This is a genomic window from Kitasatospora sp. GAS204B, assembly GCF_029892155.1.
Classification (GTDB): domain Bacteria; phylum Actinomycetota; class Actinomycetes; order Streptomycetales; family Streptomycetaceae; genus Kitasatospora.
The window spans coordinates 1-115,343 of record NZ_JARZAG010000002.1 but is presented as its reverse complement, the minus strand read 5'-3'; the positions used below and the strand labels follow the sequence as shown (position 1 = coordinate 115,343).

The following is a 115,343-nucleotide window of genomic DNA, read 5'->3' as shown; positions in this document are numbered from 1 at the left end:
CTGTGCGCGCAGACCGCTACGTTGGGTGACGCCTTCGAACGCCCGCGTAGCCAAACGGGGATGGAGTGTGGAGGTGGGCCGGTAACGCCATCACCGGAGTGGTTTCAGCCATTCTGGCCGCGTTGGCGCCTAGTTCAACGGCAATTGTGACATTCACGAGTTTTGTCGGTCCTGGGCTGCCAACCTGGTCACAGCCGCGTCCGCCCTGTCAGGGGCGCCGACCGCTGCGGTACCGCCCCACGCCGGGTCCGACCGGCGCGCCCCTGACCGGGGTCAACCGACTGAGCACGGCACGGAATCGAACGCACCGGATCAGCACAATCCGCACCAGTCCTGCCAATCGCACCGAACGAAGCAATCGCACCAATCGCACCTGGCACCATCCGCACTTGGCACCACCACCCGCGCGAGGTGCGCGCGGTGGACCGCGAGAGGAGAACCCATGTCGCTCGACGTCTCACCGGCCCTTCTGGAGAAGGCCGAGCGAGGCGAGGTCGACGAGCGGGAGTTCGTCGACTGCGTCCGTACGTCCCTGCCTTATGCCTGGGACCTGATCAGCTCGCTCGTCGCCCAGATGGGGGTCGACGGCACCGGCTTCGCGGACAATCAGGTCCCGCCACCGAGCGAGCAGGCGCGCGGCCAGTTGCTGCGGGCGATGGCGAGTGACGCCATCCGCGGTGCCCTGCAACGGCACTTCGGGGTCAAGCTGGCCTTCCAGAACTGCCACCGGGTGGCGGTCTTCGGTCCGGGCTACGAGGCCGAGGAGCGCCACCGGCGGTTCACCTCGGTCCGGGCCCAGTTGCTGAACCAGTCGCCGGAACTGCGCGACTGTTGAGCCGTCAGCGCGATCGGCCGCCACGTTTCGTCGGTGGCGGCCGATCGTCCTGACCGGCCGTCAGAGCGGCCTCTCAGCTCAGCTGGGGCAGCACCTCGGCACCGAGCCGGGCGATGTTCTCCAGGGTGCCCACGTGGTCGCCCGAGCCCTCGGCGAGCAGCGCGAAGCGCCGGATCCCGGTCCGCTCGGCGGTGCTGAGCAGCCGGTCCGCACACTGCCGCGGGGTGCCCACCGCGTGCAGGTCGCAGAGCAACTCGGTGTACGCGTGCGGATCGCGCATCTTGCGCTCCCGCCCGTCCACCGTGCGGTGCGCGCCGAGCCCGTACTCGAACCAGCCGGGCATCGCCCGCAGCAGGGTGGCCCGCGCCGCCGGCGTGCGGTCGGCCACCTGCGCCACCCCGGCCGCCACGTGCTCGCGCTCCACCCGGGCCAACTGCTCCTCGCCGCGCCCGCAGGCCCGCCAGGCGGTCCGGTAGGCGCTGAGCATCAACTGCTTGTCCTCGTCCCCCGAGTGCATCCCGAGCAGCATCGGCAGCCCGCGCCGGGCGGCCAGTTCGACGCTGGCGGGCGAGGTGCAGGCGACCACCACGGGCGGCCCGGCGGCGCTCGGGTCACCGGCCGAGGGGGCGGTGGCCTGTTCGGTGCGCTGGCGCGGGAAGCGCAGCGCGGGCTCGGCCTGCAGGCCCAGCCAGTCGGCCAGTTCACGCCCGCCCAGCCGGGTCGGCTCCACCGCCCGGGGGACCACCGGGACCTCGGGGAAGTTGAACTGCGGGCCGTCGCCGCGCACCCGGGAGCCGCGCAGGAAGTTCAGCAGCAGGTCGAGGCGCTCGGCGAAGCCCTCCTCGTAGGCGGCCACCCCGCCGCCGAAGACCGCCAGGTCGATCCAGGGCCCGCCGCGCCCGACGCCGACGGTGAAGCGGCCGCCCGAGGTGAGGTGCAGCAGCGCGGCCTGCTCGCCGAGCGCCACCGGGTGCGTGGTGGAGAGCACGCTCACGGCGGTGCCGAGCTGGATCCGCCGGGTCCGGCCGAGCAGCAGCGCGGCCAGGGTGGCGGCGTTCGGGCAGACCCCGTACGGCACGAAGTGGTGCTCGGCCAGCCAGACGGCGTCCAGCCCGGCCCGTTCCGCGGCCATGGTGGCCGCCACCGTCCGCTCCAGGGCCTGGGCGTGGCACTGGCCGGGGAACTGGGCCGACAGCAGGAAGGCACCGACCCGGATGGTGTCCTGGGCCGCCGGATGGCTGCCACCGCGCTCGGCGGCGGGTGCCGGGGGCAGCGTGAGCGGCCGGTCGGCCAGGGGTGTCCGGTGGCCGCGGCCGGTCCGGTCGGTGCGTGGCGCGTGGTCGGCGTCAGGGCCGGGGTGGACGCCGGCGGTGGCGCTGGTCTGGGTCACGGAAATGCCCTCCTCGGGTGCGCGCAGGCTGTTGCGAGCCCCGCTCTGTCTCCACGTGAGTAACCCATGTCATGTGCCATTGGCACTCAACTCGGCCTATTTCACTGAAGAACGGGTGGATCTCACCGAAATCCCACCGGTGGCCGACCGGGCCGTGATAAAGGTCGCTGTGCGTCCGGGGGCGACGCGCTGCCGGTCCCTCCGCTCGCCGACCGTAATCTGGAGAGTGAACCGCGTCCCCACCGAGAGGTGAACATCGTGTCTCCGCGCCGCAACCGGACCAGCAGCTCCGCCGATCGGAGCGTCGGGCAACCGGCCCCGCTCGGCGGTTCGCTGCGCCGGACGGAGAGCTACCAGGGCGAGGAGTGGGTGGTCCAGACGGTGGCCGGCACCCCGGGTCGGTACTACCGCTGCCCCGGCTGCGACCAGGAGATCCCGCCCGGGACGGGCCATGTGGTGGCCTGGCCCGACCACGGCGGTGGGGTGGAGGACCGCCGGCACTGGCACCGGGCCTGCTGGGGCGCCCGCGAGCGGCGCGGCTCGGCGATCCAGCGCGGCCGCGGGGCGCCGCGCTACTGACCGGCCGTCAGGCGTCCCGGCCCTTCAGCACCGCCGCGCCGCCCAGCAGCGCCGCCAGCGTCCAGGCGCCGCAGACCAGGAAGCCGCCCACCCAGCCGTAGGGCGTGTTCGCCTCCGGGAAGACCGTCAGCATCTGCCGCCCGGCGTAGTCGGGGAAGTAGTGCGCCACGTTCTTGACCTTCGGCACCGCCGACAGGATCGGCGAGAGCAGGAAGAAGAACGGCACCAGGATGCCCAGCGCCAGCGTCTGGTTGTGCAGCATGGCCGTCACGCCGGCCGAGAAGAGGCAGAGCATGGTCAGGAAGATCGCGGCCCCGAAGACCGCGCGCAGCACGTGCGGCGAGCCCAGCGTGGTGCGGTGGTCGCCGAGCAGGGCCTGGCCGAGGAAGAAGGTCACGAAGGCGGTCAGCAGCGAGACCAGCAGCGCCAGCACGCCGATCACCAGGGCCTTGCCGGTCAGCAGGGTGCCGCGCTGCGGCACGGCGGCCAGCGAGACCCGGATCATCCCGCTGCTGTACTCGTTGCCGATGGCCAGCACGCCGAAGACGATCATCGCGATCTCGCCGAGCGCGATGCCGGAGAGGCTGGTCGCGGTGGCGTCGAACGGCGTGGTCGCGTTCTTGCGGAAGTCGGCGAAGTTGTTCTTGGTGAGCAGCGAGAGCAGCGCGCCGAGCGCGGCCGTCACCAGGAAGACCAGGACCAGGGTCCAGACGGTGGAGCGGACGGTACGGATCTTCGTCCACTCGGAGCGCAGGATCGCGGGGAAGGAGCCCATCTCAGTTCGCACCCTTCTGCTGCTTCTTCTCGGATCCGCGGCCGCCGGCCGGCTGCCACTGCTCACCCCAGGTGCCGGTGGCGCCCGCCGCATCGATGCCCGGACGGGCGGCGGGGCCCGCGTGGTACTCCACCGCGTCCGCCGTCATCTGCATGAACGCCTCCTCCAGCGAGGCCCGTTGCAGGCTCAGCTCGTGCAGCGTCACACCGTGCGCGGCGGCCAGGTCGCCGAGCTGGGCCGGGTCGCCGCCGGACACCTCGAACGAGCCGTCGGGGCCGGGCACGGCGGTGATCGACTGCCGGGTCAGCGCGTCCAGCAACTGTTCCGGGTGCGGGGTGCGCAGCCGGACCACCGAACGTGAGTTGCGTTCGATGAACTCGGCCATCGGCAGGTCGGCCAGCAGCCGGCCCTTGCCGATCACCACCAGGTGCTCGGCGGTCAGCGCCATCTCGCTCATCAGGTGGGAGGAGACGAAGACGGTCCGGCCCTCGGTGGCCAGTCGCTTCATCAGATTGCGGATCCACAGGATGCCTTCGGGGTCGAGCCCGTTGACCGGCTCGTCGAACATCAGGATCTCCGGGTCGCCGAGCAGCGCCGAGGCGATGCCCAGCCGCTGGCGCATGCCGAGCGAGAAGCCGCGGGCCCGCTTGTGCGCCACCTCGGTCAGGCCGACCAGGGCGAGCACCTCGTCCACCCGGCCGACCGGGATCCGGTTGCTCTGGGCCAGCCAGAGCAGGTGGTTGTGGGCGGTCCGGCCGGGGTGCACGGCCGTCGCCTCCAGCAGCGCGCCGATGTACTTGAGCGGCTCGTTGAGATGGCCGTAGCCCTTGCCGTCGATGGTGACCCGCCCGCCGGTGGGGCGGTCCAGGTCGAGGATCAGGCGCATGGTCGTCGACTTGCCGGCGCCGTTGGGGCCGAGGAATCCGGTCACCACGCCGCGGGGCACCTGGAAGGTGAGTCCGTCCACGGCGAGCTTGTCGCCGTACCGCTTGGTCAGGTCGTGCAGCTCGATCATCGGCGCTCCTGCTTCCTGATTCTCATACATCGTCAGGTTATGACGAATCAGACATAAGGGTCCGGATTGTGCGACCCTTCGGGATGCCGCCTACGGTGGGCGCCATGACCGATCTCGCTCTTCGTGACCGCGGCGCGGGCACGCCGCTGCTCCTGCTGCACGCATTCCCACTCAACGCCGGGATGTACCGCGCCCAGCTCGACGGAGCGCTCGGCACGGCCCGGGTGCTGGCACCCGACCTGCCGGGTTTCGGGGACTCACCGGCCCCGGTCGGCGAGCCCTCGCTGGAGCGCTGGGCGGACCAGCTGGCCGGGCTGCTGGACGCGGCGGGCGTGCGCACGGCGGTGGTCGGCGGGGTCTCGATGGGCGGCTACCTGGCGATGGCCTTCGCCCGCCGCCACCCGGACCGGCTGGCCGGGCTGCTGCTGGCCGACACCAAGGCGAGTGCGGACGCGCCGGCAGCGCTGGCCAACCGGGAGCGGATCGCCGCGGCGGTGCTGGCCAGGGACAGCGTGGCGCTGCTGCTGGAGGAGAAGACCGAGGACTCGCTGCTCGGCCCGGACTCCACCGGCGAACTGATCGCCGAGGTGCGGGCGCTGATCGGCGCGGCCGGCCCGGCCGGGGTGGCCTGGGCGCAGCGCGCGATGGCGGCCAGGCCCGACTCCTTCGCGACCCTGGAAGGGCTGCGGGTGCCGGCCACGGTGGTGGTGGGGGAGTACGACGCGCTGACCCCGGTGGCGGACGCGGAGGCGATGGCGATGGCCCTGCCGGACGCCGAGCTGACGGTGATTCCGGGGGTGGGGCACCTGAGCGCGCTGGAGGCCCCGGCGGCCTTCAACGCGGCGGTGACGGCGCTGCTGCGGCGGGTGTAGCGCTGGCCACAGCAGAACGGCGCCTGCCCCGTGGAGACGGGGCAGGCGCCGTTCTGGCGCTGCATCAGCGGTGCCGCTGGGTCAGCGGGACTGCTGGGCCGGCACGCCGAGGGCGTCGTCGCCCGGCAGGGTGGCCGCGGCGACGGCGGCACCGGTCAGCGTGGCCAGCATCTCGCGGACGTTGGTCAGCTGGGCGTTGATCGAGTCGCGGCGGTTGGTCAGCGCCGCCAGCTCGCGCTCGGACTCGCTGCGGATCCGGTCGGCCTTGGCGTTCGCGTCGGCCACGATGTCCTCGGACTGGCGCTGGGCCGTCTCGACCGTCTGGCGGGCCCGGCGCTCGGCGTCGGTGCGCAGCTTCTCGGCCTCCAGGCGCAGCTGCTCGGCCCGGTGCTCGATCTCGGCCAGGCGCTTCTCGGCCTTGGCCTGACGGGCCGCCAGGTCGCGCTCGGACTGCTCGCGGCGCTTGGCCAGGTTGGTCTCGAACTCCAGCGCGGCCTGGGCGGCCTTGGTGCGGGTCTCCTCGAAGAGGGCCTCCGCCTCCTCACGCTTGTTGACCGCGTCCTTGTTGGCCTCGGCGCGCAGCTGGGCGGAGTCGCTCTTGGCCTTGTCGACGATCCGCAGACCCTCGTCCTCGGCCTTCGCCTTGCGGTCCTTGGCGTAGTTCTCCGCCTCGGAGCGGACCTGCTGGGCGGCCGCCTCGGCCAGCTCGCGGTGCTGCTCGGCGGCGCGGTGCGCCTCGTCGCGCAGGTCCTTCGCCTCCTCCTCGGCCAGCCGCAGGATCTTCTCGACCCGCGCGCCGAGACCGGCGTAGGACGGCTCGGCGTCCGCCACCTGGGCCTGAGCGCTCTGCGTCTCGAGGTGGAGCTCCTCGATCCGCTTTTCCAGCGCGCTGATCCTGGTCAACGCGCTGTCGCGGTCGGCCACCAGCTTGGTGATCCGCTCGTCGACCTGGGCGCGCTCGTACCCACGGCGCACCAGGTCGAAGCCGTGAGGGGAGTGACTGTCGCTCATGGGGTTCTGGGCTTCCTGTCGTCAAACCGCTGATGAGGTTGAGGGAATCCTGACACGTTACCGGAGTGTCGTAGGCGAAAAGCCTATGGCTGACGGACAATGTCCGCTCAATCGGGTGGTGTCCCTCCGGACCTGCCACCACCCGATCGGGGGGCGCCCACTCCAGCGCCCGCCTTGGAGCCCCCGTTTGACCCCCCGTTGGCTCCCCCGCCGCGCTTACCGCCCCCGGACGAGTCGGCCGCCTCCCGGGCCGCCGCCTGCTGCACAGGGGACGGCGCCTCGAAGGCTTCCAGCGCGGACAGGACGTCCTGCACGCGCGAGATCTCGGTGTTGATGTCCTTGCGCCGGCGCACCAGTTCGTCCAGCTCGCGCCGGCCTTCGTCGGTGACCCGCTGGGCCTCGGTCCGGGCGTTGTTCGCCACCCGGTCGGCCTCCTCCTCGGCGAGCCGCAGCTGCTCGGCCGCGGTCTCCTCGGCGCCCCGCAGCCGCTTGGCGGCCTCGGCGGCGGCGGCCTCCAGCTGCTCCTCGGCCTCGTCCTGGGCCGCCTTGAGCCGCTGATCGGCCTCGGCGGCCAGCTTCTCGGCCTTGGTGGTGGAGGCGGCGAGCTTCAGCTCGGCCTCCTTCAGCAGGCCTTCGGCCTTGCGCACGGCGGAGATCCGGACCTTGCTGGCCTCCGCGGATGCTTCGGAGGTGAGCTCGGCGGCCCGCTCCTCGGCTGCCGCCACCAGCGCGGCCGCTCGGTCCTCGGCCTCGGCGACGGCGGCCACCGCCTGCTCCTCGGCCTCGGTGAGCTGCTCCTGAGCCGCCGTCACCAGCGCGTCCACCCGCTCGCCGGCCGACTTCATGGCCTGCGCGTTCTCCTTGCGGGCACGCTCGTGCAGCGCCTCGACCTCGGCCTCGGTGCGCTCGCGCAGCTCCTCGGCGCGCTCGCGGATCGCGGTGGCGTCCCGGCGGGCCTCGGAGAGCAGCGCGTCGGCGTCCGCCCTGGCCCGCTCGACCGCGGCCTGCCCGGCCGCCTCGCCCGTCGCGACCAGCCGCTCGGTCTCCTTGCGGGCGGCGGCCACCATGGCGTCGGCCTGTTCCTCGGCGGCGGCGGTGGTGGCCAGCGCGGTGGTCTGGGCCTCCTCGCCGAGCGACTCGGCATCGGCGAAGGCCTTCTCCAGCACCGAGGTCGCCTGGGCCCGGGTGGCGGTGTCGAACTGCTCGGCCTGCTCGCGGGTGCTCGCGTCGAAGGCGTCGGCCCGCGTGCGGGTGGCCACCTCGTACTCCTCGGCCAGCGTGCGGGTGGCCGAGGCGTACTCCTCTGCCTCGGTGCGCAGCCGGGCCGCGTACTGCTCGGCCTCGGCCAGGATCGCCGCGCCGCGCTCCTCGGCCTCGGCCACGGTGTGCTGAGCCCGCGCCTGCGCCTCGGCGTGCCGCCGGTGGGCCTCCTGCTGGGCCTCGGTGAGCTGGGTCTCGGCCTCGGCGCGCAGTGCGGCGTCGTAGTCGCGGGCCTCGGTGGTGATCCGGGCGACCTCGGCCTCGGTGTCGGCCCGCAGCTGGGCCGTGTACTGCTCGGCCTCGGCGCGCAGGCCGCTGTCGTAGGCGTCCGCCTCCGCCCGCAGCCGCTCGTGGTAGGTCTCCGCCTCGGCGGCGATCCGGGCCGCCTCGCGCTCGGCGGCCTCGCGCTCGGCCGCGGCCGCGGCGGTGGCCTGCTCGCGCAGTTCGGCGGCGTCCCGCTCGGCGAGGGCCCGCAGCTCGGTGCTCTCGCGCTCGGCCTCGGCGCGCAGGGCGGCGACCTCGGCGTCGGTGGCCTCGCGCAGCTCGGCCACCTGCTGGGCGGCGGTCTCGTGCAGCCCCGCCACCGACTGGCGGACGGTGGCCGCCTCGTCCTCGGCGGCGGACACCAGCTCGGCCGCCCGGGCGGTGGCGGCGGCCGTGGCCTCGGCGGCCTCCAACCGGGCCTGCTCCAGCGCCTCGGCGATCTCGACGCGCAGTGCGGCGGCCTCCTCGGCGGCGGTGGCCCGCAGGCCGGTCGCCTCCTCGGCGGCCTGCGCCACGGCCAGCTCGGCGCTCGCCCCGGCCTGCTCGAGCTGCTCGGCGGCCTGGGTCCGCAGCGCATCGGCGGCGGCCTCGGCCTCGACCCGCACCCGGGTGGCCTGCTCCTCGGCCGCAGCGCGCACCCGCTGGTCGTACTCGGCGGCCTCGGCCCGCAGCCGCTCGTCGAAGGCAGCGGCCTCGGCGCGCACCCGCTGGTCGAACTCGGCGGCCTGCTCGTGCAGTTCGGCGCTGGCCCGCTCGGCCTCGGCGCGCAGGGCGGCGACCTCGGCGTCGGTGCGCTCACGCAACTCGCCGGTCTCGCGCTCGGCCTGCGCCCGCAGCTCGGCCAGCTCGGCATCGGTGCGCTCGGTCAGCTCCTCGGCGGCTGCCTGGGCCTGCTCCTGGGCCTGCTGCGCGGCGGTCAGCCGGGCGGCGGTCTCCTCGCGCTCACGGTGCAGGTCCGCGGCCGCCTGCTCGGCGGCCCGGTGGGCCTCCTCGCGCAGCGCGTTCGCGGTCGCCTCGGCCTCGGCCAGCAGCCGCTCGGCCTCGGCGACGGCCTGCGCCTCGCGCTCCTCGGCGGCCTGCTGGGCGGTCGCCTGGATCGCGCCGGCCAGCTCCTCGGCCTCGGCGCGCACCCGCTGGTCGTACTCGACCGCCTGGCGGCGCAGGTCGGCGGTCTCCCGCTCGGCGGCGGCCCGGTTCTCGGCGGCGGCGGCCTTGGCGGCGGCCAGCGTGTCCTTGGACTGCTGCTGGGTGCCCGTGACCAGCTTCTCGGCCTCGCCGCGGGCCCGGGCCAGCGTCTGCTCGGCCCGCGCCTGCATCTGCGCGGCCTGCTCCTTGGCCTCGGTGCGCAGCCGCTCGACCTCGGCGGCCGCGCCCGCGCGCAGCTCGTCCGAATCGGCCTTGGCCTTGGTGAGCAGCTCCTCCGCGCTCTTCGCGGATTCCTCTATCTGCGCCACGGCCTGCCGACGCGCCTCGCCGCGCACCTTCTCGGCCTCGGTGGCCGCGCCGGTGCGCAGCTCCTCGGCCTCGGCGCGCAGCCGGGCCGCCTCGTCCTGCATGGCCTCCATCCGGGCCCGGATGCCGGCGGCGTCGTCCAGCGCGGCGTTCTGCGCCTGCTCGACGGCGGCCTGCGCCTGCTCGCGCAGCCGCTCGGCCTCGGCGGCGGCCTCGGTCCGCACCCGCTCCGCCTCGGCGGCGGCCTCGGCGAGCGTGGCCTGCGCGTCCTGGGTGGCCCGGGCGAGCGCCTCCTCGGCGCTCTTGGCGGCCTTGGCCAGGTGCACGGTGGCGTCCTTGGCGCCCTCGGCCCGGCCCTGCTCGCGGGCATCGTTGCGCAGCGCCTCGGCGGCGCCCTCGGCCTGTGCCCGCAGCTCGGCGGCCTCGGCCAGCGCCGCGGCGCGCAGCTCGGCGATGGCGGCCTCGGCCTCGGCCCGCAGCTGGTTGGCGACGGTCTCCGCGGCGGTGCGCAGCCGGTCGTTCTCGTCGTCGGCGGCCGCCTTGGCGGCGGTCGCCTGGGCCATCGCGGTCTGCGCCCGGTCGAGCAGCTCGGCCGCGGCGGCCTTGACCCGCTCGGCCTCCTCGGTGGCCCGGCCGACCATCCGGGCGACCTCGGCCTTGGCGGTCTGCGAGCGCTGCTCGCTGGCGGCCTCGCCGTCCGCGACCCGCTGCGTGGCGGTGGCCACCGCCTCCGCCTGCAACTGCTCGGCGGCCTGGGTGGCCTGCGCGCGCAGTTCGGCGGACTCCTGGCGGGCCCGCTCGGCCTCGGCCTCGGCCTCGGTGCGCAGCCGTTCGATCTCGGCCTGAGCCCGGGCGGCGGCGGCCTCGGCCTGCCGCTGGTCCTGCTCGGCCCGCTGCTTGAGTTCGGTGATCTCGGCCTGGGCGGCGGCCACCCGCTGCTCGGCGGCGGCCAGCGCCTGGGCCTGCAGCTGGGCGGCGGCGGCCTGCGCCCCGGCGAGCTGCTGCTGGGCCTCGGTGGCCGCACTGCCGCGCAGCTCTTCGGCCTGGCCCACGGTCTGCTGGGCCTGCTCGGAGGCGGCGCGCAGCAGCCGCTCGGCGTCGGTCTGGGCCCGCAGCAGCGCGGCCTCGGCGGCGGCCTGGGCCTCGCCGCGGGCGGCGTCCACGTCGGCGGCGGTCTGCGCGCGGGCCTGGTCGGCCAGCGCCTCGGCCTCGGCCCGGGTGGCGGCCATCATCCGCTCGGCCTCGGCCCGGGCCTCCTGCAGCAGGCGCTGGGCCTCCTGCTCGGTGCCCGCGCGGGTCTGCTCGGCCCAGTTGACGTTCTCGTTGACGTGCTGCTCGGCGGCCCGGCGCAGCTCGACCATTTCCTCTTCGAGCTGGCGGCGGCGGGCCTGCAGCTCGGCTTCCAGCCGGGCGGTGCGCTCGGCGGCCTCGGCCATCAGCCGTTGGGTGGCCGCCTGCGACTCGCGCAGTTGCCGCTCGGCGTCCGCGCGCAGCTGCTGGGCCTGCAGCTCCGCGGTGCGCAGCAGCTGCTCGGCCTGCCCGGAGACGGCGTCGAAAGCGCGCGGCTGAGCCAGCTGCCGACGGGATTCGTGCAGCTTGGCCCGGAGCACCTCCACCTGGTAGGCGAGGTCCTCGGAATGCTCGACGGTCTTGTCCCGCTCCTTGCGAAGCCGCTCCATCTCGGCCTCGAACTGGGAGAGGTGATCATCAACCTCGTAGCGGTCGTTGCCCCGCACTGCGCGGTCCCATCCATCTCCTGGTCGCGTCCTCGACCCAAGCGGCCGTGCCGACCCCGTCGGGTCGGCCGGCAGCAACGGTCCTAACATCCGCGGCCAGTCCCGGACGGGGCCGGGACTGGGGACGGCCCAGGGGTTCCTGGAGCCGTCCGCCGCGGTCGGAGCCATGGTCCAGTGGGGCGCGCGGTGGACCGCGCTCCGCCGACCGGGTGGACTCCTGAGCGAACTCTTGCCTTCTGGAGAATGGTGACAGATCAGAACAGCGTCTGTTCAGCCGTGCCCTGGCTATGGACTCCCCGCGACCCTGGGCAGTGTAGTGGGCCGGGGTGAACCTGTAACCGCCGAGGTCGTCACTGGCGCAGGTTACCGGCCGGTCGGGGCGGCGCTCAGTGCTCCTCGTCCGACTTGGCCGCAGTGACCAGCTCGGTCAGCACGCCGCCGCAGTCCTTGGGGTGCAGGAAGGTGATCCGCGAGCCCATCGAGCCCACCCGCGGCTCCGGGTACAGCACCCGGACGCCCTTGCTCCGGACGTCCGCCGCCACACCGTCGACGTCCGCGGTGCCGAAGGCGATGTGGTGCACGCCCTCGCCGTTCTTCGCCAGCCACTTGGCGACCGTGGAGTCCTCCCGGGTCGGCTCCAGCAACTGCAGGTAGGAGGCGCCGCCGTCACCGGTGTCGTTGATCTTGAGCATCGCCTCGCGGACGCCCTGCTCCTCGTTCACCTCGCTGTGGAACACCTCGAAGCCGTACGTGGCACGGTAGAACTCGACGGTCTTGTCGAGGTCGAAGCAGGCGATGCCGATGTGGTCGATCCGGGTCAACACGCTGAGCCTCCTGAAGCTGGGGTCGGACCAGTGCAGCGCAGATGCGGGGCGCCGCGCCACCGGGCCGCGTGCGAGCCTGATCACACCGTTGCTCCGGTGACGCCCGGGTTACGGGTCAGTACATTGAGCTGCATCCTCCCCCCGGGCCCTGTCGCCGTGCTCGATCCCGGCAGGACTCGCTGGCCAAGACGTGCGAAGGGGCTCGTTCCATGCCTACCGCTTCCACCGCTTCCACCTCCGTGATCGTCGCGGGCGCCCGTACCCCGATGGGTCGGCTGCTCGGCTCGCTCAAGGGATTCTCCGGCGCCGACCTGGGCGGCTTCGCGATCAAGGCCGCGCTCGAGCGGGCCGGCGTGACCGGTGACCAGGTGCAGTACGTGATCATGGGTCAGGTGCTGCAGGCCGGCGCCGGCCAGATCCCGGCCCGCCAGGCCGCCGTGAAGGCCGGCATCCCGATGAGCGTGCCGGCGCTGACCATCAACAAGGTCTGCCTCTCCGGCCTGGACGCGATCGCGCTGGCCGACCAGCTGATCCGGGCCGGCGAGTTCGACATCGTGGTGGCCGGTGGCCAGGAGTCGATGACCAACGCCCCGCACCTGCTGCCGAAGTCCCGTGAGGGCTACAAGTACGGCGCGATCGAGCTGCTCGACGCGATGGCCTACGACGGCCTGACCGACGCGTACGAGAACATCCCGATGGGCGAGTCGACCGAGAAGCACAACACCCGCTTGGGCATCGGCCGCGAGGTGCAGGACGAGATCGCCGCCCGCTCGCACCAGCGGGCCGCCGCCGCGCAGAAGAACGGCGTCTTCGAGGCCGAGATCGTGCCGGTCGCGATCCCGCAGCGCAAGGGTGAGCCGGTGCTGTTCAGCCAGGACGAGGGCATCCGGGCCGACACCACGGTCGAGGGCCTGGCCAAGCTGCGCCCGGCGTTCAGCAAGGACGGCACGATCACCGCCGGCACCTCCTCGCAGATCTCCGACGGCGCCGCCGCCGTGGTCGTGATGAGCCGGGCCAAGGCCGAGGAGCTGGGCCTGAGCTGGATCGCCGAGATCGGCGCGCACGGCAACGTGGCGGGCCCGGACAACTCGCTGCAGTCGCAGCCGTCCAACGCGATCAAGCACGCGGTGGCCAAGGAGGGCATCGCGGTCGAGGACCTGGACCTGATCGAGATCAACGAGGCCTTCGCCGCCGTCGCCCACCAGTCGATGCTGGACCTCGGTGTCACCGAGGAGAAGGTCAACGTGAACGGCGGCGCGATCGCGCTCGGCCACCCGATCGGGATGTCCGGTGCCCGCGTGGTGCTGCACCTGGCGCTGGAGCTGGGCCGGCGCGGCGGTGGGATCGGCGCGGCCGCGCTCTGCGGCGGCGGCGGTCAGGGCGATGCCCTGATCATCCGGGTGCCCCAGGCCTGATCAGGCGTCAGTGACCGGCGCCCCCTGCACGCAGGGGGCGCCGGTCGTTCGGGTTTCGAGTGAGGAGACTCCATGATCGACGTGCCGACCCTGGTCGAGCAGGCGCGCGCCGGCCGCCCGCGGGCGGTGGCCCGGCTGATCTCGCTGGTCGAGAACGCCGCGCCCGAGCTGCGCGAGGCGATGGCCGCGCTGGCGCCGTACACCGGGCGGGCCTACACGGTGGGCCTGACCGGCTCGCCCGGGGTCGGCAAGTCGACCTCCACCTCGGCGCTGGTGGCCGCCTACCGGCGGCTCGGCAAGCGGGTCGCGGTGCTCGCGGTGGACCCCTCCTCGCCGTTCTCCGGCGGCGCGCTGCTCGGCGACCGGGTGCGGATGCAGGACCACGCCACCGATCCCGAGGTCTTCATCCGCTCGATGGCCACCCGCGGGCACCTGGGCGGGCTCTCCTGGGCGGCCCCGCAGGCGCTGCGGGTGCTGGACGCGGCGGGCTGCGAGGTGATCCTGGTGGAGACCGTCGGGGTCGGGCAGTCCGAGGTGGAGGTGGCCGCGCAGGCGGACACCACGGTGGTGCTGCTGGCGCCCGGGATGGGTGACGGGATCCAGGCCGCCAAGGCGGGGATCCTGGAGATCGGCGACCTCTTCGTGGTCAACAAGGCCGACCGGGACGGCGCGGACGCCACCGCCCGGGAGCTGAGCCACATGCTCGGGCTCGGCGAGGCGCGCGAACCGGGGGACTGGCGCCCGCCGATCGTCAAGACGGTGGCGGCCCGTGGCGAGGGCGTCGACGAGGTGGTCGAGGCGCTGGAGAAGCACCGCGCCTGGCTGGAGGAGCACGGCGAGCTGACGGCCCGCCGGCAGCGCCGGGCGGCCCAGGAGATCGAGGCGATCGCGCTGGCCCGGCTGCGGGCCCGGATCGGGGACCTCAGCGGCGACCGTCACCTGGGCGCGCTGGCCGAGCAGGTCGCGGCCGGCCGGCTGGACCCGTACGGCGCGGCCGACGAGCTGGTGGCCGGGCTGACCGACCGCCAGGGCGGCTGACCCGAAGGTCAGACCCGGCCGCGCAGCGCCCGCAGGTGGTCGGCGATCGGGCCCAGTGCCTGGAACATGGCGTCGAGCTGCTGCTCGTCGAGGCGGTCGATGAAGTGGGCGCGGACGCTGCGCACGTGGTCCGGCGCGGCCCGGCGAAGCGTCTGCCAACCCGCCTCGGTGAGGTGGGCGTACAGGCCCCGGCGGTCGCCCGGGCACTCCTGGCGCAGCACCAGGCCGGCGCTCTCCATCCGGGTGATCTGGTGGGAGAGCCGGCTCTTGGACTGCAGGGTGGCGGTGGCCAGGTCGGTCATCCGCATCCGGTGGTCGGGGGCCTCGGAGAGCACGACCAGGATCTCGTAGTCGTTGATCGCCAGGTCGTGCTGCTGCAACTCGCGGCTGAGCTGGTACTCCAGCAGCCGGCTGACCTCCAGATGGGCACGCCAGAGCCGTTGCTCCCGGGCCGTCAGCCAGGGAGCGTCCGCGGTGGTGGGCTCGGCCGGGACCTCGGTCGGCTCGGTGGCGTTGGTGTCCATACCGACCATGGTACCCGATATTGTTCAACTTTCTACAATATTGTAGGACCGGCCAGCGGGACCGACTGGGCGTGGGCGGGCTGCACTCCAGCCGCCTGCTCGACCTCGAGCAGCGAGGCCGAGTGCCGCTCCGCCTCGAAGGCCTCGACTCCGCCGCGCAGCCCGAACAGGCGCTTGGAGAGCAGGATCCAGAGCACCGCGAGCACGTTGACCACGGTGGTGGCGATCTTGATCGCACTGGCGTGCTCGTGCAGCTCGTACCCCTCCAGCGGGAGGAAGGCGGCGGTGGCGATCACCGCGAGGTACTCCGCCCAGCGCTTGCCGAGCCACAGGCCCACGCCCTCCACCGCCTCGATCAGCGAGTACGCCAGCACGCCGCCGGCCACGTAGACCAGGGTGTTGTGCTTGTAGTCGAAGGTCTTGCGGATGGTGTCGACCACCGAGGCGTGCTCCAGGTCCCAGTGGAAGTGGTCGGCCACCGGCTTGAAGATCGTGAGGTCCTGGTCGAAGAGCTGGTGCAGGGCGTCCTGGCTGTTGGAGAACTTCCACACCGCCCAGGCGATCAGGATGCCCAGCACGCCGCGCACGCCCCGCTCGACGGCCAGCAGTCGCAGCACGAACAGGTCGCGCAGCGCCTTGCCGCGCATCACCAGCGGTGCGCCGGTGGCAGGCCCCGAGCCGTGTGGCGCGCCGAGCGTGAAGTCGCCGCAGCGCAGGCAGCGCCAGGCCTCGCCGGCCGCGGTGGCGGCGTGCAGCCGCCCGCGCAGGGCCGGTTCGCTCGGCGCGTAGGTGATGTGGCCACGCTTGGCGCAGGTGCGCCGGTTCCAGTCCCGCTTCGCCATGGTGGTGGAGCTCCCCCGATCGGTACGGGCGCGCCCGGCCGCCGGGTCGCGCGGCAGCAGGATAGCGAGCGGCGCCGACGGTCCGTCAGGGGTGTCGGGTCGGGTGTCGGGTCGGGTGTGAGCTCGGGCACCCCGGTCCCGTTCGCGGCGCGTCCTGCGCACATAATGGGCGTCGGCTTGTGCCCCCGTTCACAAGCGACACCGTCACCCGTGAGGTACTCCGTCATGCAGCACAGCGCCGCCCACCGCCTGCGTCTCGTCTCCGGCCCCGAGGGCCTGTCCTTCATACTTCTGCTGGTCGGAATGATCTTCAAGTACAACACCAGCTTCAACCCGGTGCCGGTGCTCGGCATGATCCACGGGATGCTCTTCCTCGCCTACGTGGCCTTCCTGGGCCTGGCCTGGCAGAAGCAGCGCTGGGACCTCAAGCGGGTGGCGCTGCTCTTCGTCCTGTCGGTGCTGCCCACCGGCGGCTTCTTCGCCGAGCGGATGCTGGCCAAGGAGGAGCGCGGCGAACTGGCGCCCGCCGTCGCCTGATCCCACTGATCCCACGATGCGGGCCGTCCGGCGAGCACCGGGCGGCCCGCCGGTACGGTGTGGGACGTGGCCAAACCCCTCGCGCTCGACTTCGACCCGATCGCCCGTGCCGACGAACTGTGGGCCCGTCGCTGGGGCGAGGTGCCCGCGATGGCCGCGATCACCTCGGTGATGCGGGCTCAGCAGATCCTGCTCGGCCGGGTCGACGCGGTGGTCAAGCCGTACGGGCTGACCTTCGCCCGCTACGAGGCGCTGGTGCTGCTCACCTTCAGCCGCACCGGCGAGCTGTCGCTGTCCAAGATCGGCGAGCGGCTGATGGTGCACCCGACCAGCGTGACCAACACGGTGGACCGGCTGGAGAAGGCCGGCCTGGTCTCCCGTCGTCCCAACCCGCTGGACGGCCGCGGCGTGCTGGCCGCGATCACCGCGCGCGGTCGCGAGGTGGTCGAGCAGGCCACCCGGGAGCTGATGGCGATCGATTTCGGTCTGGAGTCCTACGACGAGGAGCAGTGCCGACAGGTGTTCGAGCTGCTCAGGCCGTTGCGGGTGGCGGCGGGCGACTTCGCCGAGCCCCCGGCGCAGTCCGGGTGAAAACTGCGGCTACCCTCGGATGAGCCGTCCGACCCCCGTGACAGAACGAAGGCTGGCCCGAACATGAAGCAGAGTGTGCTGACCCGCTACCGGGCCCTGGCGTATCTGACCGGTGTGCTGCTGATCCTGCTGACCATCGGTGTGATCGCCAAGTACCTGCTCAAGGTCAACGGGGCGGACGGGTTCGTCACCGTCGTGGGTATCGCGCACGGCTGGCTGTACGTGGTCTACCTGGTCTTCGCCTTCGACCTGGGCAGCAAGGCGAAGATGCCGCTCGGCAAGCTGGCCTGGATGCTGCTGGCCGGCACCGTGCCGACCGCCGCCTTCTTCGTGGAGCGCAAGGTCTCGCGCGAGCTCGCGCCGCTCTTCGCGCCGGCCGAGGGCAAGCAGCCGATCAGCGCCTGACCCCGGTCGTCCGACCCCTCGTCGCCGAAGGCCCCACCGCACCGGTGGGGCCTTCGGCGTTTTCGCGGCCGCTTCACGTCGGGTCGGCATCGACAAGTAGTAGGACGTCCGAGTAAATTTCCAGAACGTCCTACCATCGAGAACCGAGCGGGAGCTGAGCCCCATGGACGCCGAGGACATCGAGCGCGGCAGGCAGCGTTGGCAGCAGCGCTTCGACAGCGCCCGCAAGCGGGACGCCGACTTCACCACCCTGTCCGGCGACGCGGTGGAGCCGGTCTACGGCCCGCCGGCCGGTCAGGCCTACGAGGGGTTCGAGCGGATCGGCTGGCCGGGCGAGTACCCGTACACCCGTGGCCTGCACCCCACCGGCTACCGCGGCCGGACCTGGACCATCCGGCAGTTCGCCGGCTTCGGCAACGCCGAGCAGACCAACGAGCGCTACCGGATGATCCTGGAGGCCGGCGGCGGCGGCCTCTCGGTGGCCTTCGACATGCCGACCCTGATGGGCTACGACTCCGACGACGCCCGCTCGCTGGGCGAGGTCGGCCACTGCGGGGTCGCGATCGACTCGGCCGCCGACATGGAGGTGCTCTTCAAGGGCATCCCGCTGGGCGAGGTCACCACCTCGATGACGATCAGCGGCCCGGCCGTGCCGATCTTCTGCATGTACCTGGTGGCCGCCGAGCGGCAGGGCGTCGACCCGTCGGTGCTCAACGGCACCCTGCAGACGGACATCTTCAAGGAGTACATCGCGCAGAAGGAGTGGCTCTTCGCCCCCGAGCCGCACCTGCGCCTGATCGGCGACCTGATGGAGTACTGCGCCGAGGGCATCCCCGCCTACAAGCCGCTCTCGGTCTCCGGCTACCACATCCGCGAGGCCGGGGCGACGGCCGCGCAGGAGCTCGCCTACACGCTGGCCGACGGCTTCGCCTACGTCGAGCTGGGCCTCTCCCGCGGCCTGGACGTGGACGTCTTCGCCCCCGGTCTGTCCTTCTTCTTCGACGCACACCTGGACTTCTTCGAGGAGATCGCCAAGTTCCGCGCCGCGCGCCGGATCTGGGCCCGCTGGCTGCGCGAGGCCTACGGCGCCAAGACGGACAAGGCGCAGTGGTTGCGCTTCCACACCCAGACCGCCGGGGTCTCGCTGACCGCCCAGCAGCCCTACAACAACGTGGTGCGCACCGCCGTCGAGGCGCTCTCGGCGGTGCTCGGCGGCACCAACTCGCTGCACACCAACGCGCTGGACGAGACCCTCGCGCTGCCCTCCGAGCAGGCCGCCGAGATCGCGCTGCGCACCCAGCAGGTGCTGATGGAGGAGACCGGGGTGGCCAACGTGGCCGACCCGCTCGGCGGTTCCTGGTACGTCGAGGCGCTGACCGACCGGATCGAGGCACAGGCCGAGGAGATCTTCGCGAGGATCCTGGCCAAGGGCAGCCCGGACCACGAGATCGGCCCGATGACGGCCGGCATCCTGCGCGGGATCGAGGACGGCTTCTTCACCGGCGAGATCGCCGAGGCCGCCTTCCAGTACCAGCAGGCGGTGGAGAAGGGCGAGAAGCGGGTGGTCGGGGTCAACTGCTTCCCGAAGTCGGTGACCAGGGAGCTGGAGATCCTCCGGGTCAGCCACGAGGTGGAGCGCGAGCAGGTGCGGGCGCTGGGCGCGCGCAAGGCCGGGCGGGACGAGGCGGCGGTGCGGGCCGGTCTGGACGCGATGCTGGCGGCAGCGCGCGAGGGGTCGAACATGATCCCGCCGATGCTGCGGGCGGTGCGGGCCGAGGCCACGCTCGGCGAGATCTGCGACGCGCTGCGCGCCGAGTGGGGGGTCTACCGGGAGCCGGCCGGCTTCTGAACCCCCGGACTGTTACCGGCCGGCCGCGAAGCCGCCGGGTGCGGGATGCACCCGGCGGCTTCGCCGTCTTCGCCGTCCGCCCCGCCCGGGCTCAGCAGCTCTGGTACAGGCCGGGGTTGAGCAGCAGGTCGCTGAAGCGGCGGATCCACCGCGGGGTGACCGGCTCGCCGATCACCAGCATCCGGTGCTCGACCGCGCCCGCGATGGTGTCGAAGATGACGTCGATCTGTTCGGCGCCGGCCACCGGGTCGGCCTCGGCGGTCAGTTCACCGCGGGCCAGCGCGTGCGCCAGGCCCTGGTGCACCAGGACCTTCTGCGGGTCGACGATGTGCTCGCGGATCCGCTGCCGCAGCTGCGGGTCGCGGCTGCCCTCGGCGAAGACGGCGAGCAGCGCGGCCTGGCTCTCGGGGCGGGCCAGCACGGCGGCGAACTGGGCGACCACGTCCTCGATGTCGGCCTGCAGGCTGCCCAGGTCGGCCACCGCCAGCTCGTCGAAGAGGCTGGCCACGGCGTCGACCACCAGCTCGTTCTTGGACGGCCAGCGGCGGTACAGGGTGGTCTTGGCGACGCCGGCCCGGATCGCGACGTGGCCCATGGTCAGGCCGCCCCAGCCGAGTTCGGCCAGCGCCTCCCGGGTCGCGTCGAGGATCGCCTGGTCCGCGGCGGCGCTGCGCGGGCGGCCTTTGGTGCGGGACGGGACGCGGGACGGGACGGGGGACTGGGCCGGCTGCTGGGTGGGGGCCACCGGGCCTCCTTGCATGTACTGACGAGTAGCTTGGGTGGGGACTGCAACCGTATCGACAGTTGGACCACAAGAAAAGTGGCTCACATCACGTGGTTGACAGGCAAGCGGGGCTTGCATCGCGGGGGCGTGGGCCAGATACGCTACGACCTGTAGCGAATAGAGCGGCGACCACGCGCCGGCCCTGTGGGAGGGGCGGGTGCGGGGCGCGGGTGGGGATCCGCGCCGCTGAGGAGATCGACTACCGGCCTGCCGGCTCCGCACTGTAGGGGAGCGGAGCCGGCGCAAGGCGCTTCAACCGGGGCTCGGCGCGGGTTTTCCCCGCGGATGGCGCCCGGAAGCCGCGCGGACGGGGGAGGATGGTGCCATGCAGCCACGGAACACGCATCTGAACAGCTCCGCCCTGCGCGGCGCGGTCGACCTCGCCGCGGTGAAGGCGGCCGGCGAGGCCGCGCAGAAGGCCGAGCAGGCCCGGGCCGAACGCGCCCGTCAGGCATCCGCCGCCGAGGCCGCCGGGGTGGCGGCCCCGAGTGCCGGCTACCAGCTGGTGATCGACGTCACCGAGGACACCTTCGAGGAGGAGGTCGTCCAGCGCTCCACCGAGGTGCCGGTGGTCGTCGACTTCTGGGCCGAGTGGTGCGGCCCCTGCAAGCAGCTGAGCCCGATCCTGGAGCGACTGGCCGAGGAGTACGCCGGCCGGATCGTGCTGGCCAAGATCGACGTCGACCAGAACCAGCTGATCGCCCAGCAGTTCGGCATCCAGAGCATCCCGGCCGTGATGGCCGTGGTGGCGGGCCAGCTGGTGCCGCTCTTCCAGGGCGCCGAGAACGAGACCAACGTCCGCAAGGTGCTGGACCAGCTGATCGCGGTGGCCGAGCAGCGCTTCGGCATCGTCGGCGGCGTGGAGCCGTCCGCCGACGGGGCGGGCGCCGAGCTGCCCGGCCTGCCCGAGGATCCGGCGCTGGCCGCCGCGCACGAGGCGCTGGACCGCGGCGACCTGGGCGGCGCGGTCCAGGCCTACCAGAACGTGCTGGCCGACCAGCCGGGCAACGTCGAGGCCCAGTTGGGCCTGGCCCAGGCCGAGCTGCTGCGCCGGGTCCAGGAGTTGGACCCGCAGGCGGTGCGCACCGCCGCGGCGGCCGATGCCAAGGACGTCAAGGCCCAGCTGGACGCGGCCGATCTGGACCTGGTGGGCGGCCATGTCGATGACGCCTTCGGGCGTCTGGTGGACACGGTCGGCCGGACCGCCGGGGCCGACCGCGACACCGCGCGCCTGCGCCTGCTGGAGCTCTTCGAGGTGATCGGCCCGGACGACCCGCGGGTCATCGCGGCCCGCTCGGCGCTGGCCCGGGTCCTGTTCTGACCGGCCTGTTCTGATCGAGCCTGTTCTGACCGAGCCTCTGCTGACGCGACCTCGGGTGCCGCTGATGGCACGGCGGGTGACCTGCGGTGTCGTCGATGATCGGCAGTGATAAACCGACATTCGTGTCAACTCCGTGAGGGTTTATCAAATCTTGACAACACCGCCGCGCGATCACCTCTGGTGACCGCGCGGCGGTGTTTCCTTCCTGTTTCCAGGAGATTTCTGCGGAGCGGTGGCCGGTTTTCGTCACGCTGCGTTGATGTCATGCTCAACTCATGATCATCACCCATGGGTATTGGATTACCCGTCAGTAACGCACCCCTTGTGCTTCGGCCGGGATTCCAGCACGATCGGCCTCGCCTGGTCCCTCACTTCACGCTCCGGCAGTCTGCCGGACATGTGCGGTACGGGATCCCCACCAGGTAACCGCCGGCGCCGTCCGGCGGTTGAGGGCAGGGGGGTGTCCGCGTCCCACCGCGGTTCCTGTCCTCGTCGGACCGCGCGGCCCCGTGCGGTCGCTTGGTTGTCGCTCGGGGGTGATCGCCCGTCGTCAGGTTGTCCTGCTCGACGACGGTGCTATCGGCTACCGAGGACGTAGCTCTTCTCCCATCCCAGGACGGGATCCGCGCAGCGTGTCGGACCCGACCGGAGATGTACGTCCGAGAAGGAGGACACGCATGTCCCAGACTTATGGCAAGACCCGCTGGAAGCGCTTCGCCCTCGTCATGGTGCCCAGCATCGCCGCCACCGCGGTGGTCGGGGTGAGCATCGCGCAGAGCGCGCTGGCCGCCTCGTTCAGTGTCTCCGGTCAGCAGTTCAAGGTGACCGCCGACACCCTGCACGGCACCAACTTCGCCCAGTTCGGCTCGGTCGACGTGGGCTCCGACAAGAGCCCGCACGTGGTCGCGATCTCGGCCTTCGACAAGGCCAGCATCCACAACCTGTGCCAGTCGGTGGTCTACAACCTGGGCCCGCTCGGCACCTACACCCTGCAGCTGCACGCCGGCACCGACCCGGTGTCCGGTGACATCTCCACCGACGCGCGCCAGGTCCAGGCCTCCAACCTGCTGATCGACCTGAACCAGCTGAAGGCCGACGCGACGTTCCAGAACATCGACATCGGCCGGGACGCCTCCACCCTGAGCGGCAGCGCCACCAACGGTTGGAAGGCCGCCGACGGCAGTGGCCTGCCGAGCGGCGCCACCGGCTTCGCGCAGTCCGCCCAGACGGCCGACCTGTCGGGTGTCCAGCAGACCGCTTGGGCCACCTCCGCGGGGACCTTCGCACTGCCCGGCCTGAACCTGAACATCGTGTCGGGCGACAAGGAGTGCTACTGATCCGCCCCTGACGGTGCGTCCGGCCCAGCCGCGCACCCGGTACGGATGAACGGATGACCCGAGGCCGCCCGAGCGGTCCCGGCGGCCAGGGGGCGGCGCGATTCGAGCCGTCCCCTGGCCGCACACCCCAAGCTCCCCCCTCGGACAGACCCACGAGGAGTTCCATCGTGACCAGCGCAACTGCCCCCCTCTGGCCCGACGGTGCCGGCCTGTTCACCCGGGTGCGGCTGAGGTTCCGCGCCTGGCGCCGGACCCGGCCGTTCTGGGGCGGCCTGGTGTCGATCGTCGGCGGGGTACCGATCCTGTACTTCCCGTACGCGCACCTGACCCTCTCCGGGGTCACGATGACGATGTCCACCACGGCCGGCTCCGGCTCGCTGGTGATCGGCCTGCTGATGATCGCGCTCGGGGTCTCGGCCTGGTTCCAGCCGGCCACCAGAGTCTTCTGCGGCATCGCCGTCACCATCCTGACGCTGATCTCGGTCCCGGTCTCCAACCTCGGCGGGTTCGGGATGGGCCTGATCCTCGGACTGCTCGGCGGCGGGCTGCTCTGCTCCTGGGCGCCGCTCAAGGAGCCGATTCCGGTGGCCGAGGCCGCGGTCGACCCGGGTGTGGCGATGTCCGTCCCCGCGCAGGCCGTGGCGGAGCAGGCCGTGGCGGAGCAGCCGGGCGAGCCCGCTGCCGAGCCCACCGAGCAGACCATGCTGCTGCCCGAGCAGCCCGGCACGACCGAGCAGGCGGGAGAGGTGCGGTGACCGGCAACGGGGGAGAGCAGGCGCAGCAGCCGACCGAGGGGCCGCGGCACGCCGCGCCCCGGGTGAGCGGCCGCAAGCGGGCCCGGCTACTGGCCTTCACGGCCGTCCCGACGGCCCTGCTGATGGGCAGCACGGTACTGCCCGAGCTGGCCTCCGCCGCGACGACCGCCGGCACCTCCTGCGCGCCCGCCGCGAACGCCCCGGTGACCATCACCCAGGTCCCCAAGAGCCAGCTCACCCCGGTCCCGAACCCGAGCCCCACCACGGCGTCGGCGAGCCCCACCACGGCCCCGACGAGCCCCACCAAGACGGCTGCGAGCCCCACCAAGGCGTCGGCGAGCGGCACCGGCCAGGTGGCGAGCGGCACCGGCCAGCAGGTGGGTGCCGCCTTCGTCCCGCCGACCGCGGGCCCGACCGCGAGCCCGGGCGCGCAGCAGCAGGCCGCGGCCGCCGTCACCAGTCACGTGGTGCAGGCGGACGACAGCAGCGGCAGCGGCGGCGGCCTGCTCGGCGACATCATCAACGGCATCACCGGGATCTTCGACCCGAACCACCAGAACCAGCCGCAGCCGAAGTCCACCCCGAGCACCCCGCCGCCCGCCGCTCCCCAGGTCGGCGCTCCGGTCACCCCGAGCACCCCGGCCACCGCCCAGCCCGGCACGCCCGCAGCCGGCACGCCCGCGGCTCCCGTGACCCCCGCCCCGGCCACGCCGAGCGGTACGCCGTCCAGCACGCCCTCCAGTACCACCGGCAAGACCCCGAGCGCCTCGTCCAGCGCCTCGCCCTCCAGCGCCCCGAGCACGGCCCCCAGCGGCTCCCCGGCGCCGAGCGGCGCCGCCGGGCCCGCCGCGGTCGCCTCAGCCCTGGCGAACGGCGACACCCGCCCGCTCTGCCCGGTGGACACCAGCAAGGTCGCGGCCGCCACGGTCCCGGGCGGCCAGGTGGTGCCGGACCAGAACTGGACCCTGAAGACCACCAGGCTCGCGCTGCACGGTGCGGTCTTCGGCGGCGTCTACGAGGTGCACTCGCCGACCGGCACCAAGCGGGTGCTCAAGTTCACCGTCAGCGCGGTGGACATCGACAATCTCGACATGTCGACCCTCGAGAACACCGGGTACGGCAACACCCCGCCCCAGACCTTCCACGTCAAGGGCGCCCCCGGCAGCACCTCGACCATGGTCAACGGCCCGATCACCATGTACGTCGAGAGCCTCAGCGGTGAGCTGTCCGCCCTGTACGGCATCCCGCTGCCGCCGCTGGGCACCATCACGCTGACCCCCGACACGCTGCCGACCTGGCTCTACGACCTGATCGGCCTGGTGCCGATCCCGCTCGACATCACCATGACCGGGGTCACCGCCGTCCAGGCCGGCCAGTTCGGCGGCACCCTGACCATCCCGGGCATGCACATGTACAACGACACCGAGCCCTACCCGTACGGGCACTGACGTCCCGACGGCAAGCCGATGGGCCCCTCCGAAGCGAAGCAGCTTCGGAGGGGCCCATCGGCTTGCTGACGTCGCCTCAGAGGCCGACGCGGGACCCCAGGTGGTGCACCTGCACCATGTTGGTGTTGCCGGGCACGCCGGGCGGCGAACCGGCGGTGACGATCACCGTCTCGCCCTCGCTGAGCCGCTTCATGCTGAGCAGCTCCTGGTCGACCTGCAGCACCATCTCGTCGGTGGTGGCCACCTGCTCGGTCACGTACGCCTCGACGCCCCAGCTCAGCGAGAGCTGGTTGCGGGTGGCCGCGTCCGGGGTGAAGGCGATCACCGGGATCGGGGAGCGGTAGCGGGACAGGCGGCGGGCGGTGTCACCGGACTTGGTGAAGGCCACCAGCGCCTGGGCGTTCAGGAAGTCGCCCAGCTCGCAGGCCGCGCGGGCCACCGAGCCGCCCTGGGTGCGGGGCTTGCGGCCCGGGTTGAGCGGCTGCAGGCCCTGGGCCAGCAGCTCGGCCTCGGCCTGCTCGGCGATCCGGCTCATCGTCTTGACCGTCTCGACCGGGAACTTGCCGACGCTGGACTCGGCGGAGAGCATCACCGCGTCGGTGCCGTCCAGGATCGCGTTGGCGACGTCGGAGACCTCGGCGCGGGTCGGGCGCGAGGCGTGGATCATCGACTCCATCATCTGGGTGGCGACGATGACCGGCTTGGCGTTCCGGCGGGCCAGCGTGATCAGCTTCTTCTGGACCAGCGGCACCTTCTCCAGCGGGTACTCGACGGCCAGGTCGCCACGGGCGACCATGATCGCGTCGAAGGCGAGGACGATCTCCTCCATCGCCTCGACCGCCTGCGGCTTCTCGATCTTGGCGATCACCGGGACCCGGATCCCGACCTCGTCCATCACCTTGTGCACGTCGTCGATGTCACCGGCGTTGCGCACGAAGGAGAGCGCGACCATGTCGACGCCGAGCCGCAGCGAGAACCGCAGGTCGTCCTTGTCCTTCTCGGACAGCGCGGGCACGTTGACGGCCGCGCCGGGCAGGTTGATGCCCTTGTTGTTGGAGAGCACCCCGCCCTCGATCACCACGGTCTTCACCCGCGGGCCGTCGACGCTGACGACCTCCAGGGCGATGACGCCATCGTTGATCAGGATCGGGTCGCCGGGCTTCACGTCGCCGGGCAGGCCCTTGTAGGTGGTGCCGCAGCTGTACTGGTCACCGGGGACGTCTTCGGTGGTGATGGTGAACGTGTCGCCGTTGTCAACGGTCACCGGGCCGTTGGCGAAGGTCGCCAGACGGATCTTTGGGCCCTGCAGGTCGGCCAGCACACCGATGGTGCGGCCGGTGTCCTGGGACACCTGGCGGACCTTGCGGTACCGCTCCTCGTGCTCCGCGTGGGAGCCGTGGCTCATGTTCAGGCGGGCGACGTTCATCCCCGCTTCGACGATGGCCTTCAGCTGTTCGTAGGAGTCCGTGGCCGGACCCAGGGTGCAGACAATTTTCGCTCGGCGCATATGGATGATCCTATCCGTACGAGTTATTCCCGGGGATTGGGACGAACCTCCGACAACAGCTGTTAACTGTTTCGGACCAGCGTGTACGCCTGCTGGGCGATCTCCAGCTCCTCGTCGGTGGGCACCACGGCCACCGTGACCCGGGCGTACGGGGGCGAGATCACCCGGGCCTCGGTGGAGCGGACCGAGTTCAGCTCCGGATCCACCGCGATCCCGAGCGCCTCCAGGCCGGCGGTGGCCGCCGCGCGCACCGGCGCCGCGTTCTCGCCGACCCCGGCGGTGAAGGCGATCGCGTCCACCCGGCCGAGCACCGCGTAGTAGCCGCCGAGGTACTTGCGCAACCGGTGGACGTAGGCGTTGAAGGCCAGTTCGGCGGCCGGGTCGCCGGCCTCGGTGCGGCGCATGACCTCGCGCATGTCGTTCTCCCCGCACAGGCCCAGCAGGCCGCTGCGCCGGTTCAGCAGCTCGTCGATCTCGTCGATGGACAGGCCGCCGACCCGGTGCAGGTGGAAGATCACGCCCGGGTCGATGTCGCCCGAGCGGGTGCCCATCACCAGCCCCTCCAGCGGGGTCAGCCCCATCGAGGTCTCCACGCACACCCCGCCCGCCACCGCCGAGGCGGAGGCGCCGTTGCCCAGGTGCAGCACGATCACGTTGAGCTCGCTCGGCGCCCGGCCGAGCAGCCGCGCGGTGGCCCGGGAGACGTACTGGTGCGAGGTGCCGTGGAAGCCGTAGCGGCGCACCCGGTGCTCGTCGGCCACCGCCGGGTCGATCGCGTAACGGGCCGCGTGCTCGGGGATCGTGGTGTGGAAGGCGGTGTCGAAGACCGCGATCTGCGGCAGGTCGGGACGCAGCGCCCGGGCCACCTCGATCCCGGTGATGTTGGCCGGGTTGTGCAGCGGGGCCACCGGCACCAGGCGGCGGATCTCGGTCAGCACCTCGTCGTCCACCACGGTCGGCGCGGTGAACCGCTTGCCGCCGTGCACCACCCGGTGGCCGACCGCGGCGAGGTCCGGGGAGTCCAGGCCCAGGCCGTCGGCGGCCAGTTCCTCGGCCATCGCCTTGAGCGCGGCCGCGTGGTCGGGGAAGGGCCGCGTCGACTCGCGCCGCTCGCCGCCGTGCGGGGTGTGCAGCAGCCGGCCGCCGTGCTCGCCGATCCGCTCCACCAGGCCGGCCGCCAGGCGCGTGCCGTCCACCATGTCGATCAGCTGGTACTTGACCGACGAGGAGCCGGCGTTGAGCACCAGGATCCGGGTCGCCTCGGTCATGCGCTCTGCTCCTTGTGCTCCGACAGCTCCGGCGGCTCCGACAGTTCCGGCGGCTCCTGTTGGGCGCCCTGCTCCCGCTGCGCCTGGATGGCGGTGATCGCCACGGTGTTGACGATGTCCTGCACCAGGGCGCCGCGGGACAGGTCGTTGACCGGCTTGCGCAGGCCCTGCAGCACCGGGCCGACGGCGACCGCGCCGGCCGAACGCTGCACGGCCTTGTAGGTGTTGTTGCCGGTGTTCAGGTCCGGGAAGATCAGCACGCTGGCCCGGCCCGCCACCGTGGAGCCCGGCAGCTTGGTGGCGGCCACATGCGGGTCCACCGCCGCGTCGTACTGGATCGGACCGTCCACCAGCAGCTCCGGACGCAGCGCCCGGACCAGCTCGGTGGCCTTGCGGACCTTGTCCACGTCCACGCCCGAGCCGGAGGTGCCGGTGGAGTAGGAGAGCATCGCCACTCGCGGCTCGACGCCGAAGGCGGCGGCGGTCTCGGCGGACTGGATCGCGATGTCGGCCAGTTGCTGGGCGTCGGGGTCGGGGTTGACCGCGCAGTCGCCGTAGACCAGCACCCGGTCGGCCAGGCACATGAAGAAGACCGAGGAGACGATCGCGGCGCCCGGCGCGGTCTTGATCACCTCGAAGGCCGGCCGGATGGTCGCGGCGGTGGAGTGCACGGCGCCGGAGACCATGCCGTCGGCGATCCCCTCCTGCACCATCAGGGTCCCGAAGTAGCTGGCGTCGGTGACCACGTCGGCGGCCAGCTCGACGGTCATGCCCTTGTGCGCGCGCAGCTCGGCGTAGCGCTCGGCGAAGCGCCGGCGCAGCGGGCTGACGGCCGGGTCGACGATCCGCAACTGGGCCCGGTCGCCCCCGTCCTCGGGCTGCGGCAGCGTGATGCCCAGGCTCGCGGCCTTGCGGCGGACCGCGTCCACCTCGCCGAGCAGGGTCAGGTCGCAGATGTTGCGGCGCAGCAGGATCTCGGTGGCCCGCAGCACCCGCTCCTCGGTGCCCTCCGGCAGCACCACGTGCCGTCGGGCGCCGCGGGCCCGCTCCAGCAGCTCGTGCTCGAACATCATCGGGGTCACCCGGTCGGACCGGCTCAGCTCGATCCGGCTGGTCAACTCGGCGGTGTCCACGTGCAGTTCGAAGAGGCCGAGGGCGATCTCGGCCTTCCGCGGGCTGTCCGAGCCGAGCTTGCCCTCCAACGGGGTGAGCGCGGCGGCGGTCGGCCAGCTGCCTTCGGGGACCACCGCGACCGGCGTGCCGGGGGCCAGCCGGGAGGCCAGCGCCAGCACGTCGGGGCCCGGGTGCTGAGCCAGCGTCAGCAGCACCCCGGCGATCGGCGGCGCACCGGCGGCGTGCGCGGCGAGCGAGCCGATCAGCAGGTCGGCCCGGTCGCCCGGGGTCACCACCAGGGCCCCCTCGGTCAGGGCCGGCAGGAAGGTGGGCAGCATCGCGCCGCCGAAGACGAAGCCCCGCACGTCCCGGGCCAGCCCCGCCGCGTCGCCGAGCAGCACCTCGGCGCCGGTCGCCTCGACCAGTTGGGCCACGGTCGGCGCGGCCAGCGCCGGCTCCTCGGGGATCACGTAGGCGGGCACCGGCAGCTTGCTGGTCAGCCCGCGCAGCACCGGCTGCTTGGCGCCGGGGGCCACCCGGTTGGCGATCATCGCCAGGATCGAGCAGCCGAGGTCGGTGTAGGCGCGGTGGGCGCCCAGCACCTCGGCGATCACGGCCGGCGGGTCCTGGTCGTGCCCGCCGACCACGGGCAGCACCCAGGCGCCGAACTCGTTGGCCAGACGGGCGTTGAAGGCCAGCTCGTCGGGGATGTTGGTGTCGGCGAAGTCGGTGCCGAGCACCAGGACGGCCTGGCACCGGCGCTCCAGCGCCCGGAACCGGTCGACCAGCGCGCCGACCAGCTCGTCCTGACCCTGGGCGGCCTGCAGCGCGGCGGCCTGCTCGTAGGTCAGCCCGTACAGCTCGGTGGCCGGCAGGTCCAGGCGGTAGCGGGCCCGCAGCAGCTCGACCACGTGGTCGGTGCCCGGCTCGCCGGGGGCGTGCGCGTGCACCAGTGGACGGAACACCCCCACCCGGTCCACCTGGCGGGTGAGCAGCTCCATGACCCCGAGTTCGACGGCCTGGCGGCCGTCCCCCCGGCCGATGCCGGTCACGTACACACTGCGCGCCACGCGTGTCTCTCCGTCCGTCGCGGTCCGTCTCGGTCCGTCGCGGGTAGCCTTCGACGCCCTGCGGGGCCGATCATCGGTTCGACCATACCTTCGCAGTTCGAAGCCGCTGTCGCAGGACGACGTGCCCAGCTGCGCCCGGCCCGAGCAAGAGCCGAAGGTCCCGTCGGGGCGGGCCGCAGGGCCCGCCCGCGGTGGCTGCTACGGCGCCGGGATGAGCTTCGAGAGCCACTCGAAGGACGGCGCGACCAGCGGCTTCCAGGTGCTGATGAGGTGCGCCCCGGTGGTCTCGAAGGTGGTCACCGCCGTCGGCGATTTGGCGGCCTGCTGGAGCGCCACCGCGTCCTCCAGCCCGTCGCCCTTCTTGCCGGTCTCCCAGAGGCCGATGTTCGGCGGCGTCTGGGCGTGGGTCAGCATGTAGAGGGGGTTGTCGATCACGCGCAGCTTGGGGTCCTGGTAGGTGAGCGAGGCCTTCTCGCCGATGGGGTCGTTGTAGCCGGACATGGCGATCGCGGCCCGGTAGCGGTCGGGGTGGCCGATCGCGAGCCGGTTGGCGCAGTGCGCGCCGGCCGAGAAGCCGGCCAGCGCCCAGCCGGCCGCGGTGTCGTCGGCCCGGAAGTTGTCGATGACCATCTGCGGCACGTCGCGGGACAGCCAGGTGTCGGCGTTGACCTTGCCCGGCACGTCGGCGCAGCCGGTGTCGGCGTTGTTGAGCAGCTGGACCCGGGGCGAGACCAGGATGAACGGGGTCACCTGGCCGGACTTCATCAGCGCGGAGAGCTGGTTGGTGACCGCCATGTCGCCGAACCAGGTGCTGGAGCTGCCGGGGTAGCCGGCCAGCAGCTCGACCACCGGGAAGGTCTTGTTCTGGTAGGCCGGGTCGTCGTACTGCGGCGGTGTCCAGACCAGTACCTCGCCCTCCACCCCGGAGAGCTGGCCCTTGAGGTCGGCCTGCTTGACGTCCTTGGGCACGGCGTCGGAGCTGGCCGGCTTGAAGGTGAGCACCTGCTTCTGCCGCGGCGCGGCGGAGCCGGCGGCCCGGTCACCGGCCAGGCCGTTGTCCTTCGGCGGGACCGGGACCGCTTGGACGTGGCTGGAGGTGCCCAGCAGGTCAGCCCAGTTGTCGTAGAGCTGGTTCTCGTTGTTGACCACGACGAAGACCATCGCCACTGCGGTGACCTGGCAGAACAGGATGGTCGTCAGGTACCCGACGGCCTGCAGCGGCCCGCCGCCGGCGCTGCCACCACCGGCCCGGCGGCGCCGGCTGCTGCCGCGGACCGCACTGCCCTTGCCCCGCGCTCGGAACTGCGCCATGGCCAGCGCGATCGAACCCACGAAGAGGACGATCGTGAGGATGAAGAAGGGGGTGCCTGTCAGTGCCATCGTGCTCTTCGGTATCCAGCTCCTGTGCCGCCCGGACCCGCTGCCCGGCGCGAGCTATGACACTAGGGCACGGGTGTTCGGTTGCATTCGATCGGGGAGAGAGCTGAGCAGGGCTCAGCACCGGTCGCCAGGGGCGTGGGTGGGCCGACCGCCCCGGGTGTGGGGCGGTCGGCTGGCGGTGTCGTGCTCAGGCTGGGCGCAGCCAGAGGGTGGCCAGCGGCGGGATGATCAGCTCCGCGCTGCGCGGCTGCCCGTTCCAGGCCGCCGGCTCGGCCTTGATCAGCGCGGGGTTGCCCACCCCGCTGCCGCCGTAGCTCTCGGCGTCGGTGTTCAGCGCCTCGGTCCAGAGCTGGTCGGTGCCGCCCAGGCCGGGCAGGCCGACCCGGTAGCCGTGCCGGACCACCGGCGAGAAGTTGCAGACGGCCACCAGCGGCGGCCCGTCGACCGGGTACCGGACGAAGGAGAGCAGGTTGTCCTCGGCGGCGCCGCCGTCCAGCCAGCGGAAGCCGTCGGGGCTGGTGTCCTGCTCCCAGAGCGCCGGGGTGGCGCGGTAGACCCGGTTGAGCTCGCCGACCAGCCGTCGCACGCCCTGGTGGTCCTCGGCGGCCGGCCAGCCCTCGTCGAGCACCCACCACTGCGGCCCTTCCTCGTGGTGGAACTCCGCGCCCTGGGCGAACTCCTGGCCCATGAAGAGCAGTTGCTTGCCGGGGTGGGCCCACATGAAGCCGAGGTAGGCGCGGTGGTTGGCCCGCTGCTGCCACCAGTCGCCCGGCATCTTGGAGACCAGCGCGCGCTTGCCGTGCACCACCTCGTCGTGCGAGATCGGCAGCACGTAGTTCTCCGAGTAGGCGTACACCATCGAGAAGGTGATCTCGTTGTGGTGGTACTTGCGGTGCACGGGCTCCTTGCCGATGTACACCAGCGAGTCGTGCATCCAGCCCATGTTCCACTTCAGGCCGAAGCCGAGCCCGCCGCCGTCGGTGGGGCGGGTGACGCCGTCCCAGGCGGTGGATTCCTCGGCGATGGTGACCACGCCGGGGCAGCGGCGGTAGACGGTGGCGTTCATCTCCTGGAGGAAGGCGACGGCGTCGAGGTTCTCGCGGCCGCCGAACTGGTTGGGGGCCCATTCGCCGTCCTGGCGGGAGTAGTCGAGGTAGAGCATGGAGGCGACCGCGTCGACGCGCAGGCCGTCGATGTGGAACTCCTCGCACCAGTAGACCGCGTTGGCGACCAGGAAGTTGCGGACCTCGGTGCGGCCGTAGTCGAAGGTCAGGGTGCCCCAGTCGGGGTGTTCGGCGCGGCGCGGGTCGGCGGGCTCGTAGAGCGGTTCGCCGTCGAAGCGGGCCAGCGCGAAGTCGTCCTTGGGGAAGTGCGCCGGAACCCAGTCCATGATCACGCCCAGGCCCGCCTGGTGCAGCGCGTCGACCAGGAACTTGAAGTCGTCCGGCGAGCCCAACCGCGCGGTGGGCGCGTAGAAGCCGGAGACCTGGTAGCCCCAGGAACCGCCGAACGGGTGCTCCAGGACCGGCATGAACTCCACATGGGTGAAGTTCAACTCCCGCAGATACCCCGGCAACTCCACCGCCAGCTGACGATACGTCAGACCCGGCCGCCAGGAGGCCAGATGCAGCTCGTAGATCGACATCGGCGCCCGGTGGTGGTGGGCGCGGGCCCGGCGCTCCAGCCACTGGCCGTCGCCCCAGCGGTACTCGGACCGGTGCACCACCGAGGCGGTCTCCGGCGGGCACTGGGCGGCCCGGGCCAGCGGGTCGGCCTTCTGCAGCAACCGCCCGTCCCGGGCGCGGATCTCGTACTTGTAGCGGGTGCCCACCCCCAGCCCGGGTACGAACAGCTCCCAGATCCCGCTCGCGCCGAGCGAGCGCATCGGGAACCCGGTGCCGTCCCAGTGGTTGAAGTCGCCGACCAGGCGCACCCCGACCGCGTTCGGCGCCCACACCGCGAACGCCGTGCCCAGCACGCCGTCCACCGTGCGCGGGTGCGAGCCGAGCGCCTTCCAGAGCTGCTCGTGGCGCCCCTCGCGGATCAGGTGCAGGTCCAACTCGCCCAGCGTGGGGGCGAACCGGTAGCCGTCCTGCTGGGCGAGCGGTTCGCCGCCGGGGTAGCGGACCTGCAGCTGGTAGGCCGGGATCGCCGAGCCGGGCAGCAGGCCGGTGAAGAGGCCGCCCTGCTGGTGGGTCAGCTCGGCGGGGCCGTAGGCGGTCTCGATGGTGACCCGCTCGGCCAGCGGGCGCAGCACCCGGATCGCCGTGCCTCCGGTGGTCGGGTGCGCGCCGAGCAGGGCGTGCGGGTCGTGGTGCGCGCCGCCGACCAGCCGGTCGATCTCGGCCGGTGGCAGCGGCGCCTCGGCCAGCCGTAGCACCGGGGCGTCCACCGGACTGCTGATCGGGGTACCCGCTTCAGGCGCGGGAACGGGTGCCGTAGTGGCCGGTGCCTCGGACGCGGGCACGTCGCGCCCGTGCGCGGCCGCGCGGGGCCGCGGACCGCCGCCCGGCAGGAAGGTGGCGGGCACGGTCGGGTTGGTGCGGTCGAGCGGGGCCACTGCGGGGTTCCTCCTGGCGGTGAGAGCGATCCGACGGCTTTACGGATCCGTCAGCTGATGATGCGTCATGAGGCGGTGGCCAGGCGATGGATGGCGGTCAGCGGGATCGGCAGCCAGCCCGGCCGGTGCCTGGCCTCGTAGACCACCTCGTAGACGGCCTTGTCGATCTCCAGCGCCCGCAGCAGTTCCGGGCAGCTCGCCGGATCGGTGCCGCCGGCCGCCGTGTAGCCCGCGCAGTAGGCGGTGCGGTTGCGGGCCGCCCAGCTCGCGGCCAGGTGGGCCAGCTGCGGGTCCGGTTCGGCGCCAGCCAGCAGGTGCGCCGCCGCGTAGTCGAAGGAGCGCAGCATCGCCGCCACGTCCCGCAGGGCCGGCTGCGGCACCCGCCGCTCGGTCACCGACTTGGCCGGCTCGCCCTCGAAGTCCAGCAGCACCCAGCCGTGCGGGGTCCGCATCGCCTGCCCCAGGTGCAGGTCGCCGTGGATCCGCTGGACGGTTAGCCCGGTCAGGTGATCGGCCGTCAGCTGCTGGAAGGCCGCGTGCAGTGCCGGCCGGTAGCGGCGCAGCGCCGGGACGGCGGCGGCCGCCACGTCGAGGCGCTCGGCCATCGCGGTGGCCAGCCGGCCGGTCTGCTCGCGGTCCAGCTTGGCCACCGGCAGCGCACGGGCCAGCACCCGGTGCACCTCGGCGGTGGCCCGGCCCAGCCGGTGCGCCTCCACCGCGAAGTTGCCGGGGCTGGGGTCGCCCTTGAGCCGGGCCACCTGGTCCAGGGCCAGCTCCCAGCCGTCCTCCGCATCCGGCAGGAAGCGTTGCAGCAGCCCCAGAGTGGCCGGCTCGGCACCGGCCAGCCGGCTCTCGAACCAGGCCGCCACCCGGGGGATCCGGGTGCTGCCGGCCCGCGAGAGGGCCAGCGACAGCTCCAGGTCGGGGTTGGTGCCGGGGCTGATCCGGCGGAACAGCTTGAGGATGAAGGCGGTGCCGTAGATGACCGAGGTGTTGCTCTGCTCGGCGGTGCCGGCCCGGCCGAGCAGGTCGCTGGGCAGCCCGGGACCCGGGGTGCGGCGGAACGAGAGCGGGCCGAACCGGTCGCCGGTGGCCAGATGGCCGAGCAGCCGCCCGGTCAGCTCCGGATCGTGCACCGCGTCGTAGAGCGAGGCGCCGTCGTACGGTCCGTGGGTGAGGCTGCCGAGCACGGCTTCCGGCAGCAGGCCGGCCGGCGCCTCGGTGCGCAGGCCGAGCAGCAGCTGGTAGAGGTCGGCCCCCCCGCCGTGCTCCACCCGCAGCAGCAGGTGCAGCATCGCCGGGTCGCCGGTCAGCAGCGGGGTCGCGGTGAGCGGGTGCAGGCCGGTGATCGCCTGGCCCTTGCCCGCGTACCAGCGCTGCCCCGGAAGCCAGTCGGCGATCATCGGCAGGGCGGCCTCGACCAGTTCGCCGACCGCCAGCGAACTGCTGATCCGTGGTCTGCTGCCGTGCCCGCCCTGGGTGTGCCCCGGTGCGCCCCGGCCGGCGCCGCCGGCGCCGTGCGGTGCGCCCGGACCGCCCGGACCGCGCGGCGCGGTGCCCGCGTCGCGGTGGGCGTGGGCTTGAGAACGGGAGATTTCCGACATGACTCCCTTTCCCCGGAAGCGGGCTGATGGCCCGACAGAACAGGCCGGGCCCGCCAGTCTTCCGGATTTCGGCGGCGCTGCTGCGGCGGCACGCGAGACGGACTCGGGTGTTACGCCTGAGGTGGGTGCGTGTTGGGCTGTTCTCCGTACGTACGTGGCGCGGGGCCCGCCGAGGGGCGCGAAGGCGGGCCCCGCGCCCCGTGCGCGGGCGGGGAGCTGGTGGATCGTTACTGCGCGCCGGGCCGGCGCAGCTGGAACCAGTAGAAGCCGTGCCCCGCCAGGGTGAGCAGGTACGGCCATTCGCCGATCGACGGGAACCGCACCCCGCCGATCAGCTCGACCGGATAGCGCCCGCCGTACCGCCGCAGGTCCAGCTCGGTGGGCTGGGGGAACCGGGAGAAGTTGTTCACACACATGACCAGGTCGCCCTCGTGCTCGCGCACGAAGGCCAGCACGGCCGGGTTGCTGGACGGAAGTTCGGTGTAACTGCCCAGACCGAAGGCCGGATTGAGCTTGCGGATCTCGATCATCCGCCGCGTCCAGTGCAGCAGCGAGGAAGAACTGCTCTGCTGCGCTTCGACGTTGGTCACCTGGTATCCGTAGACCGGATCCATGATGGGCGGCAGACTGAGCCTGCCCGGGTCGGCGGAGGAGAAACCCGCGTTGCGGTCGGGGGTCCACTGCATCGGGGTGCGGACCCCGTCGCGATCCCCCAGCCAGATGTTGTCGCCCATGCCGATCTCGTCGCCGTAGTAGAGCACCGGGGAGCCGGGCAGCGAGAGCAGCAGGGCGGTGAAGAGCTCGATCTGGTTGCGGTCGTTGTCCAGCAGCGGGGCGAGGCGGCGGCGGATGCCCACGTTGGCCCGCATCCGCGGTTCCTTCGCGTACTCCGCGTACATGTAGTCGCGCTCCTCGTCGGTGACCATCTCCAGGGTCAGCTCGTCGTGGTTGCGCAGGAAGATGCCCCACTGGCAGCCGCCCGGGATGGTCGGCGTCTTGGCCAGGATTTCCGAGACCGGGTAGCGCGACTCGCGGCGCACCGCCATGAAGATCCGCGGCATCACCGGGAAGTGGAAGGCCATGTGGCACTCGTCGCCGCCGGAGCCGAAGTCGCCGAAGTAGTCGACCACGTCTTCCGGCCACTGGTTGGCCTCGGCGAGCAGCACGGTGTCCGGGTAGTCCGCGTCGATCTCCTTGCGGACCCGCTGGAGGAACTCGTGGGTCTCCGGGAGGTTCTCGCAGTTGGTGCCTTCGCGTGCGAACAGGTACGGCACCGCGTCGAGCCGGAAGCCGTCGATCCCGAGGTCGAGCCAGAACCGCAGACCCGCGACCATCTCCTCCTGGACCCGCGGGTTGTCGTAGTTCAGGTCCGGCTGGTGGGAGAAGAACCGGTGCCAGAAGTACTGCTTGCGGACCGGGTCGTAGGTCCAGTTGGAGGTCTCGGTGTCGACGAAGATGATCCGGGCGTCGGGGTACTGCTTGTCGTCGTCCGCCCAGACGTAGAAGTCGCCGTACGGTCCCTGGGGGTCGTTGCGGGAGGCCTGGAACCACGGGTGCTGGTCGCTGGTGTGGTTCATCACGAAGTCGATGATCACCCGCATGCCGCGCTTGTGGGCGGCGTCCACGAACTCGACGAAGTCGGCCAGGTCGCCGAACTCGGGCAGCACCGACTTGTAGTCGGCCACGTCGTAGCCGCCGTCACGCAGGGGGGAGGCGAAGAACGGCGGCAGCCAGAGGCAGTCGATGCCGAGCCACTGGAGGTAGTCGAGCTTCGCCGTGAGCCCCTTGAGGTCGCCCACACCGTCGCCGTTGCTGTCCTGGAAGGACCGCACCAGCACCTCGTAGAAGACCGCACGCTTGAACCACTCCGGGTCCAAGTCCTTCTTCTCGGTGTCCGCGAAGGTGTCGTGGACGGGCTCGTTCACAATCACAGGGAGGTCCTCCGAACCGTGAGGAGGTGGGCCGGCGCCATTGAGGGATCGAGCCGGACGTAGTTGTGGCGGTGCCAGGTGTAGCTCTCGCCGAGCAGCTCGTCGTCGATGATGAGCCGCTCGTCACTCGGGAGGGTGACGGTTGCTTCCTGCGGGTGGTGCGGGTCGAGGTTGACGACGATGATCAGCTGGTCCGTGCCGGTGCGCTTGGTGTAGGCGATGACCTGGTCGTTGTCGGTGGGCAGGAAGCTGAGGTTGCGCAGTTCCTGGAGGGCGGGGTGTTCGCGGCGCAGCCGGTTGAGGGTGGTGAGCAGCGGGGCCAGCGAGTCGGTGCGGGTCCAGTCGCGCGGGCGCAGCTGGTACTTCTCGCTGTCCAGGTACTCCTCGGTGTCGGGGCCGGCCGGCGTGGACTCGGCGAACTCGAAGCCGGCGTAGACGCCGTAGCTGGGCGACAGGGTGGCGGCCAGCACGGCGCGCACCGCGAAGCCGCTCAGACCCTGCTGCTGCAGGTGGCGGGGCAGGATGTCGGGGGTGTTGGCGAAGAAGTTGGGCCGCATGTAGGCCGCCGCCGGGCCGGTCAGCTCGTTCAGGTACTCGGTCAGCTCGTACTTGCTGTTGCGCCAGGTGAAGTAGGTGTACGACTGCTGGAAGCCGATCTTCGCCAGGGTGTGCATCATCGCGGGCCGGGTGAAGGCCTCGGCCAGGAAGATGACGTCCGGGTCGGTCCGGTTGATCTCGCCGATCACCTTCTCCCAGAAGTGCACCGGCTTGGTGTGCGGGTTGTCGACCCGGAAGATCCGCACCCCGTGGCCCATCCAGTGGCGCAGCAGCCGCAGGGTCTCGATCACCAGGCCGTCGAAGTCCTGGTCGAAGTTGATCGGGTAGATGTCCTGGTACTTCTTCGGCGGGTTCTCGGCGTAGGCGATGGTCCCGTCGATCCGGTGGCTGAACCACTGCGGGTGCTTGTTGACCCAGGGGTGGTCGGGGGAGGCCTGCAGCGCGAAGTCCAGCGCGATCTCCAGGCCGAGCTCGGTGGCGCGGGCCACGAAGGCGTCGAAGTCCTCGATGGTGCCCAGGTCCGGGTGGATCGCGTCGTGGCCGCCCTCCGGCGAGCCGATCGCCCACGGCGAGCCGACGTCCTGCTGGCCCGGCGTCAGGGAGTTGTTCGGGCCCTTGCGGTAGGCCGTACCGATCGGGTGGATCGGCGGCAGGTAGAGCACGTCGAAGCCCATCGCCGCGACGGCGGGCAGCCGCTCGGCGGCGGTGCGGAAGGTGCCCGAGCGCGGCGGGTTCAGGGTGGCGCCCTCGGAGCGCGGGAAGAACTCGTACCAGGACCCGAACAGCGCCCGCTGCCGCTCCACCCGCAGCGGCAGCGCGGTGGAGGCGGTGACCATCTCCCGCAGCGGATGGCGGGTCAGCGGCTCGGTCACCGCCGGGGCCAGGGCGGCGGCCAGGCGGGAGAGCGGGGGCAGCGCCAGGTCGCGCAGCGCGTGGACGGCCTTGAGCACCTCGGCGCGGCCGTCCTTCTTCGGCACCCCGGCGGCGGCCCGCTCCAGCAGCAGCGCACCCTCCTCCAGGGTCAGTTCGACGTCCTGCCCGGCCGGGACCTTGACGGTGGCCGCGTGCTGCCAGGTCGCCACCGGGTCGCTCCAGGCCTCCACGCTGTAGCTCCACCGGCCTTCGGCCGTCGGAGTGAGCTCGGCGCCCCAGCGGTCGGTGCCGGGCGCCAGCTCGCGCATCGGGATCCAGGCGCCGCCGCGCCCGCGCGGGTCGCGCAGCACCACGTTGGCGTTGACCGCGTCGTGGCCCTCGCGGAAGACGGTGGCGGTGACCAGGAAGGTCTCGCCGACCACCGCGCGGGCCGGGCGGCGGCCGCCGTCCACCTGCGGGGCGACGTCCAGGACGGGGATCCGGCCGATCATCGGGGCGCTCTCTTTCGTCCGGCGTGCCGTCGCCGTGCTGCGGGTGGCGGTGGTGCGGGCGCCGGTGGCGCTTCGAGTGCCGGTGCTGCGGGCGGTGGTCTTGCTGGGGGTGGCTGTGCTCAGGGCGGTCTTGCTCGCGGTGCTCTTGCTGGGCGTGCTCTTGCTCGCGGTGCTCTTGCGCGGGGCGGGCTTGCTCGTGGCGGAGGTGCTCGTGGCGGACCGGGGCTTCGGCTGGCTGGGCGACATGTCTGACGCTGTTTCGGCCGTTCGGGGAGCGCGCGGCGCGAGCGGCTCAGTTATGGCCGGAATCGATACCGGCACGGTGAGTGGCTCCAACCCTTCGGACACCAGTGCGGACTGATTCCGTGTGTCGCCGTGCATGCCAAACTCCTGCCCGAGATCGGCGGCAGTCCCGCGGGCGGTTCGAGCACCGGGGAGTACCGGGAAAACTGCTGGGTGGGGGACTGACAAGCGACCGGTGCCTGCCCGTACCACCGTGCCCGGGCCGATGGCCGAAATCCGGCGCCGCACGGCGGTCCGGAGCTGCGACACGGCGCGCGTCCCGGCGCGCGGCCTCGCGGCACGCCCGGAGGGCGATTCCGGCCTGCCCCGGAAACGACCAGGGCAAGCGTGAGGACACGCGGTGGCACACCAGGGAGGACACCAGGTGAGCCAGGTGGGCTAACGGCCGGCAGCTGAACGCGCAGGGACTGGCGCCGACGAGCTGACGGAGAGTCGGGGAAGGAATCGGAGCGCGGAGGACCGGCCGTGCCGCACGGGAATCGCCACCCATGCCGACCCGCTGCGACAGCGGCCTGTGCCCATCCTCGCACTGTTCGTAGCTCTTACCACTCGGTTCGAGGCCAGCGTGGGTGGTGCGGGGGAGCAGTTCAGCCATCTGCTGCCACCCACCCGGGGGTACTCCGTACGACCGGCGTGCGCTCGCCCCTTGGCGTGCGCCGTGTGCGCCCCCTGTGGCGTGAACTGCGCCGGACGTGATCTCATCTGTCGCCCGAATGGAGCTGTGTTAAGAGAGTTGACGCTCCATCACCCTGTTGCGGCGGTCTACGCTTCGGGCCGTGAAGGCCATCCGCAGATTCACCGTCCGCACCGTCCTGCCCGAACAACTCCAGCCGCTGCACGAACTCGCGCTCAACCTGCGCTGGTCCTGGCACCCGGAGACCCGGGAGCTGTTCCGCTCGGTCGACCCCGGAGTCTGGGAGGCCGTCGGCGAGGACCCGGTCCGGCTGCTCGGCGAGGTGCCGGCCGCCCGGCTCGCCGCGCTCGCCACCGACCGCCGCTTCCTGCGCCGGCTCGGCGACCTCACCGACGACCTGCACGACTACCTGAGCGGGCCGCGCTGGTACCAGTCCTACGAGCCGCTCGGCGAGCGCCCCTCGGCCATCGCGTACTTCTCGCCCGAGTACGGCATCACCGCGGCGCTCCCGCAGTACTCCGGCGGCCTGGGCATCCTGGCCGGCGACCACCTCAAGGCCGCCAGCGACCTCGGCGTGCCGCTGATCGGCGTCGGGCTCTTCTACCGCCACGGCTACTTCCGCCAGTCGCTCTCCCGGGACGGCTGGCAGCAGGAGCGCTACCCGGTGCTCGACCCCGACGAGTTGGCGGTCACCCTGCTGCGCGAGCCCGACGGCACCGCCTGCCGGGTCGAACTCGCGCTGCCCGGCGGACGCACCCTGGCCGCCCAGATCTGGCGGGCCCAGGTCGGCCGGGTCCCGCTGCTGCTGCTCGACTCCGACCTGGAGACGAACACGGCCACCGAACGGGACGTCACCGACCGGCTCTACGGCGGTGGCAGCGAGCACCGGCTGCTGCAGGAGATGCTGCTGGGCATCGGCGGGGTTCGGGCGGTGCGGGCGTTCTGCCGGCTGACCGGACACCCGGAGCCCGAGGTGTTCCACACCAACGAGGGGCACGCCGGCTTCCTCGGGATCGAGCGGATCCGGGAGCTGGTGGCCACCGCCTCGGCGGACTTCGCCGGGGCCCTGGAGGCCGTCCGGGCCGGGACCCTCTTCACCACCCACACCCCCGTCCCCGCCGGCATCGACCGGTTCGACCGGGACCTGGTGGGCCGTCACTTCAGCGGCGACGCGGCGCTGCGCGGCGTCCCGGTCGACCAGGTCCTCGCCCTCGGCGTGGAGAACTGGCCGGGCGGCGACCCGAAGCTCTTCAACATGGCCGCCATGGGCCTGCGGCTGGCCCAGCGCGCGAACGGCGTCAGCACCCTGCACGGCGAGGTCAGCCGCGCCATGTTCGGCGCCCTGTGGCCCGGCTTCGACGCCGCCGAGGTGCCGATCACCTCGATCACCAACGGCGTGCACGCGCCCACCTGGATCGACCCCGCCGTGGTGCGCCTCGGCGCCGCCGAGATCGGCGTCGACCGCACCGAGGCCGCGATGTCGGTGGGCACCGCCGACCGCTGGAGCGGCGTCGAGCAGATCGGCGACGCCGAGATCTGGGCGGTGCGCCGGGAGCTGCGCGCGCAGCTGGTGGAGGAGGCGCGCCGGCGGCTGCGGGCCTCCTGGCGCCAGCGCGGTGCCGGCCAGGCGGAGCTGGGCTGGACCGATGCGGTGCTCGACCCCGACGTGCTGACCATCGGCTTCGCCCGGCGGGTCCCCTCGTACAAGCGCCTCACCCTGATGCTGCGCGACCAGGACCGGCTGCGCGGCCTGTTGCTGCACCCCACCCGGCCGGTGCAGATCGTGGTCGCGGGCAAGGCGCACCCGGCGGACGACGGCGGCAAGCGGCTGATCCAGCAGCTCGTCGCCTTCGCGGACGACCCGGCGGTGCGCCACCGGATCGTCTTCCTGCCGGACTACGACATGGCGATGGCCAAGCACCTCTACCCCGGCTGCGACGTCTGGCTGAACAACCCGCTGCGCCCGCTGGAGGCCTGCGGCACCTCGGGGATGAAGGCGGCGCTGAACGGCTGCCTCAACCTCTCGGTGCTCGACGGCTGGTGGGACGAGTGGTACGACGGCCGCAACGGCTGGGCGATCCCGACCGCCGACGGCTCCGGTTTCGACGAGGACCAGCGCGACGACATCGAGGCCGCCGCCCTCTACGACCTGATCGAGCATCAGGTCGCCGGCACCTACTACGACCGGGGCGCCGACCAGCTGCCGCACCGCTGGATCGCGATGGTCCGGCACACCCTGATCACCCTCGGCCCCAAGGTGCTGGCCGGCCGGATGGTCCGCGAGTACGTGGAGCGGCTCTACACCCCCGCCGCCCTCGCCCAGCGCGGCCTCGCCGGCGACGGCGCGCGCGTGCTCGCCGACTGGAAGGCCCGGGTGCGGGCCGCCTGGCCGGCCATCCGCGTCGAGCACGTCGACGCCGCCGCGGACGCCGCCGAGCTGGGCTCCGCCGTGGCGCTGCGCGTGCAGGTGGCGCTGGGCGGCCTGGACCCGGTCGACGTCGAGGTCCAGGCGGTCTCCGGCGCGGTGGACGAGAGCGACCTGATCCGCGACGCCGACACCCAGACCCTCAAGCCGGTCGGCGGCCCCGACCTGGCCGGCTGCCAACGCTACGAGGGAACCCTGGAACTGGGCCGCACCGGCCCGTTCGGGTACACGGTGCGGGTCCTGCCGAGCCACCCGCTGCTGGCCTCGGCGGCGGAGCTGGGGCTGGTGGCGCTGCCGGCGGAGTCGGCGGGGATGGACGCGGGGGTGCTGCGGTAGCGGCAGTTGCCCGGTGCTGAGCTGGTGCGCGGGAAGTCGGGTGGGTCGACTTCCCGCGCACCGTTGTGCGTGTCGTGGTGGTTCAGCCCCGAAGGATCATCGGGCGTCAGGGCCACGCCAAAACCTGGCGTGTCGCTCACCGCATGTGTTTAGGATGTCGCCATCCGTTGCCGACCGTACGCATGGGGGGACCATGGCGGGCGTTGAGTACGAGCAGTTACCGACCGGGGAGGGGCGTCGGCGGTGGCGTTCCGTTGCGCTGGCCGCTGCCTTGGTGCTGGTGGCCGGGGCTGGGGTGACCGGGTTCTGGTGGAAGCCCTGGCAGTCGGTGGGGTTGCCGGCCAGTGCGTGTTGGGGGGAGTTGGGGCCGGGGGACTACCGGGTGTTGGCGGGGGCGGACGGGGTGGCCAAGGCGTCGGACCGGGGGAGTATCGACGGGCCGGTGACCAGCGGGGTGCTGCTCTCCAGCTGCCGGTTGGTGTGGAATGACGCGCAGCGCTCGAACATGCTCTCGGTGGCGGTGAGTTCGGCGGACGAGAGTGACGGGACCGAGGATCCGCGGCTGCTCGGCAGCGCGCTGCAGGTGGTGGACTTCGGCCCGGACGCGAGGGGTTGGATCGCCCAGGGCACCGGGCCGCTGGCCATGCAGTTCGCGTGCACGTACCCGAGCGGCGCGGTCAAGGCCTCGCCGTACGTCCGCGTCGTGGTCAGCAGCGGGGACCTCGGCACGGCGTCGACCGCCCGGGTGCGGGCGGCCTACGCCGGGATCGCGCTGAAGGTGGCCAAGGCCGTGGTGAGCAGGCTGCCGTGCGGGAACCCGGTGCGGTTGCCCGACCGGCCGGGGTTGCTCCCGCCCGGGTGAGCTCAGACCAGGCTCTCCCGCCAGGCCGTGTGCAGGGTGGCGAAGCTGCCGCTGCCGGCGATCAGTTCGGCGGGGGTGCCGTCCTCGATGATCCGGCCCGACTCCATCACCAGGACGCGGTCGGCGATCTCCACGGTCGACAGGCGGTGCGCGATGATCACCGCGGTGCGGCCGGCGAGCACCGTGCGCATGGCGCGTTGGACGGCCTGCTCGCCGGGGATGTCCAGCGAGGAGGTGGCCTCGTCCAGGATCAGCACGGCGGGGTCGGCCAGCAGGGCGCGGGCGAAGGCGACCAACTGGCGCTGTCCGGCGGAGATCCGGCCGCCGCGCTTGCGGACGTCGGTGTCGTAGCCGTCCGGCAGGGCCGTGATGAAGTCGTGGGCGCCGATCGCCTTCGCCGCTGCCTCGATCTCCGCGCGGGAGGCGTCGGGGCGGCCGATGGCGATGTTCTCGGCGACGGTGCCCGAGAAGAGGAAGGACTCCTGGGTGACCATCACGATGCCGCGCCGCAGCTCGGTGGTGGAGAGCTCGCGCAGGTCGACGCCGTCCAGGGTGACCTGACCCTGCGTCGGGTCGTAGAACCGGGCGAGCAGCTTGGCCAGGGTGGACTTGCCCGCGCCGGTGGCGCCGACGATCGCGGTGGTCCGGCCGGCCGGGAGGGTGAGCGAGAAGGCGGGCAGCACCACCTTGCCGGTGCGGTAGGCGAAAGCGGTGTCGGTGAAGGCGACGGTGCGGCCGGTGGCCGAGGTGGGCGGTAGGGGAAGGGGAGCGGAGGGTTCGGCGACCGAGGGCTCGTGGGCGAGCAGGCCGGCGATCTTCTCCAGTGCGGCCGCCGCCGACTGGTAGCTGTTCAGGAACATCGCCAGCTGGTCGATCGGGTCGTAGAGCCGCCGCAGGTAGAGCACGAAGCCGGTGAGCACACCGACCTCCAGGCTGCCGTCGGTGACCAGGTAGGCCCCGACCAGTACCACCAGGGTCACCCAGAGGTTGGCGGCGGCCCGCGAGAACCCGACGTAACGTGCCATCTCCAGCAGCCCGTTGGCGTTCGCCGTGGCGTACTGCCGGTTGGCCTCGTCGAACGCGTCCAGGTTGGCCTGCTCGCGGCGGAACGCCTGCACCGGGCGGATGCCGTTCATCGTCTCGGTGAAGCGCACGATCACCGAGGCGACCGCGGTCCGCGAGGTGCGGTAGACCCGCGAGCTGCGCCGCCGGAACATCCGCACCAGCAGCGCCATCGGGAGCACCGAGCTGAGCGCCAGCAGCCCCAGCCGCCAGTCCATCACCAGCAGGATCACCGCGATGTAGCAGACCGACAGGAGGACCGCGAGCAGTTCCTGCAGCCCCTCGTTGAGCAGTTCGCGCAGCGCGTCCACATCGCTGGTGCCGCGGGAGATGATCCGGCCCGAGGTGTAGCGCTCGTGGAAGTCCAGGCCGAGCCGCTGGGCGTGCCGGAAGATCCGGGTGCGCAGGTCGAGCAGCACGTCCTGGTTGAGCCGCCCGGTCAGCCGGATGAAGGCGCGTTGCAGCAGCGTGCTCAGCGCCGCGCAGCCCAGGTACCCGGCGGTGACGGCGATCAGCGGGCCGCTGTCGTGGCGGCGCAGCGCGGGGATGCCCTGGTCCATGGCGAGCGCCACCAGCAGCGGGCCGGACTGCAGCGCGGCCTGCTGCAGCAGGATCATCAGCATCGCGCCCAGCACCCGGCCGCGGTGCGGGGCGAGCAGCGAGCGCAGCAGCGCGGTGGGGGCGCCGGGCGGGACGGGGATCTCCTCGTCCGCGAGCACGGGGAGTTCTTCCTCAGGAGCCAGCACGGTCATCGGGTCACACTCGCTTCCAGCGCACTCTCGCCGGACATCAGTTCGCGGTATTCGGGGCAGTTCTCCAGCAGCCGCTGGTGGGTGTCGACGGCCAGGATCCGGCCCTCGACCAGCACGGCCACCCGGTCGGCGAGCAGCACGGTGCTCGGCCGGTGCGCCACCACCAGCGCGGTGGTGCCGGTCAGCACCTCGCGCAGGGCCTGTTCGACCAGCGCCTCGGTGTGCACGTCCAGCGCGGAGAGCGGGTCGTCCAGGACCAGGAAGTCGGGGTCGCCGACCACCGCGCGGGCCAGCGCCAGGCGCTGGCGCTGGCCGCCGGACAGGCTCAGGCCCTGCTCGCCGACCTCGGTGTCCGCGCCCTGCGGCAGCTGGCCGACGAAGCCGGCCTGCGCCACCGCCAGGGCCCGCTCCAGCAGTTCGGGCGTCGCCTCGGGCGCGCCCATCAGCACGTTCTCCCGCACCGAGGCGGAGAACAGGGTGGGATCCTCGAAGGCGACCGCGACGATCTCGCGCAGCCGCGGCAGCGGCAGCCGGGTGATGTCCTGGCCGTCCAGCGTGATGCTGCCCGCGGTGGTCTCGTACAGGCGGGGGAGCAGCGCGGTCAGCGTGGTCTTGCCGCTGCCGGTGGCGCCGACCAGGGCCACCGTCTCGCCGTGCCGGATGTGCAGGTCGATGCCGCGCAGCAGGTCCGGGGAGCCGGCGGGCGCGTCGGGGTAGCGGAAGCGGACGCCGGTGAAGCGGATGCCGTCGCCGTTCGGCGCGGCGTCGGTGGCGGCGAGCGGGACCTCCTCGACGGTGTCCATCACGTCGAAGAACCGGTCCGCGGCGGTGCCCGCCTCGTTGCTGTAGGCGAGCAGCCAACCCAGCGACTCGACCGGCCAGCGCAGCGCCAGCGCGGTGGAGAGGAAGGCGACCAGGGTGCCGGTGCTCAGCTCGTCGTGCGCGACCAGCACCGCGCCGACCGCCAGCGAGGTGCCCAGCGCCGCCTCGGGCAGGCCGACGATCAGCGCCCACAGGTCGGCCAACATCCGGGCCTTGCGCAGCTCGGTGCCGCGCAGCCGCTCGGCCTGCTCGGCGAACCGGCGGGCCATGCTGCGCCGGCGTCCGAAGGACTTGAGGATCCGGATGCCGAGCACCGACTCCTCCAGCACGGTGGCCAGGTCGCCGTTCTGGTCCTGGGCCAGCCGGGCGGCGGCCGAGTAGCGGGTCTCGAAGTGCACGCAGAGCAGCACCAGCGGGATGGCGGGGATCAGCGCGATCAGTCCCAGCCGCCAGTCCAGGGTCAGCATCAGCGCCGATCCGGCCAGGAACATCAGCGAGTTGACGATCAGGAAGACCAGCGGGAAGGCCAGGAAGAGGCGCAGGGTGTACATGTCCGAGGTGGCTCGGGAGAGCAACTGCCCGGACGGCCAGCGGTCGTGGAAGGAGACCGGCAGCCGCTGCAGCTTGGCGTACAGGTCACGGCGCATCGCCGCCTCGACCTTGGCCAGCGGGCGGGCGATCAGCACCCGGCGCAGGCCGAACAGCCCGGCCTCGGCGGCACCGAGCAGCAGGAGCAGACCGATCAGCGGCCACAGCGCGTGCTGGTCGTGGTGGCCGATCGGCCCGTCCACGATCCGGCCGAGCACCAGGGGCACCACCAGCACGGCGGCGGAGGCGACCAGCGCGGCGAGTACCGCGCCGATCAGGTACCAGCGGATCGGGTGGGCGTAGGACCTGAGCCTGAGCAGCGAGCGCACCGTGGACCTGGTGGGCCCGGCGGCGGGCAGCGGCAGCGGGGGTTCGGCGTTCTCGGACATCAGGCCGAGAGTAGGCGGAGCCCCCGACATTCCTCATCCGGTTTTTCACACCTGTCCACCTCCGGCGCCGGGATCCGGCCACCCGTCCGGACAACTCCCCCTGTCACTGTGGTCCGTGGTGGCGCAGCAGTCGCAGCGAGCGGGCGGCCAGCGGCTGGGCGGCGCCGCGCCGGGCGGTGTCGACCAGCAGGTCCCAGCCGCCGGCGGGCAGGGTGAAGTCCACCGGGCGGTCGGCGGCGTTCAGCAGCAGCAGGAAGCTGTCGTCGGTGAGCGGGCAGCCGTGCTGGTCGCGCTCGGACATCGCGTCACCGTTGAGCAGCATGCCCAGCTGCGCGGTGGGCGCGAACCAGTCGGCCTCGGTCATCTCGGTGCCGCGCGCGGTGTACCAGGTGAGGTCGCGCTGCCCGCCGGGCACCGCGGCCCGTCCGGAGAAGAAGGCGCGCTGGCGCAGCACCGGGTGGGACCGGCGCAGCCGGATCAGCTCGGCGGTCAGCTCGTGCAGGGCGCGCCACTCGGGCAGCTCCAGCAGCGACCAGTCCACCCAACTGGTCTCGTTGTCCTGGCAGTAGGCGTTGTTGTTGCCGCCCTGGGTGCGCCCGAACTCGTCGCCCGCGGTGAGCATCGGGACCCCGGAGGCGAGCAGCAGGGTGGCCAGCAGGTTGCGCGTCTGGCGCTGTCTCAGCTCGAGCACGGCAGCCTCGTCCGTCTCGCCCTCCGCGCCGCAGTTCCAGGCCCGGTTGTCGTCGGTGCCGTCCCGCCCGTCCTCGCCGTTGGCCAGGTTGTGCTTGCCGTTGTAGGAGACCAGGTCGCGCAGCGTGAAGCCGTCGTGCGCGGTGACGTAGTTGACCGAGGCGTACGGCCGCCGCCCGCCGAGCTGGTAGAGGTCGGAGGAGCCGGAGAGGCGGTAGCCGAGTTCGGCCACGTCCGGGCGGGCGCCGCGCCAGAAGTCGCGCACGGTGTCGCGGTACTTGTCGTTCCACTCGGCCCACAGCGGCGGGAAGTTGCCCACCTGGTAGCCGCCGTGCCCGACGTCCCAGGGCTCGGCGATCAGCTTGACCCGGCTGAGGAAGGGGTCCTGGGAGACCGCCGCGAGGAACGGGTGGTGCATGTCCACCCCGTCGTCGCTGCGGGCCAGCGCGGCGGCCAGGTCGAAGCGGAAGCCGTCCACGCCCATCTCGGCGGCCCAGTAGCGCAGCGAGTCGGTGATCAGCCGCACGGTCTGCGGCTGCCGGGTGTCCAGCGTGTTGCCGCAGCCGGTGTAGTCGGTGTAGCCCCGGTTGCCCCTGTTGCCGCGGCCCAGCCGGTAGTAGCCGGCGTTGTCGATGCCGCGCAGCGAGAGGGTCGGGCCGCCCTCGCCGCCCTCGGCGGTGTGGTTGTAGACCACGTCGAGGATCACCTCGATGCCCGCCTGGTGCAGCGCCCGGACCATCCGCTTGAACTCGCCGACCTGCTGGCCGCGGGTGCCGGAGGCGGAGTAGCCGCCGTGCGGGGCGAACCAGCCGATCGAGTTGTAGCCCCAGTAGTTGGTCAGGCCGCGCCGGTGCAGGTGGTCCTCGCTGGCGAACTGGTGCACCGGCAGCAGCTCGACCGCGGTGACCCCGAGCGAGGTCAGGTAGTCGATCGCGGCCGGGTGGGCCAGCCCCGCGTAGGTGCCGCGCAGTTCGGCGGGGATGCCCGGATGGCGCATGGTGAAGCCGCGCACGTGCAGCTCGTAGATCACCGTCTCGGCCCACGGGGTCTTCGGGCGGCGGTCGTCCGACCAGTCGTCATCGTCGTGCACCACCACGCCCCGGGCGGTGTACGGGGCGGAGTCGCGGTTGTCCCGGACGGTGTCGGCGACCTCCGGCTCGGGCCAGTCGCGCACCGAGCCGCAGCAGGCGCTGTGGCCGGTGAAGGCCCCGTCGACCGCGCGGGCGTACGGGTCGAGCAGCAGTTTGGCCGGGTTCCACCGGGCGCCGGTCCACGGGTCCCAGCGGCCGTGCACCCGGTAGCCGTAGTGCTGGCCGGGGCCGACGCCGGGCAGGTAGCCGTGCCAGGTCTGGAAGGTCTGCTCGGGCAGCGGATGGCGGGTCTCGACGCCCTGCTCGTCGAACAGGCAGAGCTCGACGGCCTCCGCGCCCGGCGCCCAGAGCGCGAAGTTGGTCCCGTGGCTGCCGTCCGAGCCGTGCCGGTAGCGGGCGCCGAGCGGCTGCCAACTGCCCGGCCAAGGGGCGGCCGAGGGCAGCTGGGCGGCTTGGGGCGCCAGCGGCGCCGCGTGCTCCAGTTCCTGGAATGCCGTCATGCCCGATGCCCTCCGAGCCGTTGGCCCGCGATTCGCGCGCGTTTGTTACGGACGGATGTCCGCTGAGTGGAATCGTTCCCTCGTGTTCCAGGGAGAATCCGATCGTCGAACTCCGATCGTTGAACGCGGGACTGGAGCGGCACTCGATCGGCCAGTCCGCCGGGCGGCCGGGACGGGGGGTCAGGGGCGGTGTGCGGCAGGGCTGTCGACTGCCCGTGGACCGCCTGTCGACTGCGCGGCGACCGCCCGGCGAGGCCGGTGAACCCTTACGTGCTTTCACCTCTCGGTCACGCCCCTCCCGCCGAAGATTCACTCAGTTGGCCCCGTTATCCTTGCGCGAGCGCGGGCCCGGAGCGGGGTTCCGGCGACCGATGATGAGGGGGAGCGCCCAGTGCAGGCGGTTCAGGCGGCTGCGGCCGCGAGAGGGATACGGGCGACCCGGACGACGGCGCGCCGCGCCGCCGTGGCACTGCTGGCGGGTGGTGTGCTGGTGCTGGCGAGCGGCTGCGGGCCGGACGACACCTCGGCCAAGACCGGCAACGCGGCCGGCAGCGGCGGGGGAGCCGCGGCGAGCGCGCCGGCGGCCGCACCGTCGCCGAAGGTCTCGGCGGCCCAGCTGACCGTGAGCCCCTCGGACGGTTCGCAGAACGTGGCGCCCAGCGGCGCGGTCAAGGTCTCGGTGGCGAACGGCAAGCTGACCCAGGTGTCGGTGGCCGACAAGGACGGCAACGCGATCCAGGGCGCCATCGCCCCCGACGGTTCCTCCTGGACACCGAGCGGCGCGCTGGCCGTCGGCATGCTCTACAAGGTGAGCGCCCAGGCGGTGGACGCCACCGGGCTGCAGGCGGCGGTGAACAGCAGCTTCACCACGCTGACCCCGGGTAAGACGGTCTCCTCCAACGACAACGTCTCGACCGGTGCCACCTACGGGGTCGGCATGATCGTCTCGGTCAACTTCAGCAAGGCGATCAAGAACAAGGACGCCGTCGTCCAGGGCATCACCTTCGACGCCTCGGACGGCACCCAGGTCAAGGGCCACTGGTTCGGCGACACCCGCCTCGACTTCCGCCCCCAGCAGTACTGGAAGTCCGGCACCAAGGTCACCATCCACTTCAAGCTGAAGAGCGTCGAGGTCTCGCCCGGCGTCTACGGCAGCGCGGACCGCGACGAGTCGTTCACCATCGGCCGCTCGCAGATCTCCACCGCCGACGCCGCCAGCGACCAGATGACGGTGGTCCGCGACGGCCAGACCGTCGAGACGCTGCCGATCTCCGCCGGGAACGACCAGAACCCGTCGTGGAACGGCACCATGACGATCGAGAGCAAGGAGCTGGTCACCCGGATGAACTCGGCGACCGTCTCCAACGTGGTCGGCGGGGAGTACGACGTGCCGGACGTCCCGCACGCGATGCGGCTGACCGACTCGGGCACGTACGTGCACGGCAACTACTGGGGCACCACCTTCGGCAAGTCCAACGCCAGCCACGGCTGCGTGGGTCTGCAGGACGGCAAGGGCGGCGACGCGAACTCGGTGGCCGGCAAGTTCTACACCGCCTCGCTGGTCGGTGACGTGGTGATCATCAAGAACTCCAAGGGCAAGACGGTCAGCCCCAGCAACGGGCTGAGCGGCTGGACGCTGCCGTGGGGTTCCTGGTAATCAGCTGAGATTTCGCCGATCAAGGCAACCGACGGCCCGCCCCGAAGCGTTCTCGGGGTGGGCCGTTCGAGCGATGGTCACCGTTCGGTGCCGGAGTTCCGGGGGCGGGTATGGATCCCGCCGAACGAGTGAAGTAGTCGGATGTAACAATCTACCGATTTGTCGACTGAGAACCGCTGGGTCGACCGAGAACCACTGGGGAGTACAGGCATGCGCGCGATACGTGTGGGAGCGGCACTGGCCGTAGGCGGCACCCTGCTGCTCGCCACGGCGTGCGGTGGTGGCACCACCGGCCCGAAGGCCGCGGGCGGCACGGCGAGCGCGGGCTCCGCCGCCGGTGGCAGCGGCAGCCCGGGTCCGGCCGCCTCGGCGTCCGCGACGCCGACCTCGGCCGCCGTGGTCGACATCGAGCCCAAGGACGGCACCCAGAACGCCGCGCCGGACGCGCTCAAGGTCGCGGTCAGCAGCGGAAAGCTGAGCCAGGTCACGGTCACCGACAAGAGCGGCCAGGCGGTCCAGGGCAGCATCTCCGCCGACGGCACCAGCTGGGTGCCGGCCGCCGGACTCTCGGTCGCCGACTCGTACCAGGTGAAGGCGCAGGCCACCGACGCCAAGGGGGTGAGCACCACGGCCACCAGCGGCTTCTCCACGCTGACCCCGAGCAGGACCTCGCGCAGCCAGGACAACGTGGCGACCGGCTCCACCTACGGCGTCGGCATGATCGTCTCGTTCGACTTCGGCATGCCGATCCAGAACAAGCAGGCGGTCGACAACGCGATCACCTTCGAGGCCTCGGACGGCACCCAGGTCAAGGGCCACTGGATGGGCAGCAACCGGCTGGACATCCGCCCGCAGAACTTCTGGAACCCGAACACCCAGGTCAAGATCCACATCCGGCTGAAGAACGTCGAGGTCTCGCCCGGCGTCTACGGCGGCTCGGACCGCGACGAGTCCTTCACCATCAGCAGCCGGGCCCAGGTCAGCACGGTGGACGCCGCCGCGCACACCATGACGGTGCAGGACAACGGGCAGACCGTGGAGACCATCCCGATCAGCTCCGGCTCGGACGAGCACCCGACCTACAACGGCACCATGGTGATCGAGGCCAAGGAGGGCACCGCCCACATGACCTCCGCCTCGGTGCCCGGGCTCAAGCCCGGCGAGTACGACCTGCAGGTCCCGCACTCGATGCGGCTCACCGACTCGGGCACCTACGTGCACGGGAACAACTGGTCCTCGGCCGGCACCTTCGGCTCGGCCAACGTGAGCCACGGCTGCGTCGGCCTGCAGGACGCCCCGGGCAACGCGGGCGGCACCGACACGCCGGCGGCCAAGTTCTACGCGGCCTCGATGGTGGGAGATGTCGTGAAGGTCGTCAACTCCAAGGGCGCACAGGTCACTCCTGACAACGGCCTGAGCGGCTGGAACATGGCGTGGGGCACTTGGTAGTACCCGATGCACCTGGCCGTGTGCGGCTGGCATATGCCAAATGAATAGTGATCGTTTGGTCATTGTCCGTACATGGCTGCTCGCGAACCGCGATGATGGAGCGCATGGCGGGATGGGGCGAAGTCGATCAGTCATCACATCTCGGGCCCGACCTGGCCGCTGACACTCCAGCAGGAGTGTTGCGGCCGGGTGCGGTGGCCCCGTGCGGGGCCCTGCCCACTGCCGGGCTCGCGGCCCTGGAGCGGCTCACCAGCTGGGAGTTGGAGCGCACCGTCCTGCCCCGGCTGCGCGATCCGGCCGCCGCGGAGGAGGTGCGGCTGCCCTCGCGCGGCGAGTCCGGGCCGCTGGCCCGGCGGCTGGTGCTCGCGGTGCTGCAGAGCTGGGGCCTGCAGCCGCTGCTGGAGGTGGGCGAGTTACTCACCGCCGAGCTGGTCGCCAACGCCGTGCGACACACCGGCGGCCGCACCATCGGGCTCAAGCTGCTGCGCCGACCCGGCTGGCTGCGGGTGGAGGTGCGGGACTCCTCGCGGGCGCTGCCCTGCCTGATCGTGGCCGAGCCGGGGATGGCGGAGTGCGGGCGGGGGCTGCTGGTGGTGGACACCCTGGCGGACCGCTGGGGCGCCGACCTGCTGCCGCGCGGCAAGGGCGTCTGGTTCGAGCTGAAGGTGCGGGAGCGGACGGCCTGACCAGGCGCTGATGACTTGACGATACGTCAACCACGGGAAGGCTCTCACCATCTGAGGCGAGGTCAAATTCGTCCAAGCCGAACACCCCCGCGAGCCGCTAGCGTTCGATCGCTCGTACACGCCGCGGCGACCAGCCCCGGCACTTGATCGGGCACAGCCGCTCCGTCGTCTGTGCTCCGCGCGATCCACCATTCGGTGTCGGGGGATAGATGGCTGCCTTGCGGCTCAAGACCGCTTCTCGTCTGCTGACGGCTCTTCCGGTTTCCCTCCTCCTGCTCGCGTCGCCGCTGGTGTCGGCCGCCCCGGCCGGAGCGGCCACGCCGCAGGACATCTGTGCGCCGCAGTACGCGGCCGCCCAGGACGTCAGAGCTCAGATCGCGGCCCACAACGCCCAGCCGCACGAATTCATCGTGCCGCGCGAGCAGGCCGCCGCCGACGCCTACGACGCCGAGGCCGCGGCCCTCAGGACGAAGCAGGATCAGGCCACCGCCGCCTACACGGCGTGCTTCAACGCGATGATGGCGCTGGCCGACGCCGCAGGCACCGGCGATCTCAACTTCAAGGAGCCCACCCCTGCCAAACGCGCGGAGATCCAGAATGGGAAGCAGCGCGTGGGGTCCGGCTGGACGCCGCCGCCCCCGCCGCGCGCCGGGGCGAACTGGCAGGTGCCGAAGAACTCGCCCATGCGCCCGCTGTTCGACGCCCTCCGCAAGGACAACCCGGGCTCCGTCCCGTACGACTACTTCAAAGGCGGCACGAAGTTGACGGCCGGCGCACCGGATCCGGCCTATCCCGCGTCGTCCGGAAGGCTTATCGAAGCAGGCCCGAACGGCCGCCTGAAAATCAGCGCGGACCACATAGTTCCGTTGTCGGAGCTCGTCCAGATGCGCGGGTTCACCAAGCTCTCCGCCGACAACATGTTCATCATCAGCCGCGCTCCGCTCAACTTCCAGTGGCTGTCGGCCGCTTCGAACCTGTCGAAGCAGTCGAGAAGCGCGGCCTTCGTGACGGGCGCGGATCCGCGCTGGATCGCCAGCCAGCAGGCTCTGGAGAACGACGTGCGCAGCAAACTCCAGGCGGCCATCGATCAGCTGTTGCAGAGCCAGGGAGACTGACATGACGGCCATCGGCGATGCCCAGGTGGAACGGACGCTTCCCGAGTGGTCGCTTGCCTTCGTCGAGCCGACGGCAGCACAGGCTGCTCAACTGCCGGAGCAGTGGCGGCCGATCGCACTGGCGGCTGACGCCGGGGCGCGGTGCCGACTGGCTCGTTCGCTCTGGAGTCGCGGCTTCCTCGCCGCGGTGCCACGGTTCGCCGCCGCACTGGCGACCCGCTGCGCCGACGTGCGGGCCTGCATCGTGCACGACTGCCCCGCCCTGGTGTACGTCATGGCGGACGACGATGGTGGACATGTCTCCTGGGTCGGTTACGATCCCCGCGAGTTCGGCCCGGTGCCGGAATTCTGGCAGAGCTTTCCCGCATCGCTGCGGGTGTTTCTCCGTGAGGTGCACGCCGGGTTCGTGTCGGGGGCCGACGGGGCATCGTTCGGCCCGGCCCGGCCCGTGCACATGGTCAGTCTCGCGAGGTTCGCGGGATTCCCCGAGGGCATCCCCGGCTGGGACGAGGACGGCAGGATCGCGTCGACCAGACTGCTGCGGATCACCTCGGACGGCGGAAACCTTCACTACTGCCTGTCGCCCGATCTCGCGCCGGGGGACATCGCTCTCGTCTACGAGGGGGACATCGACCCGGCGGACTTCGGCACCACGCTGGACGAGCTCATGATGTCGCGTTTCGAAGCGCGGACCTGACCAGGCAGAACCATCGAACAGGAGCGAGGAGTGACACCGAACCCCGAACGTCGCCCCAGGAAGGGGCCGTTCGTCCTCGGCGCAGCCGTGCTGATCGTCGTCACGGGAGGCGCCATCGGGTACGCGCAGGTCCAACACGCGCAGGTCCAACACGCGCACAGTGATCCGGTACGGATCCAGCAGGTGGTCGACCAGTTCGCCACCGCGGTCGACCGGGCCGACGTGGCCAAGACCGTCAGCCTGCTCTGCCCGGAAGAGGCCAACGCCATCACCGACAGCGACATCCCGCCCGACAGCAGTCAACTCGCCACCGCCAAGCGGCCGATCAAGGTCTCCGGCATACAGGTCCGGGGCGATCTGGCCACCGCGCAGGTGACCAGACCCGGTGTCAGCGCAACTCTCCACCTGCGCAAGGATGCCGGCACCTGGAAGGTCTGCGACCCGGCCGCGACGGGCTGACCACGTCAGGGAGTGGTTTCGTCAGCACTCGATGACGTTGACAGCGAGGCCGCCGCGACTCGTCTCCTTGTACTTGACCTTCATGTCCGCCCCGGTCTCCTTCATCGTCTTGATCGCCTTGTCCAGCGAGACGTGGTGCCGGCCGTCGCCGCGCAGGGCCATCCGGGCGGCGGTGACGGCCTTGACCGAGGCCATGCCGTTGCGCTCGATGCAGGGGATCTGGACCAGGCCGCCGACCGGGTCGCAGGTGAGGCCGAGGTTGTGCTCGATGCCGATCTCGGCGGCGTTCTCGACCTGCTCGGGGGTGCCGCCGAGGACCTCGGCGAGGCCGCCGGCGGCCATCGAGCAGGCGGAGCCGACCTCGCCCTGGCAGCCGACCTCGGCGCCGGAGATGGAGGCGTTCTCCTTGAAGAGCATGCCGATCGCGCCGGCGGCGAGCAGGAAGCGGACGATGCCGTCCTCGTCCGCGCCGGGGATGAAGTTCTGGAAGTAGTGCAGGACGGCGGGGATGATGCCGGCCGCGCCGTTGGTGGGGGCGGTGACCACGCGCTGGCCGCTGGCGTTCTCCTCGTTGACCGCCATGGCGTAGAGGGTGACCCACTCCATCGCGTTGGCCGGGCCGATGCCCTCGGCGCGCAGCGCGCGGGCGCCGGCGGCGGCGCGGCGGCGGACCTTGAGGCCGCCGGGCAGGATGCCCTCGCGGGACATGCCCGCGCTGACGCACTCCTTCATCACGGCCCAGATCTCCAGCAGGCCGGTGCGGATCTCCGCCTCGGTGCGCCAGGCCTTCTCGTTCTCCAGCATCAGGCCGGAGATGGACAGGCCGGTCTCCCGGGTGAGGCGCAGCAACTCCTCGCCGGTGCGGAAGGGGTAGCGCAGCGCGGTGTCGTCCGGGACCACCCGGTCGGCGCCGATCGCGTCCTCGTCCACCACGAAGCCGCCGCCGACCGAGTAGTAGGTCTTCTCCAGCAGCAACGTTCCTGCGCCGTCGTGCGCCACCAGGGTCATGCCGTTGGCGTGGTAGGGCAGCGAGCGGCGGCGGTGCAGGATCAGCTGGAGGTCGGGGTCGAAGGCGATCAGGTGGGTGCCGAGCAGGCTGAGCCGCTTGGCCTCCTTGATCCGCTCGACGTCCTGGTCGGCCTTGGCCACGTCGACGGTCCGCGGCGAGTTGCCCTCCAGGCCGAGCAGCACCGCCTTCGGGGTGCCGTGCCCGTGGCCGGTGGCGCCGAGCGAGCCGAAGAGCTCGGCCTTGACCGAGGTCACCTGGTCCAGCAGCCCTTCCGAGCGCAGCCGGCGGGCGAACATCCGGGCCGCGCGCATCGGGCCGACCGTGTGGGAGCTGGACGGGCCGATGCCGATGGAGAAGAGGTCGAAGACGCTGATGGCCACGGGGGTGACGTCCTTAATGTCTCGTCGAGAACGGCTTGTCTCGTGGAGTCTCGGGTGGAGAGCGGGGCATGAGACGGGGCACCGGCTCACGTTCCAGTGTGCGCGGTGCCCCGGGGGAAAGGGCCTGGTCGGCGGGGGTGATGCCGACCACGCCCGGCCGGACGTTCTTAGAGGTCCGGGTAGAGCGGGTACTTCTCGGCCAGCGCGATGACCCGGGCCTTCAGGGCGGCGGCCTTGGCCTCGTCGAAGCCCGGCAGCAGCGCCTCGGCGATCACGTCGGCGACCTCACGGAAGTCGTCGGCGGTGAAGCCGCGGGTGGCCAGCGCCGGGGTGCCGATCCGCAGGCCGGAGGTGACCATCGGCGGGCGCGGGTCGTTCGGGACGGCGTTGCGGTTGACCGTGATGCCGACCTCGTGCAGGCGGTCCTCGGCGTCCTGGCCGTTCAGCTCGCTGTTGCGCAGGTCGACCAGGACCAGGTGCACGTCGGTGCCGCCGGAGAGCACCGAGATGCCGGCCGCGGTGGCGTCCTCCTGCAGCAGGCGGGCGGCCAGGATCTTGGCGCCCTCCAGGGTGCGCTCCTGGCGCTCCTTGAACTCCGGGGAGGCGGCGACCTTGAAGGAGACGGCCTTGGCGGCGATCACGTGCTCCAGCGGACCGCCCTGCTGGCCGGGGAAGACCGCGGAGTTGATCTTCTTGGCCAGTGCGGCGGTGGAGAGGATCACGCCACCGCGCGGGCCGCCCAGGGTCTTGTGGGTGGTGGTGGTGACCACGTCCGCGTACGGCACCGGGGACGGGTGCAGGCCCGCGGCCACCAGGCCGGCGAAGTGGGCCATGTCCACCATCAGGTACGCGCCGACCTCGTCGGCGATCCGGCGGAACTCGGCGAAGTCGAGCTGGCGCGGGTAGGCGGACCAGCCGGCGATGATCAGCTTGGGCTGGTGCTCCTTGGCCAGGCGCTCGACCTCCTCCATGTCGACCAGGTTGGTCTGCTCGTCCACGTGGTACGCCACCACGTTGTAGAGCTTGCCGGAGAAGTTGATCTTCATGCCGTGGGTCAGGTGACCGCCGTGCGCCAGGTTCAGGCCCAGGATGGTGTCGCCCGGCTGGATCAGCGCGAACATCGCGGCGGCGTTGGCCTGCGCGCCGGAGTGCGGCTGGACGTTGGCGGCCTCGGCGCCGAACAGCGCCTTGATCCGGTCGATGGCGATCTGCTCGACCACGTCGACGTGCTCGCAGCCGCCGTAGTAGCGCTTGCCGGGGTAGCCCTCGGCGTACTTGTTGGTGAGCACCGACCCCTGGGCCTCCATGACCGCCACCGGGGCGAAGTTCTCGGAGGCGATCATTTCGAGGGTGGACTGCTGGCGGTGCAGCTCGGCGTCGACCGCGGCGGCGATCTCGGGGTCGAGTGCGTGCAGGGACTGGTTGAGAACCGTCATGGTGGCGTCTTCCCGTGGGGCTGGGCAGCGGACCGGAGGTCGGGCGGCCGCCGCGCTGCGACCGCCCGCGATGTCCGTCAGGACTTGGTGAACTCGCTGTACTCGTCGGCGCCGAGCAGGTCCGCGGGGGCCTCGGAGACCTTCAGCTTGAAGAGCCAACCACCCTCGAAGGCGGCCGAGTTGACCAGAGCGGGCTCGTCGGTGACGGCCTCGTTGACCTCGACGACCTCACCGGTGGCGGGGGAGTACAGGTCGCTGACGGACTTGGTGGACTCGAGCTCACCGCAGGTCTCGCCGGCGGTGACGGTGTCGCCGACGGCGGGCAGCTGCACGTAGACGATGTCGCCGAGCGCGGTGGCCGCGTGCTCGGTGATCCCGACGGTCGACACGCCGTCAGCGTCGGCGGCGGTCAGCCACTCGTGGTCCTTGCTGTACTGCAGGTGCTGCGGGTTGCTCATGGTCTCATTCTCCAGGATCGGAAGCGGGTGTGACGAAACGGTCCGCTGAGCGGACGCGCTACTGGACGGTCGGCACAGTGGGTGGCGGGCTGTAGCGCGGGTGCGCCGCAGCGGGTGCGGCGCAGCGGTTGCTTCAGCGGGCGCGCTTGTAGAACGGCAGCGCGACGACCTCGACCGGCTCGTGCTTGCCGCGCACGTCCACCGCGACCGCGGTGCCGGGGGCGGCGAAGGCGGCGTCCACGTACGCGATGGCGATCGGCTTGCCGAGCGTGGGGGAGGGGGCGCCGGAGGTGATCCGGCCGATCGCGGTGGACTCGCCCTCGGCCGGGGCGGAGACCACCGCGTACTCGGCGCGCGGCACCCGCTTGCCCTCGGAGACCAGGCCGACCAGCTTGCGCGGCGGGGCGGACTCGGCCTTGGCGGCCGCCTCCTCCAGCGCCTTGCGGCCGACGAACTCGCCGCCGTTGGTGGTCTTGTCGAAGCGCACCACCCGGCCCAGGCCCGCGTCGAACGGGGTCAGCGAGGTGTCCAACTCGTGCCCGTAGAGCGGCATGCCGGCCTCCAGGCGCAGCGTGTCGCGGCAGGACAGGCCGCACGGGATCAGGCCGGCCGGGGCGCCGGCCTCGGTCAGCGCGGTCCACAGGTGCTCGGCGTCGGCCGGTGCGCAGAAGATCTCGAAGCCGTCCTCGCCGGTGTAGCCGGTCCGGGCCAGCCAGACCTGCTTGCCGGCCACCGTCGCGGGCAGCAGCGCGTAGTACTTGAGGCCGGGCAGGTCGGCGTCGGTGAGCGAGCCGAGGATGCCGTTGGCCTGCGGGCCCTGCACGGCGATCAGCGCGTACGCGTCGCGGTCGTCGCGCACCACGGCGTCGAAGCCGGCCGCGCGCTCGGTCAGCGCGTCCAGCACCACCTGGGCGTTGGAGGCGTTGGCGACCACCATGAACTCGTCCTCGGCGGTCCGGTAGACGATCAGGTCGTCCAGGATCCCGCCGTCCTCGCGGCAGATCATCGTGTAGCGGGCGCGCAGCACGCCGAGCGCCGAGATGAAGCCGACCAGCGCGTGGTCCAGCAGCTCACCGGCCTGCGGGCCGGAGACGGTGATCTCACCCATGTGCGAGAGGTCGAAGAGGCCGGCCTTGGTCCGGACCGCGAGGTGCTCCTCGCGCTCGCTGCCGTAGCGCAGCGGCATGTCCCAGCCGGCGAAGTCGGTCATGGTCGCGCCCAGGGCACGGTGCAGCGCGTCGAGCGCGGTCAGACGGGGGGACATGATGAGACTCCCGGTGTCGTGAATGGACATGCTGGGGTGGAGTCTCCCCGTCTGTCGTCACAACCTGAGAGCTTCACCGCATCAAGGATGACGCGGCTTGCACCGTGGGTGGGCGCACGGCACGGCCGTGTTCCACTTTCCAGATTCGCCTCGCCCACACGGTAGGGGTGCCTGAGAGATTCCGGGGAGGACTTGCTCCTTCGGCGCCGGTCCGTGCCGTCGAGGGCACCTCCGGACTCTCCCGCGCGGGTTCGAGCGGCCAGTATGAAGTTGGGGTGTTCGGGCACATCATGGCATGCCGTCCTGCCTCGCGGGAGAGGGGATGGGCGGTAGCCGCCCGCCGGTAGTCTTCCCCTGCACGGACTGCGTGACAGCACATACGGCGCAAGGGCGGGGCAGGGGCGGATGGAAACAGAGGGGTACGCCACGGTGGGGCCGGGGTGGGCCGAGCCCGGCCAGGCGCCGGCCGGCAGCGGTTGGCCCGCCAACGAGCTGGAGCAGGTGCTCACGGCCGCGATCGGGGACCCCGGGGCCACGCCCCGGGTGATCGAGGTGCTGGCCCGCAGCCAGGTGTGGATCCCGCTGCCCGCCGGGGCCGACCCGGCCGGTGTGGCGCTCGACCTGCCGACCATCGAGCTGGCGGGTGCGCCCTACGTGCCGGTCTTCTCCTCCGAGGAGCAGTTCCTGCGGCACGCCCCCGGCCTGTCCTGCGCCCTGGCCCCGGTCTGGGAGTTCGCCCGCGGGCTGCCGCTGGGCATCGGCATCGCGGTCAACCCCGAGGCGCCGGTGGGCATCCCGGTGCCTCCGGAGGGCGTCGCCGAGCTGCGGCGCGGACCGCGCGACGACCGCTGGGGCGCGTACGGGGCGGGCACGGGCGGCGCGGGGGTGCCGGAGGGCGCCCGGGTGGCGCTGCGCGAGCCGGAGCCGGCGGAGGAGCCGGCCGTCTTCCTCTACGCGGTGCGGGCGGAGCTGCAGGCACTGGGTGGAGTGCTGACGGCACGTCGGGCGTTGGCCTCGGTGGAGGGCGAGCCGACCGTGCTCTTCGTGGGCGTCCAACTCGACCCGGCCGCGCCCGCCGACCCCGCGGAGGTGAACGCGGCGCTCGGCCGGGCGCTGGGCGCGGCGCCGCTGCTGGGCGGGGTGCACATGGTGCTGCTGGATCTGGCGGCGGACCCGGTGGTGGACTGGCTGGTGCAGCGGGTACGACCGTTCTACGAGCGCGGCTGAACGGCCTGAAACGGGCCCGGTGACCGCAGTTCGGCGCGGCCCAGGGCGTCGGCATGACGCGCGTCACCGGTGCCCCGTAGGGTGGCGCCGACACGCGGCGGGACGAGCCGCCACGAGCTGACACGAGCCGGGACGAGCCGACACGCGGCGAGACGGCGGCGAGACGCGGCGAGCGCGATGGCGCCGTGGCGAGAACGGGAGAGGGTACCGGTGACGACAGGAGCGGCAGGCGGTGGAGCGGGGCCGTGGGGTCCGCCCCCCGGCGCGGACCCTGGCGCCCTGGAACGGGCCCTGCGCGAGGTGGCTCCCGAGCACTGGGACGCCTACGAGCGGCTGCTGCGCGAGCTGACCACCGGGCGGGTCTGGATGCTGCTCTGGCACGGCACCCCGGGCAGCCCGGACGCCCAGTACGGGAACATGGACATCGGCGGCCACGGCTACGCCCCCGCCGTCACCTCCCCCGAGCAACTCGCGGCCAGCGGCTGGGCCCGCGCCCACGAGGTGATCTCCGGCCAGGAGATCGCCGCCTCGCTCTACCGGACCCGCTGGGGCCTGTGGCTCAACCCGCACGCGCCCGGTGGCGGGGTCGGCGTGCCCTGGGCCGACCTGCGCCGGGTGGCGGGCGGCCTGGACCGGCTGCCGGCCGGGCCGCTGCGGCTGAGCGAGCCGCAACTTCCCGGTCTGGAGGGCTTCTACGGTCTGTTGACCCAGCAGGCGCCCGCCGTCCGCCCGGTGCGGGCGCTGCGCCGAGCCTGGGTGTGCCCGGTGGTGGGCGAGGCGTACCTGGCGATCGGCCTGGAGCTGTACGACACCTCGCCGCCTGCGGTAGAGGCGGTACGCGCGTTGATGCAGCGGGCGATCGCCCAGGCACCGCCCGGACTGGCCGTCTCCACCGTCGCGATGAGTGACGACCTCGACCCGGTGGCGCTGTGGATGCGCGCCAACACCCGCCCGTTCTTCCACCGCGAGGCCACCGGGGCGCAGTATCCGGCGACCTATCCGCCGGCGTCCTTCCCAGCGGGCTCGTACGGGCATTCGATGCCCCCGCAGCCGGGCTGGCCGCAGCAGCCCTGGCCCGGCCGCAGGTAGCGGTCACCCCCTCCCACCAGCGGCGATGCGCTTTCGACGGTAGATCGACGGCGTTCGTCTTGCGGATCACTGAGTGCCTGTCAGCGAACAGTTGATCATCCGTCAGGTTTACTGATCATGAACATCGGTAGATCACAGTTGGGCATCCTTCACCGGTCAGGGCTGGCGCAAGGCTGCGGGCAGCGGCGAGAGTTCTGCGCACCGCACCAGCCGAGCAATCCGGGTGGCAGCGACGACCGGCCCTGACCAGGACCGACACCGTCATGCCTCGCTTCGGATTGCCATGGGCCGACGACCGTCGGCGAGGGGACGCCAACTGCCCATGACCACACCCACTGACACCACCGAGGCCGCCCCGGGCGATCCCGCACCGGCCGCCACCGGCGCACCGGCCGCGATCGAGGGCCGCTCGCTCGGCCGGATCGCCTGGCTGCGCTTCCGCCGCGACAAGGCCGCCATGGCCGGCGGCGTGGTGGTCATCCTGCTGGTGCTGCTGGCCGTGCTGGCCAAGCCGATCGAGTCGCTCTTCGGCCTCAGCCCCGACGCGCTGCACCAGGACCTGCTGGACGCCGACCTCGGCGGCCTGCCGACGGGATCGTTCGGCGGGATGAGCCTGAGCCACCCGCTGGGCGTCGACCCGCTGCAGGGCCGCGACCTGCTCTCCCGGATCATCGAGGGCTCCTGGGTCTCGCTGCTGGTCGCCTTCGGCGCGACCGTGCTCTCCAACACCCTGGGCACCGTGCTCGGCGTGATGGCCGGCTACTACGGCGGCTGGGTGGACACCGTGATCAGCCGGATCATGGACACCTTCCTGGCCTTCCCGCTGCTGCTCTTCGCGATCTCGATCTCCGCCTCGTTGCAGGGCGGCGCGTTCGGACTGCACGGCCTGCCGCTGCACCTGTGCGTGCTGATCTTCGTGATCGGCTTCTTCAACTGGCCCTACATGGGCCGGATCGTGCGCGGCCAGACGCTCTCGCTGCGCGAGCGGGAGTTCGTCTTCGCGGCCCGCAGTCTGGGCGCCCGCGGGCCGTTCATCCTGTTCAAGGAACTGCTGCCGAACCTGGTCGGCCCGATCCTGGTCTACTCGACCCTGCTGATCCCGACCAACATCCTCTTCGAGGCGGCGCTCAGCTTCCTCGGTGTCGGCATTCAGCCCCCGCAGTCCAGCTGGGGCGGGATGCTGAACGACGCCATCAAGTACTACCAGGTCGACCCGGAGTACATGGTGGTCCCGGGCCTGGCGATCTTCATCACCGTGCTCGCTTTCAACCTGCTCGGTGACGGACTGCGCGACGCGCTCGACCCGCGCAGCAACTGACCTTCGACCATCCGTCACAACTCTGGCCCAGGCCAACACTTCCAAGGGGTTGATCCAGCAATGCGCCGATCTCGTACCCTCGCTCTGGCCGCGGTGGCCGCCACCGCCGCGCTGGTGGTGAGCGGTTGCTCCAGCAGCGCCAAGACCGGTACCGCAGGTACCGGCGGCGATGCCGGCGGGGCGAACGCCGCCACCAAGTCGATCGTGAACGCCTCCAGCACCAAGGGCGGCACGGTCACCTACGAGATGAAGGGCACCCCGGACTCCCTGGACCCGGGCAACACCTACTACGCCTACATCTGGAACTTCTCGCGGCTGTACGCCCGGTCGCTCACTACCTTCCAGCCGGGCCCCGGCAGCGCCGGTGACAAGCTGGTCCCGGACATGGCCACCGGCATGGGCCAGGTCAGCGACAACGGCCTGACCTGGACCTACCACATCCGCGCCGGCCAGAAGTACGACGACGGCACCCCGATCACCACCAAGGACATCAAGTACGCGGTGGAGCGCAGCAACTACGCGCCGACCGTGAACTCCAACGGCCCGACCTACTTCCAGGAACTGCTGGTCGACAACTCGACGCCGTACCAGGGCCCGTACACCGACAAGAGCCCCGACGGCCTGCAGTCGATCCAGACCCCGGACGACACCACCATCGTCTTCCACCTGAAGCAGCCGTTCGCCGACTTCGACTACCTGGTCAGCGCCCCGCAGACCGCCCCGGTGCCGCAGTCCAAGGACGACGGCGCCGGCTACGTGAAGCACATCGTCTCCAGCGGCTCGTACAAGTTCCAGTCGTACGACGACGGCAAGGGCGCCGTGCTGGTGCCCAACACCAACTGGGACCCGAGCACCGATCCGATCCGCAAGCAGCTCGCGGACAAGCTCGTGCTGAAGATGAACATCGACCAGAACACCATCGACCAGGACCTGATCGCGGGCAACGCCCAGGTCGACCTGGTCGGCGGCGGCGTCGACCCGCAGACCCAGGCCCGGATGCTGATGGACTCCAAGCTGAAGGCGCAGACCGACAACGCCTTCGGCGGCCGGCTCGCCTTCCTGGCGCTGAACAGCAAGGTCGCGCCGCTGGACAACGTGGACTGCCGCAAGGCCGTCGAGTACGCGATCGACAAGGTCTCGGTGCAGACCTCCGAGGGCGGCCCGATCCGCGGTGCGGTCGCCACCAGCGTGCTGCCGCCGGACATCCCGGGGTACCAGAACATCAACCCCTACGCCTCGCCGAACAACAACGGCGACGTCGCCAAGGCCAAGCAGGAGCTGACGGCCTGCGGCCACCCGGACGGGTTCAGCACCACCATCACCGCCCGCAGCGAGCGCGACACCGAGGTGGCGGCCGCCACCTCGATCCAGGCCGCGCTGGCCAAGGTCGGCATCAAGCTGACCATCCAGCAGTACCCGCAGGGCAAGTACTTCTCCGACTACGCGGGTGTGCCGAACTTCATCAACAGCAACGGCATCGGCATGATGATGATGCAGTGGGCCGCCGACTGGCCCACCGGCTACGGCTTCCTGCAGCAGCTCGTCGACGGGCGCGCCATCAAGGCCTCCGGCAACACCAACCTGTCGCAGCTCGACGACCCGGTCGTGAACAAGGCGATCGACGACGCCGGCTCCAACACCGACCAGTCGGCCCGTGAGAAGGACTACGCGGCGATCGACGCGCAGGTCATGAGCGATGCGGTCATCGTGCCGCTGACCGACTACAAGGTCTTCAACTACCGTCCGGCCGGCAACACCAACATGGTCTCCACCTCGGCCTACGACGGCGAGTACGACTACCTCAACATCGGTACCACCACCAAGTAAGAGCCTGGCTCCCCGTCCCCGAAGGCAGGTGAAGGCGAGCGGAGCCGGCCCCGGTCCGGTGCGTCCCCAGTGGGCGCACCGGACCGGGGCGGGGCACCCGGAGCCGTCCAACTGTGTTGGCCTACATCATCCGCAGGACGTTCGCCGCCCTGGTACTGCTGCTGGTCGTCAGCGCGGTCACCTTCGGCATCTTCTTCCTGCTCCCGAGAATCGCGGGCGAGACCAGCGATCAGCTCGCCGCCCAGTACATCGGCAAGAACCCCACGCCCGAGGCGATGGTGGCGATCAAGCGGAACCTCGGCTTCGATCAGCCGCTCTACGTCCAGTACGGCCGGTTCGTGAAGCAGCTCTTCGTCGGCGCCACCTACCGCTACGGCCCGGACGCGACGACCTGTCACGTGCCGTGCTTCGGCTACTCGTTCAAGAACCACGTGGAGGTCTGGCCGGAGATCCGCAACCGGATCCCGGTGACCTTCTCGCTGGCGATCGGCGCGGCGGTGCTCTGGCTGCTGGCCGGTGTGGCCACCGGCGTGGTCTCGGCACTGCGACCCAAGTCGATCTTCGACCGCTTCTCGATGGGCGTCGCGCTGGCCGGCGTCTCGCTGCCGATCTTCTTCACCGGCGCCCTGCTGCTCACCCTGTTCAGCTACAAGTGGCCGATCTTCGGCAACCTGCACTATGTCAACTTCACGGACAATCCGCTCAGTTGGGCCAGCAACCTGGTGCTGCCGTGGATCTCGCTGGCCTTCCTCTACTCCGCGCTGTACGCCCGGCTCACCCGCTCCGGGATGCTGGAGACGATGAGCGAGGACTACATCCGCACCGCCCGGGCCAAGGGCCTGCCGGAGCGGGCCGTGGTGGTCCGGCACGGGCTGCGCGCGGCGCTCACTCCGCTGCTGACCATCTTCGGCATGGACCTGGGGCTGCTGCTCGGCGGCGCGGTGATCACCGAGCAGGTGTTCTCGCTGCAGGGCATCGGGTTCTACGCGGTCTCCTCGATCAACGACAACGACCTGCCCAAGATCCTCGGAGTGACCCTGGTCGCGGCCTTCTTCATCGTCTTCTGCAACCTGCTGGTTGACCTCCTGTACGCCGCCGTCGACCCCCGGGTGAGGCTGTCATGACCATCGAGGCCCCGGCTCGCCCGGGTTCGGCCTTCCTCGCCGTGCGCGACCTGCGGATCCACTTCGACACCGACGACGGGCTGGTCAAGTCGGTCGACGGGGTCAGCTTCGACCTGGAGCGGGGCCGCACGCTCGGCATCGTCGGCGAGTCCGGCTCCGGCAAGTCCGTCACCTCGCTGGGCATCATGGGTCTGCACCGCAGCAAGCGGGCCCGGATCGGCGGCGAGATCTGGCTGGACGGCGAGGAGTTGGTGGCCGCCGACCCCGACCGGGTGCGCAGGCTGCGCGGCCACTCGATGGCGATGATCTTCCAGGACCCGTTGACCGCGATGCACCCGTACTACACGGTCGGCGCGCAGATCATCGAGGCCTACCGGGTGCACCATCCGCAGGCGTCCAAGAAGGAGGCCCGCAAGCGCGCGATCGAGATGCTGGACCGGGTCGGCATCCCGCAGCCGGACCGGCGGGTCGACGACTACCCGCACCAGTTCTCCGGCGGCATGCGCCAGCGCGCGATGATCGCCATGGCGCTGGTCAACGACCCCTCGCTGCTGATCGCCGACGAGCCGACCACCGCGCTGGACGTCACCGTGCAGGCCCAGATCCTGGACCTGATCCGCGACCTGCAGAAGGAGTTCGGCTCGGCGGTCATCATCATCACCCACGACCTGGGGGTGGTGGCCGAGTTGGCCGACGACATCCTGGTGATGTACGGCGGCCGGTGCGTCGAGCGCGGCCCGGCCGCCACCCTCTTCGACGCGCCCGAACACCCCTACACCTGGGGCCTGCTGGGCTCGATGCCGCGGCTGGACCGGCCGCTGCAGGAGCGGCTGATCCCGGTCCGCGGCACCCCGCCGAGCCTGATCAACGTGCCCAGCGGCTGCGCCTTCCACCCGCGCTGCCCGTACGCCGAGTTGACCGGCGGCCGGTCCAGCACCGAGCGGCCCGCACTCGCCGAGACCGACCCCGGGCACTTCGCCGCCTGCCACCTGTCGACCGCCGAACGGCACCGGATCTTCACCGACGAGATCGCGCCCAAACTGTGAAGTCTACGGAGAGCAAAGCGTCATGACGGATATTCAGGACCTTGCCCAGCCCGTGGCACCGCCCGTCGGTGACCCGCTGCTGCGGGTCACCGACCTCGAGCGGCACTTCCCGATCCACCAGGGCCTGTTGCGCCGGCGCAGCGGTGCGGTGCGCGCGGTGGACGGGATCAGCTTCTCGGTGCGGGCCGGCGAGACCCTCGGCGTGGTGGGCGAGTCCGGGTGCGGCAAGTCGACGATGGGCCGGCTCGTCACCCGGCTGGACGAACCGACCGGCGGCAAGGTCGAGTTCGAGGGTCGCGACATCACCCACCTGAGCACCGGCGCGATGCGGCCGCTGCGCAAGGACATCCAGATCATCTTCCAGGACCCGTACTCCTCGTTGAACCCCCGGCACACGGTGGGCACCATCGTCGGTGCGCCGTTCAGGCTGCAGAAGGTGGCCACCGAGGGCGGGGTGAAGAAGGCGGTCCAGGAACTGCTGGAGCTGTGCGGGCTCAGCCCCGAGCACTACAACCGCTACCCGCACGAGTTCTCCGGCGGCCAGCGGCAGCGGATCGGCATCGCCCGGGCGCTGGCGCTGCGGCCGAAGATGATCGTGGCCGACGAGCCGGTCTCGGCGCTGGACGTCTCGATCCAGGCGCAGGTCGTCAACCTCCTCGACGACCTGCAGCGCGAGCTGGGCCTGACCTACCTGATCATCGCCCACGACCTGTCGGTGGTCCGGCACGTCTCGGACCGGGTCGCGGTGATGTACCTCGGCAAGATCGTCGAGATCGCCGACCGCGACGCGCTCTACGGGCGCCCCGCGCACCCCTACACCGTCGCGCTGATGTCGGCGGTCCCCTCGCCCGACCCGCGCCGCAAGGAGCGGCGTGAGCGCATCCTGCTCACCGGTGACGTGCCCTCCCCGATCAACCCGCCCAGCGGCTGCCGCTTCCGGACCCGCTGCTGGAAGGCGCAGGACCTCTGCGCGAGCCAGGAGCCGCCACTGGCGGAGCTGGCGCCCGGGCACCTGACGGCCTGCCACTTCCCGGAGAACGTTCCCCAGGTCCCCGAGGCCCGCGAGGCCCCCGAGGCCTGATGCCGGCCCCCGCAGCCCGCAGCCCGGGCCCGCCGATTCGGCGTGGTCCGGGCTCCGGGAGACACTGGGCCGGTGACCTCGCAGCTTTTCCCGCCCGACGTGCAGCAGAGCATCGACCTGATCGGCATCTTCGTCTTCGCCCTCTCCGGGGGCCTGCTCGCCGTGCGCAAGAACATGGACATCGTCGGCATCTGCGTGCTGGCCGAAGCCACCGCGCTCGGCGGCGGGGTGATGCGCGACCTGCTGATCGGCGCCACCCCGCCGGTCGCCTTCAGCAACCTCGGCTACTTCCTGACCCCACTGCTGGCCGGTGTGGTGGTCTTCTTCCTGCACCCCGAGGTGGAGCGGATCAACCGCGCGGTGCAGACGCTGGACGCGCTCGGCCTCGGCCTGTTCTGCGTGACCGGCACCGTCAAGGCGCACGACTACGGGCTCGGCTCGGTCGCCTCGGTGGCGCTCGGCCTGCTGACCGCGGCCGGCGGCGGCGTGATCCGCGACGTGCTGGCGATGGAACCGCCGTCCCTGCTGCGCTGGGACCGTGAGATCTACGCCGTGCCCGCGGTGGTCGGCGCCAGCCTGGTGGCCGTGCTGATCGCGGTGGACCACCTGACCACGCTGACCGCCAGCACCGCCGCGGTGATCGCCTTCGGCCTGCGGATGCTCGCGCTCAGATATGGCTGGCGCGCACCGCGTGCTTGGCACCGCAACGGTTCTCGCACCAGCGAGGAGTAGGCGAGCCGCCGTAGGCCAGCGAGATCGCCTCCACCGTGCAGAGCAGTTCCGGCAGCAACCGGCTCAGCTCGCCCACCGGTGCCACCGCCACCGGCGCCGAGATCGCGCAGGCGGCCACCGGACGGCCCTCGCTGTCGCTGATCGGGGCGGCCAGACAGTTCACCGCCTGCTCGTACTCGCCCTGGTCCAGTGCCCAGCCCTGCCGGCGCACCGCGCCCAGTTCGGCCCGCAGTTCGGCCCGCAGTTCGGCTCGCGCTTCGGCGGCCGGGCGCGGGCTGCGCGGGGTGCAGGCCGGGAACTCGTGGCCGTCCAGCACCGCCGTCAGCTGATCCTCCGTCAGCCCCGCCAGCAGCACCTTCCCGCTGGCGGTCGCGGCGGCCGGCGCCCGCAGGCCGATGCCGCAGGCCGCTCCCGGCCGGCCCGCGGCGGTACCCGGGTAGCGGCCCTCCACCTGGTCCACGTAGCGCACCTCGGCGCCGTCCAGCACGGCCAGGTGCACGGTGTGCCCGTAGCGCTCGTTCAGCGAGGCCAGGTACGGCGCCGAGACCTGGCGGACGTCGATGCCCTCCAACGCGGTGTGGGCCAGCGACAGCAGTCGCCCGCCCAGCCGGTAGCGATGGTCGGACTGCCGGTGCACGAACCCGTGTTCCTCCAGGGTCCGCAGCAGCCGCAGTGCGGTCGACTTGTGCACCCCGATCCGGCTGGCGGCCTGCTCGAGCGAGGCCGGGCCGTCGCCCAGCGAGGCCAGGATCGTCAGGGCCCGGTCAACGGTCTGCGACATGACCGGAGGCTAACGCCGCGTCGCAGCCCGTGCAATGGCCGAATCCCGCCGACACCCCGCAGGCCCCGGGCCCCCGCGCGGGCGCCTACACTGGTTCAGCCATGCCATACCTCGACCATGCGGCCACCACCCCGATGCTCCCCGAGGCGATCGCCGCGATGACGGCGCACCTCGGCGTCACCGGCAATGCCTCCTCCCTGCACGCGGCCGGCCGCCGGGCCCGGCGGGTGATCGAGGAGTCCCGCGAGTCGCTGGCCGCCTCGCTGGGCGCGCGCCCGAGCGAGATCGTCTTCACCGGCGGCGGTACCGAGTCCGACAACCTGGCGGTCAAGGGTCTGTACTGGGCCCGCCGGGACGCCGACCCGGCCCGCACCCGGCTGCTGTGCAGCCCGGTCGAGCACCACGCGGTGCTGGACGCGGTGCACTGGCTGGCCGAACACGAGGGCGCCCGGGTCGAGTACCTGCCGGTCGACGGCCATGGGCGGGTGCACCCCGAGGCGCTGCGCGCGGCGATCGAGAGCGACCCGGGATCGGTCGCGCTGATCACCGTGATGTGGGCCAACAACGAGGTCGGCACCCTCCAGCCGATCACCGAACTCTCGGCGATCGCCCGCGAGTTCGGCATCCCGATGCACGCCGACGCGGTGCAGGCGCTGGGCCAGGTGCCGGTCTCCTTCGCCGACTCGGGACTGGACGCGCTGACCGTCACCGGGCACAAGATCGGCGGCCCGTACGGGGTCGGCGCCCTGCTGCTCTCCCGCGCCATGGCACCGGTGCCGCTGCTGCACGGCGGCGGCCAGGAGCGCGACGTGCGCTCCGGCACCCTGGACGTGCCCGCCGCGGCCGGCTTCGCGGCGGCCGCCGAACTCGCCGTCGAGCGGCAGCCCGAAGCGGCCGTGCTGCTCGGCGCGCTGCGTGCGGACCTGGTCGCCCGGGTGCTCGCCGCCGTCCCCGAGGCGCTGCTCAACGGCGACCCGGCCGACGCCGGCCGGCTGCCCGCCAACGCGCACTTCTCCTTCCCCGGCTGCGAGGGCGACGCGCTGCTGATGCTGCTGGACGCCGCCGGGATCGAGTGCTCCACCGGTTCGGCCTGCTCGGCGGGCGTGCCGCAGCCCAGCCACGTGCTGCTGGCGATCGGCGCCGATCCGCTGCTGGCCCGTTCCTCGCTGCGCTTCTCGCTGGGGCACACCTCCAGCAAGGCGGACGTGGACGCGCTGGCCGAGGCGATCGGCCCGGTGGTCGAGCGGGTCCGCAACGCCGGGCAGCGCTGAAACCGAATTTCCGCGACCACGTACCCTGGGGGGACTATGACTGACTTCCCTGGTGCCCCGTCCGGGCCGTCGACCAGCACCCGTCTGCGCGTCCTCGCCGCGATGTCCGGCGGGGTCGACTCCGCCGTGGCCGCGGCCCGCGCCGCCGAAGCCGGGCACGAAGTCACCGGCGTGCACCTGGCGCTGTCGTCCAACCCGCAGTCCTTCCGCACCGGCGCCCGCGGCTGCTGCACCCTGGAGGACTCCCGGGACGCCCGCCGGGCCGCCGACGTGATCGGCATCCCGTTCTACGTCTGGGACCTGGCCGAGCGGTTCCGCGAGGACGTGATCGACGACTTCGTCGCCGAGTACGCGGCCGGGCGCACCCCCAACCCCTGCCTGCGCTGCAACGAGAAGATCAAGTTCGCCGCGCTGCTGGACAAGGCCGTCGCCCTGGGCTTCGACGCGGTGTGCACCGGACACTACGCGCGGATCGTCGAACTGCCGGGCGGTGGCCGTGAGTTGCACCGGGCGGTGGACGCGGCCAAGGACCAGTCGTACGTGCTGGGCGTGCTGGACGCGAAGCAGTTGGCGCACTCGCTCTTCCCGCTCGGCGACACCACCAAGGACGAGATCCGGGTGGAGGCCGAGCGCCGGGGCCTGGCGGTGGCCAAGAAGCCGGACAGCCACGACATCTGCTTCATCGCCGACGGCGACACCCAGGGCTTCCTGGCCCAGCACCTGGGCACCGCGACCGGCGACATCGTGGACGTCAGCGGCGAGAAGCTCGGCGAACACGACGGCGCGTACGGGTTCACCATCGGGCAGCGCAAGGGCCTGCGGATCGGGCACCCGGCGCCGGACGGCAAGCCGCGCTACGTGCTGGACATCTCGCCCGTGAACAACACCGTCACGGTCGGCCCGGTCGAGGGCCTCGACGTGCTGGGGCTCACCGCGATCCGCCCGCGCTGGTGCGGCGCGGCGCCGGCGGGGGAAGGGACCTACACCGCTCAGCTGCGCGCGCACGGCGAGGAGGTGCCGGTGACCGCCTCGGTCGTCGGCGATCAGCTGCGGGTGCGGCTGGACCGCGCGGTGCGCGGGATCGCGCCCGGACAGGCCGTGGTGCTCTACGACGGCACCCGGGTGGTCGGGTCGGCGACCATCGCGGAGACCGAGCGGCGGGCCGTGGCCGAAGCCGGTCAGCGGGCCGTGGCGGAGATCTGATAAGTCTCTTGTCACTATGAACATCACCGTCTTCTGCTCCGCGAACTCGCTCGACGCCCGCTACACCGCCCCCGCCGCCGAGTTCGCCCGGCTGCTCGGCGAGGGCGGCCACACCCTGGTCTGGGGCGGCTCCGACGCCGGCCTGATGGGCCTGCTCGCCGACGGCGTCAAGGCGGCCGGCGGCAAGCTGGTCGGCATCCTGGTCGAGCTGCTGGCGCACAAGGGCTACCAAGGCGCGGACGAGCTGGTGATGACCGCCGACCTGGCCGAGCGCAAGGCGCAGCTGCTGGCCCGGGCGGATGCCGTCGTGGTGCTGGTCGGCGGCCTCGGCACGCTGGACGAGGTCACCGAGGTGCTGGAGCTGAAGAAGCACAACCTGCACGGCAAGCCGGTGGTGGTGCTCGACACCGAGGGCTTCTACGACGGCCTGCGCAGCCAGCTCCAGCGGATGGAGACCGAGGGCTTCCTGCCCCGCCCGCTCGCCGAGCTGGTCTCCTTCGCCGACACCCCCGCCGAGGTCTTCGCCCACCTCGCCGCCACTTCCTGATAGGACTTCCGCTGATGGCCACTCACCTGATCACCGGCGCCGGCTCCGGCATCGGCGCCGTCGTCGCCCAGCGCCTGCTGGAGCGCGGCGACGACATCTGGCTGCTCGCCCGCGACGCCCGGCGCGCCACCGAGCTGCGCGAGCGCTTCCCCGGCGCGCAGAGCCTGGTCGGCAACCTCGCCGACCCCGCGAAGCTCGCCTGGGCCTTCGGCCAGCAGAGCCTGCCGGTCGACCTCGACTCGGTGCTGCACATCGCCGGCGTGGTCGAGCTCGGCCCGATCGGCGACACCCCGGTCAAGGTCTGGAACGAGACCCTGGCGATCAACCTCGTCGCGCCCGCCGAGCTGACCCGCCTGCTGCTGCCCCAGCTGCGCCAGTCCCGCGGCCACGTGGTCTTCGTCAACTCCGGCGCCGGCCTGAGCGCGCACGCCGACTGGGGCTCCTACGCGGCCAGCAAGTTCGGCCTGCGCGCGCTGGCCGACTCGCTGCGCGCGGAGGAGCACGGCGGCGGCGTCCGGGTCACCACCGTCTACCCGGGGCGCACCGCCACCGCGATGCAGCTGAAGGTGCATCAGCAGGAGGGCAAGGAGTACGACCCGCAGGCCTGGATCGCCCCGGAGTCGGTGGCCACCGCCGTGCTGACCGCCCTCGACCTGCCGCGCGACGCCGAGATCACCGAGATCACGGTGCGCCCGGGCCGGTAGCCTGGGCCGCTATGCGAATCACCACGCGCAACGCCCGCTTCCAGCAATGGGAGTCCCTGCTCGCCAACCGGAACAAGCGCCAGCGGTCCCGGGAGTTCCTGGTCCAGGGCGTGCGCCCGATCTCGCTGGCGGTGGAGTACGGCTGGCCGATCCGCGCCCTGGTCTACGACTCGGGCCGGCGGCTGTCGAGTTGGGCGGCCGACCTGCTGCGCAGCGCGTCCGTGGACACCGAGACGGTGGCGATGGCGCCCGAACTCCTCGCCGAACTGGGCGAGAAGAACGAGGACGCGCCCGAGCTCATCGCGGTGGTCGAGCTGCCCGCCGACGACCTGGACCGCATCCCCGTCCGCGCCGACTTCCTGGGCGTGCTCTTCGACCGCCCCACCAGCCCCGGCAACATCGGCAGCATCCTGCGCTCGGCCGACGCCTTCGGCGCCCACGGGATGATCGTCTCCGGCCACGCGGCCGACCTCTACGACGCCAAGTCCGTACGCGCCAGCACCGGTTCGCTCTTCGCCCTGCCGGCGGTCCGGGTGCCCTCGCACCGGGAGGTGGCGCAGTGGGTCTCGGCGAAGCGGGCGGCCGGTTGCCCGGTGGTGCTCGTGGGTACGGACGAGCGTGGTGACTGCGAGGTCTTCGACTTCGACTTCACCCAGCCCACTCTGCTGCTGATCGGCAACGAGACGGCGGGCCTGAGCACCGCGTGGCGCGAGTTGTGCGACTACACGGTGAGCATCCCGATGACGGGTGCGGTGAGTTCGCTGAACGCGGCGAACGCGGCGACGGCGGTGCTGTACGAGGCCTCGCGCCAACGGATCGCGGCGGGGCGGCGGGCTGGCTAGCCTGAATCGTTCCCGGATTCGACCGGGGCATCACGAGGGGGAGAGGCGATCATGGGGGAACTGGACGGCAGGACCGCACTGGTGACGGGCGGCTCGCGCGGGATCGGTCGCGCGGTCGCCCTGCGGCTCGCGGCCGAGGGGGCGCTGGTCGCGGTCCACTACGGCGACAACGACGCGGCCGCCGCGCAGACCGTGGCGCGGATCGCCGAGGCCGGCGGCCGGGCGTTCGCGGTGCGGGCCCGGTTCGGCGAGAGCGGTGCGGTGGACCGGCTGTTCGAAGGCCTTACCGCCGGGCTGGCGGACCACGGCGCCGACGGCCTGGACATCCTGGTGAACAACGCGGGCATCCACTCGGTCAGTTCGATCGGACAGCTCACCGAGGAGGAGTTCGAGCGGCTGCTGGCGATCAACGTGACCGCGCCGGTCTTCGTGGTCCAGCGGGCGCTTCCACTGCTGCGGGACGGCGGGCGGATCGTCAACGTGGGCTCGGCGGCCACCCGGATCGCGGCCCCCCTGCAGATCGGCTACACCGTCACCAAGGCGGCGCTGGCGGCCCTCGGCCCGTCGCTCGCCCACGAGTTGGGCGGGCGTGGGATCACCGTGAACACGGTCGAGGCCGGGGTGGTGCGGACCGACATGACCGCCGGCTGGACCTCGGTTCCCGAGGCGCTGGCCGAGCTCGAGGCGATCACCGCGCTCGGACGGCTCGGCGAGCCGGAGGACATCGCGGACGTGGTGGGCTTCCTGGCGGGCCCGCAGGGGCGCTGGGTGACCGGCCAGACCATCGACGTCTCCGGCGGTACCTACCTCGGACCACCGGTGGCGGCCGGCTGATCCACCCGTCCGACCCGAGCGTGAGGGCGCTGGCAGGTGGCGCGGGCGTCGTCGGGGCCTGATCCCGCGATTCACGCTGGGTGTTCGCCGGGCGGGGTGTCATGATCGCCGTCATGACGCGCAACTTTGACCACCTGGTGGCCGAGGCCGCCGAGGTGTCCGTGGAGGGCTGGGACTTCTCCTGGCTGGACGGGCGGGCGACCGAGCAGCGCCCGTCCTGGGGCTACCAGAAGCTGATGAGCGAGCGGATGGCCACCGCCTCGGCAGCGCTGGACATCCAGACCGGGGGCGGCGAGGTGCTCGCCGGGGCGCCGAAGCTCCCGCCGCTGACCGTGGCGACCGAATCGTGGCCGCCGAACCTCGCCAGAGCCACCCGGCTGCTGCACCCGCTCGGCGTGGCCGTCGTGGCCGACCCCGACGAACCGCCGCTGCCCTTCGCCGACGAGGCGTTCGACCTGGTGGTCAGCCGGCACCCGGTGACCGTGTGGTGGTCGGAGATCGCCCGGGTGCTCCGCCCCGGCGGTACGTACCTCTCCCAGCAGGTCGGCCCGGCCAGCGTGTTCGAACTGGTCGAGTACTTCCTGGGCCCGCTCCCCGCCGAGACCCGCCGGGGCCGGCACCCCGAGGACGCCCGTACGGCGGCGGAGGGGGTCGGGCTGGAGGTGCTGGACCTTCGCTCGGAGTCGCTGCGCACCGAGTTCTTCGACATCGGCGCCGTCATCTACTTCCTGCGCAAGGTCATCTGGATGGTGCCCGACTTCACCGTTCACAAGTACCGCGAACGGCTGCGCGAGCTGCACGAACTGATCGAGCGCGAGGGCTCGTTCGTCGCACACACCAGCCGCTTCCTGATCGAGGCCCGGAAGCCGGCCTGACCAGCTGCCCGGCGCCGCGCGGCCTGGTGCAGTCCGTCAGCCAGCCGGGCCGACGATCACCCAGACCCGCTTCCCGACCCCCACGCGTGGGCCAGTTGCTCCACCGGCAGCAGGCCTCGGCCGGCCTCCGCGTCCCCCGTCGCCGGACGGGGGACCGCCCTCACCGGCGCCGCGCCAGCGTCACCCCGTCCCGCACCGGCAGCATCACCGACTCCACCCGCTCATCGCCCGCCACGAGGTCGTTCAGCTCGCGCATCGCGCGGTGGTGGTCCTCCTGGTACGCCGGGTCGAACACCCGCCCGCCGAGGAAGACGTTGTCCAGCACCACCAGGCCGCCCGGGCGCAGCCGGCGGACGATCTCCTCGTAGTAGGCGGGGTAGCTCACCTTGTCGGCGTCGATGAAGGCGATGTCGATGACCGCCTCCTGCGGCATCGCGCGCAGGGTCTCGATCGCCGGGCCGATCTTCAGGTCGATCCGGTCGGTGACGCCGGCCTGCTCCCAGGCCTGTTGCGCGATGGCGGTCCACTCCTCGCTCACGTCGCAGGTGAGCAGGTGGCCGCCTTCGACCAGGCCGCGGGCGATGCAGATGGACGAGTAGCCGGTGAAGGTGCCCACCTCGACGGCGAACCGGGCGCCGGTCAGGCCGGTCAGCAGGGTGAGCAGCGCGCCCTCGTCGTGCGAGATCTGCATCCCCGCCGCGTTGCCGGTGGCTTCCCGGGTGGTGCTGGCCAGTTCCTGGAGTGCCTGGTCGGCCGGGGTGCAGTGGGTCAGCAGGTAGTCGTCGACCACCGGGTCGAGGATCTCCAGGTCCCCGCCCGCCGTCGGCTCGCTCCACCGGACGTCCAACTCCTCCTGGGTGGCGAAGCGCACCAGGTGGCGGGCGACCACGTCCTGGACCCGGGCCAGGCCCTCGGGGTCCGCGGCGGTGGCGATCAGGCGCAGTCCGTCCGACGAGGCGGTGAGCACGCAGCTTCCGGCGCCGAGCGTCACGGTGCCGCGGCTGTCGCCGGCCAGGGCGGTGTCGGCCTTGTGGCCCAGGTGGGAGACGAGTTGCTTGAGGTAGCGGGCGGGGCGGTCGGTGGCGACCAGGGCAGTGGAGATGGGCATGTGGTCCGTCCTGGGGGAGTGAAGTGTTGAGAATTCTCGTCGCTTTTGGTGAGGTCGATTCTGGTGGGGCGTCAGGCCGCTTGTCAAAGCATCGAGATTTATGGACACTTACGGCATGGCAGAAGACGACCTGGTGCTCCGCTCACCCGAGCAGTTCAAGGCCCTCGGCCACCCGGTCCGCCACCGCCTGGTGAACATGCTGCGCCAGCGGCCGGCCACGCTGCGCCAGCTCGCGGCCGGCCTCGGGATGGCCAAGGGGACGGTCGGCTACCACGTGCGGGTGCTGCGCGAGGCCGGGCTGGTCCGCCTCGCGGAGACCCGGCAGGTGCGCGGTGGGACCGAGCAGTACTTCGCGCTGGTCAGCAAGGGCTTCACGTTCCACGAGGAGGCCGAGGGCGGCCGCGAGTTCCTGATCGACGCGGCGCTCGGCGAGATGCTCCCGCTGCGCCCCGGGCAGGCCGAGCACACCGTGCTGCGCCACCTCTGGCTCTCCGACGAGGAGGCGCACGCGCTGGCGGCGCGACTGCGCGAGCAGGCCGAAGAGCGGCTCACGGTCGACAAGTTCCGTGGTGCGCCCTACGGCCTGCTGGTCTGCCTGTATCCGGCCGACATCCCGACCCTGGGCCCTGACGACGCGGGCTGACCCCTGTGCAGCCCGTGCCGTCCGGCCCTTGGCTCACTCGCTGCGCAGCACCTGCGCAATGGTCATCCGGGCCGCCGACCGGGCCGGGAGCAGCGCGCCCAGCACCGCGATGGCCAGCCCGGAGAGCACCACCACGGTGAGCGCGCCGGGGTGCCAGACGTCCAGCATGCTCGGCGGCAGTTCGAGGCCCACCGCGTTCGTCATCGCGGGCAGGATCACCCGGTGCGCGGCGATCCCCAGCGGGACGCCGATCAGACCGCCGACCGCTCCCAGGGCCGCCATCGAGGTGACCATCATCGCCGTCACCTGACGGGGCGTCATGCCGATCGACTTGAGCATGCCCAGGTCGCGGCGGCGCTCGCGGGCGTTCAGCACGACGGTGTTGAAGACGCCGAGCGCCGCGACCGTGCCCAGCAGGATGCTGAGCAGCGTGGCGGTGCCGATGACGGTGACCTGGATGTTGTTGGGGCCCCCGGCTGGGGAGGGCTGGAGGCTGGGTTCAGCCGCCTTGGCCGCGGCGTCGTAGGTGTTGACGTCGGTGCCGTGGGCGAGGTGCACCCAGTACTGGTTGACGTAACCCGCCGCCGTGGCCTCGGGCACCAGTGCGGTCAGCGTCGACCAGGGGGCCTCCAACTCGTCCGGGCCGCCGCTGCCGTCCTCACCGACCAGGGTCACCGCCTGCTGATGGCCGTCCAGGCCCACGGTCACCCGGCTGCCCAGCTTGAGGCCGCGCTTGTGCAGGAACGCCGATCCCACCACCGCCTCGTCGGGCCCGTGCGCCCAGCGGCCCTTGAACAACTGCACCGGACTGCCGGCGGTCCAGCCGGACCCGCGGAAGAACCAGGCGTGGACGTTCTGGTTCTCGCCCGACAGGCCGACCAGGACCGGTGCCGCGGCGATCACCGAGCCGTTGCCGGGCAGGGACCGCAGCATGCCCTCGATCTGCGGGTCCGTCAGCTCGGGGGAGACCTGGCCGGGCACGCTCGGATCGCCGACGTAGAACGTCGAGTCCACCCGCCAGTTGCTGCTGTCGCGGCTGCCCATCATCACGTTGACCGAGTTGGTCAGCCCGGTCGTCAGGGTCACCGTGAGCACGCCCATGACGATCGACATCATGGTCAGCCCGGTTCGCCAGGGCCGGGCGAACGGCAGGCCCAGGCCCAGGCTGACGGAGCGCGGCAGCCTGCTCCCGCTGAGCCGGCGCTGCACCCGCAGTCCGCGTCCGGCGGTCGGCGCGCTGCCCGCGCTGATCGCCCGGGCGGCGGACAGCCCGTGCGCGCGCAGGGCGGGCAGCAAGGCCGCGAGCAGCACCAGCGCGGGCATGCCCACCAGTGTCGCCAGCTGGACCCACGGGCTCAGGGTGGGGCGGATGTACCCGGAGTTGAAGCCGGAGAACGACATCTGCAGCAGCGGCTTCGCGGCCACCCCACCGAGCAGGGTGCCGAGCGTGCCGCCCACCACGCCCGGGACCAGCATCATCAGCAGGTACACCGCCACCACCTGGTTCGGCGTGAACCCCAGCGCCTTGAGCACCCCGATGTGCCGGTAGCCGGAGACCACCGCGCCGCTGACCACGTTGGCGGTGATCAGCACCGCGACCAGGAGGCCGAGGATGCCGAAGGCCATCAGGAACGGGACGTAGGCGTTGGCCGTGTTGGTGAGGTCCCACTTGACCGTCAGGTACTCGAGCGAACCGAGCACCGAGCCCTGCGGCAGCCCGGCGGTGACCGCGGCCAGGTCGGCCTTGACCTGGGTGTCGCTGCCGGCGTGCGCGAACCGGTAGAGCACCTGGCTGGTGGTCGGGTGCATGGCGGCCAGCTGGTCGGGCGTCACCCAGGCGCCCGCGGTCTGGCTCAGGCTGGAGGCGAAGCCCACGATGACCAGCGGTGGGGCGCCGGGCAGGACGAGCCGGCTGCCGACCTCCTCGTACCGTGCGAACGTCTCGCCGGGCGGCCGCATCACCACCACCTCGCCGGGCCGCTGGACCCAGCGCCCGCTCCAGACGTCGACCCGGTCCACCGGGCCGCCCGGGTCGGCGCGGCCCACGAAGGCGATCGGGCCGAGCGGCGGGTTGTCCACCCCGGGGACGGGGGCCATGTTGTTGGGCGGTGCGGTGAGCACGGTCTCGGCGAACGGCCCGGCCACGTCGGTGACCCCGGGCTGGTGCGCGGCCTGGGTGAGCTGGGCGTCGGTGACCTTGGACGCGTCGTAGGTGACGGTGAGCTGCGAACCGCGCTGCTGGGCGAAGGCGTCGTCGAAGGGCGCCGAGGCGGCCGCCATCAGGCCGAGCGCGACCACCAGCGTGACGGTGGAGGTGAGGACGACCAGCCCGATCACGAAGGTCTGCAACCGCCGCCGCCGCACCGCCGCGCGCGAGGCACGCCACACCGCGCTCATGCGCTGCGCTCCAGTGCCGTCTCCCGGGCCACCCGGCCGTCGGTGAACTCGACCAGACGACTCGCGCACCGGGTGGCCAACCGCTTGTCGTGCGTCACCATCAGCAGCGTCTGCCCCATCTGGTTGAGGTCGATCAGCAGGTCCATCACCTGCTCCCCGGAGTGGCTGTCCAGCGCGCCGGTCGGCTCGTCGGCCAGCAGCAGCGCCGGACGGTTCATCAGGGCCCGGGCCACCGCGACCCGCTGGCGCTCGCCGCCGCTGAGCACCGCGGGGTAGGCGTTGCGGCGCTGCGCGATGCCCAGCTCGTCCAGCAGCTCCAGGGCGCGGCGGCGGGCCTGGCCGGCCGGGGTGCCGGTCAGCTGGCCGGCGAGCGCGACGTTGTCGAGCGCCGGCAGGTCGTCGATCAGGTTGAAGAACTGGAAGATCATGCCGATCCGGCGCCGCCGGAAGAGCGCCAGCCCGGTCTCGTTGAGCGTGCCCAGGTCCTCGCCGTGCACGGTCACCGAGCCGGCGGTCGGCCGGTCCAGGCCGGCGATCATGTTGAGCAGGGTGGACTTGCCGCACCCCGAGGGCCCCATCACGGCGACCGCCTCGCCGGCCTGGATCTCCAGCGACACGCCGTCGAGCGCGACCGACTCCCCGTACTCCTTGCGTACGCCGTCGAGGCGTACCACCACGTTTTCCGTACTCTCCGCACTGGTCATGGCGGTAAAGCTAGGCGCGCGGCCCGGGTTGGCGAGTCAGCCCCCCGTGGTAACCCCGGCGCGAGGTCATCCCGGAGATGTACGGGCTACCCTGCACTTCGTGACCACCGATGCGACCAGCGACGTGACCAGCGAAGAACCCGCCTTCCCCGCCCTGCGCGGCGCCGCCACCGGCGTCGGCTCGATGCCCGGTACCGACGCCCGGGAGGCCGCGAAGACGGCGGTCGGGGCCCTGGAGCAGCTGCCGTTCCTGCCCGAGCTGCCGGCCCGCGGGCCCGGGGCGGACATGATCGGGCGCGGCGCCGGGCTGCTGGTGGAGCTGTTCGCGCAGGTCGAGCCGAGCGGCTGGCGGTTCGCCGACCGGCCGGGCCGGGACACCCGGCGCGCACGCTCCTGGCTGGGCGAGGACCTGGACGCGCTGGAGGAGTTCACCCAGGGGTACACCGGCGCGCTCAAGGTGCAGGCGGTCGGCCCGTGGACGCTGGCGGCGGCCGTCGAACTGCGGCACGGCGAGAAGGCGCTGGCCGACCCAGGCGCCTGCCGCGACATCGCCGGCTCGCTCACCGAGGGCCTGCGCCGCCACCTCGCCGAGCTGCGCACGCGGGTGCCCGGCGCCAAGCTGGTGCTCCAGCTGGACGAGCCCTCGCTGCCCGCCGTGCTGGCCGGCGCGGTGAAGACCGCCAGCGGCTTCCAGCGACTGCGTTCGGTGGACCGGCAGCGGGCCGAGGAAGCGCTGCGCGAGCTGATCCGCGCGCTGGACGTGCCGGTGATCGTCCACTCCTGCGCGCCCGAGGTGCCAATCCCCTTGCTGCGCCGGGCCGGTGTGGCGGGCATCTCGCTGGACTTCGGTCTGCTGACGGAGCGTGAGGACGAGGTGGTCGGCGAGGCCGTCGAGGCGGGGACGGTCTTCCTCGCCGGAGTGGTGCCCTCCGTTGAAGCGGGATTGTCGGACCCGGCCGGTAATGTCACCGGTGTCAGGACGTTGTGGCGCAGGCTCGGACTCGATCCGGAACTGCTGGGCCGCCGCGTGCTGGTGACGCCGACCTGCGGGCTGGCGGGCGCGAGCCCGGCCTATGCGCGCAAGGCGCTGTCACTCAGCGTGAGGGGAGCCCAGAGCCTGGTGGACAACCCGGTGTAGGACCCAACAGGAGGCGAACGGTGGCGGCTGTCGAGGGCTGGGAGGAAGTCCCGGCGGAGGTGCGGCGGCGCCACACCGAGCTGGCGGCCGAGCTCGAGGAGCACCGGGTCCGCTACTACGAGCAGGACGCCCCGGTGGTCAGCGACGCCGAGTTCGACGTCCTGATGCGCGAGCTGGAGGCGATCGAGGCCGAGCACCCGGTGCTGGTGACTCCGGACTCGCCGACCCAGAAGGTGGGCGGCGGCGCGGCCGAGGGGTTCACCAAGGTCGAGCACCGCGAGCGGCTGCTCAGCCTGGACAACGCGATGGACGACGAGGAGTTGGCAGCCTGGGCCGACCGGGTGGCCCGCGAGCTGGACGGCGTCGACTACCACTACCTGTGCGAGCTCAAGGTGGACGGCCTGGCCGTCAACCTCACCTACGTCAACGGTGAGCTGGTGCTCGCCGCCACCCGGGGCACCGGCCGGGTCGGCGAGGACATCACCGCCAACGTCCGCACCATCAAGGACATCCCGCACCGGCTGCAGGGCGAGAACGTCCCCGCGCTGGTGGAGATCCGCGGCGAGGTCTACCTCCCCACCGAGGCTTTCGCCGACCTGAACGCCTCGCTCGCGGCGCAGAACGAGCGCCGCAGGCGGGAGAACGAGGAGCGGGCCAAGGAGGGCAAGCGTCCGCAGGCCCTGGTCAAGCTCTTCGCCAACCCGCGCAACGCCGCCGCCGGTTCGCTGCGCCAGAAGGACCCGCTGGTCACCGCGTCCCGCCCGCTGCACATGGTGGTGCACGGCATCGGCGCCCGCGAGGGCTTCGACATCGACTGCCAGTCGCACGCCTACCAGTTGCTGCGCGACTGGGGCCTGCCGACCGCCAGGCACAACCGGGTGGTCGGCACGCTCGACGAGGTCCGGGCCTTCATCAAGCAGTACGGCGAGCAGCGCCACTCGGTCGAGCACGAGATCGACGGCGTGGTGGTCAAGGTCGACGAGATCGCGCTGCAGGGCCGGCTCGGCTCCACCTCCAAGTCGCCGCGCTGGGCGATCGCCTGGAAGTACCCGCCGGAGGAGGTCACCGCCAAGCTGGACCGGATCCAGGTCGGCATCGGCCGCACCGGGCGGGCCACCCCGTTCGCGGTGCTGGCCGAGCCGGTCAAGGTGGCCGGCTCGATGGTGCAGTACGCGACGCTGCACAACCAGGACGTGGTCAAGGCCAAGGGCGTGCTGCTCGGGGACACGGTGGTGCTGCGCAAGGCCGGTGACGTGATCCCGGAGATCCTCGGCCCGGTCGAGGACCTGCGGGACGGCACCGAGCGGGAGTTCGTGATGCCGAGCCACTGCCACGAGTGCGGCACCGAGCTGCGCGCGATGTCCGAGGGCGACATCGACCTGCGCTGCCCCAACACCCAGTTCTGCCCGGCCCAGATCCGCGAGCGGATCGCCTACCTGGGCGGCCGCGAGTCGCTGGACATCGACGGCCTCGGCTACGTGGCGGCCACCGCGCTCACCCAGCCGCTGGAGCCGGCCGACCCGCCCGTCAAGAACGAGGGGGACATCTTCGGCCTGACTGTCGAGCAACTGCTGCCGATCAAGGTGCTGGTGCGCGACCAGAAGACCGGCATGCCCAAGCTGGACGACAAGACCGGCAAGGAGAAGCAGGTCGCGTTCTTCGCCAACCTCAAGGGCGAGCCGAAGAAGACGGCGACCCTGCTGGTCGACAACCTGGCGGCGGCCAGGGAGCGCCCGCTCTGGCGCTACCTCAACGGCCTGTCGATCCGTCATGTCGGCCCGGTGGCCGCCCAGGCGCTGGCCCGCGAGTTCCGCGACCTTGACGCGATCTTCGCGGCGAGCGAGGAGCAGCTGGCCGCCACCGAGGGGGTCGGCCCGATCATCGCCCGGGCGATCATCGAGTGGCACGAGGAGGAGTGGCACCGCGAGATCCTGCACAAGTGGCGTGCGGCGGGGGTCCGTTTCGTCGAGGAGGCCGCCGAGGACGAGGCCGAGCGGCCGCTGGAGGGGCTGACCGTGGTGGTCACCGGCACGCTGGCCGGGCACACCCGGGACGGAGCCAAGGAGGCGCTGGTCTCGCGCGGTGCGAAGGTGACCGGTTCGGTGTCGAAGAAGACCGACTTCGTCGTGGTCGGCGACAATCCGGGTTCGAAGTATGACAAGGCGGTCCAACTCGGGCTGCCCGTCCTGGATGACGCCGGCTTCGAGGTGCTGCTGGAGGCCGGCCCGGCCGCGGCCCGCGCGCACCTCGGGCTGCCGCCGATCGAGAGTGCGCCCGCGAAGGAGTCCGCGGGCGTAACCCCTGAGGGGCCTGACCAGGGCTGACGTATCCCTCTTGTTATCGTGCTGATGCCCCGTCACCTGGATGGTGGGCGTGTAAAGGGGGCATCGTGTCACTGTGCGGCGCCGGATCCGTGCTGGCGTGCTCCCGGATGACCGAAAGTCCGCCCTCCCCGTGGGGGCGGACTTACCCTGGAGCGCAACAGTGTGTCAGCAGGAGTGGGGGGCACCGGCCAGCTCGACAAGTCGGGGGCCGGCGTCGACAGGGGCGCTTCCGGGCTGAGACCGACTGGCACGTGATCAGGTAAGTGCCAGGGCCGACCGTGCTTCGGGTCGGTTCCAGCCGCGATGCGGCCTGGCGGGGGCGGGCCTGACGGAGGACAGGGCGTATGGATGGTTCGACCGGCGGTGCGCTGACGCGTCCGCCGCAGGGGGTGGCGGGTGCGGTCCTGCTGCTCGGTGTGCTGCTGGCCGGGGCCGCACCGCTCATTCCGCTGGCCGTCCTGGTCAGCCGGTACGAGCCCGAACTGCTGCCGCTCTTCGCGGTCCCGCTGGCCGTCCTGGTGGCGGCCTGGCGGATCGCCCGGGACCGGGCCCGCGACCAGCTCACCGATCCGCTGACCGGCCTGCCGAACCGCCATGCCCTGCTGCTGGCCGCCCAGGAGGCGATCCTGGAGCACGAGACCGAGGAGGAGTACAGCGTCGGTCTGATCCTGCTGGACCTCGATCGGTTCCGGTCGCTGAACGACACCCTCGGGCATGCGGCCGGCGATCGCTTACTCGTGCACATCGGCCGCCGGCTGCACCGCGTGCTGCGCGGTGCCACCGGCGTACCGAAGCCCGCGGCTGGCCCAGGCGGCCCAGGTGGCCCGGGCGGCCCATCCGGAACGACGGATCCGGCCGATCCGACCGGCGCCGCCCTGCCGGCCCGGCGCGGCCGTTGTCCGGGTGGCGGCCCGGGCGGCGGCCCGGACGGGCTGGGTCCGTTCGGGCCGCTCGCCGCCGCCGACCGCCGCCGGGAGACCGAGGAACTGCTGGCCGGCCTGCCGCCCGCCGCCGAGCACGGCCGCCGCGCGGTGGTGGCCCGGATGGGCGGCGACGAGTTCGCCGTGCTGCTGCCCGGGGTCGGCCACCCCGACACCCTGGAGCGGCTGGCCAAGGCGCTGATCGCCGAACTCGCCGCGCCGATCCGGCTCGACGGCCTGCTGCTGGTGCTGGAGGCCACCGCCGGTGTCTGCGTCTACCCACAGCACGCCGGCGACGCAGAATCGTTGCTGCGTCGCGCGGACGTGGCGATGGGCCACGCGCAGCGCGGGCGCACCGGAGTCGAGCAGTACGACCACTCCCAGGACGCCGACACGCCCTACCGGATCGGCCTGCTCGGCGACCTGCGCCGGGCGCTGGAGACCGGCGAGGTGCAACTGCACTACCAGCCCAAGGTGGCCTTCGACGGCCGGGTGGTGGGCCTGGAGGCGCTGCTCCGCTGGGAGCGGCCGGGACGCGGTCGGGTCTCCCCCGACGAGTTCGTCGGCCTCGCCGAGTCCAGCGGCCTGATGCCCCGCCTGACCGACTACGTCCTGGAGGCCGCGATCGGCCAGCTCGCCACCTGGCGGGCGCAGGGCCTCCAGGTGCAGGTGGCGGTCAACGTCTCGCCGCGCGACGTGCTCAACCCCGGCTTCGCCCAGCGGGTGGCCGACCACCTGAGCCGCAATCAGGTACCGGCCCAGGCGCTGCAGTTGGAGATCACCGAGCGGCTGCTGCTGGACGACTCGCGGCGGGCCGCCGACACCCTGGCCGAACTGCGCCGGTACGGCGTGGGGATGTCCCTGGACGACTTCGGCACCGGCCACTCCTCGCTGGTGCGACTGCGCAGCCTGCCGGTCGGCGAGCTGAAGATCGACCGCTCCTTCGTCTCCCGGATGGTCGCCGACGACCACGACGCGGCGGTGGTCCGCTGCTCGGTCGAACTCGCCCACTCGCTCGGCCTGACCGTGGTCGCCGAGGGCGTGGAGGACGACGAGACCTGGGAGCGCCTGCACGGCCTGGGCGTGGACGCCGTCCAGGGCTGGCTGGTCTCCGCCGCGCTGCCCGCCGACCAGGCCACCGCCTGGCTGCGGGTGCACCGCACCGGACCGCCCTCCGCCGAGCGGCTCACCCACCTGGAACGCTGGACCGGGCAGGCCGAACTGCGCCACCCCGGCCTGCCCCGCCAGCCGCTCAGCCCGCCCACCGAGGCTCCTACGACCCCGCAGTAACACGGGGGGCGGGTCCGGCCCCCTAGGATGGGCGGTAAAGACAAGAGGACGGCTGACCAGCAGGCCCCGCGCCGCCGGTCCCGTCCGGGCTGGACACCGCCGTGTGTCCGGCCTTACTCAGAACTCACCTTGAGGATCGCTGCATGCCTGGCATCACGCGCGAGGAGGTCGCCCACCTCGCCCGGCTGTCGCGTCTGGAGCTGCAGGCGGAAGAGCTTGACCACTTCGCCGAGCAGCTGGACGTGATCATCGGCGCGGTCGCCCGCGTCTCCGAGGTCGCCGGAGCGGACGTCCCGCCCACCTCCCACCCGCTGCCGCTGACCAACGTCATGCGCGCGGACGAGGTCCGGCCCTCGCTCACGCCCGAGCAGGCGCTGTCCGGCGCCCCCGCCGCCGAGGAGCAGCGTTTCCGGGTTCCGCAGATCCTCGGGGAGGACTGACCAGCGATGACCGACCTGATCAAGCACACCGCCGCGCAGACCGCGGCGGCGATCGCCGCCGGCACCGTCAGCGCCGTCGAGGTGGCACAGGCCCACCTGGACCGGATCGACGCCGTCGACAAGAAGGTCAACGCCTTCCTGCACGTGGACACCGAGGGCGCCCTGGCGGCCGCTCGCGCCGTGGACGCCAAGCGCGCCAAGGGCGAGGAGCTCGGCCCGCTGGCCGGCGTGCCGCTCGCGCTGAAGGACGTCTTCACCACCAAGGGCGTCCCGACCACCTGCGGCTCCAAGATCCTCGAAGGCTGGATCCCGCCCTACGACGCCACCCTGACGACCCGTCTGAAGGACGCGGGCGTGGTGATCCTGGGCAAGACCAACATGGACGAGTTCGCGATGGGCTCCTCCACCGAGAACTCCGCGTACGGCACCACCGGCAACCCCTGGGACCTGTCCCGGATCCCCGGTGGCTCGGGCGGCGGCTCGGCGGCCGCGCTGGCCGCCTACCAGGCCCCGCTGGCGATCGGCACCGACACCGGCGGCTCGATCCGCCAGCCCGGCGCCGTCACCGGCACGGTCGGCGTCAAGCCCACCTACGGCTCGGTCTCCCGCTACGGCCTGATCGCCTTCTCCTCCTCGCTCGACCAGGGCGGCCCGTGCGCCCGCACCGTGCTGGACGCGGCGCTGCTGCACGAGGCGATCGCCGGCCACGACCCGCTGGACTCCACCTCGATCGACGCTCCGGTGCCGGCCGTGGTCGCCGCCGCCAAGCTGCGCGACGTGCGCGGCATGCGGATCGGCGTGGTCAAGGAGTTCGCCGGCGAGGGCTACCAGGCCGGCGTGATGCAGCGCTTCAACGAGAGCGTGGAGCTGCTGCGCGAGCTGGGCGCCGAGGTGGTCGAGGTCTCCTGCCCGTCCTTCACCCTGGCGCTGCCCGCCTACTACCTGATCGCGCCCAGCGAGGCCTCCTCCAACCTGGCCCGCTTCGACGCGATGCGCTACGGCCTGCGGGTCGGCGACGACGGCAGCGCCTCGGCCGAGCAGGTCACCGCGCTCACCCGGGAGGCCGGGTTCGGCCCCGAGGTCAAGCGCCGGATCATCCTGGGCACCTACGCCCTCTCCTCGGGCTACTACGACGCCTACTACGGCTCGGCCCAGAAGGTCCGCACGCTGATCTCGCGCGATTTCGACCAGGCCTTCGCCGACGTCGACGTGCTGGTCTCGCCGACCACCCCCACCACCGCCTTCCCGATCGGCGAGCGCGCCGACGACCCGATGGCGATGTACCTGGCCGACCTGTGCACCATCCCCTCGAACCTCGCGGGCAACGCGGCCATGTCACTGCCCTGCGGGCTGGCCCCGGAGGACAATCTCCCGGTCGGCCTGCAGATCATCGCACCCGCGATGGCGGACGACCGCCTGTACCGCGTGGGCGGCGCCGTGGAGGCCGCACTCAACGACAAGTGGGGTCACCCCCTGCTGGAGGAGGCACCGGCACTGTGAGCAAGCTAGAGAAGGCCAAAGGCTTCAAGCACACCAAGCCCGGCCTGTGGCTGTCCATCGGCACCAGCACCTTCGGTGCACTGGGCGTCGTCAAGGAATTCAGGAAGGCCCGCAGCGAGAACGACACCCTGCTGCTGGCCAACGCCGTCGTAGGTGCCGCGGCGCTGCTCACCGGCACCCTGCTGCTGGTCCGTGAGCTGCGCCAGCTGGGCAGCGACGACGTCCTCGCGGGCTGACGCCCCGTCGGGTCCGGCCCCGTGCGCGGGGCCGGACCGGTACCTCCCAAGTCTTTTAGTGAAGGGGACGCTGTGAGCGTCATGAACCTGGTCTCCTACGACGACGCACTCGCCTCCTACGACCCCGTCATGGGCCTGGAGGTCCACGTCGAGCTGGGCACCAAGACGAAGATGTTCTGCGGCTGCTCGACCGAGCTGGGCGCCGAGCCCAACTCGCAGACCTGCCCGACCTGCCTGGGCCTGCCCGGCTCGCTGCCGGTGGTGAACGCGATCGGCGTCGAGTCGGCCGTCCGGATCGGGCTGGCGCTCAACTGCGAGATCGCCGAGTGGTGCCGGTTCGCGCGGAAGAACTACTTCTACCCGGACATGCCGAAGAACTTCCAGACCTCGCAGTACGACGAGCCGATCGCCTTCAACGGCTACCTGGACGTGCAGCTGGAGGACGGCGAGACCTTCCGGGTCGAGATCGAGCGCGCCCACATGGAGGAGGACACCGGCAAGTCCAGCCACGTCGGCGGCGCGACCGGCCGGATCCACGGCGCCACCCACTCGCTGCTGGACTACAACCGGGCCGGCATCCCGCTGATCGAGATCGTCACCAAGCCGATCGAGGGCGCCGGCAGGCGCGCGCCCGAGGTGGCCAAGGCCTACGTGGCCGAACTGCGCGAGCTGATCAAGGCGCTGGGCGTCTCCGAGGCGCGGATGGACAAGGGCCAGATGCGCTGCGACGTCAACCTGTCGCTGCGCCCGAACGGGACCGAGACCTTCGGCACCCGCTCGGAGACCAAGAACGTCAACTCGCTGCGCAGCGTGGAGCGGGCCGCCCGGTTCGAGATCCAGCGGCACGCCACGGTGCTCGGCGACGGCGGCACGATCGTGCAGGAGACCCGGCACTTCCACGAGGAGGACGGCTCCACCACGGCCGGCCGGATCAAGGACAACGCCGAGGACTACCGCTACTTCCCGGAGCCCGACCTGGTCCCGATCGCCCCGGCCCGGGAGTGGGTCGAGGAGCTGCGGGCCGAGCTGCCGGAGCTGCCCCGGGTGCGCCGGGCCCGGCTGCAGGCCGAGTGGGGCCTGTCCGACCTGGACATGCAGTCGGTGCTCAACGCCGGTGCGGTGGAGCTGATCGAGCAGACCATCGCGGCCGGCGCCCCGGCCGACCAGGCCCGCAAGTGGTGGCTGGGCGAGCTGGCCCGGCGGTCCAACGAGACCGGCATCGAGCTGGCCGAGCAGCCGATCACCCCGGCCCAGGTGGCCCGGGTCTGCGCGCTGGTGGCCGAGGGCAAGCTCAACGACAAGCTGGCCCGCCAGGTGATCGAGGGCGTGCTGGCCGGCGAGGGCGAGCCGGACGAGGTGGTCGCCGCCCGCGGCCTGGCCGTGGTCTCGGACGACTCCGCGCTGGGCGCGGCCGTCGACCAGGCCATCGCCGACAACTCCGCCATCGCCGACAAGATCCGCGACGGCAAGGTCGCCGCAGTCGGCGCTCTGGTCGGCGCGGTGATGAAGGCCACCCGCGGCCAGGCGGACGCGGCGAAGGTCAAGGACCTCATCCTGGAGAAGCTCGGCGCCGCCTAGGCCCGGGCCCGCTCTAAGGACCTCCAAAGCGCTGGTGGCCGCCCCTCCTTAGGGGCGGCCACCAGCGCTTTCGGCGTTCCCGCCGGCTTCCTAAGGAGCTGACGCCCCGCAAGATCCGGCAAGCTGCCGATGCCCCGTCCCCGCCTGGCAGAGGAGGCTCTAGGTATCGCGAACGAGGCGCGAGAGGCATCGCGAACGACGCGCGAGAACGAGGGATGAGGGAACGCAGATGAACGAGCTCCAGTACCAGATCGTCCAGCACCGCGGCGCCGAGCTGCGCGAGATGGCGGCGCACGAGCGGCTGGTGGCCGAGGCCCGCCGGATCAACCGCGCGGCCCGGGCGCGCCGGGCGCTGCGGCCGACCGCGGGTCCGCGCCGGCCGGCGGGCCAGGGCCGTCTCGGCGAGTGCTGAGCGGACTGCCGGATTCCGCTGCCACGAGGGGAGCAGCGGAACCGCGCACCGCGCACCGGCGGGGGAGGGATGCCAACGGCGTCCCTCCCCGCTTCACGTCCGCCGACCCGTCGGTGTCCGCGCCGCCGGCGGCCGCGCAGTCGACGAGTGAGGCCGGCTCGATAACCGTTCGGTCCGTGACACTGCTCTGTGGGATGCTCGGCGCCGTGGAGCAGATCTCGGTCAGTCCTGTGTTCGTCGGCCGCGGCAGCGAGATCGCCTCGCTCACCGCCGCACTGCGCCGCGCCGCCGCCGGGAAGCCGCAGGCGCTGCTGGTCGGCGGCGAGGCGGGGGTGGGCAAGACCCGGCTGCTGGAGGAGTTCCTCTGCCAGGCCGAGCGGGACGAGCGGGCGAGTGCCGTGACCATGCTGGGCAACTGCCTGGAGATCGGCGCCGAGGGCCTGCCGTACGCCCCGCTGGTCACCGCGCTGCGCCGGCTCTACCGGCGCCTGGGCCCGGAGCTGGAGCAGGCCGCCGAGGGCATGGAGGGTCAGCTCTCCCGGCTGCTCCCGGAGTTCGGCGAGGCCGACACCGAACCCAACGACGAGTACGGCCGGGCCCGGCTGTTCGAGCACATCGGCCGGCTCTTCGAGCGGCTCAGCGCCGAGCGCACCCTGGTGCTGGCGATCGAGGACCTGCACTGGTCCGACCGCTCCACCCGGGAACTGCTCGGCTACCTGATCAGCACCCTGCACCGGTCCCGGGTACTGATCCTGGCCACCTACCGCACCGACGACCTGCACCGCCGCCACCCGCTGCGCCCCTTCCTCGCCGAGCTGGAGCGCCAGCGCACCGTGCACCGGCTGGAGCTGGACCGGTTCGGTCGCCAGGAGGTGGCCGCCCAGCTGGCCGGCATCCTGGGCATCGAGGTGCCGGACCGTCAGCTGGTGACCCGGATCCACCGGCGCTCCGAGGGCAACCCGTTCTTCGTGGAGGAGCTGGCCTGCTCCCACCAGGAGGGCTGTTCGGTGGGGCTGAGCGACTCGCTGCGCGACATCCTGCTGGTGCGGGTGGAGGCACTGCCTGAGGAGGCCCAGCGGGTGGTGCGGATCGCCGCCGAGGGCGGCTCCCGGATCGAACACCAGCTGCTCGAAGCCGTGCTGGACGATCCCGAGGACGAACTGCTCGACGCCCTGCGCACGGCCGTCGGCGCCAACATCCTGCAGCCGGACAAGGACGGCGAGGGCTACCGGTTCCGGCACGCGCTGGTCCGTGAGGCGGTTTCGGACGATCTGCTGCCGGGCGAGCGGACCCGGATCAACCGCCGCTTCGCCGAGGCCCTGGAGGCCGATCCGGCCCTGGTCGGCGGCGACCAGCGCCCGGCCCGGCTGGCCAACTACTGGTACCACGCGCACCATCCGGCCCGCGCGCTGCCCTGCGCGCTGGACGCCGCCCGGGCGGCCCGGCGGCGCAACGCCTTCGCCGAGCAGCTCAGCCTGCTGGAGCGGGCCATCGAACTGTGGGACGAGGTCGCCGAGGAGACCCTGCGGGCCACCCTGCGCCCGCACGACTGGGCCGAGACCTACCCGCCGTGCTGCTGCGCGCCGGGTGCCTGCGTGCCCGAGTGCGACCGGCTGCGCCTGGTCGACGTGCTGGCCGAGGCGGTGGTCGCGGCCCGCCGGGCCGGTGACCGGGACCGCGGCCTGAGCCTGGCCAAGCGGGCCCTCAAGCTGGTGGACGAGGCCGAGAACCCGCTGCGCGCCGCCTGGTTCCGGATGAACCGGGCCCGGATGCTCGGCCACCTCAACCGCACCGGCGGCGACCAGGAGCTGGCGCACGCGCTGCGCCTGGTCGAGGCGATGGCGCCGTCCGCGGTCAAGGCCGACGTGTACGCGCTGGCGGCCGGACAGGCGCTGCTCCAGTACGCCACCGAGGCCGACCTGGAGGTCGCCGAGCAGGCGGTGGCGATCGCCGGCGAGGTCGGCGCGACCAGCGTCGAGCTGTTCGCCCGGATGACCCTCGGCTCGCTCTACACCGAACTGGGCGACCCCGAGCGGGGCATCGCGATGCTGCGCGAGGCGATCGAGGGGGCCCGCCGGTTCGGCGTCCCGGACCTGATCACCCGGGGCCTGAACAACCTGGCCAGCCTGCTCGCCCAGCTCGGCCGGGCCGAGGAGGCCCTCGAACTGGCCCGCGAGGGCCTGGCGGTGGCCGGCGACCTCGGCCTGCTGCGCAACACCGGGGCGATCCTGGCCGGCAACGTGGCCGAGTGCCTGCTGCTGGTCGGCCGCCCGGCCGAGGCGGCCCAGGTGCTGGCCGGCTGGGAGGGCGACGGCCGCCCCGAGGCGTACGACCCGTTCCTGTACCGGTTGCGCGGCGAACTCGCGCTGCTGCGCGGCGATCTCGCGGCGGCCGAGGAGCACCTGGCGCTGGCCAGGGCGGGCGAGCGGCACGAGTCGCAGCACGCGCTGCCCAACGCCCGGCTGGCGATCGACCTGGCCGGCCGGGCCGGGCGCCCGCTGGAGGCCAGGGCCGCCCTGCTGGCCGCGCTGGACCTGGCGCCGTCGTCCCGGGCGAGCTTCCTGCTGCCGCTGCTGGCCCGGGCCGCCGCGGTGGAGGCCGACTCGCGTGGCCTGCCCGCCGCCGATCCGGACCGCCCCGAGGTGCTGCGCCGGATCGCCGCCGAGCTGGCCGCGCTGCGACCGCTGGCGCCGCTGCACTGGGGCTGGCTGCGGCTGGCCGAGGCCGAGTCGGCCCGGGCCACCGGCAGCGACACCCCGGCGCACTGGGCGGCTGCCATCGAACCGTTGCGCGCCACCGGGCTGCCCCATCCGCTGGCCCTCGCGCTGCTCGGCGCGGGCGGCGCGGCGGCGGCTGCCGGCCGGCGCGAGCAGGCCGGCGAACTGCTGCGCGAGGCGGCCGAGCTGGCCGAGCGGCGTGGCGATCGGGAGCTGGGCGGCGAGATCGCCAGGCTGGCCGAACGGGCCGGGGTGGCCCGGCAGCTGCGGCCCGCCGAGCCGCAGCCGGCGCCGCAGGGCCCGGCCGCGTTCCAGCTGACGCCCCGGGAGACCGATGTGCTGCGGCTGCTGGCCGACGGGCGGACGAACCGTCAGATCGCTGCGGAGCTCTTCATCTCGCCGAAGACCGCCAGCGTGCACGTCTCCAACATCCTGGCCAAGTTGGAGGTCTCCGGGCGGGGCGAGGCGGCGGCGCTGGCCCACCGGCTGCGCCTCTTCCCCCGGGAGGGGCTGGTACCGGCCGCTGGCGGCGCGTAGTCCGGCGCACGGACGCACGCGCCCCGGCGCGCGTGCCCCAGGGCGTGCGCTACGGCCAACCGGGCCGATCTGGTGGAAGCGGGTGCATATCCCTACTCTCGGACCATTACTCTAAGTTGAGTGCGTGTGTCATTGAGTGACCGAAGTGGTGCGGGGTATCTGCCGGGCTGTGCTGTCCGCGGTGTCCGCGGTCTGTGCCTTGTCCGTCCTGTCCGTCCTATCCGCCTTGTCAGCGGCGTCCGCATCGTCTGCGGCGTCCGCGGCGTCCGCGCAGGGGGAGGTGCCCGGTGAGCCGCCTTGAAGTCGTGCCCCAGGCCGTGGAGCCGCCGGCCGTCGCGTCGCCGAGCCGTCCCCACGAGGCTGCTGCTCCGGATCGGCCGTCGGCCCGGCCACCGGCCCGCCCGCAGCCGCCGGCCGGTCGGCTGCCCGGTCTGCTGATCGCCCTGCTCTGCGCCGGCTACGCGCTGGGCGCCGCCACCGGCTGGGGTTCGCCCTCGCTCGCCACCTTCATGGGTGACTTCGGGCTGGCCGGCGCGGCGTTGGCGGCGGCGTTCTCCTGCCTGGCGCACGGCTGCACGGTGCCGGGGTCCGCGCGCCCCGCCTGGCTGCTCTTCGGTCTCTCCTCGGTCTGCGTGGCGGTCGGCAACGGCACCTGGGGCTGGTACGAGGTGGTGCAGCGCACCACCCTGCCGGCGGACTCGTTCGCCGACTACGCCTTCCTGCCCTTCGCCCCGCTCACCCTGACCGGCCTGCTGGTGCTGGCCCAGCGCCCGCGCGGCGCGGCCGGCTGGCTCTGCCTGCTGCTGGACGGCTGGCTGGTGGCCGGCTCGCTCTTCACGCTCAGCTGGAGCCTGGCGCTGGGTCGCGCGGCCGAGGGCGAGGTCGGCGACCCGGTGCGGGTGATCCACGAGCTGGCCTACCCGGTGCTGGACATCCTGATGGTCTCGCTGGTGGTGGGGCTGCGGTTCCGCGGTCGGGACGGCAACCGGGCCGCCGTGCACACGGCGATGCTGGGCCTGGCCGTCACGGTGGTCTGCGACGGCCTCTTCACCACGCCCTCGGTGCAGGCCAGTTACCACTCGGGCTCGCTGCTCGACGCGGGCTGGTTCGCCGGCAGCCTGCTGCTCGCCTCGGCGCCGTGGTCGAGCCGCTGGCGGCGCGGCCGGCCCAGCCGCGAGCACCCCTCGGCCGGCGGCACGCCCCGGCGCCGGGTGGCCTCCACCTTCAGCGCGCTGACCCCGTACGCCGCGGCCGCCGTCTGCACCGCCGGCATTCTCTACAACGCTCTCGGGGGACATCCGATGGACCGGGTGGTGATCGTGGTCGCCTGCACTGTCGGCCTGGCGCTGATCGTCCGTCAGGGCATCATGCTGCTGGACAACCTCTCGCTGGCCCAGGAACTGGCGCAGAAGGAGGCGCACTTCCGCTCGCTGGTGCAGGGCTCCAGCGACGTCATCATGATCACCGGCGCCAACGGCGTGCTCTCCTACGTCTCGCCGGCGGCGCTCGGCGTCTACAGCCGCGACCCCGAGGAGCTGGTCGGCGGCCGGCTGCTCGACCTGGTGCATCCCGAGGACACCGACCGGGTGGTCGGCGAGGTCCGCCGCTTCCTGGCCCGCAGCCAGCGCCTGGCCCGCCAGCTCACCCACACCCTGCCCGCTCGCAGCGCCGAGCCCAGCGCCCGGGTGGAGTGCCGGATCAAGGCCGGTGGCGGCGAGTGGCTGCACGTGGAGTCCACCGTCAACCGGTACCGCGACGGGCTGATCCTGAACAGCCGCGACGTCACCGAACGGGTCAGGCTGCAGGCCCAGTTGCAGCACAACGCCTTCCATGACCCGCTCACCGACCTGCCGAACCGCGCGCTGTTCGCCGAGCGGCTGCGCGCCGCGCTGGGCGGGCGCGGTGGCGAGGGCCCGCGCGAACACCCGTACCAGGAGGCGGGCACGGTGGCCGTGCTCTTCCTCGACCTGGACGGCTTCAAGGCGGTCAACGACACCGCCGGGCACCAGGTCGGCGACCAGCTGCTGGTGCAGGCCGGCCGCCGGTTGCAGGCCACGGTGCGCTCCGGCGACACCGTGGCGCGGTTCGGCGGCGACGAGTTCGCGGTGCTGGTCTGCGGGCCGCTGGGCCGGCTGCGGGTGCAGGAGTTGGCCGAGCGGCTGCGGCTGGCGCTCTCCGAGCCGTACTGGATCGGCGGCGCCGAGCTGGCGGTCGCCGCCAGCATCGGGATCGCCTTCGGCCCGCGCGACCTCGACCCGTACGGGCCGCCGGTGGCGGAGGTGGCCGCGCTGGCCGACGAGCTGATGCGCGACGCCGACCTCGCGATGTACCGGGCCAAGTCCGAGGGCAAGGGCCGGGTGGTGCTCTACAGCCCCGCGATGCGCGCCGAGGTGGAGCGCCGCCGGGACCTGGACGACCGGCTGCGCCTGGCGGTGCGCGAGGGCGGCTTCGCGCTGCTCCACCAGCCCGTGGTCGACCTGCGCACCGGCGCGGTGGCGGGTCTGGAGGCGATCGCCCGCTGGCGCTCGGCCCAGGGCCTGCTGCTCACCCCGGCCGAGTTCCTGCGCGGCGCGGAGGCCGGCGACGCGGCGGGCCGGTTCACCCGCTGGCTGCTGCAGCAGGCGATCGCCGAGGCGGCGCTGCGCGGGGCGGCGCTCGGCAGCGCCGGACGCGGCCAGGCGGGCGTGGTCCCGGTCACCATCCGGCTCACCGCCGAGCGGCTCTGCGCGCCCGGGGTGCACGAGACCGTAGCGGGGGCGCTGCGCGACTGCGGGCTGCCGCCCGAGCGGTTGGTGATCGAGCTGGCCCGGACGAGCTCGGACGCCGCCGCCGACGAGCTGGGCCGCAAGCTGGCCGCGCTGCGCCGGCTCGGGGTCGGTACCGCGCTGGCCGGCTTCGGGGCCGGCGGCGGCTCGCTGGGCACGCTGGTGCGGCTGCCGTTCGACGCGCTCAAGCTGGACCGCACCCTGGTGCAGGAGCTGGCCGAGAATCCGCGCAGCCGGGCGCTGGCCGGCCACGCGCTGCGGCTGGGCCGGGAGCTGGGGCTGGCCACCGGCGCCGAGGGGGTGGACCAGGAGCGCCAGGTCTCGGTGCTCCAGGAGCTGGGCTGCCGGCACGGGCAGGGCCTGGCCTTCGCCCAGCCGCTGGACGAGTTCCGGCTGCGCCGGGCGCTGGTCCGCCGGCTCTACCCGCTGCCGCGCCCGCTCGGTGCCGTCTCGGCCCGGCGCGCCTACCTGTCCGCCGCCGCCGACACCCGATCGGGTGGCTGCGGCGAAGCCGGTCCCGGCCGGGCCGCGCACCACCACGGTGCCCACGAACCGCCGGAGCACCGGCCCTGACCGGCCCTGACCTGTCCGGACCAGTCCTGGTCGGCGGGGCACCCCGGGTCCGGATGCCGAGACGGCGTCCCACCTGCTTGACATCGCCCCGCGCCGAGGAGGAAGGTCGGTGCCATGCGCACTCGAATTCTCGTACTTGGCGGGCGCGTCGGCTGAGCCAGGGCTACTGTGCCCGACTCACGATTGGCCGACGCGCCACCCCTCGCATGCCCTGGGCACGAGGGGTTTTTTGTTGCACTCGTACGACGTGAACATCCTCCGAACACCGTTGTAACGCCAGTTCGTTTCGCCAGAAAATGGACTGAAACGGACAGTCGCCCGGCGAAAGAAGACAGGCAGATGACTGAGCACACGGCATCCCCCCGCCGCGGGGACCACCCGGCCGCCCCGTCCGCGGACGCCCCCCAGGTCGTCGAGACGATGACCGGCGCGCAGTCGCTCGTCCGCTCGCTCGAGGCCGTGGGCGCCGACACCATCTTCGGCATCCCGGGCGGCGCGATCCTGCCGGCCTACGACCCGCTGATGGACTCGGTCAAGGTCCGCCACATCCTGGTCCGCCACGAGCAGGGCGCGGGCCACGCGGCCACCGGCTACGCGCAGGCGACCGGCAAGGTGGGCGTCTGCATGGCCACCTCGGGCCCGGGCGCGACCAACCTGGTCACCCCGATCGCCGACGCCTACATGGACTCGGTCCCGATGGTCGCGATCACCGGCCAGGTCTCCTCCAAGGCGATCGGCACCGACGCCTTCCAGGAGGCGGACATCTGCGGCATCACGATGCCGATCACCAAGCACAACTTCCTGGTCACCGACCCGGCCGAGATCCCCCAGGTGATCGCCGAGGCCTTCCACATCGCCGCCACCGGGCGGCCGGGGCCGGTGCTGGTCGACATCGCCAAGGACGCGCTGCAGGCCACCACCACCTTCCGCTGGCCGGTGGAGACCTCGCTGCCGGGTTACCGCCCGGTCACCAAGCCGCACGCCAAGCAGATCCGCGAGGCCGCCAAGCTGCTGGTCAACGCCAAGAAGCCGGTGCTCTACGTGGGTGGCGGCGTGCTCAAGGCGAACGCCACCGCCGAGCTGCGGATCCTGGCCGAGCTGACCGGCGCCCCGGTGGTCACCACGCTGATGGCGCTCGGCGCCTTCCCCGACAGCCACCCGCAGCACCTGGGCATGCCCGGCATGCACGGCAGCGTCCCGGCGGTCACCGCGCTGCAGAAGGCCGACCTGCTCTTCACCCTCGGCGCCCGCTTCGACGACCGGGTGACCGGCAAGCTGGACAGCTTCGCCCCGTTCGCCAAGGTCGTGCACGCCGACATCGACCCGGCCGAGATCGGCAAGAACCGTCCGGCCGACGTGCCGATCGTGGGTGACGCCCGCGAGGTGCTGGCCGACCTGATCGTCGCGGTGCAGGCCGAGCACGAGGCGGGCCGCAAGGGCGACTACACCGACTGGTGGGTCAAGCTCAACGAGTGGAAGAAGACCTACCCGCTGGGCTACGAGCCGGCCCCGGCCGGGGAGTTGTCGCCGCAGCAGGTGATCCAGCGGATCGGCGAGCTGGTCGGCCCGGACGCGATCTACGCGGCGGGCGTGGGCCAGCACCAGATGTGGGCCTCACAGTTCATCAGCTACGAGAAGCCGGCCACCTGGCTGAACTCGGGCGGCGCGGGCACCATGGGCTACGCCGTCCCGGCCGCGATGGGCGCCAAGGCGGGCGTGCCCGACTCGGTGGTCTGGGCGATCGACGGCGACGGCTGCTTCCAGATGACCAACCAGGAGCTGGTCACCTGCGCGCTGAACAACATCCCGATCAAGGTCGCGGTGATCAACAACGGTTCGCTGGGCATGGTCCGCCAGTGGCAGACCCTCTTCTACAACCAGCGCTACTCCAACACCGTGCTGCACGCGGGCCCCGAGCACGACGGCGTGGCACCGCCGCCGCAGGGCACCCGGATCCCGGACTTCGTGCTGCTCTCCGAGGCGATGGGCTGCGTGGGCCTGCGCTGCGAGCGCCCCGAGGACCTGGACGCGGTGATCAAGCAGGCGATGGAGATCAACGACCGCCCGGTGGTGGTCGACTTCATCGTCCACCAGGACGCGATGGTCTGGCCGATGGTGGCGGCCGGCACCAGCAACGACGAGATCCTCTTCGCCCGGGACGTGCGTCCCGACTTCGGCGACGACCTCGACTGACCGCCCCTTCGACTTCGACCACGGAATGAGCACCATGTCCAAGCACACCCTCTCCGTCCTGGTCGAGAACAAGCCCGGCGTGCTCGCCCGCATCGCCGCGCTGTTCTCCCGTCGGGGCTTCAACATCGACTCCCTCGCCGTCGGCCCCACCGAGCACCCGGACATCTCCCGGATGACCATCGTGGTCAACGTCGAGGACCTGCCACTCGAGCAGGTCACCAAGCAGCTCAACAAGCTGATCAACGTGATAAAGATCGTCGAACTCGACCAGTCCGCTGCGATCCAGCGGGAACTGGTCCTGGTCAAGGTCCGGGCCGACAACGAGACCCGGTCCCAGATCGTCGAGATCGTGCAGCTGTTCCGCGCCAAGACCGTGGACGTCTCGCCGGATGCCGTGACCATCGAGGCCACCGGCAGCTCGGACAAGCTCGAGGCGATGCTGAAGATGCTGGAACCGTACGGCATCAAGGAGCTGGTGCAGTCGGGCCTGGTGGCCATCGGACGCGGTGCCCGGTCGATCACCGACCGCTCGCTGCGCGCCCTGGACCGCAGCGCCTGATCAGCCGTCTCACCCTCTGAGCGGCCTCCGCTGAACCCCCATCACCTGCGCGTACGGTAGCTGGAGCACCGACGCGATCAACGCAAGGAGAAGTTCCACCGTGGCCGAGCTGTTCTACGAAGACGACGCCGACCTGTCCATCATCCAGGGCCGCAAGGTCGCGGTCATCGGCTACGGCAGCCAGGGCCACGCCCACGCGCTGTCGCTGCGCGACTCCGGGGTGGACGTCCGGGTCGGTCTGCTGGAGGGCTCCAAGTCCCGCGCCGCCGCCGAGGAGGAGGGCCTGCGCGTGGTCACGCCCGCCGAGGCCGCCGCCGAGGCCGACGTCATCATGATCCTGGTGCCGGACCCGATCCAGGCCGACGTCTACAAGGAGGCCATCGAGCCGAACCTGAAGGCGGGCGACGCCCTCTTCTTCGGCCACGGCCTGAACATCCGCTTCGGGTTCATCAAGCCCCCGGTCGACGTCGACGTCTGCATGGTCGCCCCGAAGGGCCCGGGCCACCTGGTGCGCCGCCAGTACGTCGAGGGGCGCGGCGTGCCGTGCATCGTCGCGGTCGAGCAGGACTCGACCGGCGGTGCCTTCGCGCTGGCGCTGTCCTACGCCAAGGGCATCGGCGGCACCAAGGCCGGCGTCATCAAGACCACCTTCACCGAGGAGACCGAGACCGACCTGTTCGGCGAGCAGGCGGTCCTCTGCGGCGGCACCGCCGCCCTGGTCAAGGCCGGTTTCGAGACCCTGGTCGAGGCCGGCTACCAGCCGGAGATCGCCTACTTCGAGTGCCTGCACGAGCTGAAGCTGATCGTCGACCTGATGTACGAGGGCGGCCTGGAGAAGATGCGCTGGTCGGTCTCCGAGACCGCCGAGTGGGGCGACTACGTCACCGGCCCGCGGATCATCACCGCCGACACCAAGGCCGAGATGAAGAAGGTCCTGGCCGAGATCCAGGACGGCACCTTCGCCAACACCTGGATCGCCGAGTACAAGGCCGGTCTGCCCAAGTACAACGAGTACAAGACCGCCGACTCCGAGCACCTGCTGGAGACCACCGGCAAGGAGCTGCGCAAGCTCATGAGCTGGGTCAAGGACGCCTGAGGCGTCAACCCGCGTTGCCCGGGGGGCAGGCTCTGCCCACTAAGGCACAGCCTGCCCCCGCTGTACAAGCCGTCTGGTCCCGTGCGGGTGATTTCGCCGCGCGGGCACAGGCAACTCCCCTGTACGTCGATACACTTCGAGTGCGCGTCAGGCCCACAGCGTCGTGCGTCTATCTACGCGGCATGCCACCTATCCCCCTCGCCCCGCCGGCTCTTCGACCGGCCACGCCACCCACGTGTCCGTGGGAGTGGGGGAGTACCGGACAGTAAGGACCGAACTGTCGTGAGCGCTGTGACATCCAAGACCGCCGTGGTACTGATCGCCGAAGAGCTGTCGCCGGCCACGGTCGACGCCCTGGGCCCCGACTTCGAGGTCCGCCACTGCGACGGCGCCGACCGCACGCAGTTGCTGTCCGCGATCGCGGAGGCGGACGCCATCCTGATCCGGTCGGCCACCAAGATCGACGCCGAGGCGCTGGCCGCGGCCAAGAGGCTCAAGGTGGTCGCCCGGGCCGGCGTCGGCCTCGACAACGTGGACGTCGCCGCCGCCACCAAGGCCGGCGTGATGGTCGTGAACGCCCCGACCTCCAACATCGTCACCGCCGCCGAACTCGCCTGCGGCCTGCTGATCTCGGTGGCCCGCAACATCGCGCCCGCCAACTCGGCGCTCAAGCAGGGCGAGTGGAAGCGCAACAAGTACACCGGCGTCGAACTCTCCGAGAAGACGCTGGGCGTGGTGGGCCTGGGCCGGATCGGCGTGCTGGTCGCCCAGCGGATGTCCGCCTTCGGCATGAAGATCGTCGCCTACGACCCCTACATCCAGGCCGCCCGCGCGGCCCAGATGGGCGTCAAGCTGCTCTCCCTGGACGAGCTGCTCGAGGTCTCCGACTTCATCACCGTGCACCTGCCGAAGACCCCCGAGACGATCGGTCTGATCGGCGACGACGCGCTGCACAAGGTCAAGCCGACCGTGCGGATCGTCAACGCCGCCCGCGGCGGCATCGTGGACGAGGTCGCCCTCGCCGCCGCCCTCAAGGAGGGCCGGGTGGCCGGCGCCGGCCTGGACGTCTACGCCAAGGAGCCGTGCACCGACTCCCCGCTCTTCACCTTCGACAACGTGGTGGCCACCCCGCACCTGGGCGCCTCCACCGACGAGGCGCAGGAGAAGGCCGGCATCGCGGTCGCCAAGTCGGTGCGCCTGGCGCTGGCCGGCGAGTTGGTCCCGGACGCGGTCAACGTGCAGGGCGGCGTGATCGCCGAGGACGTGCGCCCCGGCCTGCCGCTGGCCGAGAAGCTGGGCCGGATCTTCACCGCGCTGGCCGGCGAGGTCGCGGTGCGGCTCGACGTCGAGGTCCGCGGCGAGATCACCCAGCACGACGTCAAGGTGCTCGAACTCTCCGCGCTCAAGGGCGTCTTCGAGGACGTGGTGGCCGAGACGGTGTCCTACGTCAACGCCCCGCTGTTCGCCCAGGAGCGCGGTGTCGAGGTGCGGCTGACCACCAGCAGCGAGAGCCCCGAGCACCGCAACGTGATCACCGTGCGCGGCACCCTGGCCGACGGCGGCGACATCGCCATCTCCGGCACGCTGTCCGGCCCGAAGCAGCAGCAGAAGATCGTCGGCGTGGACGGTTTCGACGTGGACGTCGCGCTCACCGACCACATGGCCTTCTTCAAGTACCAGGACCGCCCCGGCGTGGTCGGCACGCTGGGCCGGATCCTGGGCGACGCCGACATCAACATCGCCGGCATGCAGGTGGCCCGGGATCGCGAGACCCAGGACGCGCTGGCCTCGATCACGGTCGACTCCGAGATCCCGCATGAGGTGCTCGCCGAGATCGCCACCGAGATCGGCGCCAAGTTCGCCCGCTCGGTCGACCTGGGCTGACACCTGCTCAACCACCGGAGCCCGGACCGCTGTCGGCGGTCCGGGCTCCGCTGCGTCCGCCCAGCTCAGGGGGCGTTCGAGTGAGCCTCGTCTCAGATACTAGGAAATCCAACTACATGTAGAGACAGCCGCCGTGCGCGGGCGTACCTTGAAATGGCCGCACCAGTAGCCACCGTCCAAGGGCCCCACCAGCCGGCCCGGGCAGGCGGCCGTGCGTGCCGTACGCAGCGTGGCGGGCGATCCCCGCCAGGCGTACCCCCCTCCTCCCGTACCCGACGCCGTTCGGCGTTCCCTGGACCAAGGAGCCCGGTATGCCCCCCACCGCAGACCTGCTCAGCCACCGCGACCACACCTCTCCCACCGCGACCCCCGCGCGCCGGCGCCGCCGCCGCAGCGAGCCGCACACCTCGGCCGATGCCGCCGCCGCGCTGCAGCGCGCGCTCGACCGCCGCGACAACGGCGGGGTCACCGGTCACTGAGCGGGTCCGCCGGTGCGGCCCCGCCGACCGGCTGACGTTGCGTGCCGGCGTTGGGCCATTGGCCTGACGCTCGGTCAGAAACCGGACCGGCGGCGGCGGGCAGGCATGATCCTGAGGTAGTGCGCATCCGATCGCCCCGCCGCCCGCTGTTCAGCGTCCTGCTCGCCCTCGGCCTGCTGGCCGGCCCGACCGTGCTCGCCGCGGCGCCGGCCGCCGGCCTGCCGACGGCCCCCTTGCCCGGCGCCGCCGGCAGCGCCACCGAGCGGCAGTCCGTGCTGCTCGAACTGGACACCGAGTCCGCCGCCCCCGCCTGGCGGCGGGCCGCCGAGACCGCCCGGCGTGATCGGAGCACCCCGGAGCGGGCCCGGCAGGCGGCCGCCGCGGCGGGGCGGGCGGCGCGGTCGCGGGCCGACAGGGCGCTGGAGCGGCTGGCGCACGCGGTCGACCCGGACGTGCTGGTGCTCTACCGCACCCGCACCCTGTTCACCGGCCTGGCGGTGAACGCCCCGACCGCCCGACTCGCCGCGCTGCGCCGGCTGCCGGGCGTGCGCGCGGTCCACCCGATCACCCTCAAGCAGCGTGCCAACGCGCACTCCGTCCCGCTCACCGGCGCTCCGGCGGTCTGGGCCGGCCCGCCCGGCGGCACCGGCAGCACCGGCGCGGGGGTGCGGATCGGCATCATCGACAGCGGCATCGACTACACCCACGCCGACTTCGGCGGCCCCGGCACCGAGGCGGCCTACCGCTCGGTGGACCCCGCCAAGCCCGCGCCCGCCGGGCTGTTCCCGAACGCCAAGGTGACCGGCGGTGCGGACCTGGTCGGCGACGACTACGACCCCGACCCGGCCGCGCCCGGCCACCAGCCCGTCCCGCACCCCGACGCCAACCCGCTGGACTGCGCCCGCAACGGCCACGGCACCCACGTGGCCGGCACCGTGGCCGGCTACGGCGTCGACGCCCAGGGCCGCACCTACCACGGCCCCTACCGCCCGGGTCTGGACCCGGCGGCCTTCCGGGTCGGCCCCGGCGCCGCGCCCGGCGCCACCCTCTACGCGATCAAGGTGTTCGGCTGCCAGGGCTCCACCGACCAGCTCGCGCACGCCCTCGACCTGGCCGCCGACCCGAACCAGGACGGCGACCTCGCCGACCACCTGGACGTGGTCAACCTCTCGCTCGGCAGCGGCTTCGGCGACCCGGGCGACGCCGACGCGCTGGCCGCCGACAAGCTCGCCGAGGCCGGCACCATCGTGGTCGCCTCGGCCGGCAACGACGGTGACGTCTACGGGGTCGGCGGCAGCCCGGGGGTGGCCGCCCGCGCCATCGCGGTGGCCGCCTCGGTCGGCGGCCACGGCGACGCGGACGGCCTGCGGGTGCTCGCCCCACCGGCGCTGGCCGGCCTGCTGCCCTCCCACTGGAGCGCCCGCTACCAGGGCTGGAGCAGCGCCGAGGTGCGCGCGAGCCTGGGCCGCCCCGCCGCCGACCTGGACGGCTGCGCCCCGTTCGCCCCCGCCGACGCGGCCCGGCTGCGCGGCAAGGTGGCGCTGCTCGACTGGACGGTCGCGGACGCCGACCGGGCCTGCGGCTCGACCCCGCGCGCCGACCACGCGGCCGAGGCGGGCGCGGTCGGCGTGCTGCTCGCCGCCGACGGCGACCACCTCGGCGAGATCAGCGGCGACGAGCGGATCCCCGAGGCGATCCTGGCCCGGGCGGACGGCGACACGCTGCGGCAGGCGGCCGCCGCCGGGGAGGTCACCGTCGAGCTGGCCGCCCCCGGCAACCCGCTGCACGGCGCGGTCGCCCAGGACCAGCCCGAACGGGTCGACACGGTGGCCCGGTTCAGCTCGCGCGGCCTCGGGCAGGCCGGCGTGGTCAAGCCCGACCTGGCCGCGCCGGGCGAGACCATCTGGTCGGCCAAGGCCGGCAGCGGCAGCCAGGGCACCCGCGACGACGGCACCTCGATGGCCGCCCCGCACGTGGCCGGGATCGCCGCGCTGGTCCGCGCCGTGCACCCGGACTGGAGCGTGACCGAGGTCAAGGCCGCCCTGATGAACACCGCCACCGACGTCCGCTCCGCCCCCGGGCAGGCCGGGGTGGTGCTGGGCCCGGAGCGGGCCGGCGCCGGGCGGGTGCGCGCCGACCTCGCGGTCGCCACCCCCGCCGTCGCCTACGCGGCCGAGGACGCCGGGCAGGTCGGGCTCTCGTTCGGCCCCCTCCCGGTCACCGGCCCGCTGGCAGCGACCCGCGAGGTGGTGGTGCGCAACCTGTCGGGCGCGCCGCTCGCCTACCGGACGGGCTATCAGGCGGCCACCGAACTGCCGGGTGCGCGCTTCGAGTTGACGCCAGACCGGCTGACCGTGGCGCCGGGGCAGAGTGCGCGGGTCCAGGTCACCCTGCGGGCGGCCGGCCCGCTGGACCGGACCCCCGACCCGAGCATCGCGCTCACCCAGGGCGGCCGGGCCCGCAGCTACCGGGGCGAGCTCTCCGGGCAGCTGCTGCTCACACCCGAGGCGGCAGCGGGCTCCCCGGTCCTGCGGGTGCCGCTGCTCGCCGCTCCGCGTCCGGCCTCCGAGCTGACCGCGACGGCGGTCGGCGGCTCCGGATCCGGGCCTGTCAGGCTCGCCGTCACCGGCACCCCGGCCCGCTCCGGCGCCGGGATCGCCTCGCTGGTCAGCGCCTTCGAACTGGGCGGTGAGGGCGAGCGCCGGCCCGACTGCCCGCCCGGCGGCCACTCCTCGGACACTCGCGCCCCGGACGGTCGCGCGGGCCGTGGCACCGACGCCTCCTGCGCCGCCCGGCCGCTCGATCGCGCCGCCGACCTGCGCGCGGTCGGCGCGGCCAGTGACGCGCCCACCACCGGCGCCGCCGACGCCACCCTCTACCTCGCCGCCACCAGCTGGGCCCCGGCGGCCGCCCCGGTGGCGGCCGTCGCCGTCCGGGCCGCGCTCGACACCGACGGGGACGGCGTGCCGGACGCGCTGGTGCTGGCCGACCGGCTGCCCGGCAGCGACGTCCTGGTGGCCCGGCTGCTGGACGCCCGCACCGGACGCCAGCTCGACGTCCAGCCGCTGAACGCCCGTTGGGGCGAGACCGACACCGATCTGCTGGACAGCGACACCGTCGTGCTGCCGATCCGGCTTGCCGCGCTGCCCAGGTTCCCGGCCGCCGGCGGCCGGATCCGCTACGCCGTCTGGACCGGTCAGGTCGGCGCCGCGCCCGACCCGGCGCACGCGCTCTCCGCGATCGGCCTGAGCGCCGGCCACCCCGCCCTGGAGATCGATCCGCTGCACCCCGCGCTGGACATCCGGGTCGGGCCGGCCGGCCCGAGCGCGATCGTCCAGCCGGAGTTCCCGGGCACGCTGCTGGAAGTGCGCCGCAGCGCCCCGGGCCCGGCCCGCCTGCTGCTGGTCCACCACCTCAACCCGGACGGCCGGCGGGCCCAGCTGCTCACCCTGCCGGCCGGCTGACCGCCCGGCGGCGCCACCAGGCCCAGCCGGTCACCAGCACCCAGACCCCCAGGGCCCCGGCCGCGACCCGCAGGCCCTGGGCCAGGCCCGGCTGCCGGTAGGAGCAGCCGAGCCGGTCGGCTCCCGCGCCCAGCGGCACGGCGATCAGCCCCGCCACCGACCGGGCCGGCGCCGCCGGGCCGCCGTCCACCGCGCAGCGCCACCCGGGGACGGCCGGCACCGCCAGCACGGCGGTCCCGGTGCTGCCCGGTGCCAGCCGCGCCGAGATCGCGTGCCCGCCGGCGGCCACCGCAACCGCCCCGTGCGCCCGCAGCTGCCGCACGGCCTCGGCCAGCGCCGCCGGGTCCAGGCAGCCGAACGGCGCGGCCGGCACCTGGGTGGCCAGCTCGACCCGCACCGTCACCCGGACCACCCCGTCGGCCGGCACCGGGCCCAGCGCGATGATCGGCAGCGCCGTCGCGCCCTGCTCCCCGTGCGCGTCCAGCGAGCCGCCCGGCCAGCTGACCTGCCCGGCCAGGTAGGGCGCGTACAGGTACGCCGCGCGCCCCGGGGCGCAGCCGGCGCTGAGCACCGTCCCGTCGCTGCCCGGCGCCGTGGTGGGCAGCGACCAGCCGCTGCGGCCGTGATCGGTCGGCGCGTTCGGCCCGGCGCCCGGATCCAGCGGCGGGACCTGATAGACCGTCGCCCCGAGCAGCTCCTGCTGCCGGGTCCAGACCGAGGAGCTGTCGAGCGGCCCGATGGCGTGCACGGTGACCAGCGGCGCCGCCGGCGCCTGACGCACCGTCAGGTCGGGCTGCAGCGAGGTGGTCACCCCGAACAGTGCCGCTCCGACCGGATCGGCGGGGCTCAGCGTCTGCCGACCCTGCAGCAGCGAGCCCGCGCCCAGGTCGTGCAGGGCCTGCGCGGTGGCCTGCGGCAGGTAGTCGCTGCGGTACCCGCCGCCCTGGCCGCCCAGCAGCATCGGGTCGTTGCCGGTGAAGACGTGCGGTCCGGGGTCGGTGCGCGAGGCCGGCCAGTCGTCCGCGCGTTGGATCACCCGGCGGGCGTCGCGCAGCTGCGCGCCGACCGGCCCCGCCGCCCCGCCGGCCGACTCCCCGCCGGCCGGCTCCTCGCGGGCCCCGAGCACCGAGTACGCCGCCAGGGCGGTGCCCGCGAAGACGGCGCAGCTCAGCACGGTCATCGCCACCCCGGGCCGGTGCCGCAGCCCCCAGAACGCCGCCACCGCCACCGGGACGCCGACCCCCAGCAGCACCCAGGTGACCGGCCGCGCCGATCCATGGCCCTGGGTCAGCGCGGCGGGCAGCGCGAGCAGGGCGACCCCGCCGCCCAGCGCGAGCGGGGTCGGCCGGTGTGCCAGGCAGACCCAGGCGGCCATCACCAGCAGGCCGCTCAGCACATAGGTCGACCGGTACGGATCGCCTTGCGGCGCGTTCGACACGTGCCAGAGCAGGATCGTCGGCCGCCACACGAAGGAGACGGCGACCAGCACCAACGCCAGCGGCCAGGCCACCCGCTCAGCCACCCGCACCCCGCGGGTGAACGGCAGCGCGGCCACCAGCAGCAGGGCCGGCACGCCGACGAAGACGTTGGGCAGCGCGCGGCCGGTGAGTCCACCGGGCAGCAGCTGGGTCAGGTAGTCGGTGAGGGCTGGGGTGTTCGGGTGCAGCACCAGGCCGGGCACCGCGTCCCGCCCCGCCTCGAAGGTCACCCAGAGCACCGGCGCCGCCGCGCCGATCCCGACCGCCGTCATGCCGAGCGCCCGCCCGAGCACCCGCAGCCGCTCCCGCACCGGCCTGCGGTCCAGCAGCAGCCGCAGCACCAGGACCAGGCCCGCCCCGAGCGAGGCGGTCGCCCCGGTGTAGAAGTCGCCCACCCAGGCCAGCCCCACCGTCGCCGCGCCCAGCGGCCAGCCGGTCCGCCGCAGGCACCGGTCGAAGGCCAGGCAGAGCAGCGGCAGCGAGACCAGCCCCCAGAGCCAGGCCGGCTGCTCCACCCCGTCCACCAGCACCCAGGCGCAGAGCCCGTAGCCGGTGGCCAGCAGGGCACGCAGCCACGGCGCCCCCGGGTGCAGCCGGCCGAGGAAGACGGTCATCAGCGCGGTGCCGAGCCCGATGCTCAGCAGGGTGGTGAGGAAGACCGCCAGGCCCACCTGGTCGCGCGGGAAGAGGACGACCAGCAGCGAGAACGGGTTCAGCAGGTCGGTCGCCAGATCGGGCGGGAACGGCACCCCGTACCCGCTGTTCCAGTTGACCAGCAGGTCCCCGCCGCCCTGCCCGCGCAGCAGGTCCCACAGGTGCGCGTAGAGCGGGACGACCTGCTCGACCAGCCGGCTCCCGGGCCGCAGCCCGTGCCCGAACGGATACGCCCCGCGCGCGGCGAGCGCCAGCGCGTACGCCCCTATCGCAAGCCCTGCCGCCCCGAGGGCCGCTCGCCTCTCCCGCATAGCGACATCATCCGGGACACGTTCAGGTGATTCCGGCTCAGGACCCGCCGGGTGGCCTGAAGTGGACCGCCAGAATCTCTCGCATGGGAGACAACAGGAGTGCGGAGCCGTTTCCCGACTGGCTGCGGCCGCCGGTCGAAGGCTGGACATCGGAGGATCCGGATCGGCTCCCCGAGTTGCCTCGGCACACGCAGTTGCTCGACGGGATGCTGATCTTCCCTGCTCCGCAGACCCGCTTCCACATGATCACATTGCGTGCGCTGGAGGACGGCTTGCTCGCCGCGATCCCGGCGGAGTGGGACGTTCTGCGCGAGTTCTCCGTGGTGCTGGGCAGGCAGAACCGGCCGGCGCCGGATCTCGCGGTGGCTCGTCGGTCGGCGATCACCGGCCCGGATCAGACCTGGCTCAGGGCAGAGGACGTGCTGGTTGCGGTGGAGGTGGTCTCGGAGGAGTCGGTGGAGCGCGACCGCCACACCAAGCACCGCAAGTACGCCGCCGCGGGCATTCGCTACCTCTGGCGAGTCGAGTGCGACGACGGCAGCCCGGTCGTCCACACCTACGAACGCGACCCGGCCACCAACAGCTACGTCCCGACCGGCATCTTCCACGACCGCCTGACGATCGATCACCCGTTCCCGCTCGACATCAAGCTCTCCTAGGTGTCCGCATTCTGGACGCCAGGTGTCACCCTCCGAGACCCCGGAGTACCGTTCCCCCCATGTCTCGTAGCCTTCGTCTCGCAGTGATCCCCGGTGACGGCATCGGCCAGGAAGTCGTGGCCGAGGGCCTCAAGGTGCTCACCGCCGCCCTCCCCGCCGACGTCAAGCTCGAGACCACCGAGTACGACCTGGGCGCTCGCCGCTACCACGCGACCGGGGAGACCCTGCCCGACACCGTGCTGGACGAGCTGAAGACGCACGACGCGATCCTGCTCGGCGCCATCGGGGACCCGTCCGTCCCGTCCGGCGTGCTGGAGCGCGGGCTGCTGCTGAAGCTGCGGTTCGCCTTCGACCACCACATCAACCTGCGCCCGGGCAAGCTCTTCCCGAACGTGAAGTCCCCGCTCGCCGGTGACCCGGCGATCGACTTCGTCGTGGTCCGCGAGGGCACCGAGGGCCCGTACGTCGGCAACGGCGGTTCGCTGCGCACGGGGACGCCGCAGGAGGTGGCCACCGAGGTCAGCCTCAACACCGCCTTCGGCATCGAGCGCGTGGTCCGCGACGCCTACCGCCGCGCCGCCGCCCGCCCGCGCAAGAAGCTCACGCTGGTCCACAAGAACAACGTGCTGGTGCACGCCGGCCACCTGTGGACCCGGATCTTCCAGCAGGTCGGCCAGGAGTTCCCCGAGGTCACCACCGACTACCTGCACGTGGACGCGGCGACCATCTTCTTCGTCACCCAGCCCGAGCGGTTCGACGTGATCGTCACCGACAACCTGTTCGGCGACATCCTCACCGACCTGGCCGCCGCCGTCACCGGTGGCATCGGCCTGGCGGCGAGCGGCAACATCAACCCCTCCGGTGAGTTCCCCTCGATGTTCGAGCCGGTGCACGGCTCCGCCCCGGACATCGCCGGCCAGGGCAAGGCCGACCCGACCGCCACCGTGCTGTCGGTCGCCCTGCTGCTGGACCACCTCGGTTTCACCGCCGAGGCCGCGAAGGTGGAGGCGGCGGTCACCGCCGACCTGGCCGAGCGCACCGGGACCCGCAGCACCACCGAGGTGGGCGACGCGCTCGTCGCGCGAGTATCCGGCTGACGGGCCGGTTCACACCACAGCTGTTCGGCACGGCCCCTTAGATGCGACTATCAACAGTGGGCCGTGCCGTCATGCGTTCTTCTTCCGGATGGCGGTTCAGCGGCCCTGACCAACCCCACGGTGAAGGACAGAAGCCATGACCACGCCCACCCAGGCGCCCATCACGTTCGAGCTCAAGCCCTCCGCACACCCGCTGTCCGCGGCGGAGCGCGAGGCCCGACTGGCGAACCCCGGCTTCGGCCGGATCTTCACCGACCACATGGTCACCATCCGCTGGACCGAGGGCCGGGGCTGGCACGACGCCCAGCTCTCCCCGTACGCCCCGCTGGAGATGGACCCGGCGAACATGACGCTGCACTACGGGCAGTCGATCTTCGAGGGTCTCAAGGCCTACCGCCAGCCCGACGGCACGGTCGCCACCTTCCGGCCCGAGTCCAACGCCGCCCGCTTCCAGTCCTCGGCCCGCCGGCTGGCGATGCCCGAACTGCCCGCCGAGGCCTTCGTCAAGGCCGTCGAGCTGCTGGTCCAGCAGGACCGGGACTGGGTGCCGACCGAGGCCGAGCAGAGCCTCTACCTGCGGCCGTTCATGTTCGCCACCGAGGTGGGCCTGGGGGTCCGTCCGGCCAACGAGTACCTCTTCATCGTGATCGCCTCCCCGGCCGGCGCCTACTTCCCCGGCGGCGTGAAGCCGGTCTCGGTCTGGCTCTCCGAGGAGTACGTGCGGGCCGCTCCCGGCGGCACCGGCGCGGCCAAGTGCGCGGGCAACTACGCGGCCTCCCTGGTCGCCCAGGCGCAGGCCGCCGCCCAGGGCTGCGACCAGGTGGTCTGGCTGGACGCCGCCGAGCACAAGTGGATCGAGGAGATGGGGGGCATGAACCTCTACTTCGTCTTCGGCGAGGGCGAGGACGCCCGGATCGTCACCCCGGCCCTGTCCGGTGCGCTGCTCCCCGGCATCACCCGCGACTCGCTGCTCACCATGGCCGCCGACCTCGGCTACGCCACCGAGGAGCGCAAGATCTCCACCGACGAGTGGAAGCAGGGCAACGCCGACGGCACCCTCACCGAGGTCTTCGCCTGCGGCACCGCCGCCGTGATCACCCCGGTCGGCTCGGTCAAGTCCGCCCGCGCCGACTGGACCGTGGGCAAGGGCGAGCCCGGCCCGGTCACCATGCGCCTGCGCGAGCGCCTGCTCGGCATCCAGGGCGGCACCGTCGCGGACACCCACGGCTGGCTGCACCCGATCGTCTGAGCAATAGGCCGTCCGGAGGACCTCCCCCGTCTCGGGATCCGGGACGGGGGAGGTCACATGGCGGATCGTGTGCCAGACTGCGAACGTGTCCTCGCTCGCGATGATTATTAGCAGCAGGCGCGCCGGTCCGCAGTGACCGTTCCGCAGTAGACCCCGCGGGACGACCACAGCGTCACACGACCCGCGCGCAGACCTCTCGCACCCGCGAGGGGTCTTTTGTTTTGCCCCGCCGAGCCCACCTCGCGCCGGTCGGGCAGGACCCGGAGCACCGGCACCGCCCACCAGGCGGGCGGCGGCTTCCGGGTGGCGCGCGGGACAGTGGACAGTGTGGACCGGCAGGACCGGATCCGGCAGCAGCAGACTCTCCCCGAACGGAGATACCAGGGCCATGACCGACGGCAGTACTCGTCATCCCGACGACAGCTTCCACGTTTTCGACACCACCCTGCGCGACGGCGCGCAGCGGGAGGGGATCAACCTCACGGTGGCCGACAAGCTGACCATCGCACGGCACCTGGACGACTTCGGGGTCGGGTTCATCGAGGGCGGCTGGCCGGGTGCCAATCCCCGGGACACCGAGTTCTTCGCCCGCGCGGCGGCCGAGTTGGAGCTGCGGCACGCACAGCTGGTCGCCTTCGGTGCCACCCGCAGGGCCGGCGGCAAGGCCGCCGAGGACCCGCAGCTCAAGGCCCTGCTCGACTCCGGCGCGCCGGTGATCACGCTGGTCGCCAAGTCCCACGACCGCCACGTCGAACTGGCCCTGCGCACCACGCTGGACGAGAACCTGGAGATGGTCCGCGACAGCGTCGCCCACCTCAAGGCCCAGGGCCGCCGGGTCTTCATCGACTGCGAGCACTTCTTCGACGGCTACCGGGCCAACCGCGAGTACGCGCTCGCCGTGGTCAAGGCCGCCCACCAGGCCGGCGCCGACGTGGTGGTGCTCTGCGACACCAACGGCGGGATGCTGCCGGGCGGGGTGCACGAGATCGTCGCCGACGTGCTGGCGAGCACCGGCGCGCGGCTCGGCATCCACGCCCAGGACGACACCGGCTGCGCGGTCGCCAACACGCTGGCCGCCGTCGACGCGGGTGCCACCCACGTGCAGTGCACGGCCAACGGCTACGGCGAGCGGGTCGGCAACGCCAACCTCTTCCCGGTGGTGGGCGCGCTGGAGATCAAGTACGACCGCCGGGTGCTGCCGGCCGGCAAGCTGGCCGAGATGACCCGGATCTCGCACGCCATCGCCGAGGTGGTCAACCTGACCCCCTCCACCCACCAGCCCTACGTCGGGGTCTCGGCCTTCGCGCACAAGGCCGGCCTGCACGCCTCCGCGATCAAGGTCGACCCGGACCTCTACCAGCACATCGACCCCGAGCTGGTCGGCAACACCATGCGGATGCTCGTCTCCGACATGGCGGGCCGGGCCTCGATCGAGCTCAAGGGCAAGGAGCTGGGCTACGACCTGTCCACCGACCGCGACCTGGTCGGCCGGGTGGTCGCCAAGGTCAAGGAGCTGGAGAACCTGGGCTACACCTACGAGGCCGCCGACGCCTCCTTCGAGCTGCTGCTCCGCGACGAGGTGCACGGCAGCCGGGCCCGGTTCTTCGCGCTGGAGTCCTGGCGGACCATCAGCGAGCAGCTGCCGGACGGCAAGGCGGGCGACGAGGCCACCGTCAAGATCTGGGCCAAGGGCGAGCGGATGGTCGCCACCGGCGAGGGCAACGGCCCGGTGGACGCGCTGGACAAGGCGCTGCGCGCCGCCCTGGAGCGGATCTACCCGCAGCTGGCCAAGTTGGAGCTGGTGGACTACAAGGTCCGGATCCTGGAGGGCCAGCACGGCACGGCCTCCCGCACCCGGGTGCTGGTGGAGTCCACCGACGGTGTCGCCAGCTGGTCCACGGTCGGCGTCGCCGACAACGTGATCGCCGCCTCCTGGCACGCCCTGGAGGACGCGTACACGTCCATCCTGCTCAAGGCCGGCCTGACGCCGCAGGACTGACGCCGCGACAGCCGGTGGAGCGACGAGAGATCGGGGACCCCGCACCGCGGGGTCCCCGAATCCGCGTCATCGCAGTCGGGCGAGGAGTGCGTGTTCGACGAGTGTGATGAGTGCGCTTTTGGCGCTGTCTCGGCGTCGGGCGTCGAGGGTGATGATGGGG

The 115,343-nt window shown here is 72.3% G+C and carries 86 protein-coding genes, 1 pseudogene and 1 riboswitch; of the genes and pseudogenes, 57 read left to right on the top strand and 30 right to left on the bottom strand.

Annotated elements, in window-relative coordinates; genetic code table 11:
* Positions 1-442: 442 nt before the first annotated feature.
* Positions 443-835, top strand: a complete 393-nt coding sequence (locus tag P3T41_RS03130) for an SCO5389 family protein (protein ID WP_280687405.1) — start codon at positions 443-445, stop codon at positions 833-835.
* A gap of 73 nt (positions 836-908) precedes the next feature.
* On the opposite strand, the gene P3T41_RS03125 is transcribed toward P3T41_RS03130, so the two are convergent.
* Positions 909-2,051: an LLM class flavin-dependent oxidoreductase gene (locus P3T41_RS03125; RefSeq protein WP_280687995.1), complete on the bottom strand. Its 1,143-nt coding sequence runs from the start codon at positions 2,049-2,051 to the stop codon at positions 909-911.
* Between the two features lie 432 nt (positions 2,052-2,483).
* Between P3T41_RS03125 and P3T41_RS03120 the strand changes: the two genes are divergently transcribed.
* On the top strand, positions 2,484-2,804 hold the full coding sequence (locus P3T41_RS03120; RefSeq protein WP_280687404.1) for an ATP/GTP-binding protein: 321 nt from the start codon (positions 2,484-2,486) through the stop codon (positions 2,802-2,804).
* 7 nt (positions 2,805-2,811) lie between these two features.
* On the opposite strand, the gene P3T41_RS03115 is transcribed toward P3T41_RS03120, so the two are convergent.
* Positions 2,812-3,579, bottom strand: coding sequence for an ABC transporter permease subunit (locus P3T41_RS03115; RefSeq protein ID WP_280687993.1), 768 nt, complete (start codon positions 3,577-3,579; stop codon positions 2,812-2,814).
* Between the two features lies 1 nt (position 3,580).
* The gene (locus tag P3T41_RS03110; protein ID WP_280687403.1) at positions 3,581-4,594 is read right to left on the bottom strand and encodes an ABC transporter ATP-binding protein; all 1,014 of its coding nucleotides are present in this window, start codon (positions 4,592-4,594) and stop codon (positions 3,581-3,583) included.
* A 104-nt stretch (positions 4,595-4,698) separates the two neighbouring features.
* Here P3T41_RS03110 and P3T41_RS03105 point away from each other — a divergent pair, with 104 nt between their 5' ends.
* Positions 4,699-5,466 (top strand): alpha/beta hydrolase, encoded by a 768-nt coding sequence (locus P3T41_RS03105; protein WP_280687402.1) that lies wholly within the window; start codon positions 4,699-4,701, stop codon positions 5,464-5,466.
* Positions 5,467-5,547: 81 nt separating this feature from the next.
* On the opposite strand, the gene P3T41_RS03100 is transcribed toward P3T41_RS03105, so the two are convergent.
* From P3T41_RS03100 to mce, 3 genes are all read right to left on the bottom strand, one after another.
* On the bottom strand, positions 5,548-6,477 hold the full coding sequence (locus tag P3T41_RS03100) for a cellulose-binding protein (RefSeq protein ID WP_280687401.1): 930 nt from the start codon (positions 6,475-6,477) through the stop codon (positions 5,548-5,550).
* A 107-nt stretch (positions 6,478-6,584) separates the two neighbouring features.
* Positions 6,585-11,189 (bottom strand): hypothetical protein, encoded by a 4,605-nt coding sequence (locus tag P3T41_RS03095; RefSeq protein WP_280687400.1) that lies wholly within the window; start codon positions 11,187-11,189, stop codon positions 6,585-6,587.
* A gap of 386 nt (positions 11,190-11,575) precedes the next feature.
* Positions 11,576-12,013, bottom strand: coding sequence for a methylmalonyl-CoA epimerase (gene mce / locus P3T41_RS03090; protein ID WP_280687399.1), 438 nt, complete (start codon positions 12,011-12,013; stop codon positions 11,576-11,578).
* A gap of 209 nt (positions 12,014-12,222) precedes the next feature.
* On the opposite strand from mce, the gene P3T41_RS03085 reads away from it, so the two are divergent.
* Positions 12,223-13,428: an acetyl-CoA C-acetyltransferase gene (locus tag P3T41_RS03085; protein WP_280687398.1), complete on the top strand. Its 1,206-nt coding sequence runs from the start codon at positions 12,223-12,225 to the stop codon at positions 13,426-13,428.
* 72 nt (positions 13,429-13,500) lie between these two features.
* Positions 13,501-14,466 (top strand): methylmalonyl Co-A mutase-associated GTPase MeaB, encoded by a 966-nt coding sequence (gene meaB, locus P3T41_RS03080; protein ID WP_280687397.1) that lies wholly within the window; start codon positions 13,501-13,503, stop codon positions 14,464-14,466.
* Positions 14,467-14,474: 8 nt separating this feature from the next.
* Here the strand turns inward: meaB and P3T41_RS03075 are convergent, their stop codons facing one another.
* Positions 14,475-14,990 carry a MarR family transcriptional regulator gene (locus tag P3T41_RS03075; protein WP_280687396.1) on the bottom strand — a complete coding sequence of 172 codons (516 nt, stop codon included), beginning with the start codon at positions 14,988-14,990 and terminating at the stop codon, positions 14,475-14,477.
* A 32-nt stretch (positions 14,991-15,022) separates the two neighbouring features.
* A complete protein-coding gene (locus tag P3T41_RS03070) occupies positions 15,023-15,832 on the bottom strand; it encodes a DUF2127 domain-containing protein (protein ID WP_280687395.1) in 810 nt (269 codons plus the stop codon).
* Between the two features lie 225 nt (positions 15,833-16,057).
* Here P3T41_RS03070 and P3T41_RS03065 point away from each other — a divergent pair, with 225 nt between their 5' ends.
* The 4 genes from P3T41_RS03065 (at position 16,058) to P3T41_RS03050 (ending at position 19,214) form a co-directional block, all read left to right on the top strand.
* Positions 16,058-16,369: a DUF3817 domain-containing protein gene (locus P3T41_RS03065; protein ID WP_280687394.1), complete on the top strand. Its 312-nt coding sequence runs from the start codon at positions 16,058-16,060 to the stop codon at positions 16,367-16,369.
* Between the two features lie 66 nt (positions 16,370-16,435).
* On the top strand, positions 16,436-16,960 hold the full coding sequence (locus P3T41_RS03060) for a MarR family transcriptional regulator (RefSeq protein WP_280687393.1): 525 nt from the start codon (positions 16,436-16,438) through the stop codon (positions 16,958-16,960).
* 63 nt (positions 16,961-17,023) lie between these two features.
* A complete protein-coding gene (locus P3T41_RS03055; RefSeq protein ID WP_280687392.1) occupies positions 17,024-17,365 on the top strand; it encodes a DUF3817 domain-containing protein in 342 nt (113 codons plus the stop codon).
* A 163-nt stretch (positions 17,366-17,528) separates the two neighbouring features.
* Complete coding sequence (locus P3T41_RS03050) at positions 17,529-19,214, top strand: methylmalonyl-CoA mutase family protein (RefSeq protein ID WP_280687391.1); 1,686 nt, start codon at positions 17,529-17,531, stop codon at positions 19,212-19,214.
* Between the two features lie 91 nt (positions 19,215-19,305).
* Here P3T41_RS03050 and P3T41_RS03045 read toward each other — a convergent pair whose 3' ends face one another.
* Positions 19,306-19,959 carry a TetR/AcrR family transcriptional regulator gene (locus P3T41_RS03045; protein WP_280687390.1) on the bottom strand — a complete coding sequence of 218 codons (654 nt, stop codon included), beginning with the start codon at positions 19,957-19,959 and terminating at the stop codon, positions 19,306-19,308.
* 364 nt (positions 19,960-20,323) lie between these two features.
* Between P3T41_RS03045 and trxA the strand changes: the two genes are divergently transcribed.
* The 4 genes from trxA to P3T41_RS03025 all read left to right on the top strand — a co-directional run bounded on the left by trxA (position 20,324) and on the right by P3T41_RS03025 (position 24,859).
* On the top strand, positions 20,324-21,319 hold the full coding sequence (gene trxA / locus P3T41_RS03040) for a thioredoxin (RefSeq protein ID WP_280687389.1): 996 nt from the start codon (positions 20,324-20,326) through the stop codon (positions 21,317-21,319).
* A gap of 677 nt (positions 21,320-21,996) precedes the next feature.
* Positions 21,997-22,656, top strand: coding sequence for a DUF6230 family protein (locus tag P3T41_RS03035; RefSeq protein ID WP_280687388.1), 660 nt, complete (start codon positions 21,997-21,999; stop codon positions 22,654-22,656).
* A gap of 167 nt (positions 22,657-22,823) precedes the next feature.
* Entirely contained in the window at positions 22,824-23,411 is a 588-nt protein-coding gene (locus tag P3T41_RS03030) for a DUF6114 domain-containing protein (protein WP_280687387.1), read from the top strand.
* Positions 23,408-24,859 (top strand): hypothetical protein, encoded by a 1,452-nt coding sequence (locus P3T41_RS03025; protein WP_280687386.1) that lies wholly within the window; start codon positions 23,408-23,410, stop codon positions 24,857-24,859. Before P3T41_RS03030 ends, P3T41_RS03025 begins: the two co-directional genes overlap by 4 nt.
* 76 nt (positions 24,860-24,935) lie before the next feature.
* On the opposite strand, the gene pyk is transcribed toward P3T41_RS03025, so the two are convergent.
* The 8 genes from pyk to P3T41_RS02985 all read right to left on the bottom strand — a co-directional run bounded on the left by pyk (position 24,936) and on the right by P3T41_RS02985 (position 39,214).
* Entirely contained in the window at positions 24,936-26,366 is a 1,431-nt protein-coding gene (pyk, locus tag P3T41_RS03020; protein WP_280687385.1) for a pyruvate kinase, read from the bottom strand.
* Positions 26,367-26,428: 62 nt separating this feature from the next.
* Positions 26,429-27,634 carry an acetate kinase gene (locus P3T41_RS03015; protein ID WP_280687384.1) on the bottom strand — a complete coding sequence of 402 codons (1,206 nt, stop codon included), beginning with the start codon at positions 27,632-27,634 and terminating at the stop codon, positions 26,429-26,431.
* Positions 27,631-29,817, bottom strand: a complete 2,187-nt coding sequence (gene pta, locus P3T41_RS03010; RefSeq protein WP_280687383.1) for a phosphate acetyltransferase — start codon at positions 29,815-29,817, stop codon at positions 27,631-27,633. Before pta ends, P3T41_RS03015 begins: the two co-directional genes overlap by 4 nt.
* 198 nt (positions 29,818-30,015) lie before the next feature.
* Positions 30,016-31,197 (bottom strand): alpha/beta hydrolase-fold protein, encoded by a 1,182-nt coding sequence (locus tag P3T41_RS03005; RefSeq protein WP_280687382.1) that lies wholly within the window; start codon positions 31,195-31,197, stop codon positions 30,016-30,018.
* Between the two features lie 187 nt (positions 31,198-31,384).
* The gene (gene glgB / locus P3T41_RS03000) at positions 31,385-33,589 is read right to left on the bottom strand and encodes a 1,4-alpha-glucan branching enzyme (protein ID WP_280687990.1); all 2,205 of its coding nucleotides are present in this window, start codon (positions 33,587-33,589) and stop codon (positions 31,385-31,387) included.
* 233 nt (positions 33,590-33,822) lie between these two features.
* Complete coding sequence (locus P3T41_RS02995; RefSeq protein ID WP_280687381.1) at positions 33,823-35,361, bottom strand: maltokinase; 1,539 nt, start codon at positions 35,359-35,361, stop codon at positions 33,823-33,825.
* Between the two features lie 227 nt (positions 35,362-35,588).
* Positions 35,589-37,292, bottom strand: coding sequence for a maltose alpha-D-glucosyltransferase (gene treS, locus P3T41_RS02990; protein ID WP_280687380.1), 1,704 nt, complete (start codon positions 37,290-37,292; stop codon positions 35,589-35,591).
* Positions 37,289-39,214: an alpha-1,4-glucan--maltose-1-phosphate maltosyltransferase gene (locus P3T41_RS02985; protein WP_280687988.1), complete on the bottom strand. Its 1,926-nt coding sequence runs from the start codon at positions 39,212-39,214 to the stop codon at positions 37,289-37,291. Before P3T41_RS02985 ends, treS begins: the two co-directional genes overlap by 4 nt.
* Before the next feature lie 1,079 nt (positions 39,215-40,293).
* Between P3T41_RS02985 and glgP the strand changes: the two genes are divergently transcribed.
* On the top strand, positions 40,294-42,912 hold the full coding sequence (glgP, locus tag P3T41_RS02980; RefSeq protein ID WP_280687379.1) for an alpha-glucan family phosphorylase: 2,619 nt from the start codon (positions 40,294-40,296) through the stop codon (positions 42,910-42,912).
* A gap of 193 nt (positions 42,913-43,105) precedes the next feature.
* A complete protein-coding gene (locus P3T41_RS02975; protein ID WP_280687378.1) occupies positions 43,106-43,774 on the top strand; it encodes a hypothetical protein in 669 nt (222 codons plus the stop codon).
* 2 nt (positions 43,775-43,776) lie between these two features.
* On the opposite strand, the gene P3T41_RS02970 is transcribed toward P3T41_RS02975, so the two are convergent.
* From P3T41_RS02970 to glgX, 3 genes are all read right to left on the bottom strand, one after another.
* The gene (locus P3T41_RS02970; RefSeq protein WP_280687377.1) at positions 43,777-45,588 is read right to left on the bottom strand and encodes an ABC transporter ATP-binding protein; all 1,812 of its coding nucleotides are present in this window, start codon (positions 45,586-45,588) and stop codon (positions 43,777-43,779) included.
* Positions 45,585-47,387: an ABC transporter ATP-binding protein gene (locus tag P3T41_RS02965; protein ID WP_280687376.1), complete on the bottom strand. Its 1,803-nt coding sequence runs from the start codon at positions 47,385-47,387 to the stop codon at positions 45,585-45,587. Before P3T41_RS02965 ends, P3T41_RS02970 begins: the two co-directional genes overlap by 4 nt.
* Positions 47,388-47,490: 103 nt before the next feature.
* Positions 47,491-49,668 carry a glycogen debranching protein GlgX gene (glgX, locus tag P3T41_RS02960; RefSeq protein WP_280687375.1) on the bottom strand — a complete coding sequence of 726 codons (2,178 nt, stop codon included), beginning with the start codon at positions 49,666-49,668 and terminating at the stop codon, positions 47,491-47,493.
* A gap of 391 nt (positions 49,669-50,059) precedes the next feature.
* Between glgX and P3T41_RS02955 the strand changes: the two genes are divergently transcribed.
* From P3T41_RS02955 to P3T41_RS02930, 6 genes are all read left to right on the top strand, one after another.
* Positions 50,060-51,325 carry an Ig-like domain-containing protein gene (locus P3T41_RS02955; protein WP_280687374.1) on the top strand — a complete coding sequence of 422 codons (1,266 nt, stop codon included), beginning with the start codon at positions 50,060-50,062 and terminating at the stop codon, positions 51,323-51,325.
* Positions 51,326-51,535: 210 nt separating this feature from the next.
* The gene (locus P3T41_RS02950) at positions 51,536-52,774 is read left to right on the top strand and encodes an Ig-like domain-containing protein (RefSeq protein WP_280687373.1); all 1,239 of its coding nucleotides are present in this window, start codon (positions 51,536-51,538) and stop codon (positions 52,772-52,774) included.
* A 260-nt stretch (positions 52,775-53,034) separates the two neighbouring features.
* Positions 53,035-53,460, top strand: a complete 426-nt coding sequence (locus P3T41_RS02945; RefSeq protein WP_280687987.1) for an ATP-binding protein — start codon at positions 53,035-53,037, stop codon at positions 53,458-53,460.
* A 218-nt stretch (positions 53,461-53,678) separates the two neighbouring features.
* Positions 53,679-54,575: a hypothetical protein gene (locus P3T41_RS02940; protein ID WP_280687372.1), complete on the top strand. Its 897-nt coding sequence runs from the start codon at positions 53,679-53,681 to the stop codon at positions 54,573-54,575.
* Between the two features lies 1 nt (position 54,576).
* The gene (locus tag P3T41_RS02935; RefSeq protein WP_280687371.1) at positions 54,577-55,272 is read left to right on the top strand and encodes a hypothetical protein; all 696 of its coding nucleotides are present in this window, start codon (positions 54,577-54,579) and stop codon (positions 55,270-55,272) included.
* 30 nt (positions 55,273-55,302) lie between these two features.
* A complete protein-coding gene (locus tag P3T41_RS02930) occupies positions 55,303-55,731 on the top strand; it encodes a hypothetical protein (RefSeq protein ID WP_280687370.1) in 429 nt (142 codons plus the stop codon).
* 21 nt (positions 55,732-55,752) lie between these two features.
* Here the strand turns inward: P3T41_RS02930 and P3T41_RS02925 are convergent, their stop codons facing one another.
* The 4 genes from P3T41_RS02925 to gcvT form a co-directional block, all read right to left on the bottom strand.
* Positions 55,753-57,120 (bottom strand): L-serine ammonia-lyase, encoded by a 1,368-nt coding sequence (locus P3T41_RS02925; protein WP_280687369.1) that lies wholly within the window; start codon positions 57,118-57,120, stop codon positions 55,753-55,755.
* 167 nt (positions 57,121-57,287) lie between these two features.
* Complete coding sequence (gene glyA / locus P3T41_RS02920) at positions 57,288-58,556, bottom strand: serine hydroxymethyltransferase (protein WP_280687368.1); 1,269 nt, start codon at positions 58,554-58,556, stop codon at positions 57,288-57,290.
* 77 nt (positions 58,557-58,633) lie between these two features.
* On the bottom strand, positions 58,634-59,014 hold the full coding sequence (gene gcvH / locus P3T41_RS02915; protein ID WP_280687367.1) for a glycine cleavage system protein GcvH: 381 nt from the start codon (positions 59,012-59,014) through the stop codon (positions 58,634-58,636).
* 133 nt (positions 59,015-59,147) lie between these two features.
* Positions 59,148-60,278 (bottom strand): glycine cleavage system aminomethyltransferase GcvT, encoded by a 1,131-nt coding sequence (gcvT, locus tag P3T41_RS02910; protein ID WP_280687366.1) that lies wholly within the window; start codon positions 60,276-60,278, stop codon positions 59,148-59,150.
* 149 nt (positions 60,279-60,427) lie between these two features.
* A riboswitch (glycine riboswitch) is annotated at positions 60,428-60,532 on the bottom strand.
* Positions 60,533-60,683: 151 nt separating this feature from the next.
* Here gcvT and P3T41_RS02905 point away from each other — a divergent pair.
* The 8 genes from P3T41_RS02905 to P3T41_RS02870 all read left to right on the top strand — a co-directional run bounded on the left by P3T41_RS02905 (position 60,684) and on the right by P3T41_RS02870 (position 69,722).
* Positions 60,684-61,505, top strand: a complete 822-nt coding sequence (locus P3T41_RS02905; protein ID WP_280687365.1) for an enhanced serine sensitivity protein SseB C-terminal domain-containing protein — start codon at positions 60,684-60,686, stop codon at positions 61,503-61,505.
* Between the two features lie 300 nt (positions 61,506-61,805).
* Positions 61,806-62,594 carry an enhanced serine sensitivity protein SseB C-terminal domain-containing protein gene (locus P3T41_RS02900; RefSeq protein ID WP_280687364.1) on the top strand — a complete coding sequence of 263 codons (789 nt, stop codon included), beginning with the start codon at positions 61,806-61,808 and terminating at the stop codon, positions 62,592-62,594.
* Positions 62,595-62,916: 322 nt separating this feature from the next.
* Positions 62,917-63,912, top strand: coding sequence for an ABC transporter permease (locus P3T41_RS02895; protein ID WP_280687363.1), 996 nt, complete (start codon positions 62,917-62,919; stop codon positions 63,910-63,912).
* 60 nt (positions 63,913-63,972) lie between these two features.
* The gene (locus P3T41_RS02890) at positions 63,973-65,739 is read left to right on the top strand and encodes an ABC transporter substrate-binding protein (protein WP_280687362.1); all 1,767 of its coding nucleotides are present in this window, start codon (positions 63,973-63,975) and stop codon (positions 65,737-65,739) included.
* Positions 65,740-65,852: 113 nt separating this feature from the next.
* The gene (locus tag P3T41_RS02885; RefSeq protein ID WP_280687361.1) at positions 65,853-66,863 is read left to right on the top strand and encodes an ABC transporter permease; all 1,011 of its coding nucleotides are present in this window, start codon (positions 65,853-65,855) and stop codon (positions 66,861-66,863) included.
* On the top strand, positions 66,860-67,909 hold the full coding sequence (locus P3T41_RS02880) for an ABC transporter ATP-binding protein (RefSeq protein WP_280687360.1): 1,050 nt from the start codon (positions 66,860-66,862) through the stop codon (positions 67,907-67,909). The genes P3T41_RS02885 and P3T41_RS02880 overlap by 4 nt, the downstream gene beginning before the upstream one ends.
* A gap of 22 nt (positions 67,910-67,931) precedes the next feature.
* On the top strand, positions 67,932-68,990 hold the full coding sequence (locus tag P3T41_RS02875; protein WP_280687359.1) for a dipeptide ABC transporter ATP-binding protein: 1,059 nt from the start codon (positions 67,932-67,934) through the stop codon (positions 68,988-68,990).
* A gap of 72 nt (positions 68,991-69,062) precedes the next feature.
* Entirely contained in the window at positions 69,063-69,722 is a 660-nt protein-coding gene (locus tag P3T41_RS02870; RefSeq protein ID WP_280687358.1) for a trimeric intracellular cation channel family protein, read from the top strand.
* Here the strand turns inward: P3T41_RS02870 and P3T41_RS02865 are convergent.
* Positions 69,658-70,503: an IclR family transcriptional regulator gene (locus P3T41_RS02865; RefSeq protein WP_280687357.1), complete on the bottom strand. Its 846-nt coding sequence runs from the start codon at positions 70,501-70,503 to the stop codon at positions 69,658-69,660. The two genes, P3T41_RS02870 and P3T41_RS02865, sit on opposite strands and share 65 nt — an antisense overlap.
* Positions 70,504-70,604: 101 nt before the next feature.
* On the opposite strand from P3T41_RS02865, the gene P3T41_RS02860 reads away from it, so the two are divergent.
* The 7 genes from P3T41_RS02860 (at position 70,605) to P3T41_RS02830 (ending at position 76,779) form a co-directional block, all read left to right on the top strand.
* On the top strand, positions 70,605-71,774 hold the full coding sequence (locus P3T41_RS02860; protein ID WP_280687356.1) for a cysteine desulfurase family protein: 1,170 nt from the start codon (positions 70,605-70,607) through the stop codon (positions 71,772-71,774).
* 36 nt (positions 71,775-71,810) lie between these two features.
* Positions 71,811-72,977: a tRNA 2-thiouridine(34) synthase MnmA gene (gene mnmA / locus P3T41_RS02855; protein ID WP_280687355.1), complete on the top strand. Its 1,167-nt coding sequence runs from the start codon at positions 71,811-71,813 to the stop codon at positions 72,975-72,977.
* 16 nt (positions 72,978-72,993) lie between these two features.
* Positions 72,994-73,524, top strand: coding sequence for a TIGR00730 family Rossman fold protein (locus tag P3T41_RS02850; RefSeq protein ID WP_280687354.1), 531 nt, complete (start codon positions 72,994-72,996; stop codon positions 73,522-73,524).
* Positions 73,525-73,538: 14 nt separating this feature from the next.
* On the top strand, positions 73,539-74,228 hold the full coding sequence (locus P3T41_RS02845) for an SDR family oxidoreductase (protein ID WP_280687353.1): 690 nt from the start codon (positions 73,539-73,541) through the stop codon (positions 74,226-74,228).
* Between the two features lie 11 nt (positions 74,229-74,239).
* Entirely contained in the window at positions 74,240-75,070 is an 831-nt protein-coding gene (locus P3T41_RS02840; protein ID WP_280687352.1) for an RNA methyltransferase, read from the top strand.
* Between the two features lie 51 nt (positions 75,071-75,121).
* The gene (locus P3T41_RS02835) at positions 75,122-75,904 is read left to right on the top strand and encodes an SDR family oxidoreductase (RefSeq protein ID WP_280687351.1); all 783 of its coding nucleotides are present in this window, start codon (positions 75,122-75,124) and stop codon (positions 75,902-75,904) included.
* A gap of 113 nt (positions 75,905-76,017) precedes the next feature.
* Positions 76,018-76,779, top strand: coding sequence for a class I SAM-dependent methyltransferase (locus tag P3T41_RS02830; RefSeq protein WP_280687350.1), 762 nt, complete (start codon positions 76,018-76,020; stop codon positions 76,777-76,779).
* Positions 76,780-76,939: 160 nt separating this feature from the next.
* Here the strand turns inward: P3T41_RS02830 and P3T41_RS02825 are convergent, their stop codons facing one another.
* Positions 76,940-77,887 carry a DUF2218 domain-containing protein gene (locus P3T41_RS02825; protein ID WP_280687349.1) on the bottom strand — a complete coding sequence of 316 codons (948 nt, stop codon included), beginning with the start codon at positions 77,885-77,887 and terminating at the stop codon, positions 76,940-76,942.
* A gap of 115 nt (positions 77,888-78,002) precedes the next feature.
* On the opposite strand from P3T41_RS02825, the gene P3T41_RS02820 reads away from it, so the two are divergent.
* On the top strand, positions 78,003-78,530 hold the full coding sequence (locus tag P3T41_RS02820) for a winged helix-turn-helix domain-containing protein (protein WP_280687348.1): 528 nt from the start codon (positions 78,003-78,005) through the stop codon (positions 78,528-78,530).
* Positions 78,531-78,563: 33 nt separating this feature from the next.
* Here the strand turns inward: P3T41_RS02820 and P3T41_RS02815 are convergent, their stop codons facing one another.
* Together P3T41_RS02815 and P3T41_RS02810 are read right to left on the bottom strand one after the other, a co-directional pair.
* On the bottom strand, positions 78,564-80,927 hold the full coding sequence (locus P3T41_RS02815) for an FtsX-like permease family protein (RefSeq protein ID WP_280687347.1): 2,364 nt from the start codon (positions 80,925-80,927) through the stop codon (positions 78,564-78,566).
* Positions 80,924-81,631, bottom strand: coding sequence for an ABC transporter ATP-binding protein (locus P3T41_RS02810; RefSeq protein ID WP_280687346.1), 708 nt, complete (start codon positions 81,629-81,631; stop codon positions 80,924-80,926). Before P3T41_RS02810 ends, P3T41_RS02815 begins: the two co-directional genes overlap by 4 nt.
* Positions 81,632-81,731: 100 nt before the next feature.
* Between P3T41_RS02810 and P3T41_RS02805 the strand changes: the two genes are divergently transcribed.
* The 16 genes from P3T41_RS02805 (at position 81,732) to P3T41_RS02730 (ending at position 107,736) form a co-directional block, all read left to right on the top strand.
* Positions 81,732-82,769, top strand: a complete 1,038-nt coding sequence (locus P3T41_RS02805) for a methionine synthase (RefSeq protein ID WP_280687345.1) — start codon at positions 81,732-81,734, stop codon at positions 82,767-82,769.
* A 20-nt stretch (positions 82,770-82,789) separates the two neighbouring features.
* The gene (gene ligA / locus P3T41_RS02800) at positions 82,790-85,093 is read left to right on the top strand and encodes an NAD-dependent DNA ligase LigA (RefSeq protein ID WP_280687344.1); all 2,304 of its coding nucleotides are present in this window, start codon (positions 82,790-82,792) and stop codon (positions 85,091-85,093) included.
* A 344-nt stretch (positions 85,094-85,437) separates the two neighbouring features.
* Positions 85,438-87,303: a bifunctional diguanylate cyclase/phosphodiesterase gene (locus P3T41_RS02795; RefSeq protein ID WP_280687343.1), complete on the top strand. Its 1,866-nt coding sequence runs from the start codon at positions 85,438-85,440 to the stop codon at positions 87,301-87,303.
* Between the two features lie 143 nt (positions 87,304-87,446).
* Positions 87,447-87,743, top strand: coding sequence for an Asp-tRNA(Asn)/Glu-tRNA(Gln) amidotransferase subunit GatC (gatC, locus tag P3T41_RS02790; protein WP_184935436.1), 297 nt, complete (start codon positions 87,447-87,449; stop codon positions 87,741-87,743).
* Positions 87,744-87,749: 6 nt separating this feature from the next.
* Entirely contained in the window at positions 87,750-89,243 is a 1,494-nt protein-coding gene (gene gatA, locus P3T41_RS02785; RefSeq protein ID WP_280687342.1) for an Asp-tRNA(Asn)/Glu-tRNA(Gln) amidotransferase subunit GatA, read from the top strand.
* A complete protein-coding gene (locus P3T41_RS02780; RefSeq protein WP_280687341.1) occupies positions 89,240-89,479 on the top strand; it encodes a hypothetical protein in 240 nt (79 codons plus the stop codon). Before gatA ends, P3T41_RS02780 begins: the two co-directional genes overlap by 4 nt.
* 72 nt (positions 89,480-89,551) lie before the next feature.
* On the top strand, positions 89,552-91,057 hold the full coding sequence (gene gatB, locus P3T41_RS02775) for an Asp-tRNA(Asn)/Glu-tRNA(Gln) amidotransferase subunit GatB (protein ID WP_280687340.1): 1,506 nt from the start codon (positions 89,552-89,554) through the stop codon (positions 91,055-91,057).
* Between the two features lie 229 nt (positions 91,058-91,286).
* Positions 91,287-91,469, top strand: coding sequence for a hypothetical protein (locus tag P3T41_RS02770; RefSeq protein WP_280687339.1), 183 nt, complete (start codon positions 91,287-91,289; stop codon positions 91,467-91,469).
* A gap of 176 nt (positions 91,470-91,645) precedes the next feature.
* Positions 91,646-94,723 (top strand): AAA family ATPase, encoded by a 3,078-nt coding sequence (locus P3T41_RS02765; protein ID WP_348533622.1) that lies wholly within the window; start codon positions 91,646-91,648, stop codon positions 94,721-94,723.
* A 287-nt stretch (positions 94,724-95,010) separates the two neighbouring features.
* Positions 95,011-98,061, top strand: a complete 3,051-nt coding sequence (locus tag P3T41_RS02760; protein WP_280687338.1) for an EAL domain-containing protein — start codon at positions 95,011-95,013, stop codon at positions 98,059-98,061.
* 339 nt (positions 98,062-98,400) lie between these two features.
* Complete coding sequence (locus P3T41_RS02755) at positions 98,401-100,254, top strand: acetolactate synthase large subunit (RefSeq protein WP_280687337.1); 1,854 nt, start codon at positions 98,401-98,403, stop codon at positions 100,252-100,254.
* 25 nt (positions 100,255-100,279) lie between these two features.
* A complete protein-coding gene (gene ilvN / locus P3T41_RS02750; RefSeq protein WP_280687336.1) occupies positions 100,280-100,813 on the top strand; it encodes an acetolactate synthase small subunit in 534 nt (177 codons plus the stop codon).
* Positions 100,814-100,913: 100 nt separating this feature from the next.
* Positions 100,914-101,909, top strand: a complete 996-nt coding sequence (gene ilvC / locus P3T41_RS02745; RefSeq protein ID WP_280687335.1) for a ketol-acid reductoisomerase — start codon at positions 100,914-100,916, stop codon at positions 101,907-101,909.
* A gap of 291 nt (positions 101,910-102,200) precedes the next feature.
* Positions 102,201-103,793, top strand: a complete 1,593-nt coding sequence (gene serA, locus P3T41_RS02740) for a phosphoglycerate dehydrogenase (RefSeq protein WP_280687983.1) — start codon at positions 102,201-102,203, stop codon at positions 103,791-103,793.
* Positions 103,794-104,104: 311 nt separating this feature from the next.
* Positions 104,105-104,272, top strand: a complete 168-nt coding sequence (locus P3T41_RS02735; RefSeq protein ID WP_280687334.1) for a hypothetical protein — start codon at positions 104,105-104,107, stop codon at positions 104,270-104,272.
* Positions 104,273-104,391: 119 nt separating this feature from the next.
* Positions 104,392-107,736, top strand: a complete 3,345-nt coding sequence (locus P3T41_RS02730; protein ID WP_280687333.1) for a S8 family serine peptidase — start codon at positions 104,392-104,394, stop codon at positions 107,734-107,736.
* Here P3T41_RS02730 and P3T41_RS02725 read toward each other — a convergent pair.
* Positions 107,717-110,179: a YfhO family protein gene (locus tag P3T41_RS02725; protein ID WP_280687332.1), complete on the bottom strand. Its 2,463-nt coding sequence runs from the start codon at positions 110,177-110,179 to the stop codon at positions 107,717-107,719. The genes P3T41_RS02730 and P3T41_RS02725 overlap by 20 nt on opposite strands.
* A 26-nt stretch (positions 110,180-110,205) precedes the next feature.
* Here P3T41_RS02725 and P3T41_RS02720 point away from each other — a divergent pair, with 26 nt between their 5' ends.
* The 4 genes from P3T41_RS02720 (at position 110,206) to cimA (ending at position 115,183) form a co-directional block, all read left to right on the top strand.
* Entirely contained in the window at positions 110,206-110,838 is a 633-nt protein-coding gene (locus P3T41_RS02720) for a Uma2 family endonuclease (RefSeq protein ID WP_348533621.1), read from the top strand.
* A 59-nt stretch (positions 110,839-110,897) separates the two neighbouring features.
* Positions 110,898-111,935, top strand: a complete 1,038-nt coding sequence (locus P3T41_RS02715; protein ID WP_280687331.1) for a 3-isopropylmalate dehydrogenase — start codon at positions 110,898-110,900, stop codon at positions 111,933-111,935.
* A 136-nt stretch (positions 111,936-112,071) separates the two neighbouring features.
* The gene (locus tag P3T41_RS02710; RefSeq protein ID WP_280687330.1) at positions 112,072-113,184 is read left to right on the top strand and encodes a branched-chain amino acid aminotransferase; all 1,113 of its coding nucleotides are present in this window, start codon (positions 112,072-112,074) and stop codon (positions 113,182-113,184) included.
* 388 nt (positions 113,185-113,572) lie between these two features.
* Positions 113,573-115,183 (top strand): citramalate synthase, encoded by a 1,611-nt coding sequence (cimA, locus tag P3T41_RS02705; RefSeq protein ID WP_280687328.1) that lies wholly within the window; start codon positions 113,573-113,575, stop codon positions 115,181-115,183.
* A gap of 66 nt (positions 115,184-115,249) precedes the next feature.
* Here the strand turns inward: cimA and P3T41_RS02700 are convergent.
* Positions 115,250-115,343 (bottom strand): annotated as a pseudogene (locus P3T41_RS02700) (ATP-binding protein); the annotation flags it as partial.

Bases quoted from the DNA above. Each gene is read 5' to 3' on its own strand.
- P3T41_RS03130 (WP_280687405.1), top strand. From the start codon at position 443: ATGTCGCTCGACGTCTCACCGGCCCTTCTGGAGAAGGCCGAGCGAGGC.
- P3T41_RS03115 (WP_280687993.1), bottom strand. From the start codon at position 3,579: ATGGGCTCCTTCCCCGCGATCCTGCGCTCCGAGTGGACGAAGATCCGT.
- P3T41_RS03110 (WP_280687403.1), bottom strand. From the start codon at position 4,594: ATGATCGAGCTGCACGACCTGACCAAGCGGTACGGCGACAAGCTCGCC.
- P3T41_RS03105 (WP_280687402.1), top strand. From the start codon at position 4,699: ATGACCGATCTCGCTCTTCGTGACCGCGGCGCGGGCACGCCGCTGCTC.
- P3T41_RS03100 (WP_280687401.1), bottom strand. From the start codon at position 6,477: ATGAGCGACAGTCACTCCCCTCACGGCTTCGACCTGGTGCGCCGTGGG.
- P3T41_RS03085 (WP_280687398.1), top strand. From the start codon at position 12,223: ATGCCTACCGCTTCCACCGCTTCCACCTCCGTGATCGTCGCGGGCGCC.
- meaB (WP_280687397.1), top strand. From the start codon at position 13,501: ATGATCGACGTGCCGACCCTGGTCGAGCAGGCGCGCGCCGGCCGCCCG.
- P3T41_RS03075 (WP_280687396.1), bottom strand. From the start codon at position 14,990: ATGGACACCAACGCCACCGAGCCGACCGAGGTCCCGGCCGAGCCCACC.
- P3T41_RS03070 (WP_280687395.1), bottom strand. From the start codon at position 15,832: ATGGCGAAGCGGGACTGGAACCGGCGCACCTGCGCCAAGCGTGGCCAC.
- P3T41_RS03065 (WP_280687394.1), top strand. From the start codon at position 16,058: ATGCAGCACAGCGCCGCCCACCGCCTGCGTCTCGTCTCCGGCCCCGAG.
- P3T41_RS03055 (WP_280687392.1), top strand. From the start codon at position 17,024: ATGAAGCAGAGTGTGCTGACCCGCTACCGGGCCCTGGCGTATCTGACC.
- P3T41_RS03050 (WP_280687391.1), top strand. From the start codon at position 17,529: ATGGACGCCGAGGACATCGAGCGCGGCAGGCAGCGTTGGCAGCAGCGC.
- trxA (WP_280687389.1), top strand. From the start codon at position 20,324: ATGCAGCCACGGAACACGCATCTGAACAGCTCCGCCCTGCGCGGCGCG.
- P3T41_RS03035 (WP_280687388.1), top strand. From the start codon at position 21,997: ATGTCCCAGACTTATGGCAAGACCCGCTGGAAGCGCTTCGCCCTCGTC.
- pyk (WP_280687385.1), bottom strand. From the start codon at position 26,366: ATGCGCCGAGCGAAAATTGTCTGCACCCTGGGTCCGGCCACGGACTCC.
- P3T41_RS03015 (WP_280687384.1), bottom strand. From the start codon at position 27,634: ATGACCGAGGCGACCCGGATCCTGGTGCTCAACGCCGGCTCCTCGTCG.
- P3T41_RS03005 (WP_280687382.1), bottom strand. From the start codon at position 31,197: ATGGCACTGACAGGCACCCCCTTCTTCATCCTCACGATCGTCCTCTTC.
- P3T41_RS02995 (WP_280687381.1), bottom strand. From the start codon at position 35,361: ATGTCGGAAATCTCCCGTTCTCAAGCCCACGCCCACCGCGACGCGGGC.
- P3T41_RS02985 (WP_280687988.1), bottom strand. From the start codon at position 39,214: ATGATCGGCCGGATCCCCGTCCTGGACGTCGCCCCGCAGGTGGACGGC.
- P3T41_RS02975 (WP_280687378.1), top strand. From the start codon at position 43,106: ATGGCGGGCGTTGAGTACGAGCAGTTACCGACCGGGGAGGGGCGTCGG.
- P3T41_RS02970 (WP_280687377.1), bottom strand. From the start codon at position 45,588: ATGACCGTGCTGGCTCCTGAGGAAGAACTCCCCGTGCTCGCGGACGAG.
- P3T41_RS02965 (WP_280687376.1), bottom strand. From the start codon at position 47,387: ATGTCCGAGAACGCCGAACCCCCGCTGCCGCTGCCCGCCGCCGGGCCC.
- glgX (WP_280687375.1), bottom strand. From the start codon at position 49,668: ATGACGGCATTCCAGGAACTGGAGCACGCGGCGCCGCTGGCGCCCCAA.
- P3T41_RS02950 (WP_280687373.1), top strand. From the start codon at position 51,536: ATGCGCGCGATACGTGTGGGAGCGGCACTGGCCGTAGGCGGCACCCTG.
- P3T41_RS02935 (WP_280687371.1), top strand. From the start codon at position 54,577: ATGACGGCCATCGGCGATGCCCAGGTGGAACGGACGCTTCCCGAGTGG.
- glyA (WP_280687368.1), bottom strand. From the start codon at position 58,556: ATGACGGTTCTCAACCAGTCCCTGCACGCACTCGACCCCGAGATCGCC.
- gcvH (WP_280687367.1), bottom strand. From the start codon at position 59,014: ATGAGCAACCCGCAGCACCTGCAGTACAGCAAGGACCACGAGTGGCTG.
- gcvT (WP_280687366.1), bottom strand. From the start codon at position 60,278: ATGTCCCCCCGTCTGACCGCGCTCGACGCGCTGCACCGTGCCCTGGGC.
- P3T41_RS02905 (WP_280687365.1), top strand. From the start codon at position 60,684: ATGGAAACAGAGGGGTACGCCACGGTGGGGCCGGGGTGGGCCGAGCCC.
- P3T41_RS02895 (WP_280687363.1), top strand. From the start codon at position 62,917: ATGACCACACCCACTGACACCACCGAGGCCGCCCCGGGCGATCCCGCA.
- P3T41_RS02890 (WP_280687362.1), top strand. From the start codon at position 63,973: ATGCGCCGATCTCGTACCCTCGCTCTGGCCGCGGTGGCCGCCACCGCC.
- P3T41_RS02880 (WP_280687360.1), top strand. From the start codon at position 66,860: ATGACCATCGAGGCCCCGGCTCGCCCGGGTTCGGCCTTCCTCGCCGTG.
- P3T41_RS02875 (WP_280687359.1), top strand. From the start codon at position 67,932: ATGACGGATATTCAGGACCTTGCCCAGCCCGTGGCACCGCCCGTCGGT.
- P3T41_RS02865 (WP_280687357.1), bottom strand. From the start codon at position 70,503: ATGTCGCAGACCGTTGACCGGGCCCTGACGATCCTGGCCTCGCTGGGC.
- P3T41_RS02860 (WP_280687356.1), top strand. From the start codon at position 70,605: ATGCCATACCTCGACCATGCGGCCACCACCCCGATGCTCCCCGAGGCG.
- mnmA (WP_280687355.1), top strand. From the start codon at position 71,811: ATGACTGACTTCCCTGGTGCCCCGTCCGGGCCGTCGACCAGCACCCGT.
- P3T41_RS02850 (WP_280687354.1), top strand. From the start codon at position 72,994: ATGAACATCACCGTCTTCTGCTCCGCGAACTCGCTCGACGCCCGCTAC.
- P3T41_RS02845 (WP_280687353.1), top strand. From the start codon at position 73,539: ATGGCCACTCACCTGATCACCGGCGCCGGCTCCGGCATCGGCGCCGTC.
- P3T41_RS02840 (WP_280687352.1), top strand. From the start codon at position 74,240: ATGCGAATCACCACGCGCAACGCCCGCTTCCAGCAATGGGAGTCCCTG.
- P3T41_RS02835 (WP_280687351.1), top strand. From the start codon at position 75,122: ATGGGGGAACTGGACGGCAGGACCGCACTGGTGACGGGCGGCTCGCGC.
- P3T41_RS02830 (WP_280687350.1), top strand. From the start codon at position 76,018: ATGACGCGCAACTTTGACCACCTGGTGGCCGAGGCCGCCGAGGTGTCC.
- P3T41_RS02825 (WP_280687349.1), bottom strand. From the start codon at position 77,887: ATGCCCATCTCCACTGCCCTGGTCGCCACCGACCGCCCCGCCCGCTAC.
- P3T41_RS02820 (WP_280687348.1), top strand. From the start codon at position 78,003: ATGGCAGAAGACGACCTGGTGCTCCGCTCACCCGAGCAGTTCAAGGCC.
- P3T41_RS02815 (WP_280687347.1), bottom strand. From the start codon at position 80,927: ATGAGCGCGGTGTGGCGTGCCTCGCGCGCGGCGGTGCGGCGGCGGCGG.
- P3T41_RS02810 (WP_280687346.1), bottom strand. From the start codon at position 81,631: ATGACCAGTGCGGAGAGTACGGAAAACGTGGTGGTACGCCTCGACGGC.
- P3T41_RS02795 (WP_280687343.1), top strand. From the start codon at position 85,438: ATGGATGGTTCGACCGGCGGTGCGCTGACGCGTCCGCCGCAGGGGGTG.
- gatC (WP_184935436.1), top strand. From the start codon at position 87,447: ATGCCTGGCATCACGCGCGAGGAGGTCGCCCACCTCGCCCGGCTGTCG.
- gatA (WP_280687342.1), top strand. From the start codon at position 87,750: ATGACCGACCTGATCAAGCACACCGCCGCGCAGACCGCGGCGGCGATC.
- P3T41_RS02770 (WP_280687339.1), top strand. From the start codon at position 91,287: ATGAACGAGCTCCAGTACCAGATCGTCCAGCACCGCGGCGCCGAGCTG.
- P3T41_RS02755 (WP_280687337.1), top strand. From the start codon at position 98,401: ATGACTGAGCACACGGCATCCCCCCGCCGCGGGGACCACCCGGCCGCC.
- ilvN (WP_280687336.1), top strand. From the start codon at position 100,280: ATGAGCACCATGTCCAAGCACACCCTCTCCGTCCTGGTCGAGAACAAG.
- P3T41_RS02735 (WP_280687334.1), top strand. From the start codon at position 104,105: ATGCCCCCCACCGCAGACCTGCTCAGCCACCGCGACCACACCTCTCCC.
- P3T41_RS02725 (WP_280687332.1), bottom strand. From the start codon at position 110,179: ATGCGGGAGAGGCGAGCGGCCCTCGGGGCGGCAGGGCTTGCGATAGGG.
- P3T41_RS02715 (WP_280687331.1), top strand. From the start codon at position 110,898: ATGTCTCGTAGCCTTCGTCTCGCAGTGATCCCCGGTGACGGCATCGGC.
- P3T41_RS02710 (WP_280687330.1), top strand. From the start codon at position 112,072: ATGACCACGCCCACCCAGGCGCCCATCACGTTCGAGCTCAAGCCCTCC.
- cimA (WP_280687328.1), top strand. From the start codon at position 113,573: ATGACCGACGGCAGTACTCGTCATCCCGACGACAGCTTCCACGTTTTC.